Source organism: Fictibacillus sp. UD, assembly GCF_043558025.1.
GTDB lineage: Bacteria > Bacillota > Bacilli > Bacillales > Fictibacillaceae > Fictibacillus.
Window position 1 is genome coordinate 1 of sequence record NZ_JARUHH010000010.1, and the last position, 99,838, is coordinate 99,838.

Sequence of the window (99,838 nt, forward strand, 5' to 3'; positions counted from 1 at the left end):
TTTCTAGGGCCATCAGTCTGGATGCTTAGTTTAGGCTTATTTGACATTAAATCTTGATCCGCGGTTACATTTGCTAAAATACGTTCTTTCATACCTACTGGAGGGTCTGCCTCTTCTGATAAATATGGAAGATCTGCTGTTAGCTCTTGCCATTCAGCCCATTCTTCCTGGCAAACACTGCATTCTTTTAAGTGGCGTTCAAATGCTTTCTTTTCTTCATCTTCTAATATTCCGTTATAATAATCGAGCAGATTATCGCACATTTTCTGTTCCATATTTATCCCCCCTCTCTGCATAAATCTTTTTTAAGTGTTTCAGCGCTAAGCGTATCCTGCCTTTTACCGTTCCCAATGGAAGATTCTTTCGTTCAGCGATATCCGATTGAGAATACCCTTTAAAATAGAACATATCTACAATATCTTGCTGCTCTTCCGTTAAGGTGGAAACGGCCTGTTTCAATACTTCTCTTTCTTCGTTCCACATTACTGTATCTTCAATGCTTTCTTTACGTTCATAATCCAGATCTCTTTCAAGTATCTCAACTTCATTTTTCTGCTGTTTCCGTATTAAGTCGATGCAGGCATTTCTCGTTACCGTTAAAATCCATGAAGAAAACTTCCCTTTATCCTCAGAATAGATTCCCTTTTTTCGCCACAGTTTCATAAAAACGTCCTGAACCGCTTCTTCAGCTAACTCTTTTTGTTTTAACATTTTATATGAAAAAGAAAACAATAGCTTTTCGTATCGATCATAGAGCATTTCAAGGGCTTCTTTATTTTCTTCTTGAACCTTTTGATATAGTTCGTAATCAGAAGGTCTACCCATCTCTTGTCTCCTTTACTGCACACATAATTGTAGTTCTATCATATCAAAACGAGGCAATTTTTGTATTTTTTATGATGGATGTATATAGCTAACGTTTCAGGAATGGAGTTGGATCACACTTTTTCCATCTTTTATCATTAAGTTTCCTTGTATCTTTCCGATATAAAAGAAAATATAGCACAGCGTTTTAGATACAGAATTTAAAGATAAAGTGAGGCACATCATTATGGATCGCACAAGCTTAATTGGGGTCATTGTAGGCATTGTAGCCGTTGGGGTCGGAATGGTATTAAAAGGGGTCAGTCCGATTTCTCTGCTGAATCCAGCAGCATTGCTGATCATCTTTGCAGGGACCGCTGCAACCATACTTATTGCATTTCCACTGAATGAAATCAAAAAAATACCTGCACTTTTTAAGATTTTATTTCAAGAACAAAAGCTTATTGATATGAAAGATCTAATCACAATTTTTATTGAATGGGCTACGATCGCCCGTAAAGAAGGCTTGCTTGCATTAGAACCAAAAGCAGAAGAAGTGGATGACCCTTTTTTACAGCAAGGGATTAAAATGATCGTAGACGGTCAGCCGCCAGAATTTATTAAAGACGTTCTGATGAAGGACCTTGAAACGATGGAAGATCGACATGCAAGCAGCGCTACCATTTTCACGCAAGCTGGTACATATGCTCCAACACTAGGTGTTCTAGGTGCAGTAGTAGGATTAGTAGCAGCACTAAGCAACATGGCCGATATTACTGCACTGGGTAAAGCCATTTCTGCTGCATTTATCGCAACGCTTTTCGGTATTTTTTCCGGATACGTGTTATGGCACCCTTTCGCAAATAAATTAAAGCGCAAGTCAAAAAAAGAAGTCATGATCAAAGAGATCATGATTGAAGGTTTGTTATCCATTCAAGATGGAACTTCTCCAAAAATTTTAGAAGAAAAACTGTTAACGTATATTCCGACTAGCGAACGCGATCAATACAAAGCGGGTGGTTCTGTTGGGTAAAAAGAAAAAGCATCATGAGGAGCATGTGGACGAATCCTGGCTCATCCCTTATGCCGACATGCTTACGTTATTATTAGCGCTATTCATTGTTCTATTTGCGATGAGTGAGATCGATGCTCAAAAGTTTAAGCAAATGGCCAGCGCATTCCGAAATGAATTTACTAGCGGTACCGGCGTCATGGAAGAACAGGCACCTATTCCTACACCTGACTCCACTCCGATACCTGATGCTTTAAAAGAAGTAATCTCTAAGGAAGAAAAAGATCGTCTTGAAGAAGCGAAAAAAGAACTGGAAGCTTTAGAAGAACTGGAGAAAAAAATAAATGCGTATATCCAAACGAATCAACTAACCTCCAGTCTGCAAACAAAACTGACAGAGAACGGCTTATTGATTACCATTTTAGACAATGCTTTGTTCGATTCGGGAAGTGCGACTGTTAAAGCTGGCTCAAGGGAGATCGGCAAGAAGCTATCAGATCTCCTCGTTACCACGCCTCCAAGAAACATTGTTATTGCAGGCCACACGGACAACGTGCCGATCAGTACGTCTACCTTTCAATCCAACTGGGAGCTAAGCGCGTTAAGAGGAATCAACTTCATGCGGGTCTTATTGGAGAATCCAGGATTGAAGCCCAACCAAGTCAGCGCAAGCGGCTATGGCGAGTATCGTCCAAAAGCAGATAATAAAACAGCGGAAGGCCGTGGCAAGAACCGCCGCGTTGAAGTACTCGTGCTGCCTAATGTGAGCCTGCAAGCTGTGAAGTAGAAGGTTGGTTCTTAGGGTACTCGAGAATTTTCATGGCGAGCATAATCCTGCTTAGCGAGCGTAAATCTTGAGTTCTGCTCGTAAATCTTGAGTTCCGCTCGTAAATATTGGGTTCCGCTCGTAAATCTTGAGTTCCGCTCGTAAATATTGAGTTCCGCTCGTAAATATTGGGTTCCGCTCGTAAATATTGGGTTCCGCTCGTAAATCCTGGGTTCCGCTCGTAAATCTTGGGTTCCGCTCGTAAATCTTGAATAGTGCGCCTTACAAAAACATTAAAACCTAAAAACTGGCTTCCAAAGGTGTGGTTTCCCACTCCCTAGAGAGCCAGTTTTCATTTTATTCCATCTTATTACTCGTTTTATAACTATCTAAGAAATGAATGCGCTCTAACATGGTCGGGTGGCCATATAAAAACCACTTCACGATCTTAGGCGGGTTCACTTCGCTTAAACTGACTGTCGCAAGTTCTTGGAAAGCACCTACCGCGGCTTTCGAATCATTTGTCATCTGAATGGCATACAAATCTGCATCACGTTCAGCTTTTCGAGACACGGCATTCTCTACAGGAGACACCGCAAAACTCAACAATGAAAAAATCAAAAGCAATGCAGGCAATGCAGCTAAATCCCCTGCTCCTTTAATTCCCCATGACTTTCCATACTTATCTATCCATTTTCGGTAGATTATATTTCCAAGCCACAGCCCTAAAAACGAAAGGACGATTGAAGATATCAAATTCCAATAAAGATGGTTCATCACATAATGGCCGATCTCGTGGGCCATTACAAACAACACTTGGTTATCGGTTAACTTATTGAGTGTTGTGTCCCAAAGAACGATCCTTAAATTTGAACCGATCCCATTTACATAGGCATTAAGAGCGTTCGTTTTTTCTGACATGTTCACTTCATAAACATTTTCTGCAGGAATGTCTGCTCTTTCTGCAATATCAAGAATCTTGTCTTTTAACACTTCATCCTGCAGCGGATAAAATTTATTATAAAGCGGATCGATCACCACTGGCTGAATAAAGTACATAAATACTGTAAATGGAATGGATAGCAGCCAAGCGTATAGCCACCATCTTTTTTCGTATTTCTTAATGAGCCAGTACATTACTGCTACCATCACGGTTGTCAAAAGCCAGCTGAACCAGAAATCCACAAGTCCGTCTCTCATCCAGCTATGGAACGATTGCACAGATATGTTGAAGCTTTTTGAGACTGTAAAACTATAATAGCGCAGCGGGAACGTTAGCACCCAGCTAGCAAATGAAAGAAGAAGCACATAAATTCCTGTATGAACAATGGAAAACTTCGTTAATCCACTTGATGCTTTGCGGAACCATTTAGAAAGACCAAATCCTAGAACAAACAGGTAAATTAACCACTCTAGCGGAACGGAAATAAAGTATATAAAATCTTTTATTCTTGAAAAGTCTGTACTTAGCTCCAGTTCCCGGTCAGTCATAAATACAGCTGGATCTGCAGCAGATCCCTTCAAGTGAACAGGCAATGCTGAGTCTGCTCCTTGAAAAAGGTAAAACCACATCAATCCAGCGTATATCGCAAAGCCGAGTACAAACACGAACGATTTTTTCAAAGCCTACGCCCCCTTTTATACCTACTATAAAGTTTAGGGCGATTTGTCCAAATTAGAACAAGCTTTCAAAAATACTTGATAAAATTTACAGAGCATTAGCAAGTGTTGGTACGATATGCAAGTTGTCATGCTCTACCTCGATACGGTTTGGCTGAATATAAATAGCCTTTAGCCCCATGAGAAGTGCTGGTGCAATTTCGTTAATAAAATTATCACCAATCGATACAGCTTCATGAGGCTGTATTTCAAATTCGTCTAAAATGGCTTGCATCTTTTCTTTTGTCTTAAGCGGTTTTTCACCTTCTGTATATAAACGATGAAACAGGCCATCCAGCTGCAGCTCTTTTAATAAACGGTTAACGTCTTCTTTCTCACTGTTTGTTAAAAGGACTAATTTTTTTTCGCCCCTCAAGCGTTCTAATGCCTGTTTGAGTCCAGGTGTTTTCGTCAGTTCAAACTGATCGGTTACCATATATTCTTTTGTTGCGTTGTAGCACTCCCACGTGTCAGATTGCTTTAATCCGAAGTGCATCGCAGTTGCATAAGGAAGCCACCAGCCATCTCCTATTGCAATCAATCGTTCAAAATCATAAACCAGTTCACCTGAGAATTCTTTTTTGATCTTTTCATCTGGCCACTCTTGACCGTCAAATGACGACACCTTCGTCACTTGAAGCGTCATAGGATCAACCGTGACACTCGCATCGTTTTGGATATCATACACTTTTCCGATAGCAACAGGGTGTTTACCATTTTTCATGTTCTCATATGTATCCCAAAAAGCTTGCTTCTTATGATCAGGTACCCTTTTTTGCAGCAAACGGCAGTAATAATCAAAATGGTCTGTATCCTCATATAAAGTTCCGTCAAGATCGAATATGAGCAGCTTTGCTTCATCAATTATGTGTTTCACGTACATTCCTCCTCCTATTTATTGTAGTTTTCCCCATTTCAAAAAGTAAAGAAAAGCACGTTGACAGAAATTTACTTATCTTGTATGTTATAAGTGTACTATACACATTAATACACATATAGTATATAAAGGTGGGATATATATGATTTTAAATTTAGATCCCCGAAGCAATACTCCCATTTGGGAACAAGTTGTCCATCAGATCAAGGAACTGATATTGAAGGAAATTTTGTTGCCGGAAGATAAATTGCCTTCGGTAAGAGAGCTATCAGCTACATTATTAATCAATCCAAATACAGTGAGTAAAGCCTATCAAGAATTAGAGCGCCAAGGGATTATTGAGACGCTGCGCGGAAAAGGAACATTCGTATCTGCTTCGATCATACCAAGAGCAGATGACCAGAAGATAACTGAACTTAAGCAACAGCTTAAACAACTAATTATTGAAGCTTCCTATTTGGGCATCGATAACCAAACGTTATTAAAATGGCTAGAGAAATATTCAGAAGAGCTTGGAGGGAAAAACGGTCATGCTGAAAGTAAGTAATGTTAGTAAAACAATAGAAGGAAATATCGTTTTAAATGATGTGAATATTACACTTGAGCCTGGTACCATTGCAGGTCTAGTAGGCCGAAACGGTGTCGGGAAATCTACACTGCTTCGCGTTATCGCTGGGATTTTAGATCCTGATGAAGGAAAAGTTCTTTATAACGAAACCGATATTCATCAAGAGCCTCATATCAAGCAAAGAATTACGTATGTACCTGACTCAACTGAAATTTTAAAAAGCTATAGCGTTAAGGAAATTGTAATGCTGTATGATGCCATCTATGAAAATTTTGATGTGATGTATTTTTACTCACTTTTAGACCGTTTTAAGCTTCCGAAAAATAAAAAGCTACGAACATATTCAAAGGGCATGAAAGCACTCTTCTTAATGATTCTTTCCTTTTCAACGAAAGCCGATCTGATCATTTTAGATGAACCGACAAACGGACTCGATCCGATCGTAAAACGAAACATTCTGCAATTTATTATTGAAGAAGTAAGCGAGAGACAATTGTGCGTGCTGATTTCGACCCACCATTTAGAAGAGGTTGAAAAGATGGCAGATGTGCTGATCATGATTAAAGAAGGACGAATTGAGTCTACCACGTCCATAGAAGATGCCAAATCATCGTTTAGAAAAGTTCAAGTCGTTTATAAACACTCACTGCCAGAAAAGGTTGCTCACCTAAATAATGTGAACATCGTGAATCAAACAGGACGTGTGTACACATTGATGATTAAAGGAAACATTGAGGAGACACTTGATAAATTGCATCAGGAAAATCCTTTATTCATAGAAGAGCTTCCTATGACACTTGAAGACATTTTTATTTCATCACTTGGAGGTGAATCACATGTTTCATAAAGCATTGTGGATGAGAAACCAAAAACTTGGAAGTCCTGCGGTATGGGCAATGTACATTTCTTTGTTCCTCTTTTTGCCTTATTCGTTTTTTGGTAAAGCCCAAAGCATGTTATCCGAGAAGCGTAATCCGTATCCTGATTCGCCTGAAAACTATTACTTAAACTTCCATTTTATAGGAGCGGATATTGTCCTATTTTTATTCTTGATTGTAGGGTTAGCTGCGCTTTTAATAGGCAGTGAAAGAACAACTCATGCTACTGATCTAACGTTCTCACTTCCATTCAAACGTAAAGATATCTTTCTATCAAAGTGGATGTTCGGGTTAATCCATATTATTTCAGCACTGCTTCTAAACTTGTTATTATGTATGCTAATCGTAAAGTTTACGATATTATCAGAAGTTGTAGATACTTCTTTTGTTCTTGAATTTATGATAATTGTATTGCCTGTTTCTATCGCCATTTTTTCATTTAGTCTTTTTATCGGAACAATCGCAGGCAGCCTCGTCTCTCAATTGTTGCTTAGTGGAATATTTTTATTTTTTCCAATAGGATTTTTAATGTTGATTGTAACCTTTTTAGAATATCATGGAGTGTCACTGTACAATGTGAATAACCTTGAAAGCACACAAGCTTTCAAAGATATAATTACTAGTATAACGCTTCCGATGTCAATAATAGACTTCAGGTATTTTGTTGACGCATCACCTGAGAATCAGATGAATTCTTTAAACCGAATACCATTTGTTATGCTCTTCATCCCTTTTATATACACGATCACCTCCGTTTTAATTGGTACTTATCTGTTTAGCAGAACGAAAAACGAAAACAATGGCAGATTACTAGTTTTTGATAAAGGAAGAGGATTCTTTACTTTTGGTGTAATTCTATGTTTTGCATTAACATTTGGGATGCTCGGAGGCGGCATTTTCGGCGGTCACAATTCACCTTCTCTTATAGGGTACTACTTATCCGCAACAATTGGCGGCGTGCTGGCTTTCTTTATGCTAAAAAAATTGATTCATATACGTTTGCAATTCGGAAAGTAATGTTTAAGAGCGGCTAATCCTGGCCGCTCTTTTTTGTTTGCCTCTTTTTTCTTTGGGCATCCTGTTAACAGCATGTTTAAAATGAGGGATGACATTGGAAGGAATCTTAATAACCATCTACAGAACAGTTCTTGGCTTTGCCTTTTTGCTTTTACTAATGAGACTGCTTGGTAAAAAGCAACTCGGTGAACTGACGTTTTTTAACTATGCAACTGGAATCGCGATGGGAAATATTATCGGGGATATGGTCGTACATAAAGAGATTACCGTGTGGGAAAGTTTAGCTTCTCTCTCCTTTTGGGCGATAGCGGTATTTGGTATTGAATTTCTTAACCGGCACTCACCTCTCCTCACAAAACTGACAAAGAGCCAGCCAACAATTTTAATAAAAAAAGGGCAGCTGATGCAAAAAGAACTTAAACGAATGCAGATGTCGATGGACGATCTATTGATGCTGCTCAGGATCAGCTCAGTCTTTGACATTACAGATGTGGAATATGCCATCATGGAACCGAACGGCCAATTGAGCATTCTGAAGAAACCGCTCAAAGATTCTGTCACAAAAGGAGATTTAAATATTCCGCCAGAAGCACCTCTATATTTGCCGACCATGCTGATTTCAAACGGAGAAAAAATAGACCTGCCTTTTAAAGAATACAATCTTTCTGAAGAATGGTTTACTAGCCAGCTTAAGAGGGCCGGTTTTCAGGATGCAAAAGAAGTATTCTTTGCTCAGCTGCAGGATGACGGTGAAGTGTTTTTTGTGGAAAAAGAAAAAGGCAGCTGACTTTTTGTAATCAGCTGCTTTCTTCATTATTATTTTCCTTTTTTCACTTCATGCAGAAGGTCTGGGAAGTTTGTGAACATCCCTGTTACTCCCCAATCAATCAGCTTTTGCATTTCTTCTTTTTCGTTTACAGTATACGGATGGATCTCAAGTCCGTTTTGTACCACTTTTTGTACGTATTCTTTGTTGATCATAGAGCTATTTGGCCCAATCCCAATGGCATATTGTTTGATGGCTTGTACTTCAGCATCCGTTAATACTGCAGGAGATGTGTACCACATAAGCTGCACTAATTTTACAGAAGGGTCGATCTGATTCATCTTCAATAAGCTTTCAGAGCTGAACGATTGGACCAAAAGCTTGTCTTTATTAATGCCATACTCATTTACGACATCTACGAGTTTTTGTTCCATACCCGGATATACTTCTGGTGATTTTGTTTCGATATAATAATTCGCATTCTTACCAAACGTTTGGAACACTTCTTCTAACGTTGGAACTTGAAGACCTTCGTACTCAGCTTTTGCTCTCTCTGGATACTTTTCATTAAACCAGCTTCCTGCATCAAGCTCTTTAATCTCTTTTAGCGTATAATTTTTAACCTCACCTGTTCCGTTTGTTGTACGGTCAAGTGTTTCGTCATGCATCGCAATCAATTCGCCGTCTTTTGTCATCTGAAGGTCGACTTCAATATAGTCGCCATGCATTTTTTCTCCCATTTTATAAGAAGTAATCGTGTGTTCCGGTGCATGTCCAGAAGCTCCTCGGTGTGCTACATTAAGAATCTCTTTATCTTTCTCTTTCGCGTCAGCCACAGTAAAATCAGCTCCTATGAAACTCAGACTTAAAGCAAGTGCTCCTACAGTCATTTTGAATGCTTTTTTCACGATATTGCACTCTCCCTTTGTTATAAGTGAACTACTATGCCACTTTAACAAGGGAGTATAAAAGCACGTTTACACGAGGGTAAACCGCATGTAAAGATATTGTATATAAAAAAAGCCAGTTCGTCATGTTCGAACCAGCTTTTGTCAGTTTATTTTCTTTTCTATCCTCACTTGCAGGTTAATTGAGAATTGCAAGGAAACGTGCCTCTACTTCTTTACACGCACCGTGGAAAGGAAGTGGCTTCTTGAAATTCAAAATAGTAAAGAGCCATTATAAGTTGCATAAAAGACTTCACTGACAAGTTGATTGGAGTCTAGGATGCGAGACTCCTGGGGGATCAGCGGGACAGGTGAGACACCTAAGGGCAAAAGCTCCGAGGTGGCTCACCGCACGCCCCCCGGAAAGCGAGCATCTGAAACGGAAATCAACTACTTACATATACATCATTAGTTGCGCAAACAGCTTTTAATAATGAGGTTTATCTAAAAACCTCTTAATAGCAAACGCTACTCCACTCTCGTCATTTTCCTTCGTTACGAATGCAGCCATTTCTTTGATTTCATCGACTGCATTTCCCATCGCTACTGGAAACCCTGCAATTTCGAGCATAGACACATCGTTGTAGTTATCACCGATCGCCATCGTATTTTCTAAAGAGATTCCTTTTAATTCTGCGTATTTCTTTAAAGCTACCCCTTTTTGTGCTTCACTGTTTGTAATTTCTAAGTTGTTGTCAGCAGATGAACTGACAGCGAGCTCGCCTACACCTTTTAAATGCTGAAATGCTCGTTGAAGTTTTGCAGTGTCGCTAGAGAATGCTAAGAATTTATATACTTCTAAATCTTTTTCAACCATTAGCTTGTTAAAATCTCCTACAACACTAACGAGCCCCAAACGAAAACGGCGGAGCGCCGCTTTTTCAACATCGTCATCTGTTGCTTCAGGATTAGAAGTTAAAATGATATCCTTCATGACTTCAAAGGCTTTTTCACGATTATCCGTGTACGTACCTTTACTCGTGTATAACTCATAATAAATGTCTTCTTTATCCAAGATCTTCTTTATATCCTCATATTGCTCAAAAGTTAGAGGGATAGAAGAAAGGATTTCCCAGTCTGAAGACCTAATTTCCGCCCCATTGACACAAATTAGCGGCAAATGCAGCTCAGCATCTTCTAATGCATGTCTTGCTTCATCATAAGATCGTCCTGTTGCAATCACAACATGATGTCCTTCTTCTACAGCTTTTGAGATCGTTTCGCTGTTTTCTCTTGTGACTTTTAACTGCCTATTAACTAAAGTTCCATCCATATCAATTGCTATTAATTTCATCTAATCATCCTTTATTGCTTAGTCCATTAGTAAGTTTACCCCTAAATGAAAGGCATCTAATCATAGTCATGGTGCTAGTGAGCTTAAAAACCAACAAAAAAAGAGCTATTAATATCCATAGCTCTCCTCAGTTTTAACTTTTATAGATCTTTGTAGATAAATGATTGTACCATATCTGTTACTGCATGAAAAATTTCAACTGCTTGGAAAGACAGAACAGATAAAGCTGAGACGGAGAATAAACCTATAAGTACAAATCGAATTAAATGAGGCATTTCGTATCTCCTCCTTTTAATTGTGATTATACGCCCGTCTTTTTCGCAAATCAATTAATAAGGTGAATTATTTATAAAGTAAATTATGACAATAAACTACAAAAACGTAAATCCATACAAAACTAAGATGGAAGACAACACGACTAATATAACATTTAAGTTCAGCCATGCCGCGATAAAGGCTGCCGCTGCACCAATGATTCCATAAAAATAAGAATCAGGATTAATCGTTAACACACCCGGAAAGATAAGTGCGCCTAATATGGCAAAAGGAACGTTTTTCAAGATCCCTTGAACTTTCGGATGCAAATGATTCGTATGAAAGAGCACGAGTGGCAGCATTCTTGGAATATAGGTTACGATTCCCATTCCGATAATTACCCATATTAATTGGTCACTCACTCTATTCATCCCCTTTCATGAAAAACTCAATTGAAACAGCTGCAATAATCGTTGACAAAATAATACCCCAGCCACCGCTTAAAGCTGGAATCAGTGAGAAACAACAGTTTAAGATCGCTGCACTTGCTGCTAGAGCAATAACCTTCCTGCTTTTTTTGGCTGCTGGTACGAGCAGAGCAATAAACATTGCATAAAGTGCTATACCCATACTGTTTTGAAGGGACTGTGGCAAGCCTGACCCCATCACATATCCCACACCTGAAAACACAACCCAGCAGCTATATGCAACAAGTCCGAGACCAAGCAAATAGCTTCCTGTTATCTTTTTCTCTGGTGAAGTTGCAGCAACTGAAAAGGTTTCATCCGTAATGAAAAAAGCATATATCGCTTTTAACCATTTTGGGTCTTCTTCCGCCCTTTCTTTAAGAGAAGCTCTCATCAGAAGATGTCTGATATTCATGATGAACGTTGTGAGAATCAGCTCTGCGGCTCCGCTCGCTGCAGCAATCATCGATAATGCAATATATTGAGAAGCACCGGCAAATACAATAATACTCATTCCTACTGTTTCAAAAAGACTTAAACCTGCAGCTTTAGCAAGTAAACCAAATGTGAACGCAACAGGCATATAGCCGATCGCAATCGGCAAACCCGCTTGTATACCCTTTTTCCAATGACTAGAAGTTTGTTCTCTGTGTAAAGCAGGGCTTGGCATCATCTTTGTTCATCTCCGTCTTTGTATGGTATGAATTGTGTCTAAATTGTAGGGGGTCTGTCCCCGGGACAGACCCCCTACAATTTATTTTACTTCTCGCCTGTAATCGTACGAAGAATTAGATCTACACTATCAGATGCTTTAAAGCTTTCCATGTTTCGCTTAATATTCTCTTGATCAGACTTTAAGTCTTTTAGTGAAGAAATCAGCGTGGCTTTAGTTAGTTCTTCTTCATACAAAACGTGGCAATAGCCTTGTTTTTCAAAAGATTGTGCGTTAAGAATCTGATCTCCCCGGCTCGCCGCTCTTGAAAGAGGGATTAGCAGCATCGGAATCTTGAGTGTCAGCCATTCAAAGATACTGTTCGATCCAGCGCGCGAAATCACGAAGTCTGTCGTAGCAACAACATCTGGCAATTCACTTTGAATATATTCAAACTGATGATATCCTTCCGTGTTTTGCAGGCTTTCATCCAGATTTCCTTTACCGCAAATGTGTACGATTTGATAAGAACGAAGCAGTTCAGGCAGTCCTTCACGAAGGGCTTCATTAATTTTTCGCGCCCCTAAGCTTCCACCCATGATGGTTAAGACGGGCAGATGGCTTCTGAATCCCAAGAAAGAAAGTCCTTTTTCTTTAGAGCCTTGCAGAAGCTCATCGCGAATAGGTGATCCAGTTACAATGGCTTGCCCTGCTGCAAAATGTTTTTTGGCTTCGTCAAACGTAACAAAAATCTTTGAAGCAAACTTAGACGAAATTTTATTAGCTAGACCTGGTGTAATATCGGATTCATGAATGTAAACAGGAATGTTTCGCATCCTTGCTGCAATAACAACTGGAACAGCTACGAAACCGCCTTTTGAGAAAACAGCATCAGGCTTAATTTTGCCAAGCTTGAAATAAGCTTGTGCAACACCTGCCGCAACTTTAAAAGGATCTTTAATATTTTTTAAGTCAAAATAGCGACGCAGTTTTCCGCTAGAAATCCCGTAATACGGTACTTTTGTGCCATCTTGAATCAAGCTTTTTTCTATTCCATCAACAGAACCGATATAATGCAGGTCCCATCCCATTTTTTCTAATTTAGGTATTAATGCTAGATGCGGGGTTACGTGTCCAGCAGAACCACCGCCCGTTAAAACTAATTTCTTCAAACAGCATTCCTCACTTCTTTTATATCCGCGTGCTTGCTAAGAGCGGATTTTATCTTATCGCCATTTTAATATATGTAGCCAAAAAAAGAAAATGGCATGTGAGTGATAATTGTGTGTGAATTCTGATTGAGTTTCACTTTTAGTGTAAGCAGAAGTAATCTTGGCTGGGGAAATACATTGTTTAGCTTAGAATAGATGCCATTTAGGCTATCAAATCGGGTTTTCACTGATACAGGCTGGGGTATAGCAGCCGGCAATTCAAGAAATTTATGGATTAATCCTAGAAATTTCGGACTTATTTCGGCGAGTTTGGATGATAATCCAGCGAGTTTTAATCATATATCGGCGAGATGACATAACTCGACAAACTGCTGACAGCCATATACCCTCCACCCCAACAAAAAAACGGCCGAATAGACCGTTTTTTCACATCATCACTCAAACTGAGCTTTTCTCTTTTTTACGCGCTGGCGGTACATGGATCGCTTTTCCGCTCACGTTTTCAACAGCTTCCACCCATGCCTCGTTCAAAGCGGGATGTGCGTATATCGGATAAGCGAGATCTTCTTCACGCGCAACCATCTCCAGCGCGTACGTTCCTGCTTGGATCATCTCGATAGCGCCAGCTCCCATCATATGAATACCAAGCACAACATCGCTCTTCGCATCCATTACCATCTTGGACAGACCTTCTTTTTGACCAAGAATAGAAGCAAATCCGTTGCCGCTCATAGAGAATTGTCCGGTTTTTACTTCGTATCCTTCAGCAATTGCCTGTTCTTCTGTCAGCCCGACTGATGCAATTGGGGGATTCGTGTGCACCACATAAGGAACCAAACTTAAGTTGAACGCTGACCGAAGTCCTGCCATATGTTCAGCTGCGGTCTTTCCTTGTTTAATCGCTTTTGACGCTAACTTCATTCCAATCGTACAGTCCCCTGCTGCATAAATATTGCTTGCACTACTTTGGCTATGTTCGTTTACGATAATAAAACCTTTCTCGTCACGTTCGATTGAAATTGCTTCAAGACCAAGACCATCAACATTCGGTGAATAGCCAGCAGCATACAACACGTGGGAAGCTTCTACCGACACTTTCTCATCACCGTCTTTTGTCAACGTTACCGTCACGGTATCAGCAGTTTCCTCAGCGCTATCCCAACTATGATTCTTAAAGACTTTAATCTTGTTTTTCTTCAAAACACGCTGCAATTCTTTTTCGATGCTAGTGTCTAAACCAAAGCCTTCAGCTGGAACGACTATACTAACATCACTTCCAAGCTGCTTGTATGCCATAGCTGCCTCTAATGCGAAGTAGTCTTCACCATAAATTAAGAGACTTCCCGGAACCTCGTTCAGCTCCCACAACGTGTGCGGTGTCATCAGTCGGTTTGATAGTGATGCGTGATTTGGCAATAACGGTGAACTTCCTGTAGCGATAAGAGCGTGCTCGAATTCGTACATTTCAAAATGATGACCAGAGTCGATTCCGATTCGCTCACCTGACATAAAGGATGCCGTACCCGTTAAATACTCGATCTTGTTCGCTTTAATCAGCGCTTCTACTCCCTTTTGGAGTCCAGCTACAACAGAAGAAAAATAGTTTGTGAACGTATCATACTTAAAACTCGCGTCTGGCACTGAAATTCCCATCTGCTTGAATTGAGAGAGTGCTGAAAAATTAGCTGCTGTCTGTGTCAGGCTTTTAGAAGGAATACATCCTTTATGAAGACAAACACCGCCTAGCTTTTCTTTTTCAATCAGCGTGACTTCCATTCCAAGCTGAGCCGCTCGGATCGCTGCATGGTATCCGCCAGGTCCGCCACCGATAATCACCAGCTGTCGTTTTGTTGCAAAATCACCTACAACCATCTATATCAGCTCCAGTGTCATGAAGTAAGGATTCTCGATGAGTTCTTTTACACGATTCGTGAACATAACAGCCGTTGCTCCGTCTGCCACACGGTGATCGAATGACATGGATACGTTCATCATCGAACGGATAACAATCTCGTTGCCGACAACTACTGGCGTTTTCTTAGTTTTATGAAAAGCCATAAGCGCCACTTCTGGGTGATTGATAATTGGTGTCGCTGCAATCGATCCAAGCGGTCCAACGTTGGATATTGTAAACGTGCCACCCGTCATATCTGAACTCTTCAACTTGTTTGTCTTAGCACGCGTGATTTTGTCTTTCATGTCATGCGCAATGTCTCTTACATTTCTCTGTTCCACATGAGAGATTACCGGTACGATCAGACCTTCATCAGAGTCAGTGGCGATGCCGATATTTACGTTTTTCTCTAATCGAATCACTTCATTCTCTTCATCCAGCTTAGCGTTGAAAATCGGGAAGTCTTTTAGCGCGATTTGAATAGCTTTTACAAAAAAAGCAGCAACGGACACGTTCATGCCGCGTTTGTTTTCAGGATCCATCGCTTTTAGCTGTTTCTTTAGCTCCATTACTGCCGTCACGTCGATTTCTTCAAAATGGGTAACGTGCGGAATCGTCGCAAGAGATTGAACCATTTTCTTGGCGATCTGTTTTCTGCGTCCTTTAAACGGAATCTCTTCCGCATTTTTTGTCGCAAATGATGGAGCTGTATTCACTTCTTCAAGAGCTGCAGTCTCTATTTTCTCTTCTGCTTTTGGTGCTGAGCCATTCTCGATAAAGTTATACACGTCCTGATCGGTTACACGCCCGCCAGCTCCTGTGCCGGTAATCTGTTCAATATCCACACCGTTTTCACGCGCAATTTTTCTTGTAAAAGGAGCTGCAAGAACACGCTTGTTCAGTGTTGCGATGCCTCCTGCAAATGTGGTGTTGCTTGGAGCTTTGACGATTTTATCAACGACTGGCTGTTCTGAAGCATTCACCTTGTCTTCTGCTTTTGAAGATGGTGACGTTGTTGAAGCCGCTTCGATCGTTAAAATAACCGATCCGACTGTTACCACATCACCTTCTTTTACCTTGATGTCTTTAATCGTTCCGGCTGCAGGTGAAGGAAGTTCTGCCGTTACTTTATCCGTTTGTACTTCTACTAGCGGCTGGTCAATTTTTACGGAATCGCCTGTTTTTACAAAAAAGTGAATGACTTCTCCCTCGTGCATACCTTCTCCGATATCATGCAATTTCACTTCTACCACTGAACTCACCTCCTAAAATTGCGTTACTTTTTCAATCGCCTGCACAACACGTTCTGCGCTCGGCAGATAGTGATCTTCCAGTGCAAACATCGGTACTGGTGTATCGAACCCTGTTACGCGCTCGATTGGCGCTTTCATATAAAGGAAAGATGTATCGTTAATGAGTGACATGATGGTCTCGCCAAGTCCGCCGGTTCCCGGTGCTTCGTGAACAATTACTGCACGGCCTGTTTTTTGAACGCTCTCTGCAATCATGTCTTTATCTAACGGATAAAGGGAACGAAGGTCGATCACATCACACTTGATGCCTTTTTCTTCTGCATTCTTCGCAGCTTTCATTACGACATCGATCATCGCACCGTATGCAAAAACCGTTACATCGTCCCCTTCCTGAAGACGAGCTGCTTTTCCGAGCGGAACATTGTACTTGCCATCAGGAACATCCATCTTTGTACTTCTATAACAGCGCATCGGCTCTAAGAATAAAACCGGGTCTGGATCTTCAATCGCAGAAATCAGCATGCCTTTTGCGTCGTAAGGATTAGAAGGAACAACAACTTTCATTCCTGGCATTCCCGTAAATAGTGCTTCAACGGAATCTGAGTGGATTTCCGGTGCGCGCACGCCTGCTCCAAAAGGTGCACGAATGACCATCGGCACGGTAAAAGAGCCAAGCGTTCTCGCACGAATTCGGGATGCATGTGTCATGATCTGGTTAAACGCTGGATAGATGAACCCAAGGAATTGCATTTCAGCGATCGGTTTGAATCCGTTCATCGCAAGTCCGATTGATGTCCCGATAATGCCAGACTCGGCAAGCGGTGTATCAATAACGCGCTTTTCACCAAATTCAGCAACAAGGCCGTCCGTTGCACGGAACACTCCGCCATTTTGACCAACGTCTTCGCCAAGCACGATTACGTTTTCCTGCTCTTTCATCATTACTCTCATGCCGTCTGTTACGGCTTGAACCATCGTTAATTTCTTCGTATCAACTGCCGTTGTCATTAGCGATCACCTCTTGAATGAGCGTATGCTTTCTTTTGGCTTTCAATCGGCCAAGGATTTTCCGCAAAAACATGATCAAACACATCATTATAATGTGGTGCTGGCGTCTCTTCCATTTCTTTTACCGCTGCTTCTATCTCAGCTGTTAGTGATTCTTGGAGGTCTGCAGCCCATTTCTCATCCCACATGTTTTCGTTTTTCATAAAACGTTCTAGTCGTAAAATCGGATCTGTCGTTTCACGGCGACTTGTTGACTCGTCTTGGTTTCTATATTTAGAAGGATCATCAGCGGTTGTATGTGCGCCATAACGCCACGTTACTGCCTCAATGAGTGTCGGTCCTTCTCCTTTTCGCGCCCGTTCAACTGCAGTACGCGTGTGGAAGTAGACAGCAAACACATCATTTCCGTCTAGACGAACGCCTTCCATCTCATAAGCTACCGCTTTCTGAGCGATCGTTTTACTTTTCATCTGCTTTTCAATCGGAACCGAAATCGCGAATCCATTGTTTTGGTTAAAGAAAATAACAGGTGCATTGAACACGCTCGCAAAGTTTAATCCTTCATGAAAATCTCCTTCAGAAGTTGCACCGTCACCAAAGTAAACGATGGAAGCGCGGTCTGTTCCTTTTAACTTTTCAGCCCAAGCTGCACCCGTTGCATGCAGAAGCTGTGACGCGATCGGAACGGCTGGAGGGAATATGTTCTTTCCTTCTGGCGGAATACACCCTTCTTGGCGTCCTTTCCAATAAAGGAAGAGTGTTTTTAGCGAATGTCCAAAAGTCATTGTAGCCGCATGATCACGATAGGTCGGGAACATCCAGTCACCCTCACCCATAGCCATGGCGCTTCCGATCTGTGACGCTTCTTGGCCCTCAAACGGAACGTACGTACCAATCCGCCCTTGACGCTGAAGGTTTACCCCTTTGCGGTCAAAAAGTCTTGAACGAAGCATCTTCGTATAAAGCTCTTTCGTCAGTTCCTCTGTGATCTCACCGCGGTATGTTTCATCATTCCACTCGCCGTTCTCATTAATGATCTGCAATTTCGGAAATAACTTTTCCATGGTTAAAGTCCCTCCTTAGTTTCGAACCTGCCATTTTGGTCTTCTGTTATGAGCAAAAAAGCTGTTGCGTTTTGTTCTAGCAGCAAGCTTCTCTTCACAGAAAAGGTTAGCGGCTTCCATCGTTGAAATATTGTTTCTCGTGCTCTCACTATAAATCTGGATCAAGCTATCATAGATCGCTCTAGTTTTGGTTAAAACGCGTGCCTTGTTCGGCCCGTACAGTTCATCAGCCACCTGAATTAAGCCGCCAGCGTTTACGATATAATCCGGTCCATAAAGAATGCCTTGCTGCTGCAGATAGAGACCGTGTTTGTCTTCAAGAAGCTGGTTGTTGGCGCTTCCTACGATCGCTTTTACTTTTAACTTGTCAATCGTCTCGTCGTTAATGATTCCGCCAAGTGCGCACGGAATAAAGATATCTGCATCTACTCCATAAATGTCGTTTCCTTCTACAACTTCCACATTCCCAGGCAGTAATTCTGCTCTTTCTTGAATCATTTTTAACGCGTTTTCATTAATGTCTGTTACATAGATTTGTGCGCCTGCTGCGAGTAACTGTTCAGCAACTTTAAATCCTACTTTTCCTAATCCTTGAATAGAATAAGCTTTGCCTGCTAATTCGTCCGTCCCTTCAAGCGTTTGGATTGTTGCTTGAAGACCGTAAATTACCCCTTGAGCCGTTGGAACAGAAGAGTCACCGCTTCCGCCATATTCTTCTGGAACACCGACGATACAGTTTGTTTCTTTTAACGCATGAACAAAATCATCAGGCGTCGTCCCCATGTCCGTTCCTGTGTAAAATCTTCCGTTTAACGAATCAACGAATTGACCGAAAGCACGGAACAACTCTGGTGATTTATCAGAAGTGGGATCTCCGATAATGACTGATTTTCCGCCTCCAAAGTCCACGTCTGCCCCTGCACACTTGTACGTCATTCCTTTTGAAAGGCGTAGAACATCTTCAAGTGCTTCGTCAACTGACGCATATGGCCTCATCCTGCATCCGCCAAGAGCAGGTCCAAGCGTTGTATTATGTATAGCAATGATTGCCTTGAGACCTGTCGATGGATCGTTACAAAAAACAACTTGCTCGTGCTGTGATATTTTTTCAAACATGTGTAAATCCCCCTAGTATGTCTCTTCTCACTTTGCTTCTCTTTTGCTTTGCTGCTTTAAAGTGTAAGCGCTTTCATTAAAATGCAAAAAAATATTATATTTTCATCTCTTCAATTTTCTGTGCGATCGCTACTCTTGGCAGGATATACTGCGTAACTTCTCCCTCACCCGCAACCGCTTTTCCGTTATAGACGGTCACATCACAGATGACAGCTTTCCCGTTTATTTCTCTCAATGTGGCTGTAACTGAAAGTTCGGCGCCTTCTGGAGTCGGTGCCATATGTTTGGCCGCTATCCCCCCGCCGATTCCTTCCTCATGTTCTTCAAGATATGGCAATATGATCTGTCGAGCTGCCCACTCCATATGGTAAACCATGCTGACAGTCGAATATGCTGGATGAACCAGCTTCCCTTCAAATTGAGCAAACATATCGGGTGTAACGGTAGCTGTGATGGTAGCCGTTTGGCCTACCTCCATGCCTGGTTTCATGCACACACCTCATATCTTTCATCTAATTTATATAACGTTTTCTTAACGTAATCATATCATTTTGTGTGATAGTCGGTCAATGAATCGCCTGAATTGTTCTGTTTGTAAGGAATATGAAAAATGTGCAAAAATGGTTGTGGAGGTGTGCTAACTGATGAATGAGTGTTTATTCTGTAATCCGATGAGTTTTCCTAAGCAAAAAATAGTGTTAGAGAATGATAGCTGCTACTTTCTGCAAAGTCCGAAAGCACAAGATATCTTGGAAGGTGCAGGCTTAATTATTCCGAAGGCCCATAAAGAAACCGTATTTGATTTAAGTGAAAAAGAGTGGACAGACACATACGAATTGATGCAGAAAGCGAAGAAATTGTTGGATATGGAGTATGAACCAGACGGTTACAGCACGGGCTGGAACGTCAATCCAGTCGGCGGCCAAAGTATTCCGCATGCACATTTTCACATCATACCTCGATTTAGCGATGAGCCGTTTGCTGGTAGAGGAATCCGGTCGTGGATCAAGTCCGAGGCCAACCGCAGGCCAGGTAAGGTATAAGCTGCTATTCTTTTTTATGTGATTGGTGCTCTTTTTTATGTGATTAATAGTCTTTTTTATGTGATTAAGAATAGCTCCCTACTCTAAGCATTAAAAAGCTGATACAGCATGCATGCCATATCAGCTTTATTCTTAACGTTTCTGTAGTTGCTTCAATACTTCGTCCACTTTGGCATGATCTTCAGGAGAATCATCCATGTGCTTCCACAAAACCTCACCATTCCGATCAAACACCCATGAACTTCCTTGAACATTTACATCCTGATTTTTAACAGCGCTTAAGAAATGCTTTCTTTCATCCTTTTCTTTTGGCACAATATCGCTTATTTTGACTTCACCTTTTAAGAGATCCGCACCTACAGCCAGCATACTTTTCACTGTGGACATGTGGTGGTTCCCCATCTCATGGTAAACGTTCAGTTCAGGGTCGCCGTAAATTTCAAACGGAAACACACCATGTACATCCAAGAACTCTTGAATCTGCTGACGATTGGCCGGTGAAACAACTACTACTTTTACCGACAATCTATCAAACTCCTCATATGTCTCACGCAACTGCGCAAGGAACTCCTGATAGTACGGTCAGCCGAGGTGTCTGACTAACACAACGAACGTTTTGTCATCTCCAAACAAATCATGAAGGACAACAGACTCTGAACTTTTAACAGATACCAGTTGTTGATCTAGTTTCATCAAAATAGCCTCCTTGTATTAAACGTTCGGATATTCCTGAGAAAGAGGGTGAAGCATGAGCTCATCCACAACCATATGTTTTGGGGCGCTTGCCATGTAAGCTACTGCCTCTGCAATATCATCCACCTTCAGCCAGTCTTCTTTAAAATCGAGACCAGGCTCAGAGTCAGCAAAATACGTGTCAATGGCACCAGGGTTCACTGTACCCACACGAACACCAAACTCCCTAAGCTCTTGTGCAAGAGAACCTGAAAATCCTTGTACCGCGTATTTTGTGGCTGTATAAACAGAGCCATTCGCAATCGTTCTGCGCCCAACATCAGATGAGATTGTGATGATCGTGCCTTCTTTACGCTCTTTCATATGTGGAACAACCGCTGTACTACATAAGAATACACCTTGAACGTTAACTTCAAACATATGTTTAAAATCAGCTAAAGAATGCTCTTCTGCCAGCTTAAACTGGCCTACTCCTGCATTGTTTACTAAAATATCAACTTGTCCGTATTTATCAAACGTTTGTTTAAAGAGATCAGCAACATCTTCCTCATTTGTTACATCTGCTTTAACCGCTAGTACTTCATAGCCTTTATCTTTTAACTTCTCTGCTGTTTTAAAAATATCATCTGAGGAACCAACTACAGTTAACTTGGCACCTAGACTTCCTAATTTCTCTGCGATTGCTCTGCCACACCCGCGAGATGCACCTGTTACGACCGCTATTTTTTCATTAATCATGATAAAACCTTCCTTTCACAGCTTTGTTACTTTTCACCCTATTATAAACATGAAAAAGACGCAGCACCAAATTCGGTCTGCGTCTTTCTTTAACAATAAAGACTAAAATTAATAGTGTGTTGCTTTTGTTCATTTTGTTACTTCTTTGACAAGTTGATTGGAGTGCAAGGTGCGAGACTCCTGCGGGACGAGCGGTCAGGTGAGACCCTTAAAGGCGCAAAGCGGCAAGGGGCTCACCGGTCGCCCCGCGGAAAGCGAGCATCCTGGAACGGAAATCAACTGCTTTCAAGAGCATCAAAGATTGCGGAAACAGTCTATTAAAACAACCCAAGCGTATTAAAGAATACAATGACGATGATAACTGGTACGATATAGCGAATCAGCATCAGCCATAATGCGAAACCTCTTTTTGTCACAGAAGAACCTGCTCTGAATTCCTCCAAAAGCATTTCTTTTGGATATCGGTAACCTACGAATAGAGCGATGAATAATGCTCCTAGTGGCAGCAAGATGTTACTAACCAAGAAGTCTAATAGATCGAAAATTGTTTTACCGAAAAGTGTTACATCTGATAGTACACCCATTGAAAGTGCTGATGGAACCCCAGCAGCAAAGATAAGCACACCGATGATCCAAGACCATTTTGCACGGTTTGACAGCTCACCCTTTGTAATGGATGCCACAATGATTTCAAGCATAGAGAACGCTGAAGTTAACGTTGCAAACAAGAACAGCGCCAAGAATACGATAAAGAAAAACTGTCCAAAGACAATTTGATCAAATACAGCCGGAAGAACAACGAACAACAATCCAGGACCTTCTGTCGGCTCTAGACCTAGAGAGAACACTCCTGGGAAGATCGCCAATCCAGCTAATAGCGAAATCAAAACGTTCAGCAAAACGATCGTTGTTGCAGATTTTGTTAAGCTCTCTTTTTTACTCAAGTACGAGCTGTACGTAACCATTACGGAAATACCGACACTCAACGAGAAGAACGATTGTCCTAACGCAAAAAGAATGTCGTCCGCCCCAATCTTTGAGAAGTCTGGGAATAAGAAGAACTTAACGCCTTCCATCGCGTTATCCAGTGTCAGTGAACGAATGATCAATACGGCAAACAACACAAAAAGTGCTGGCATCATAATCTGATTCGCTTTTTCAATACCGTTCTTAATTCCGCGGCTTACAACAAAGATCGTAATCATCATAAAGACGAATTGAGAGATTAATACTGGCCAAGGACTTGAAATCGATTCTCCAAAAAGAGCACCAAAATCATGGTTAAAGAAGTCACCTGAAAAGCTTTTGCTAAGATAAAGTACGATCCAGCCTCCAATAACACTGTAAAAAGATAATAAGATAAATGCAGTTGCTACACCCATTCTGCCTAGCCAAGGCCATGCAGAACCTGGAGCGATCGTCCGGTAAGCGGAAACCGCCTCTTTTTGTGCTCCTCGCCCGATAACAAATTCAGCCATCAAAAGCGGAAAACCAACTAAGAACGTAAACAATAAAAAGATAAGGAAAAAGGCTCCTCCACCACTTGTACCCGCTACGTAAGGAAATTTCCAAATCGCTCCGAGTCCGATTGCGGATCCTGCTGCAGCTAAAATAAAGGCTAATTTCGACGTCCACTGGTCTTGCTGTTTCATAATTAAATACTACCTCCCCTGTTACAAATACAACTAGCTTATATTAAACGTTTGTTTAACAAACTAACTGTTTCTTGCGCTTCTTTCATCATGGTTTCAAGCAGTTCTTTCACACTTGGTACATCTTTAATTGACCCTGCGATCTGTCCGCTATTAATAAAACCGTTCTCTAAGTCCCCTTTTACAGCTCCTAAAATATGATGGTCTTCTGAGGTGTGTGTTAAAAATTCTTCAGGTGTGACGCCATTTTTTTCAAGCTGAATCAGCTTTTGAGCATAAGGTGTATCGTAAATTCTTCTGATCTTGCCAGTCGAGCGGCCGACGATTAACGTTTTTGTATCATCTGACTCAATTAATGAAGTTTTGTAGATATCGTGAAAAGGTGCTTCTTTTGTGGCGATAAAACGGGTTCCCATCTGCACGCCTTGTGCTCCTAACGCGAAGGCTGCAGCCAAACCGCTTCCGTCTGCAATTCCTCCAGCAGCAATGACCGGTATGGCCACACTTCGGGAAACTTGAGGCAGAAGCACCATTGTTGTCGTCTCGTAAGGAGAGTTCAGACCTGCTGCTTCATAACCTTCAGCTACAAGGATATCCGCTCCTGCCGCCTCTGCTTTTTGCGCATGATAGACAGAAGCAACAACGCAAATAATCTTGGTTTCATGTTCCTTCAATTTTGCTATGTAAGGTGCCGGATTACCCGCCGAAAGAGAAACAACTTCGACTTTATGCTTGATCAGAAGTCTTAAGATTTCTTTTACATTCGATGCAACGGTTAAAGGTACATTAACAGCAAATGGCTTGTCTGTCATCCCCTTTGTTGCAATTATCAGATTCTCTACCTCTTCAGGTGACATCGTGCCAGCCCCAATTGTGCCCAATCCACCTGCATTTGAGATAGCAGAAGCTAGCTCTGCATTGCTAACATTTCCCATACCACCTTGAATGATAGGGTACTTAATGTTTAATTTTTCGCAGATGAGATTCAAATTTCCCGCCTCCCATTCTTACCTTTGTTATACTGAACCTATATACCTGTAATTAAGGAGGCTCATTATGAAATACACATTTAATGGTAAAACGCCAAACGTTAATGAAAGCGCTTTTATCGCTCCTGGTGCACACGTTATCGGTGACGTAACAATTGGCGAAGGAGCAAGCATCTGGTTTAACTCTGTTCTTCGCGGTGATGAAGGACCGATCTCCATCGGTAAAAAAACAAACGTTCAAGACAACTGCACCCTTCACTTGTATGAAGGCTACCCGCTTGTCTTAGAAGATGAAGTATCGATCGGACACAACGTGATCCTGCACGGCTGTACTGTAAAAAAAGGTGCTCTCGTTGGCATGGGTTCTACCATTCTTGATGGTGTAGAAATCGGTGAACAGGCCTTTATCGGTGCAAACACTCTCATTCCACCAGGTAAAAAAATCCCGCCAAGAGTAATGGTTATGGGTTCCCCCGGTAAAGTTATCCGTGAACTGAACGACGAAGACCTGAAACTGATCCAACTTACGATCGACACGTATTACGAGAAAGGACAGCAGTTTGCTACTGAATTAAAAAAATAATTTATTGGGAAGCACTTTCGTTCATAAATCCGAAAGTGCTTCTATTTTGCTATTTTTTAATGGCTAGTTATTATTCACTTCGTTAGCAAGTTGATTGAAGCGTAAGGTTGCGAGACTCCTACGGGACGAGCGGTCAGGTGGAGACTCCTAATGGCGCAAAGCGGCAGGAGGCTCACCGCACGCCCCGTGGAAAGCGAGCAGCCTGGAGCGGAAATCAACCACTTTCAAGAACAACAACGTTTCCACTCAATACAAAAATCGCTACCAGCAGAAGATAGAATTACTTTTCCTGAATGAGCGGGTGATTCAGCACATCATGTTTTGTATTCTTTTTAAACGCATTCCCATCTGAATAGATGCTTTCAAAGAAACGGCTTGCTGGTCCTGCGAGTGCACGGTAATAATCACTGAAGAGCGAAGCAGCGTGGTCGCCAAGCCAATCTGCATGCAGAAGTTCTTGTGGCAGACCTGGATCGATGAACAGAAACTTACGGTACTCATGAACGAGCTTTGTACGCTCTACAAAACACTCGCCGTCTGTCATTTCACCTTTTTCGATCTTATTTTTATCGATCACATATTTTTTGGAATACGTGACAATAAATTCATTGTACTTTTGGTTGATATCATGAAGATCCCAGCACTCTGAAACAAGCTTTTCATTCTCATTTGGTCCGTTGTAGACCGCTGTAAATGAATGAACGTAGTCTTTAATATCATATTTATCAATCATGGCTTGAATCTGTTCAGAAGATGGGTGCGGTGAGATCCAGAAACTGTTCGCAAGCAGACCGAAGCCGCTCCAGACAAGCTCTTTTCGAAGTTCATCCCGAATGTTTCTTTTCTCTTCCGGAATCGTATATGTGAACATCATCCATTCGCCATTCCACGGTTCCTGCTGCACGTTAAAAATCCTTTTTGCAGCTTCATCCATTCTCTTTTTACCACGGTCCGTTAAATAATAAAAACTCTTGTTTCCTTGTTTTCTCGCTGCAATCCAGCCTTGTTTGTTCATTCTCGAAATAGCCGCTCTAACCGCTTGTTCGTTGTGCCCAAACTCTTCCAACAAACGAATCAGGCTGCCAATCCATATTTCACTCCCATAATGCCGGATATAATCTCCGTAAAGCGTAAAGATCATGGAGCGTGTGTTTAAACTATTCTGCATGTTCATACCCTCATTTGTACCTGTTATTGTCTGTACAATCCTACCAGAACAATGGAGACAGAAACAAGTTACTCTCCCTTAAATACAGGTGGTCTTTTTTCACCGAAAGCGACTAGCGCTTCCATTCGGTCTTTTGTTGGAATTGTCACTTCATACGCTTTTGCTTCAATCGCAAGTCCTGTTTGAAGATCTACTTCCGTTCCGTGTTTAATCGCATATTTCGCTTGCTGAACAGCGACAGGTCCGTTCTTCATAATTAGTCCTGCATAGTTTTCACAGACCGCCATCAGCTCTTCTCTTGATGTAACTTGGTTTAAAATACCGTAAGAAAAAGCTTCTTCTGCCATCATCTTTTTTGCTGTAAGAATGAGCTCCATCGCTTTTGCCTGACCGATCAGTCTTGGCAGACGCTGTGTTCCGCCAGCACCAGGAATGATTGCCCAGCTCAGTTCTGTTAGACCCATAGACGCTTCTCTTACAGAAACGCGAAGATCACATGCAAGAGCTAGTTCAAATCCTCCGCCGAAAGCATGACCATTGATCGCACAGATCGTAGGCTGAGGCAATGCTTCTACAGCTGAAAATACATCACGGATTTTTCGTACATTACGGCGAACTTCTGATTCGGTGAGCGTTCTTCTTTCTTTTAAATCAGCACCTGCACTGAAAGCTTTTTCCCCTGCTCCAGTAAATATAACGACACGAACATCGCTGTTATGATGAATGTCTTCTACCACTTCTTCTAGCTCTTTTAGCGTTGCATAGTTAAAGCAGTTTAATACTTCTGGACGATTCAATGTCACATAAGCAACGAAATCTTTAACCTCGTATAAAATAGCACTCACTTTTAGTTCCTCCTATTCGTGGATCGCTTCAACAACAGAAGCAATTCCCTGACCTACTCCAATACACATCGTCGCAAGTCCGTACCGTGAACCTTGCTTTTTCATTTCATGAATAAGCGTTGTTAAAATGCGTGCACCGCTTGCCCCAAGTGGATGGCCAAACGCGATCGCGCCGCCGTTTACGTTCACTTTACTGCGATCCAATTCTAATTCATTGATACATGCTAACGATTGTGACGCAAAAGCTTCGTTCAGTTCGATTAAGTCTAAGTCACCCACTGAAAGTCCCGCACGCTTTAACGCTTTTCGTGAAGCTTCGATCGGACCGACACCCATAATGGACGGCTCAAGACCTGCAACTCCTGACGAAACATAGCGAGCCAAAGGCTTTAATCCTAATTCCTCTGCTTTTTCACGGCTCATCAATAGCAGTGCTGAAGCTCCATCGTTCACGCCAGACGCATTTCCTGCTGTTACACTGCCGTCTTTAAACAACGGTTTAAGCGTGCCTAGTTTTTCAAGCGATGTTTCCGGACGCGGATGCTCATCATCTGTAATCCATGTTTCGTTTCCTTTTCGATCTACTAATCTTACAGGAACAATCTCTTCATTAAATCGGTTTTGTTCAATCGCTTTTTTAGCTTTCTGCTGAGAGTCGTAAGCAAATTTGTCTTGGTCTTCTCGTGATATCTCATACTTCTTCGCTACGTTTTCTGCTGTTTCAGGCATAGAATCTGTACCGAATTTTTCATGCATAAGCGGATTTACAAAGCGCCATCCGATCGTCGTATCAAACATTTTCATATCGCCGCGCGGATACTCCACTTCTGGCTTGCCCATGACGAGCGGTGCGCGCGTCATGCTTTCGGTTCCACCTGCGATAAAGATGTCCCCTTCACCTGCTAAAATAGCTCGGGCAGCGTAAATCACAGCATCCATTCCAGATCCGCAAAGACGGTTGATTGTTGTTCCACCTACTTCGACTGGAAGCCCAGCGAGTAGTGCAGACATTCTAGCTACGTTGCGATTATCTTCCCCAGCACCGTTTGCATTACCGAATATAACTTCTTCAATCTCTTTAACAGGTACTCCCGGGTTTCTTTCTACAAGTGCAGAAATAACGACTGCTCCAAGGTCATCAGGTCTGACTGACTTTAACGCACCTTTATAGCGGCCAATCGGTGTTCGGACAGCATCAACGATAACAACTTCTTTCATTACTTCTTCACCCCGCTGCCTTCCGTGGTGTAATCGTAAACCCCTTTACCTGATTTGCGGCCAAGTCTTCCGGCTTTTACGTACTTCACTAAAAGCGGTGCCGGGCGGTATTTTTCACCTAGGGTTTTATGAAGATAGTTCAGGTTGTTTAAGCGTGTATCAAGCCCTACTAAATCTCCAAGCTCAAATGGTCCCATTGGAAAATTCAAACCAAGTTTAATCGCTTTGTCGATGTCTTCTGGCGTGCCAACCCCTTCTTGCAGCATGTAGAATGCTTCATTACCAATCATAGCCGAGATTCGGCTCGTAACGAATCCTGGGAACTCATTCACAGTCACCGTTTCTTTTCCGATCTTCACAGCAGCTTCTTTCGCTAGCTCGACCGTTTCATCGTTCGTTTCATGCCCACGTACGATCTCAACAAGAGGCATTCTGTGTACGGGGTTGAAGAAGTGCATCGCAATTACTTTTTCAGGACGCTTTGTAAATGATCCGATCTCTGTCGGACTCATCGTGGACGTGTTTGTAGCAAGCACACAATGCTCTGGTGCGGAACGGTCTAATTCTTCAAAAACAGCACGCTTGATCTCTATGTTTTCAGGAACTGCCTCAATTACTAAATCAGCACCGCTTACAGCTGCTGATAGATTCGCAGTGTATGATAGTCTTTCTTGCGCTCGTTCAGCATCGCTTTGCGAAAGCTTCCCGCGAGATACCGCTTTTGAAAAAATAGAATCAATTTCTTTCTTTGCATTTTCCAGCTGGTCTTCTTTTACGTCAACAAGCTGAACGTCGAAACCGCCAACTGCGCTCACATAGGCGATCCCTCTTCCCATCACACCAGATCCAATGACTACTGCATTTTGCAACATGGTCTCTCCTGCCTTTCTTTTAAACAAGTGTTTAACGTTTTATATGCTTAGATGCTTTTGTAAGTTGTTGGTTTCCGTTCCAGGATGCTCGCTTTCCGCGGGGCAGGCGGTGAGCCCCTTGCCGCTTTGCGCCGTTAAGGGTCTCACCTGACCGCTTGTCCCGCAGGAGTCTCGCACCTTGCACTCCAACCAACTGGTCATTGAAGCTAAATAGAAAAGCCCCAAGCAACGGTTTACAAGTAAAAACATTGTATAAAAAGCGAGCACGATGGCCCGCTTTTCAAATCTGTTACTAGATCTATCAACGCAAATTAACAGAACTAGATATCAACTAAATTACAAATTAAAAGGATTTAACGGACGAGATCCTGTATAGGAAACGACACTCTTTGTTTCTGTATAGAGATCAAGTGTCTCAATACAAAGCTCACGACCAAAACCTGACTGCTTATAGCCTCCGAACGGCGTTCCCGGGAATGCTGAGAACGGTGAGTTGATCATGATTGTTCCTGCTTGGATCATGCCTGCAACACGTGTTGCTTTCGCATGGTCCTTTGTCCAGATCGCTGCTGCTAAACCGAAGTCCGTGTTGTTTGCTAGTTTCACAGCCTCTTTTTCGTCCTTAAACGTCGATACAACAACAACCGGCCCGAAGATTTCCTCTTTAACCACTTTCATGTCTTCGTTTACATCCGTAATGATTGTCGGCAAATACCAGTGTCCGTTTTCAAAACCATCCACTTTTGCACGTCCGCCGCCAAGAGCAATTGTCGCTCCTTCTTCTTCAGCAGATTTTACGTAACCGTCGATTACTTCAAGCTGACGCTCAGAAATGATTGCCCCAACATGTGTACCTTGATCAAGCGGATTACCAAGTACAAGTTTCTTCGCTTTATCCACGAACTTTTCCATAAACGCATCATAGACACTTTCTTCAATGTAAAGGCGAGAACGCGCTTCACAAGATTGGCCTGTGTTATAGAAAATACCGAATAATGAGCCATCAACTGCAGCGTCGATATCTGTATCCGCAAATACTAAGTTAGGAGATTTCCCTCCAAGCTCGAGCGTTACACGTTTTAATGTCTGAGATGCTTTTGCCATGATGTCTTTTCCTGTTCCTGTTTCACCAGTGAACGCGACTTTATCAACACCCTCGTGCTCAGCAAGGTACGAACCAACTGTAGCTCCATCACCTGTGATGATGTTTACAACACCTTCAGGAACACCAGCTTCGTGGCAGATCTCCGTCATAACGATAGCCGTAAGTGGAGTTAAGCTTGCAGGTTTTAAAATCACCGAACAGCCTGTTGCGATAGCTGGTGCGATCTTCCACGCAGCCATCATCATCGGATAGTTCCACGGGATGATTTGCGCGCAAACCCCTAGAGGTTCTTTTAACGTATAGTTCATGAACGGTCCTGGCATCGGGTTCACAGCACCGCGGTGGCTGACGATCGCACCTGCATAGAACTCAAAGTCTTCGATCGCTTGCATGACTTGGCCTTGTGCCGCGCTTAGTGATTTTCCGCTGTTTAGAATCTCAAGTTCTACTAGCTCGTTGAAACGAGAACGCATGATGCTAGCAATTTTGTTCATCGTACGAGAACGCTTATTTACAGGAGAGCGCTTCCATTTCCCTGTTTCAAATGCAGTTCTTGCCGCCTCTACAGCACGGTCAACATCCGCTTTCGTTGCTTTTGCGACCTTTGCTAACGGTTCTCCGGTTGCTGGGTTATATGTAACAAAGTACTCTCCTTCAGATCCACCAACGCTTTGTCCGCCAATAACCATTTCGTACACATCACGTTTCACTGCTTTAACTTCTGTCTTTGCTGTACTCAAGTTCTCCACTCCCTTTAGTCTCGTTGTCTATTTACCTGTGAATGCGGGTTTTCTCTTCTCTAAAAATGACTGTAAACCTTCTTGATGATCAGCTGACTCTCCGGCAATCTTTTGAGCTTGTGCTTCATATTCAAGCACTTCGTTCAGATCGCTTTCCCAGCTTTTGTTCATATAGCGTTTGATCAATCCAATTGCTTTAGTAGGCATATTGGATAGTTTTTCAGCGAACGTTTCCACTTCAAGCATGAACTCTTCTTCACTTACCGTTTTCGTTACAAGTCCGAACTCTTTTGCTTCTTGAGCTGTGATTTTTTCACCTAATACCGCAAGCTCCATCGCTTTTGCGTGTCCGACTAAACGCGGCAAGAAGTAGAGGTTTCCTGAGTCTGGCACTAAGCCAACATGAATGAATGCTTCTATAAAACTCGCTTTCTCGCTTGCAATACGGAAGTCACAAGCTAAAGCAAGACTCATTCCTGCACCTGCTGCTACCCCGTTAACCGCTGCGATAACCGGCTTCTCCATTGCCACCAGCGCTTGCACCATCGGGTTATATCCTTTACGAAGAACATCACCATAATCCGTGCCATCTACAGAGCCTGTTAAGTCTTGACCTGAACAGAACGCACGCCCTGCACCAGTAATTACAACCGCTCTTACATTGCTGTCTTTGTTCGCTTCTTTTATCGCTGATACCATTTCTTTATGCATAAGTGATGTAAAAGCATTCAGCTTATCCGGACGGTTCAGTGTGATCCAAGCCGTCTTTCCTCTTGTTTCGTAGCTAATCGTTTCAAACATGGTTATCCCCCTACTTCCCTTTAAATTCGGCAGGACGTTTTTCAACGAAAGCTTTCATGCCTTCTTTTTGGTCCTGTGACGAGAATAATAGATAAAAGTTTTTACGTTCAAACTGCATACCTTCGTATGTTGAATAGTCGATTGATTTATAGACCGTTTCTTTTATTAAACGAGTGGATAACGGTGCTCTTGAAGCTACAATTTTCGCATATTTTTTCGCCTCGTCCACTACAAGTTCTGGTGCGATTACACGGTTGATCACCCCATATTGAAGAGCTTCATCCGCTGTCATCGGGTCACCAAGCCACAGCCATTCGAGCGCCTTCTTCTGTCCCATCAGCTTTGTAAGTTTTACCGTTCCGCCAGCACCAGGCATGACGCCAAGCTTGATTTCAGGAAATCCAAACTGTGCGTTTTCTGCCGCAAATAGAATATCAGCACATAATGCCAGTTCAAAGCCTCCCCCAAAGCAGTAACCGTTCACCGCACCGATAATTGGTTTTTTAATCGTTGCTAAGCGGTCCCATTCTTTAAACTGATTTAATAGTTCAAGAGAAACGGCTGTATCTTCTTTCATTTCATCAATGTCGGCACCTGCTGCAAAAGCACGCTCACTGCCAGTCAAAACAATTGCTTTTACCTCATCATTACGGTCAAAACTTTCAAAAGCATCTAATAGTTCCGTAACCATCGGCCGGTTGATCGCGTTTAATACACGCGGCCGGTTTAATTGAATCAAGGCAATCCCATCTTCAACAGAGGTTAAGATTGTTTCGTAATTACTCATTGATTTCCTCACCAATCATAAGTGTTACGAGTTCAGCCGCAAAGCTCATTAAGTCTTTTCCAGAAGCTTTTCCTTCATCAGATTTCATCGCCGCTTTTAGTGCATCATGATCGTCATAGTACATTTCACAAAGAATGTGGTAGTCGCTTTTCCCCATTGGTGAACCAACGATTTTTGTAACTTCCATTTTGCGAAGTCCTGGGATCTTTTTCGTAATTTCTGTATGATGTCCAAAATAGTGCTCGTCGAACTGCTCTAAGTTTTCAGGTGTTTTGTAAAGTGCGATTAGTTTTACCATGTGTGTTTCCTCCCTATTTTTAAACTCATAATCTCTTACTATCCCATATCAGCAACAGGTTTCATTGCTTCAAACGGGTTCTTGCAAGACTTGCAATACAGAATGCTTCTGCAGGCTGTTGGACCAAAGATGTTTTCCATCGTTACATATGTGGATCCGCAATACGGGCAATCAATTTCCCATGGCTCACCCATCACATGGTTCGCCGGTGGAGGTGAGATGCCGAACTCTTTTAATCTCTCACGCCCCTCGGCAGTGATACGGTCTGTTGTCCACGATGGTGTAAATACAAAATTCACTTCTGCTGAAGTAATTCCTTCTACTTCTTCAATTGCTTTTTTTATATCTCGCTCGATGATGTGCAGTGCCGGGCATCCAGAGAACGTAGGCAATACAGACACTTTGACTGCTCCGCCTGTCACGTCAACTTCGTGCACCATGCCAAGATCTAATATACTGACGGAGGCGATTTCAGGATCTTTTACTTTCCCAAGCGCGTCCATCACACTTTCGGTCATGCTGCTCTTCAATTCGGACACGTGGTTCATCTCCTTTCTAAATCGTCTTACCAGCCAGTTGCAGGGTTCGTTGCATACACTTCTGAAAGTGTTGAAGTCGCTTGCTTTAAGTCATCAGTGTGTACACCGTTCCGGCCATTTCCTCTTTCCATACGCGGCTCACCAGGGTAATGGGCTCCTACTTCTTTTAGAACAGCTTCAATCTTTTTGTTCCATCTCTTTTTCATTACGCTTTCGTCATCAATAAAGTTCGCTTTCACGATATCTTCGTAATATGGTCCGAGTGTAAGCACACCGCCAAAGTCTTTCCAAACCTTCTGAATCGCCGCTGTCATTCGCTCGATTGCTTCATCCGTACTCGTCATCAGCTGCTTGAACCAGATTTCCCAATGCATCAAGTGATAGTATTGTTCTGTCATGATTTTGCGAGCTGCTTCTGCCAAAGGCTCGTATGCCGAGTGGCGAAGCGAATCTAAACGAATGTGCTTGTGCACCGCGTAAAAGTAGTTACGTACAACGGTAAACGCCCAGTCGTAATCCGGTTCTTTTAAATATGTGCCAGGTCCGTTCACTTCTTCAAGAATGATGGCGTTTCGGTACTGATCAGGTGATCGGAGGTGAGCAATTCTGTCTGCTTCCCCTTCACCAAGGTCTTCTAACAAACGAAAGTAAAGGTTTGCGTGCCCCATCATGTCCTGAGAGATAGATGAGAACGCAACATCCTCTTCAATGTGGGGAGCAAGACCAAGCCACTCAGATCCGCGGAACGAAAGAAGAAAATCATCGTCTGCCAGCTGATATAGAAGCTCAATCAAAGCTTTTCTCTCTTGTGGTTTTAACGTTTCCTGTGTCATGAATTGTCTCCCCTTCCGCCAAGGATGTGCTGTTCGGTAAACTGCTCCTGGTTATAGTCACGCCATTTTTTCTTTAAATAACCGTACCCTTTTGTTTCTCTATACTCCTTATCCAGCCTTTTGAGCATCTCTCTCTCATCCTGATTAAGTCCTCTGATGTTCTCTCTTTTTACAACCCAAATGTCTGCAACCGTTTCTCTTCTGAAAAAGTTTTCCTTCGCCATGATGAGCGCCATGTCTGCGTTCGGTGCTAAAAGGCTGAAGCTATGCTGAAACGGAGATTTATCTGTTTTTTTGCTAAAAACTTCATAAACGTTGTAAAACTCATTTTTCGGTTCGTTCACGTTGGTTGTCTCTCCCTTCCGCTGTTAGATCGCCTTTTTAGCAGCGAGTGCTGCGCGTACCCACTCGTTATTTTTGTATGAGCGGCGGCGAAGATCTAAGCGATTCTGTGATTGTGGACCGTTTCCAGATACGATCTGTTTAAAGTTGCTCCAATCAGCATCCTTATAGATCCACATTTGGCTGTCTTCATCAAAACGAATGGTATCGTCTGGAATGGTTAGTCCAAGAGACCAGATGCGCGGAATGTATTTTGTGAAGAACTCTTGTCTGAGGTCTTCGTTCGTTTTTGTACGAATCTTATACATGATGTTCTTATCGGCATTCGAGTTGCCTGTTTCTTTAGCAGACTTTGGTCCAAAGAACATGATAAGTGACTCCCACCAGCGGTTTAGAGCGTCCTGCAGCATTTCGCGCTGTTCAGGCGTTCCTTCTGCCATCGCTAAAATAATGCTCTCACCGTGCTGAGCATGGAAAACTTCCTCTGCGCAAATACGCTTTAAAGCTCGAGCGTACGGGCCATACGAAGAATCTAGCATCATGCTTTGAGAGATAATTGCAGCTCCATCAACAAGCCATGCGATGATTCCGGCATCTCCCCATGTTGGTGCGTCCATGTGGAAAACGTTATGGAACTTTAGTTTTCCTGAGAAAAGATCTTCCATGATGTCATGCCGTGTCTTGCCGAGCGGTGCCATCAAGTCTTCTGCTACACGAAGCAAAAGCTGTCCATGGCCCATCTCATCCTGAACCTTCGCCATGATTGCAAGCTTTCTATGAAGTGAAGGTGCTTTAGGTACCCACTCCTTTTCTGGAAGCGCTCCCATAATTTCCGAAATGCCATGCATCGAAATTAATCTGATCAGCTGCAAACGGTAATCATCAGGCATCCAATCATCTGGTTCGATCTTCTCGCCGGCATTGATGCGGTCAAGAAAATGAGTCATTTTCTCTTCTTCACTTAGCTGATTAAAACTCATACCAACTGTCATGCTATTCTCCTCCTATTATATTACGTTTATTTACCGTAATTATAATTTATCGTCATACGATTTAACAATAGTTAAACACCCATTTTTTTCTGAGTTTGCCTAACCACTCTGATTGCCTTACCTTCAGAGCGCGGAATGCCTTTAGGCGGGAAAACTTTAATCTCCATCGAAACGAGACAAGTATCTTTAATTCTTTTTAAAATAGTTTGTTTCAAAATCCGAGTTGCCTCATGATTTTCATCCCCATTTGTCACCCTATAAAGACGTTCCGTAATCTCAACATGAAGTTCGATATGCTCTTTTAACCCTTCAGTTAAAATATGCACTTGATAATGCGGAACGATATCTTCTATGGAAAAAAGGCAGTTCTCTATCTCTGATGGAAACACATTAACACCGCGAACGATGATCATGTCATCGATTCGACCTTTCACACGGCTCATTCTGATTGAGGTTCTGCCACAGCTGCAAGGTGTGCGATCGATCGATGCAATATCCCCCGTACGGTAACGGATGACCGGAAATGCTTCCTTCGTTAAACTTGTAAATACAAGTTCCCCATACTGTCCATCAGGCATCGGTTCAAGTGTGTCTGGGTTAATGATTTCAGCGATAAAATGGTCATCCATAATATGAAGTCCGTTTTGCGCTTCGTGACATTCCATTGCAACCCCTGGCCCCATCACTTCACTCAATCCGTAAATGTCCATGGCCTTAATGTCTAATTTTTCTTCAAGTGTTGTCCGCATCTCTTCCGACCAAGGTTCTGCTCCAAAGATGCCATATTTTAATGACGTAGCTCTCGGATCCTTTCCTAGCTCCTCCATCTTTTCCGCTATTGTTAAAATATAGGAAGGAGTGCCGCAGATCACCTGTGGCTTGAAGTCTTCAATTAAAAGAATCTGACGCTCCGTATTCCCGCCTGATACCGGAACAGTAACCATACCGAGTCGCTCTGAACCGTTATGAAGTCCTAGCCCGCCTGTAAAAAGTCCGTACCCATATGCGTTGTGAAGCACATTTCCTGGCTCACCGCCCGCAATAGCGATGGAACGCGCCACCATGTCACTCCACCGATTGATATCCCCTTCTGTATACCCAACTACTGTCGGCTTTCCGCTCGTTCCAGATGATGCGTGAAGACGGACAAGATGGTCTTGCGGTACTGCGAATAACCCAAAAGGATAATGGTCACGAAGGTCTTTTTTAACAGTAAAAGGAAGATTTTGAAGATCTTCTAATGTTTCAATCGATGAGGGATGAATTGCTTTTTCGTCAAATGCACTTTTATAAAAAGGGACATTCTCGTATACGTTGTGTACCGTCTGCTTTAAGCGATGCAGCTGCAGCTCTTCTTTTTCATCACGACTCATACATTCCACTTGTGGATGGAGGATCATTTCTTTTCATCTCCCTTTAGAATATGTAAGCGATTACATTTGAGATTAAAAAAATATGACGTTTTTGTACCGTCACCTTATTATCGTGTGATGTTATTTGTGTTTAGCTTATCACTTATAATAATTTTCTGTCAAATGAAAATGAAGTGCTGAAATGACCCGTTTAGCCCCGACCAGCACATTAGCTCCTGACTACGGATACGCTCTTTGTATCCTAGGAAGGAGAAAATGTGACCTCGAGGGGCTGGTCATTGAAGCTGGACAGCTTGAGTGCTGAAACAGCCGTTCAGAAACGACCAACAACCAGCATTTAAACGTTATTGAGTCTGTTTGCAATTTATTGAGTCTGTTTGGAGGTTATTGAGTCTATTTGCAAATTATTGAGTCTGTTTAAAATTTATTGGGTCTAAAATCAATTTCTGCACAACATCATTTCACATACATAAAAAAAACCGCCCATCAAAAGGCGGTTTGATCATTAATATAGTAAATCCAAAAACTCCTGGCGTGATACATTGCCAAAGTAATGATTCAAATCAATATCTGCTAACACAGTTTCAATCGCTTCACGGTCATAACGCACACCGTTCAGCTTATTTTCAATATCAGATACGTCGCCAACTCCAAAGAAGTCTCCGAAAATCTTACTTTCTTGAATGATTCCTTTTACGATATGAAGGCGGATATCAACTGATCCTGCTGCAAATCGGTTGGAAAGCTCAACGTTGAACTTCGGTGACTTTCCATAGTTCCAATCCCAGTTCGCATAGCGCTCTCTGGAGATCTTGCGAATTTCTTCCCAGTCTTTTTCTGTTAGCTCGTATTTAGGTACAGAATCCAACTCTTCAAATAGGTAAGCAAGAAGCGTTTGTTTGAACTCTTCCATCGTCATATCTTCATTCAAGTGTTCACGAATATTTGTTACCCGGCTGCGGATCGACTTGATTCCTTTTGACTCGATCTTATCCATACGCACGTTTAGAGCAGAGACCACGTTCTCGATTTCAGAATCAAAAAGCAGCGTTCCATGACTGAACATACGGCCCTTCGTTGAAAACTGTGCGTTACCCGAAATCTTTTTTCCATCAGCTAAAATATCATTGCGACCGCTTAATTCAGCATTCACACCTAGTTTTTTCAGCGCTTTTACAACAGGATCGGTAAACTTCTTGAAATCATGAAACGAGTTTCCATCATCCTTTGTGATAAAGCTGAAGTTCAAATTGCCAAGATCATGATAAACGGCACCTCCGCCAGATAAACGGCGAACGACGTGAATCCCCTCTTCGCGAACATAGTCTGCGTTGATCTCTTCAACCGTATTCTGATTCTTGCCGATGATAATCGATGGTTCATTTATATAAAAAAGCAAATACGTTTCATTGATGTCTAAATGTTTTAAAGCGAACTCTTCGATTGCCAGATTCACTCTTGGGTCTGTAATATTTTCATTATCAATAAAAAGCATAGTTTTCTCCTCTTTCAGTCCCTATCTTTAAGCTCCCCACGTCCAGCCGGAAGAGGCAAGCTCCACTTTATTGTTATACACCTCTTTTGCCTCTGTGACAAGCTGTGATAACTGACCAAAATGAGGAAGATGTGTGAGGAGCAGCTGACGAGCTTCAGACTGCTGAGCAAGCATCCCGCAATCTTCTGATGTCATGTGACCTGGCCCGCTTCCATCCATACCTTTATAAAAGTTGCATTCGGCAATAAGCAAGTCTGCATTCCTGCTGAATGGTACCAGTTCAGGAATAAGCGCGGTATCGGCCGTGTAGACAAGCGTTTCTTTTCCATCCGTAACACGCATCGCATAGCATGTAACGGCATGCTTTGTAAGTTGAAACGTAATCGTAAACGGTCCGATTCTAAGCTCCTCTTCAGGGTTATACGGAGTTCCCGTTGTATGAGTCCCATGTGTAAGCGACTGAAAACCACCTTCATCCTTTGTGTGCCCATAGATTGGAAGTGTCTTTATACCTTTTTGTAAAAAGGACTGGATGAGGCGGCTATATTGAAGCACACCAATGTCAGCAACATGGTCTGCATGATAGTGTGACAAAATAACAGCATCCAGTTCTTCTGGCTTGATGTAGTTTTGCAGCTGAGAAAGCACACCGCTTCCGCAATCAATAAGCAGATTAAATCCGTCGCTTTGCAAAAGGTATCCGGATGTTGCTTCACCTGCTGCTGGGTAACCTCCCCAATAACCTAAAACCGTCAGTTTCATAATTTCGTCCTCCGTTTTTACTTACTAGTTTACACAAAGGACTTCGCTTTACACTAGTTATTCCGCTTTAAGGCGTCTAATACTTTTTCCAAGATGGGGTTATTTTTATGATCTACTTTATATGCCGCATAGATCGTGTTCTCTGCCTTAAGTTCTGGGAACATTACTTTAACCTTATTCTCTTGAACCAATTTTTCTATTAAATAGGTTGGCAAGATGCTAATTCCCAGCCCATTTTCCACACCTTCTAAAATAGACCTTAAATCGGGAATAACGTGGCATGGCTGAAAATCGGGCCGCTTATTAAAATGTTCTCGCCAATACCTTCTAATGATTGGAAGTTCCAACCCGTAACTTAGCCACTTCTGACCGATCAGCCACTGTTCAATCTCTTCAACATTTTTCGCATCTGTTTCAAACTCAGGCGGCGCTGTTGCAACAAAAACTTCATCTTCAAGCTTTCGGTACTCGATCCCTTGATGCTGTGATTTTTGAGTAGTCAAAATCAGATCCACTTCATCATTTTCAAGCTTTTCTAGCAAAGTACCTGCCATTCCGAACTGAGCTAAAAAACGTATATTTAAACCTCTTACATTAGCAAGAGCACGTTTCGTAAAATATTCAGCAGGCGAGCCAATGCGAATCACTGGGGCAAGTCCTTTGCTAGATGAACTGTGAAGCATTTCAAGTGTCGTATTTTCTAAGTTCTCAATTAAAGGAACTATCTTGGTATACAGTTCTTTTCCCTTGTCTGTCGGTACCATTTTACGAGGAGCCCGAATAAACAAAGGTTCGCCAATTTCTGCTTCTAACGCAGCAAGATGCTGACTCATCGCAGGCTGAGTTAAAATTCTTGCTTTCGCTGCTGCAGAAACAGACCGGTGTTTATAAATGCTGATAAAACTTCGGTACCACTCAAAATCAATCATGAATCAATCCCCCCTTCCAGAAATCAAGAAAACAGCACCGCTCTAAATGCCGAACGGTGCAGAGCTTTCTCTATTGATTGATAACGTTTAAGCGATAAACTTCACGCTGTTCGATTAGTGTTTCAATGTTTTTCCGATAGTTGCTATAATGCTCAGATTCGATGTGCGATTTGAGTGCATCTTCATTAGCCCACGTTTCATAAAAAACGAAAGTCTTAGAGTCTTCGGTTGATTCGTGAAGCGTATAGTTGATGCATCCTTCTTCATTTTGAGATGCTTGTACAACTTTTACTAATTCTTCGCGCAAAGAAGCCTCATTACCTGGTTTTGCTTTTAATATGGCATTGATCGTAATAGACAAAATAATCACCCTTCCTATTTTGTAGTGGTTGATTTCCATTTCAGATGCTCGCTTTCCGCGGGGCGTGCGGTGAGCCACATTTGTATGTTTCACTCTTAAGTGTCTCACCTGCCCTCATTAAGGTTCCTTGCTCCTGCGTCTACAAGTAATTGCTACCGTAGTATGCTTCCTCGTCGCATGCCTTGCGAGAAGATTTTCATGTGGTAGGCACCCACCTTCCACTACAATCAACTTCTCAATGAAGTATTTCGAGGTCTCAATATAGCAACAATCTGTTAGAAACAACCTTCTAAAAGAAGACTAAACAATCTTACAAACAATCTTCCCCTTCACATGACGCTGTGAGAGCTTTTCGAGTGTTGCTGGAACTTCTTCTAATGAGATCACTTGCTCTAGCAGTGGCGAAACTTTCTTTTCAGCTACAAGCACTAAAAGTTCGTCTCCCATTTTGGCTAAGTCGCGTTCTGCCACTTCGTCATTGTTATGGTGAATCGCGTTCAACGCTACTTCATGGAATGAAATTACTCTGGTAAAAGGTTTTACGCGTGTGTAATCAGGAGCACCTGCGATGTGTGCAATATGTCCGTTGTATGCAATCAAGTCGAGTGATGCTGTTGCGTTATCTCGGCTTACTGTATCTAGAACTGCATCTACACCTCTGCCGTTCGTGAACTCCATTACTTTTGCCTTCACATTTTCTTCTTTGTAATCAATCACAAGGTCTGCTCCAAGTGAACGAACATACTCATGGTTGTGTGAAGAAGCAGTAGAGATAACCGTTTTTCCAGCATTCTTCGCAAGTTGAATCGCAAATCCTCCAACACCACCTGCACCTGCATGAATCAAGATCGTATCGATTGCAGACATTGGCAGTTTTCTAAAGAGTGCTTGATAAGCTGTGTATCCTGCAGTAGGAAGCGCCGCTGCATCTTCAAAAGAAAGAGAATCGGGAATACGGGAAATCGTATGTGCTGTTGTAACCCCAAATTCAGCATATGCACCTTTTTTGTTAAAATCTCCGTGGTACACAACGCGGTCTCCAATCTTCCAGTCCGTAACACCTTCTCCAATCTCATGAATGGTACCTGCAGCATCAAGCCCTAAAATGTGAGGATATGTCCAGTTTGGGTTACCGCCAGTTGCTGTTTTATAATCAACAGGGTTTAATCCCGCAGCATGGATTTTTACGACAACTTCCCCTTTACCGGCAGTTGGTGTTTCAATATCATCTATCTTCATTTCTTTCCATTGATTCTTGTCTTTTAAAAGTAATGCTTTCATTATCTATTCCCCTCTCAAATTTTCGTTCTCAATAAATAAAGCCTGCAAACCTTATTCTCTCTATAAAGGGTTGCAGGAATTCACATTTATGCTAGCTGCTTAAGAACTTCTTTCGCAACAGATATTGTAGATTGCGGATTTTGACCAGTAATTAAGTTTCCATCCACTTGCACATGGTTTGCCCAGTTTTCAGCGGCTACAAACTCAGCACCAAGTTCACGCATGCGCGTTTCTAATAAGAACGGCATGTATTGATCAAGTGTCGTTGCAACTTCTTCTGCATCTGTGAACGCAGTAACTGTCTTTCCTGCTACCAATGGTTTGCCATCAGAAAGTTTAACACCTACTAATCCAGCTGGACCATGGCATACTGCTGCAACTACTTTGTTTTGCTCATATAGATCACGAATCACTTCTTGAAGTTTTGTATTCTCTGGAAGGTCAAACATTGTTCCATGACCACCTGGCAAGAAGATTGCGTCAAATCCATCAACGTCTTTAATCTCATCTAGTTTTACTGTGTTTTCAAGATATTTTGCTGTATCTAAAATCTCTTGAGGCACTTCACCTTCAAGGCTGCGGTCATCTACTGGAGCTTTTCCCCCTTTAGGGCTTGCTACCGTAATTGTGTAACCCGCATTAGCGAACTCCACATACGCTTCACCAAACTCAGAAAGCCAAAGCCCTGTTGAGTGTTCATTGTTCATGTTATCAGCCGTAGTAACGACCATTAATATATGTTTAGACATTGTATAATTCCTCCTAAATTAAAGTAAGTTGCTTAACTAACAAAACTTATTGTATACCCTGATTTTCAATAATACAAATTAGAAAATATAGCATTTATTATAAATATTTTTATACCTAAGATTACTAATAAAGATTGTTGTTTTAAGGATGTTGTTCCATTCTCTTCTTTGATAAGTTGATTGAAGTGTAAGATGCGAGACTCCTGCGGGACAGGCTGGCGGGTGAGACACTTAAAGTGAAACATTACGAATGTGCCTCACCGCCTGCCCCGCGGAAAGCGAGCATCTGAAACGGAAATCAGCTACTGTCACAGCTGATATAATTCACAAACAAAAGCCCTCGCTATTTAAGCAAGGGCTCACATTACAAACTATTCTTTTACAGCGCCTGAAGTTAGTCCTGATACAATTCTGCGCTGGAACAGAAGAACCATGATGACGAGAGGAACGGTTACGATAACGGTCGCTGCTGTAACCTCTCCCCAAGGAATCGTAAACTGTCCTTCAAACATTGCGATCCCAACCGGAACTGTTTTAAACTCATCATCTGTATTAATCGTTAACGCAAACAGAAACTCGTTCCATGCTGAGATAAATACAAGAATCGCTGTTGTAAAAATCCCCGGAAGCGCTAGCGGCAGAATAACACGCCAGTAGGTTTGCATTAGTGACGCTCCATCGATCTTCGCTGCTTCCTCAAGATCAAACGGAATCTTGCGGAAGAACGTAACAAGAAGCCAGATGGACAATGGCAGTGTAAACGTCGTATACGGAATGATCAAACCAAGGTAGCTGTTTGTTAAACCAAGGTTTTTCAATACGATATAGATCGGCGAAATGGTCGCGATCTGCGGAAACATCGATACAGACAGCACCAATCCAAGAATGACTGTTTTTCCTTTAAAGTTTAAACGTGCAATCGCATAAGCCGCAAAGCTCGCTACAAGAACAGCGTAAACCGTTGTAATCGTGGAGACGACCAAGCTGTTCCATAAATACTTTAAGAATGGATAGTTTACAAATACCGATTCGTAGTTTTCAAGCGTCATATTATCTGTAAACGGGATGAACGCACGATCACCAAACAACTCGGCAACCGGTTTAATCGAACTTGCCAGTACCCATAAAAACGGAAACATGACAAGGAAGACAAACAATGCTAGAAATACGTAAAACATTGGGCCTGCTTTTTTGTTCATTTCCTATTCACTCCTTTATCTGTTCCGTTTTTATTTATCATTCAAAAGGTCGCGGCCTAAGAACTTAATGTAGATCATAGAGATGATCGCCACACAGACAAACACGATAACCGAGAGCGCCGAACCTTCACCAAAATTCGTTTGTGCGAACATCACTTTATAAGCAAGTATGGAGATGGTTTCCGTAGAGTTGGCTGGCCCCCCTCCAGTTAAAACATAGATTAAGTCGAATACTCGGAATGCATCCAGTGTACGGAATAACAATGCGACTAGAATGCTTGATTTTAATAAAGGCAGCGTGATCTTTAAAAACTGCTTCCACTTACTCGCGCCATCAATCGCTGCTGCTTCATACAAAGAACTCGGTATCGTCTGCAGCCCTGCTAATAGCAAGAGGGCCATATAAGGTGTCGTTTTCCATACGTCTGCGAATATTACGGCAAACATAGCGCCAGTGCTGGTTGTCAGCATATCTGTCATTTGATCAAACAGCCCGATCTCAGCAAAGGTTTTTGCCACAATTCCGTTCTGTCCGTCATATAAGTACTTCCACATGAAGGCTGAAACGGCTGTCGGGATCGCCCAAGGAATGAGAATCGTCGCACGAACTAAACCTCTGCCAAAGAAAGCCTTGTTGATAAGCAGTGCAATAGCTAATCCAATAACGAGCTCTGCAAAAACTGAGATTAGCGTAAAGACGGTCGTATTTTGGATCGCCTTCCACATACGGCTATCTGTTAAATTTTCTTTGTAGTGCTTCAAACCGATAAAGTTAGGCGTAATCACAGAGTCTTCTAATGATGAAGATAAACCGATCAAGTCTTCAGAATTTTTCAGTTCACCCTTTAAATCTCGAATCGAGTCTGTTGAATCATTAACAGCCTTCTCAAGGTCTAAAGCCACTTCTTTATTCAAATCTGAAACCGCAAGCTCTTCGCTGATCGGTTCCATTACCGTTAGCTTCTCGTCTACCTGATCATATTTACTCTTAAGCTCACTGTCTGCTATTAATTCAGCATCCACTTTTTCTAGATTTGCTTTTATTTTCTCAAGCTCTGACTTTGTTTTGCCAGAGGCTGTATCCATCTCATCTTCTAACGTACTAATCAAAAATGGATAGTTATCCAAATAAGTCTGCAAGTTCACTTTATAAGAAACATAGGCTTCGGATTTGGCTGGATTATTCAGCCGCAAATCAAACATACTGTAATAAAAAGATTGAAAAACGGGCCATATCGCAATAATTAAAATTAAAATCATAGATGGTGCGATCAGCATATAGCCGATGGAACGGTCAGAGCGTTTTTTCTTCTTCTGAGGCTTTGTCTTCGGTGCGATAGGCTTTTGGTTGTTAGGCATTAAATCTGGTTTCAAAAGTGTCAGCTCCTTACTATTCGAATGCAATCGACGGACGGGCGCTGTAACGTCCATCCATTTCACTCTTTGTGGAATCGATACCAGTTATAAAGATAAGGGGAGCCTTTCCTACAGAAAGGCATACCCCCGATTCATTTACTTTCCTTACTTTACAAGCTTTTCTGAAATCTCTTTTTGCATGTTCTTCGCTGCTTGTTCAGGTGTGATCTTTTTCGCTACAGCCTGAGAAACTTGAACTTGGATGATGTCAGAGATCTCTGGGTAGTTTGGTGCTACCGGACGAGATACTGCTGCTTCAAGAGCTTTTACAAATCCTTCATCTTTGTAGTAAGGGTTTGCATCTAAAATCTCTTGATCTTCATACAGTGAAAGAATCGTTGGAGCATGTCCGCCTTTGATCGCGTCGATCTTCTGTCCTTCTTTACCAGCCATGAAGCTCAAGAACTTCCAAGCTTCTTCTGGGTGTTTCGTGTTTTTGTTGATACCAGCCATCCAGCCGCCAAGTGCTGCTGCAGAACCTGCATCACCAGCTGGAAGTGGAGCTACTCCTACTTTACCTACGATTTTAGATTGCTTCTCATCGTTTGCTAGTGCGAATTGGTACGGCCAGTTACGGATCAGACCAGCTTGTCCATTAATGAATGCTGTATGAGACTCAGGCTCAGCAAACGTTGTGATGTTTTGCGGTACAACATCAGAGTTTACAACTTCGACTAGTTTAGAGATCCCTTTGATCGCTTCTGGTGAGTCTACTTTTACTTCACCGTTTTCGTCGATGATTTCTCCACCGTATGATGCGATAAATTCAACCGCATTACATACAAGGCCTTCATATTGCTTCGCTTGCATCAAGTAGCCGAACTGAGTTCCGCCTTGGCCTTTCGTTTCTTTCGCTTTTGCTAAAAGCTCATCCCACGTTTTCGGAACTGAACCTTCGTCAACTAAGTCAGTGCGGTAGAAAAGCATACCTGCATCAATAAATTTAGGCAGCGCCCATTGCTTGCCTTTAAATTTAGCAGCACTGATTGCTCCTTGGTTATAATCGTCTGGATTGATTCCGTCTTTTTCCATAAAACGGTCAAGCGGCATCAAGAATCCTGCTTGTGCAAATTCAGCCGGCCAGATAACGTCTAGATCAATAACATCGATCTCATCAGAATTTGCGTTGAATGCCGTTACATAAGCATCATGCTGTTTTCCTGTATCTGCAGGCATTTCTTTAAACTTCACGTCAATGTTAGGGTATTTCTTTTCAAAAGCTTCCACCATTGCTGTTGTCCCTTGTGTATCATCCTTACCACGTGCATAAACGATTGTTACTTTTTCGTCTTTATCGCCGCCGGAGTTATTGTTGCTGCTGCCTTCTTCTTTATCCGAACAAGCTGCAAGTACAAGTGACAGCGCTAGTGAAGTAGAAATTACTTTTGAGATTTTCTTAAGCTTTTTCATTGTATTTCCCCCAAATCTCCTGTTTTGTAAACGATTACATTTCATCGAAAAAAATTTTAAGTTGAGGACCGCTTAATTAATTGAAAAGGCAGAATCACTTCTTTACGTCTCAGTGGTTTTTTCGCTTGAATGGCTTCAACCATCAAATTCATCGCCTGACGGGCGATGGTATCAATCGGCTGTTCGATCGTCGTCAAATCCATAAGTTCGGCTAAAGGCTGATTATCAAAACCGATTATAGCTAGATCTTCGGGTACTTTCCAGCCTGCATCGTATGCGGCTTTTGCAATACCCGCTGCCACTTCATCACTGCCCGTAAAAACAGCATGCGGTGGATCATCCAGCTTACTCAATTCTTTAAATGCAGCAAAACCGTCTTGAACACTATACGCATTGTAAAAGAACCACTCTTCCCTCATCGCGATGCCAGCGTCATCAAGAGCTTGCAAGAAACCGATCTTTCTGTCCTTCGAAATTCTGGAGCTTTTGTGGTTACCCGTACAATAACCAATTTTGGTGTAGCCTTGATCGATCAAATGCTTTGTTCCTAAGTAGCTTCCTTCGATCTGATTTAAGTACACAGAAGGTACTTGAGCCGTGTCCGAATACTCATTGCATACAACGATTGGACCGAACGATAAATAGGGTTCGAACTCACTCCAATCGTTCTCAATAGAAGTTAAGATCAGACCGTCTACTTGCTTCGTTTTTAAAAGCTCTAAGAAGTTACGCTCCTGTTCCTTTTTGTAACGGGTTTGGCACAAAATAAGCTGATACCCTTTTTTGGCTGCTTCCTTCTCCATCACTTCAACAAGGTGACTGAAAAATGGGTTCGTGATTCGAGGAACATAGACAGCGATTGTTTCTGTCTGTTGCCTCCTCAACCTTCTTGCCGATGAATTTGGCACGTAATTCAGTTCTTGCATCGCTTGTGTTACAAGCCGTTTTTTCTCCTCCGTCACATAAGGATGTTCATTAATCACCCTAGAAACGGTCGTGCGGGATAATCCTGCCTTTTTCGCCACATCTTGAATGGTTGCCATCAGATTCTCCTCTTAAAACAATTGTGGAATCGAATTCATGAAATCGTTTTCATAATCCGAGTATAGTTCACTGAATATTCACAGGTCAATCCTTTTTTTCAGAAAGTTTTGCATTTAAAGATTTCAAATAAAGCAGGAGATACACCGATTCAAACGAACTTATGATAAAATACATACACATTTTGTTGATCTTTGAAAGGAGCCGGACCATGATTAAAGTAAAAAATTTAAAAAAGTCCTTCGGTGATCTTGAGGTACTTAAGGACATCAATGCAGAAATTAAACCACAAGAAGTTGTTTGCGTGATCGGCCCTTCTGGCTCAGGTAAAAGTACATTTCTCCGCTGCATCAATAAACTCGAAGACATTACTGGTGGACAGGTGCTGGTTAACGGAACAGACATTACCGACCCGAAAACAAACATTAATAAAATCCGTGAAGATGTAGGAATGGTGTTTCAGCAATTTAATCTCTTTCCTCACAAAACGGTTCTTGAAAACGTAACGCTTGCACCACTTAAAGTGAAGAATGCAAATAAAGAAGCAGCACGAGACAAGGCATTAAAACTGCTTGCTAAAGTTGGACTCCAAGACAAAGCAAACGCATATCCCTCACAGCTGAGCGGCGGCCAAAAACAGCGTGTTGCCATTGCACGTGCACTTGCGATGGATCCAAAAATCATGCTGTTTGATGAACCAACATCCGCTTTAGATCCTGAAATGGTTGGTGAAGTGCTGGAGGTTATGAAAGACCTCGCTCGTGAAGGCATGACGATGATCGTTGTAACACATGAGATGGGCTTTGCCCGCGAAGTCGGTGACCGAGTGATTTTTATGGATGGCGGTTATATCGTCGAGGAGAACGTTCCGTCGGAGTTGTTCGGCAATGCCCAGCATGAACGTACGAAGTCATTTTTGAGTAAAGTACTATAGTTGGAAGCCGGCTCACTGGTTTTTAGGTGGGCTGGCTTTTATTTTGCAGTCTGTTCGGACGTAAGGTTCTTATAGCCAAAATGTCGAATGGCCTTTATTTTTGATTTTAGACTTAATTGGTTGATGTTTAGACTTAATTAGTTAGTATTTGGACTTAATCACCCCGAGCTTTGACTTCATTCCATATACCACAAAAAACTGGACCCCCTAAAGAGTCCAGTTTTCCACTTTATTTAATTAATCCTTTGCTTTTCAGGAAGTCTTGGGCTACTTTACGCGGATCTTCTTTATCAAGATCTACTTTTGCGTTCATTTCTGCCATGTCTTTTTCTGATATCTTTCCTTCAAGCTCATTAAGTACGCCTTCAAGCTTAGGATATTCCTTCAGTGTATCCTCTCTTACAATAGGAACCGCATAATAAGGCGGGAAGAATTTTTTATCGTCTTCCAACGTCTTTAAGTTAAAGCGGACGATTCTTCCATCTGTCGTATAAGCCGGAATGACATCCACTTTTCCTTCTTTTACAGCAGAGTACATTAAGTTCGGATCTAAGCTCTTTTTCGTTTGGAAGTTCAAACCGTATGTTTTTACAAATGGCGTGTAGCCATCTTCACGTTCGAAAAACTCAGTTGGACCTCCAAAAGAAAGCTGATTCGACTTTGGTGCTAATTCAGAAATTGTTTTAACATTTACCTGTTTCGCCGTCTTAGGATTCAGTGCTACAGCATACGTGTTCTCAAAACCAAGTGGCTTTGTCCATTTCAAGTTGTATTCCTTTGCATAACCTTTTTTTACAACCTCATAAATCTCGTCAGGCGTCATGCTAGGATCATATTTTTCTTTTAAAATCGTTAAATAACCTGTACCCGTATACTCTACGTATAGATCGATGTCACCTTTCTTAATCGCTTCCGTTAAGATTGGCGTTTCACCGATTGCTTCTTTAACAACGACAGGATAGTCTGTCTTATCTTTCACATATTCAGAAATCAAATAAGGAAGGATATATTGCTCTGTCCACTTCTTACCTGTGATCACGATAGCATCCTCATCACCACCGCGCAGTGCAAAGAAAAGAACAAGCGCCGCGATGGGCACACCAAGAAGTACAGGCAGTTTCCATGAACCGCGCTTCTTTGATGCCTTTGGCTCTGTTGCTAATTCAATCCGTCGAAGGATAAAGTCAAATACAATAGCAAGTAAAGCTGCTGGAATAGCTCCTGCTAATACAAGCTCATTTCGTGTCGTGGAAAGCCCTCTGTAGATGAGATCTCCAAGTCCACCAGCTCCAATAAACGCTGCTAGTGTAGCAACACCAATCGTCAATACTGTTGCCGTTCTTAGACCTGCCATGATAATAGGCAAAGCGAGCGGAAGTTCAATCATGCGTAAAATCTGAGAATTCGTCATCCCCATCCCTTTACCTGCTTCAACGGCAGATTTATCAACACCCGTAATCCCTGTGTATGTGTTTCTTAAAATTGGCAGTAGTGCGTAAACCGTTAGAGCAATAATTGCCGTCGTGCTGCCGATTCCGAATACAGGGAGCAAAAATCCGAATAGTGCTAAACTCGGTATCGTTTGAAAGATTGCTGTAACTCCGATAACTGGTTCAGCTACACGCTTGCGTCTTGAAATAAATATCCCCAGCGGGACTGCAATTGCTGCAGCGATAAGAATCGATACGAGCGATAAAAATAAGTGCTGCTGAAGTCCTGTTAAAATTTCAGGCCATCTGTTGATGAATGTATCTTTCATGGTTACAAAGAAATTATTCAATTCCCGCACCTCCCTCGACAGGTTTTTGTGCGGAAATGTTCAGGCCAGCAAGTCCACGCATCATTGAAGCTCTCGTAATCAATCCCACTAGCTTTTCATTTTCTAATACTGGAATCATGTGGACACCGTTCGTTGCGAAAATCTCAGCGACTTCAGTGTATGTGGCAGATACATCAACCGAAATGATATCTTTATCCATAAGGTCGCCGACTGTTTTTTCTTCTTCAGGAAAATGCTGCTCAATTTTCTCTAGCGTCGTAATCCCAAGAAGTTTATTTTGCTGATCTGTAATCAAAAGACTGTCTACACCATATCGTTTCATCATCTTTAATGCTTCTGCGAGCCCTCTTGTTACTCTTGCAGTAACCGGATTCGGTCTCATTAAATCCACGGCTTCAGGCATTGATGCATCTTCTGCAGACAATCGATTTTCTCCAATAAACCCTTTAACAAAGTCGTTTGCAGGATAACGCAATATTCTTTCTGGTGTATCAAATTGAATGATCTCACCTTTATTTAAAATTGCGATTCTGTCAGCAATCTTAATAGCCTCATCCATATCGTGTGTTACGAATACGATTGTTTTCTTAATCTTATCCTGCAGCTTAACAAGCTCCTCTTGCAGCTGTTCACGGCTGATCGGATCAAGCGCTGAGAATGGTTCATCCATTAAGATGATTGGGGGCTCAGCAGCTAGAGCACGAATAACGCCGATACGCTGCTGTTGACCGCCGCTTAGCTCAGAAGGATAACGTTTTCTGAAAGTCTTAGGATCTAAGCCTACTAAATCAAGCAATTCATCTACTCTGCCATCATATTTTTCTTTTTCCCACCCTTTTAAACGCGGGACAAGCGAAATGTTGTCTTCAATCGTCATGTGAGGCAGAAGCCCAATCTGCTGGATCACGTATCCAATATTCCTTCTCAGCTCAACGGGGTTTCGGTTTGCAATATCTTCTCCATCAATTATAATCGTTCCTTTTGATGGCTCGATTAAACGGTTTATCATTCTCATGGTTGTTGTTTTACCACAACCACTAGGCCCAATTAACGCGACTAACTCCCCTTGTTTAATTTGAAAGTCGATGTTTTTCAAGGCCTCAAAACCGTCAGGGAACGTTTTCCCTACGTTTTTGAAAGTAATCAAGTGTGTTTCTCTCCTTTATGTCATATGTAAAATAAGCTGCATCCATTAGAATGTCCAATTATTATCTTTCCCTTGCTTGCTAACTTGAAAACGTCTTTTTAAAGTATCAGTTTAAAGTTTAGTAGCAGTTTAGTATTTCCGTTGGGGAGAATAGCGCTTTGGCAAACCTTAATTCTTATTCTTGGGAATCGCTCGTAAAAGTCTGGAATCGCTCATAAAAGTCTGGAATCGCTCATAAAAGTCTGGAATCGCTCATAAAAGTCTGGAATCGCTCGTCCACCGTGCTTATCAGCTGCTGGACGAGCACAAAAAAACACCTGAAGGATACCAATCCCTTCAGGTGTTCTCATACTATTTATGCTGCTGCTACTTCTTCCGTGTCGTCCTTTTTTCTAATCTGTTTTGCAAAGTAGATCCATGTTCCAACCATACAAAGTGCCATAAACCCTACTAGAACCCATAGGTTGAAGATGAAGCTGCTCATATCTCCACTTGAGATCACCGCTTTAAAGCCTGCAACCGAATATGTCATTGGAAGCCAAATGTTAAAGCCTTGAAGACCGTTCGGAATCAGTTCAAGCGGGAATGTTCCTGCGCTCGTTGTAAGTTGAAGAATCAAGATAATGATCGCTACAAATCGTCCTGGGTCACCTAGTACAGTAACTAGCAATTGTACGAGAGCTAAGAACGTCAAACTAGTAATGATACTAAGTCCGAAAAATGCTCCTAAGTTACTTACTTCAATGTCCAGTCCGTATAACAATACAGCATCGGCAATGAGTGCTTGAACAACACCCACTACTGCTAAGAAAGTAAACTTACCAGCGAACCAGCTGAATCCTGAACGCGGTTCTCCTGCTTTATCACGTAATGGGAATACGATCGACATTAACAATGCCCCTACGAAAAGCCCTAGCGATAAGAAATATGGAGCAAAACCTGTTCCATAGTTAGGAACATCAGAGAAGGTTTTTGTTTTTACAGATACAGGGTTTGCAATTCTTTCAAACATTTCACTGTCTGGGTCAAGTTCTCCAGTTTTGTCTGCTGCTTCACTAAGTGAAGACGATAGCTTGCCGCTTCCATCAAGAAGTTTTTGTTCACCGTTGTGAATCTCTTTCACGTGACCTGTAACCTCTTGCCATCCCGATGAAACCGTTGACGTTCCATCTGCAATCTTTCCGCTGGCAGCCAACAACTGTTGTGAACCAGAAGCTAATTCTCCTAGCTTGGATTGAAATGTTTGAGTGCCTTCATTTACTTTTGCTTGACCGCTCGCAAGCTGATCAACTCCACCAACCAATTTAAGCTGCCCGATATGAAGCTGATCTGCTCCTTGTGCCACAGCTGTTTGTGAATCACTCAGTTTTTTAGCACCTGCTGAAAGTTCGTTAGCACCTCCAGCAATCTTGCCTGTTGCTGCGGTTAGACCATCTAATCCTTTATTAATTTCATTGCTTGCCGCTGCAAGCTGTTTTAAAGAAGCAGCAACCTGTTCATCTGACATGTTTTCTTGGTTTTGAATCAATGCTTTAATTTGTTGTTCTAGTTGTTTTGATCCTGCTGTGGCTTTTTGCGCGCCTGCATTCCATTCGTTCACAGAACCCGCAAGCGTACTCGCGCCATTCGAAAATTTAGCGGCACCGCCTTGCAATGCAAGACTGCCGTCCTTGATTTTTTCAGATCCTGCAGTCGCCTGACTAAGTCCACTCTTTAAAGCTTGTGCGCCATTACTCAGCTGACCTTGACCTGCTGCAAGCTGTTTATGAGCAGCTAAAAGTTTATCTACTCCGTTATCAAACTCAGTCATTTTTGATTGAAAAGTCGCTGCACCATTTTTAAGTTCATTGATCTTTGGTGTTTTCTCTTCCATACCCGCTGCAAGTTCGCCGCTTCCAGACGAAGCTTTCTTCAGACCATCAGTTATTTGATTCGAACCGTCTGCAGCTTCCTCTAAACCGCCGGCTAACTGCTCGACTTGATCAAACATCACCTCAGCATATGTTTTGGTGAGTTCGTTGGATAAGCTTTCTTTCATCTTATCAACGGCAGTTCCACCAATTTGCGCTGCTAGAAAGTTAAATCCTGCGTTCGGTGTATAGATAATTTCAGGCTTTTTATTCGAACTGCCTGATAATGATGTTGCTTCTTCAGAAAAGTTTTCTGGTATCTCGATCATCATGTAATAATCATTATGTTCGAGTCCTTGTTTTGCTTTTTCTTCACTTACGAATTTCCACTTAAACTGAGGATTCTCTTTCAGCTTTTTAACAAACTCATCTCCAACAGCTAAGTTTTCTCCGTTATATTCATACCCCTCATCCTGATTGACTACGGCAACAGGCAGATCTTCCATCTTGTCATATGGATCCCAGAACGCCCATAGAAACATTCCGCTGTATAACACAGGTATAAAAAGAACGGCTAAGACAGGTACTGCGATTTTTCTGTTCGAAAACACCGCTCTAAATTGAGCTCCGATACTTTTTAGCACTATTTTTCACTCCTCCTAAATACTAAATGACTATATCAGTCATATGGTCATTTTACTTCAAAAAAAGAGAACTCTTACGTTCCGCTTTTAGAAAAATGACCGGAATTGAAATTTGGTCACGAGTAAATATATCACGTTTCATCTGCTTATGCAACACTAGGACTTTCTTAATCCATCCATCACAAACATCTCAAGTACTTCTAGCATTTTCTCCTTATGAAGAGCCTCATTATCACGCTCCCAATCAAAAATGAGAGCGATATAAAGTTTTACCATCATAAATGCCACAATATCTGTCGGACACTCTTTTATCTCACCTTTTTCGACCGCTTTATCGAGTTCCTTTTTAACAAAACTTAACACAGCCTTTTCTATCCTTTGCAGGGCTTCTGTTACGGGCGATGTATTTAACTCTTTAACTTCTTGTGAAAGTTTAACGGCTAACTGATGCGTTTTTCGAAACTCGATTACTTCATAAAGAGCATTGTGCAGATTTTCATAAAAGGGGCGTTCTTCTTTAATTGCAGCAGATGCCGCCAATTTTGTTTCTTTTACCAAGTTCGTAATAATTTCAGAAAACAGTTCTTCTTTATTAGAGAAAAAAGTATAGATTGTTCCTTTTCCAACGTTAGCAATCTTCGCGATCTGGTCTACCGTACTTGCTTTGTAACCAAACATAGAAAAAGAGCGCTCTGCTGCATCTAATATACTTTTTCTTCGATCCATTTATTCTACCCCCTCATCAACCAATGAACTTGATTTCATACATAGCGGCAATGTTAACAGTACACGCGTTCCTTCGTTAAGTGCACTTTCATAGCGAAGTTTGCCACCCATATCTTGAATCAATTTGTACGTTACCATCATGCCAAGACCGGTACCTTTTGCTTTTGTCGTGTAAAAAGGGAGTCCGATCTGTTCAAGTTCCTCTTCTGTCATACCTTTACCATTGTCTTCAATCGCAATCGTAATATTCTTTTTTGTAACTTTATAAGGATAGAGATGAATCGTACCACCCTCTTCAATCGCTTCAACACCGTTTTTTATAATATTGATTAAGCCTTGCTTCAGCTTCGGTTCATCAATACAAACTTTGTAGTCGCCGATCTCACTGGCTGTTAGTTCCACATTATTAATCGAACCGTATGGGGCCGTAAGTGATATAACATCCTTTAAAACCTTTTCAAGCGTAATTCTTTCAAGCTTTGGAACATCAGGTTTAACCATAGACAAATAATCGGTGATAATCTTGTTCGTTCTGTCCAGCTCTTCAATCAAAAGAGGAGAATGTTCTTTTAGTTTAGCATCTGTCGTTGTGCTCCCGAGAAACTGAATCATCCCTCTGATTGTTGTCATTGGATTTCTTACTTCATGTGCAATCGCAGCAGCCATCTGTCCTGCAACGGCAAGTTTATCTAAATAAACTGTTTCTTTTAACTGCATATTGATCTTAACCAGTCTTTCAATTAAAAAGATACAAGAAAAGAATGCGATCAGAAAACTTGAGAAATAGACCAAATAAAAATCGATCGTCAGAAAATCTAAATAAGTGTGGATGAACAACATATAAAACAACGTATAAACAATAGCAATATACATCGCAGAAATCCATCTTCGTTTGTCTTGATCAAAAAATCCATGATAGATCAAACAGATGACATAGGCCAAGAATATTAATACAACTCCAAGCCATACAAGATCCCCGCCCATAACGATTCTAGCCACAAGTACAATCAATGAACAAATTGCCCCCGGGAGCCAGCCTACATAAAGTGTCACAATCATAATCGGTACATTTCTTAGATCAAAATATGAATCTTGCAGAGTTTCAATAGGAAACAGCATACAAACCAGTGCTCCTGCTCCACTGATCAAACCAAAAATCACTTGGTTTTTATAACTTGGAATAACACCAGGATGAAGGGGAAAGAACATATTCAGAAGGTGTGTAAAGGAGAAAATGATTGCAATATTCACAAATAACGGTTCAATAAATGCCTGCATAATGCTCCCCTTCCCTTTTTTCTTTCTTCAGTATAGCAGAAACATTCTACAAGAAAATATAAAAAACGACAAACATATCCATTTGTCGTTTAATTCTTTATTAATTTAAATTGTTTACATACAATGATGATTTTGAAAGTAAGTTGATTTTCGCTCCAGGTGCTTCGCTTTCCGCGGGGCAGGCGGTGAGCCACTTTCGTACGTTTCACTCTTAAGTGTCTCACCTGTCCAGTTGCAGTGGCTAGCCCCTCGAGATCAAAAGCTAAATGGCTCAGAAGGCAAAGTGCGCCTTCCAATCCATTCACCTTTTGCTTGTCGGGGCTGAACGAGCCACTTCCACTTTTCGGACTGCCCGCCTGTCCCGCAGGAGTCTCACACCTTACGCTACAATCAACTTGCTTATGAAGAAAAGAAAACATTCTTAAAAGCGATAAGCCATAAGAAAAGAGCCTTTATTTATTTTTTGCATTTAAAGAAAGGATCTGCAATCTCAAAGAAATAAGCTGTTAAGAACATACAACCTTACCCCTTGAAAAGAGATTCCACAGCCATTTTAGCCGAGTTCACACAGTCTGGCAGGCCGACACCATCGTACGGTGCTCCCGCTAGTTTCACACCAGGAAGCTTTTCGTTAAACGTGCTGCGCAGCGTTTTTACGTAGTCTTTATGTCCAACCTCATATTGCGGCATTGAATCAATCATTCTGGAAACGTGATAAAACTTCGGACGCGCATCAACACCCATAATCTTTTTCAAGTCATTCAATACTTTTTCTAAAATAACTTCATCTGTTTCGTGAACAATATCCTGATCTTCGGCTCGGCCTACATAACAGCGAAGTACTACACTGCCTTGAGGTGTCGTATGCGGCCACTTCCTGCTCGTCCACGTACAAGCGGTAATAGAAGTCTTTTCACTTTTAGCAATAACAAAACCTGTACCATCTAAGGAGAAGTCCACATCTTCCTCATTAAAACTCATCGCGACCGTCGCAACAGAAGTAGGCTTTGTATCATGAAAACGTGCTGGGAAAAGAGATTCATCAAATATTTTTTTTGTGATTCCATAAGGAGTTGTCACAATTACATGATCACCGATAACCGATGAACCGTCTTCTAACTGCACTGAATACGTTCCATCTTTTAGACGCACAACATTCTGCACGTTAGCTCCTGTTTTAATGCGATCTTGAGGCAAGGTTTTTGACAGAGCTTCTATGAATGATGACAATCCGCCTTTAAGCGTTAAAAAAGCACCTTTTTTCTTTTGTGGAACTGATGTTTTCTGAATCTTAGGCTGAGACTTTTTCATACCTAAAATCAAACTTCTATGCTTCTTTTCTGTTTCCACGAATTGCGGAAAAGTAGATTGCAAACTGAGGCGGTCAATTCGTCCAGCATAGATGCCTGATAATAAAGGTTCAATCAGACGGTCAACCACTTCATCACCAAGGCGTCGTCTGAAGAAATGCCCCACTGAAATATCACAATCTGCATCACTTCGTTTAGGCAGGACAAGATCTAATCCCGCTCTTGCTTTTCCTGCTGCGGAAAAAAGCGGTGTAAACGCAAATGGCATTACTTTTGTCGGAATCCCCATCACAGCTCCTTCTGGAATCGGATGAAGCTTCATGTTATGCAAAATGTACGCCTGACCTGTTTCGTTCGACACAAGTTCATCAGCTAGACCCACATCATTAATGAGATCTGTCATAACTGTTTTTCTAGCAAGATAAGAATCCGGACCGCGTTCTAGAACATAGCCATCTTCTCTAATCGTATCGATTTTTCCGCCAAGACGTTCGCTTCCTTCAAGTAAAGTAAAGGTTAATGGCTTCCCTGTTTCATTAGCATATTTCTGAACATAAAAGGCAGCGGCTAAACCTGTTATGCCGCCGCCCAATATAATAACGTGCTTTCGCTCGCTCATATCTGTCACATTCTTTCTTTTGCTAGTGCGTTTTCAATTACCGTTGCCAAACAATCGATAAACTTAAGCTTTGCGTTCGGCATTTCAGGGCGATAATAGTTAACTCCTAACTCATCCGTGACTACTTTACACTCATAGTCATTGTCATATAAAACTTCTAAATGATCAGCAACAAAACCTACTGGACAATAGATAAAATGCTTATAGCCATGCTCGTTAAAAAGATCTCTCGTTAAATCCTGAACGTCTGGTCCGATCCACGGTTCAGGTGTGTTCCCCGCACTCTGCCAACCGATCGTATAGTGAGGAACATCCGCTTCTTTCGCAATGAGATCAGCTGTTTCCTGAAGCTGCGCCGGATACGGATCTCCCATTTGAAGAATCTTTTCTGGAAGACTATGAGCAGAGAAGATCACAACAGTTTTGTCATGCTCATTTTCAGGAATTGTATTAAACGTTTGTTTAATGCCGTCTGCCCAATATTGAACATATTTTGGTTCGTCATACCAGCTATCAATGGTTACAAATGACGGACCGCCAATTTTCGCAGACTCTTCTACCGCACGTCCGTTGTATGACTTTACACTGAACGTTGAATAGTGAGGAGCAAGAACTAAAGTCACTGCTTCTTCAACACCATCTTCTTTCATCTGGTGCACAGCATCTTCAATAAATGGATCAATATGCTTCAATCCAAGATAGCTCTTAAACTCGCGGTCAGAAAAGCGGCGGTTCACTTCTTCTTCAATTCTCTGAGCTTGCTCTTCTGTAATCTTAGCAAGCGGTGAAATCCCGCCGATCTGCTCGTATCGTTCAGTTAGTTCTTGGAGCTGTTCAGGAGATGGCTTACGTCCTCGTCTTATATGTGTGTAATAGCTCTCTACTTCATCAAGACTTCTTGGCGTGCCGTACGCCATCACGAGTATTCCTGTTTTTTTATTACTCACTCTTCATCACCCTAGTTTATTAGACGTATATTCATGGACAAAGGTGGTCAGTTGTTTTAATGTCGCAATGTTTACTTCTGGGAAGATACCCTTACCCACATTGAAGATAAATCCTGGTTCTTCCATACCTTCATCCAAAATTTCTTTCGTACGTGCTTCAATTACTTCCCACGGTGCCAATAGAATAGAAGGATCCAAGTTTCCTTGAAGCGCCTTCGTAACACCCATCTGACGAGCCTCTCTTGGTGATAGTCTCCAGTCGAGTCCGATCACATCAATCGGAAGCTCGTTCCACTCCATTACTAAATGGCGAGCGCCTGTTCCATAAAGAATTAAAGGCACTCCTTCTCCTCGAAGTTCGGAGAAGATTCTATCCATAACAGGCATGATGTATTTTGCGTAATCCTGTGCATTCAACGCACCTACCCATGAATCGAAAATCTGGAAAGCTTGTGCGCCAGCAGCGATTTGTGCTTTTGCATATGCAATCGTCATATCGCCAAGCTTGTCCATCAGCATGAACCAGCTTTCAGGATCTGAGTACATCAGCTGCTTAGTTTTATGATAATCGCGTGAAGGTCCTCCTTCAACCATATAGCTCGCAAGTGTAAAAGGAGCACCTGCAAACGTAATAAGAGGCACTTCTAACTGCTGACGTAAAATCTTAATTGTATCCAAAACATATGGTACGTCTTTTTCAGGGTTGATCGTTCCTAAACGTTCCACGTCTTCACGTGTTCGAACAGGCTTATCAATCACTGGTCCAATTCCTGATTTGATCTCTACATCCACGCCAATTGCAGGAACAGGAGACATAATATCTTTGTAAAGAATGGCAGCATCCACTCCATGCTGATCTACAGGGAGCTTCGTAACGCCAGCGCATATCTCTGGTCTATGTGTGATTTCAAATAGTGAATACTTCTCTTTCAATTTACGGTACTCTGGCTGGGAACGGCCCGCCTGTCTCATGTACCATACAGGAATATGTGAATTTTTCTCCTTACGACACGCTTTTAAAAACTCTTCATTCATTGTCAAAACGTACACACCTTTCTATCCAAGACCAAAAGCTTGCAGCACTATTGTTATCTCCTAGCCACTGAAACTTAAAACCTTTAACGTCAATATCCATACACATTGTAAGGGAATTCATAATAAAAGTATAGGCAATAAGCTCAATTGTCATGATTTTGGCAAAATGGAAGGTTTTTTAACCTGCCTATATCCTTAGTTGTATGCCAGACCTACAACTTGCGTCCAAATTTCATGAGGGAAAGCACTATCTTTCTGCTAAGTCATTGACTCGACTTATGTTCAATTGTTTAATAACGGTAATAATAGTCAGAAAATTCAATAAAGGAGTGAGTGCAATGCCTTTAAATAAAAAAATTTTAGCTGGAACGGTATTTAGTTCAACGCTGCTGGCCTCCCAACTGTTAGGAGGTAACAGCCTCCCCGTTAATGCTTTATCATCAAACGAGCTTTCAAAAAAAGCTGATGAACATCAGCATGAAGCCTTTGATATCCGAAAAGATTTGCCTGCTGTTATGCCCTCAGATACACAGATTCAAGCGGCAAATGAACTGATTCAATCTTCAGGATTAGGCACAAAAATTTCTTGGAATTCAACATTCGGCACACCTTCTTTTATAACTAAAAGTAAAGGGTATTTAACCTCTCCTTCAAACTATAATAGTGAAACCATTGCACGCAACTGGCTGAAATCCAATGCTCAAGTCTTTGGCCTTACCTCTGAACAAGCAGATTCTCTTTCAATGATCAAGAATCACAAAATCCCAGGAAGCGGTCTTCAGACAGTTGTGTTTCAGCAAACGTTCTCTGGAATTGAATCAGCAAATGGAGGGCGAATCATCGTTTCCGTTAATAAAGAAGGACGCATCCTCTCCGTTGCCTCCAATACTTCAAGGGCTTCCAAACTCGATGAAGCACACAAACTATCAAGCAAGGATGCTCTTTTATCTGTAGTAAAAGAACATCTACCGAACTTAAGTTATGCACCTTCTTTAACGGGTACAAAGCATGGATGGGAAGAATATGCGGCTGGCGAATCCCTCCCAACCGTTCAGCGTGTGAAAAAATCATCTTTTGTTACACCTGATGGAGTCAGGCCAGCATACCGCGTACTATTTATTGAACAATTGAACAAAGGTAAAGAAGCAGTGGTAGATGGAGTAACAGGCGAGACGCTGTTTGAACGCTCTCTCGTTCAGAATCTTGATCCTGAAGGGCTGATCTTTGAAAATTACCCGGGAGCTGCATCTGGCGGAACCCAGGTATTAAAGTCCTTTAAAGGTGATCCGGCTGCTTCTCCACAAGGCTGGCTTTTACCAGCAAATGACGCAGGGGTTACAACACTCGGTAATAATGCAGACACCTATGTAAACTGGAGCAACTTCCTCGTTCCAGAAGGCGCTGGACTAGTTAGACCTGTGAATCCCCTAGGCAAGTTTAAATATGCGTTTAAAAACACATGGAATGAGACACACGGCCAGATTTTCCCGCCTTCTTATGCAGAAGATGCAGACAGCGCTTCTACAAATCTGTTCTACCATCACAATCTGTTCCACGATTACTTTTATAAACTTGGGTGGACAGAATCCGCCGGAAACCTCCAAGCTGCGAACTTTGGTAAAGGCGGCATGGACGGCGACCCAATATTAGGACTTGTACAAGCAGGTGCAGCTTCAGGTGGAGAACCAACTTATACCGGCCGTGACAATGCTTATATGTTAACACTACCTGATGGAATTCCTGCCTGGAGCGGTATGTTTTTATGGGAACCGATTAAAGGTGCATTTGAAGGCGAATATACAGATGGCGATTTTGATGCAGGAATCATCTATCACGAATACAGCCATGCCCTTTCCAATCGTTATGTAGCAGGGGGCGAATCTCTCAACAGCCATCAGGCAGGCTCAATGGGTGAAGCTTGGGGTGATTGGTTCGGCATGCATTATCTTGTGAAGAACGGTCTTCAGAAAGACCCTGTTGTTGGTGCATATGTTACAGGAAATCCAGACCGCGGTATCCGCAGCTGGGCGCTTGACGATGCTCCTCTGCATTTTGGTGATATCGGTTTTGATATCGTAGGACCAGAAGTACACGCTGATGGTGAAATATGGGCAGCCATTCTATGGCACGTAAGAGAAAGCTTAATAGCCGAGCTCGGAAATGAAAAGGGTGAAGCAGTTGCAGAACACATCGTAATGGACGCTATGCCGATCTCAGCACCGGATCCATCAATGGATGACATGCGCACAGCCATAATTGCCGCTGATCAAGACCGATATGGCGGCGAACATTATGATTTGCTGTGGAAGGCTTTTTCACAGCGCGGACTTGGCGCTTCGGCAAAATCACAATCAGGTGATGACACAGATCCCTCACCGGCTTATGACCATCCTGTTTCAGGACAAAACGGTATGCTTGCAGGAAAGATTATTAATGCTTCAACCAACAAACCGATAAAGGAAGCAAAAATTATCATCGGGCAATATGAAGCACGCACAAGTCCTGTAGCTACATCAAGCGATAAAGGAGGATTTAGCCTGCCAATGGTTTCAGGAACATATGATGTGACCATCCAAGCTCGAGGTTTTGGTTCTACAACGTTTAAAGATGTAGCGATTACCGCCGGCGAGATTGAATCCTTAAATGTAAACCTTTCTCCTAACCTTGCTTCAGCAGCAAATGGCGCTGAGCTTGTTTCTATAACCGATGAAACGGATACACATCCTGCAAAAAATGCACTAGATGATACGGAAGCGACGGTCTTCTCCTCACAAACGAAAGAAGAAGGATTTACTGGATCCGAGTTCGTCGTCGATTTAGTTGGAGACAAACCAGCTTCTGTATCCAGTGTTCAAGTCAGTGCGTTTAAAGACATAGCAAAAGCCCGTTTCTCAACTTTAAAAGATTTTACTGTTCAAACGTCACTAGACGGTAAGACCTGGACAACAGTAAAAGACGGCACATTTACAGCAGGCAAACCTCGGCCTGCAACACCTGATCTGCATTATAAAACCTTTGAGCTGGCAGAACCGGTAAATGCAAATTTCGTGAAATTCATCGCTAATAGTGCTCAGGATAACTCATTAGGATATGTTCAAGTGGCTGAAGTTCAGGTATTTTCAGAACGGTCGTCAAAGGTTTCAGCATTGCCTCCAGTCGTAACTGAACCTTTTAAGGCGGAAGGTGTCATACTTTCCGGAAACCCAGCTACAGGCATCGGAAGTTTGGCTGACTTGAATGCCACAGGAAGTGTGACACAAAACGAATTTGTTGCCACTCAAAATCCCGAGCCCGCTTCACAAGGGGTGGATGGATATGTAGTAAGTCTTCCAGAACAATACCGCGACGGGCTTCACAATTTTACAGTGTCGGGTCCGGATGGTGGCGCACACGATCTGGATATTTATTTCTATGACTCTTCATTTAATCTGATCAGCAGTATTGCAACAGCTGGTGCAAATGAATCAGGCGTAGTACCAGGCGGAACATCCTATATTTATGCAGGACTTTACACAGGGGCAAACGTGCCTTTCACAGTTGAAGTAAAAAGCCCCTTTGGAGATTGATGTAGCTTCCTAGAGTGAAGTAAAAAAGCTAGGCTCTCACAGCCTAGCTTTTTTACTTGCTCTTTTATTTAAGGATCTTATCCAAAAGAATATTGCATTTGGTTCATTTGTTCATTTTCTTCATTGATGTGATTGGAGTGCAAAGAGTGTGCTTTCACCGAGCGCTCACAAAGATGAATAGACTTGTCGTTATATATGTAAAAAAAGAAGATGGCTAACCACAGCCATCTTACACATTTTAATCATTCTTCTTTTTCTTCTTCTTCTCTTTCCCTTTACCATGCTTACCTTTTTGCTTTGCGTCTTTTTTATCTTCATCACCAAAACCCGGGAAAAGCGAGATTGATACAACATTCGAAGGCTTACCTTCTTGCTTGGTCAGAGGGTTATAAGGTACTACGTAAAAGTCAGGAAGGGTAAACAAGTTCTTACCTGATGCCGTGTATTCTCCCTTGCCTTTTAAAGTATCTAAAAGGGTCGTCTCTCCTTCGTTTACCGCGTACACTTTATACTGCAGCCGCTTATCTTTAGATGGTGTCCAGTTCAGCTTAACCGAAGGCATTCCATAATCACCCATTCCAAACGTTGCACGCAGGTCGCCAATCTCTATCAATTCAATCGGAGGCTCTAAGTCCTTCACCCCATCAGGCTTTTTAAACGATAATCCCTGTTGAGACGGCATTCCATTAATCACTTGTTTAAATAAAAGCGTAGGAAGGGCGCTTCCGCTGTTCAAGTATGCGTCTTTCGTTGTACGGTCATATCCAATCCAAACCGCACCAACGACTTCAGGAGTATAGCCCACAAACCATGTATCTTTATTTCCTTTTTCAACGTTCGGATAGTTTGTCGTTCCTGTTTTACCTGCAATCTCCATATTTTCAGGTCCATCTGATCCCGTACCGTTCTTCACCACCTGCTGAAGCATGCGGGTCATGTACCACGCGTTTTGTTTTTTCCACACTTTCTCTTCTTCACGCTTCGCTTTACCGATCAGCTCGCCTTCATTGTTATAAATTTTACTGATCACAAAAGGTTCTACCGTTTTGCCTTCATGTAGAAAACTACGATACCCTTTTACCATCTGAAGAGGACTTACCCCTTGATCAATACCGCCGAGTGCGATTCCAAGTCCCTTATCCTCAATCGGCATTCCGAGCTGGTCTAAATAATTTTTCGAGTCTGAAATTCCGATTTCATTTAACAGCCAAACAGCAGATGAATTCACCGAATGGGAAATGGCATCAACCATCGACACTTCACCCTCATATCTGTCATTATAATTTTTCGGTTCATAACCGTTATAGCTTAATTCCTCGTCTCTTAGCATAGAATATGGTTTGTATTTTTCTGATTCCAATGCTGGTCCATAAACAGATAATGGCTTAAAGGTAGAGCCTGGCTGACGATTAACTTCTACACGGTTCAGCCCTTCAGTTACATAATTCCGTCCGCCTTGAACGGCAATCAGTCCGCCGGTTTTACCATTCATGAGAACCATCGCGCCTTCAGGTTTTTCTTGGCCCGTACCGACAAAATACTGGCCGTTTTGAAAACTTTTATACACCGCATCTTGTGCTGATGGATTCATTGGTACCACAATTTTGTAGCCGCCCTGTCTCAGTTCTTCTCTAGAAAGCTGGTACTTATCTTTCGCTTCTTTAATTACCATATCAATATACGTTGTATACGCGGGATTACGTTCTTCTTGCTGAAAATCAAGTGCGATCGTTTTCCCTTGTGCCCTAACAGTTTCTGAAGGTGAAAGATAATCTTGTTTCTCCATTAATGCAAGAACAAGATCACGGCGATCTTTTGCTTCCTTAGGATGTTTGAGCGGAGAATAATAATTTGGTGCTTTCGGAAGTCCGGCAAGCATCGCTCCTTCAGCTACAGTTAAGTCACTTACATCCTTATTAAAATACGTTTTCGCCGCGAGCTGGATCCCGTACGCTCCATGTCCGAAATAGATTTGATTCAAATACATCTCTAAGATTTTATCTTTTGGATATCTTCTTTCTAGATTTATAGCAATAACAGCTTCCTTCGTCTTTCGAAACCACGACTTCTCGTGTGATAAAAAGACGTTCTTTGCAAGCTGCTGGGTGATTGTACTTCCTCCCTCAACTTTGCCTCCAGCTAAAATGTCCTTATAGATCGCACGGGAAATCGCTTTAACATCAATGCCGTTATGTTTATAAAAACGGCTATCCTCTACGGCGACAAACGCTTCTTGTACATGTTTAGGGATGTCTTCTATACTGACAATTTCACGGTTCTCATCATAAATCTTTGTTATTTTATCTCCATCTTCTGTTACGAGAAGTGTCGCAGAATCCATAACAAGAGCTTTTTCATCTATTACATAATCTCCGGCCAAAATAATAAATAAGTACGCAAAAAAACCAATGATTAGCGAACCTATTAATACACCGAGTGCGATGAGACTTTTCTTTACCATAACCAACCCTCATTTCATTCTAGGTCGAAAAGTACATTTTATATAATTTTCCCTCAGTTGGAAAGTATATTACAAGTAACCACATTCTTACACTGTTTAATGTGCTGAACGGTTGGGTAAAACATAGGTAAATTAATAAAAAGGCAGGGATCCGCATGAAAATATACATTACATATGGGACTACAGACTATTTAGCGACCTATCAAGAGAAATACGACCAAGCTATCCTGCTAGAAGGTGATTCCAATTCCGCTCTTCTTTTTGAAACAGACGGAAAAAATCCATTTACGGAACAACATGAGTATGAAGTTATTAACCAAAGAGGATCTTTAACGGGGGCTGGTTTCGTCGTTATGAACCATATTCCGGTTTCAGATGAAGGCAGAGCTCTGTTTGAAGAACGGTTTCAAAACCGTGCAGGGCTTGTTGAAAGTGAGCCTGGATTTAACGGCATTCGAATTCTCCGCCCGCTTCATCAAGATCCATACATCGTTCTGACGCTTTGGAAATCGCATGCTGACTTTATGAATTGGCAGCAGTCAAAAGCTTATGAAGAGGCTCACAAAAATAGAGGCACTTCAAAAGGCCTGCCTGAAACACTCTTTAGTGGAAAGTCATTCGTAAAAGAATACATGGTCGTACAATGAATACGAATCCTTCATCATTAAAACGAGTTTCCGTCATCCTTAATCCAGCGGCTGGTCAAGGGCGGCTTCTGAATCAATGGAATGCTGTTCTTACCGAATTAAAGAATGGTTTTGAAGATGTTCAAGTTTACGAAACGACCGCCCCTGGAGAAGGCGCTTCATACGTCCAGCAACTTCATCAAGAAACAGATCTCATAATTGCAGCAGGCGGGGATGGTACTGTCCATGAAATTGCTGAAGCGGTATTGTCGGTAAAAGAAAATCCGCCAGCATTCGGAATATTACCTGGCGGAACGTGCAATGATTTTTCAAGGGCTTTAGGGATGAACCAAAATCCTGTGAAAGCTGCGGCACAACTGAGTGAAAAAAGAATTCAGGGAATTGATGTTGGTGAATTCAACGGTCATTTTTTTACGAATTTTTGGGGAATTGGCCTGATTACTCACGTTTCAGAATCCATTGATCCTGATACAAAAGAAAAATTCGGCAGGCTTTCCTATTATTTATCAGCTGCTAAATCCTTTCAAACATGGGAGCCCTTCGAGATTTCAATAGAATCTAAAGAATTTCAATTCAACGGGAATGCTGCGATGTTTCTTGCGGTTAACGGCCCTTTCACTGGAGGCATAAGACCTTTTTTTCCAGATACGGATATACAAGACGGCATGCTTGATTGCTTACTGATTGAAGAACCCTCCATTTCATTTATTTGGGATGTTCTTCAAAATCGTTTATCTGACACATCGAAGGAAGGACAAGGCTATCACTATTTTCAAAGCTCAGAAATCCACATAAAAACGGCTCCCCAACAGCTTATTGACTGTGACGGGGAGCGCGAACATGAAACACCTGCAGTCGTAAAATGTCTGAAAAAACAACTGACTGCCCTTATTGGGGATGTTTCCTTTTAAAAAAAGGAAGCGTCCTTTTTTGATAAGCTCTAATCGATTCTCTGCCACCGATACATATAAACAGCCATACCGTTCCTGCTGAAAAACCAGCTAACACATCGGATGGATAATGAACCCCTAAATAAATTCGGCTAAAACCGATCAGCACAATGGTTGTAATAAAACCAACCGCCAGGATTACTTTAAGAGTCTTACTCCTTCTGCTTCTCACAACCAAATATCCGAGAAAACCATAATAAATTAAACTCCCCATAGCATGTCCGCTCGGATAGCTGAATCCTTGTTCCACAATTAAACTATTTTCAGGACGTATTCTTCCAAACCAATGCTTTAAACCAAGATTTAGTAGGCCGCCACCTGCTACTGCCACTAAATAAAAAATAGCACCCCAATAATTCTTTCTCTTTGCGATCAGCCAAATAAGACTTCCCACTAATAAGAGAGTAAGAACATTAATAGATCCTAAAAAGGTAATAAATTTCATAAATCCAGTTAACGTATCGTTTCTTATGTTTGAAACGTATTCTATTATGACTTGATCAAATTGAAAACGCTCATCTTCCATCAAGTCTTCTGACAACTCGAAAAACACGTTTAAAGAAAAAAACGAAAGAGCTAGCCCGCCCAATATATAGAGTAATGGCAGTATTGGAAAGGGTAGTTTGTTGGCCAGTTCTCGTAACATAAAGATCTCCTCATCTTCTGCCTTTGTTTTAAGGTAAGTTTTCACTTTTTCGACTTGTATTAAACCACTTTCAAACATTGGGGGATTATTTGAAGGCTTTGTGAACTAAAAGGAATCTTCGTCGCTCTTGAAAGTGGGTGATTTGCGCTCCAGGATGCTCGCTTTCCGCGGGGTGTGCGGTGAGCCTCCTAGCACTTTGCGCTGTTAGGAGTCTCACCTGTCCCACTCATCCCGCAGGAGTCTCGCACCTTGCACTCCAATCAACTTGTCAATGAAGAATACAAAACGAACACAAACAACAATCTTTTAGGTAACATTATTTAGAAAAAAAAAACCTAAAGAAAAAAGCTGCTCGTTTACCAAGCAGCTTTTCTTGAAAAATCATTTACTTTACAAGCTTTACTAGCATATGAGCCAGCTTATGGCGCTCTTCTTGTTCCCCGACTTTCCACAGCTCTTTTAAAAGGTTCTCTTCTGAGTTGCGTGGCTCCTCATGGTCTGCTAAGTAATCTGCTACTTTCTCAGCTGTTTTTGCGAGCGTTTCTTCACTCATGCCCATTTTTTCACCAATCTGTACTTTGCTGTGCAGGTAGCTTTTAAACTCTTCGAAGTTCGATAAAATTTCGTCCTTTTTGCTCTCACTCATTCGGCTTGCTGTTTCCTCCACCTTGCTTGTGTCTACATTGCGTTCGTCATCAACCATATGTCTGCTATCCATTTTTGTTGCCTCCTTTGTTTTTTGTATCACTTTTGTTCAATGTTTGTTTCATGCATACTAGTCTTTTACCGCTTTTAACACAGCTTAAACATATTTATACAGTTTGATTTTTAAAATCTAATCTATCCTTAAATTTTCGTTTATGTTTGTTCGAAAACGGGAAGGATATCTTTGTAGAACAAGATTCAGGAGGTTATACAAATGGAAAAAGACTTACAAGCACTAATCGATGGACTAAATGAGGATCTTGCAAACGAGTACTCGGCAATCATTATGTACAACCATAATGCTGCAACGGTTTCTGGGTTGTACCGCCAAATTCTTAAACCTTTTTTCCAAAGTGAAATTGCTGACGAACAAGGACACGCTCTTTACCTAGCCGAAAAGATTAAGACACTTGGAGGAACACCAACTACTCAACCAAAACCAGTTAAACAAGTTGAGAGCGTTCGTGAAATGCTGGAAGAAGCTCGAAATGCTGAAGAAGATACAATCAGACGTTATGAAGAGCGCAAGGAACAAGCTTCTAACCTAAAATTGACTGAGCTTGTTGTTCAGTTGGAAGATATGATCGCTGATGAAACGAAGCATAAAGAAGAAATGGACCGCTTACTTAGCGACAGCCGTTTCTAAAATGAACAAAACAAAAGCACCCCTTTTAAAGCGGGTGCTTTTTATTTATTATTTTTTTGTTTTTTTCATCTGTCAACAAACGCCACCTAAAACAATTCTTCGCCACTTGGCCCAGATCATCTAGAAAGTGATAATTGGCATACGCTCCTACAATCGCCCCTAAGCCTGGCACCATCTGAAGCATTTTTATAAGGTCGATATGATCTCGATAGTCCTGCTGCAAATCCTGCCAGTTCAGCTGATCAATAGAATTCGGATGTTCTGGAAACTCCTTAATAGTTTCCTTCCAATTAACAACCTTTTCATATGCCTCTTTCCGTTTTTGAGGATCGGAGAAAGCGAGACGAAATACGTGCAGAATGAAGATACGTTCTCTGTAGTCTCTTACATCCAGTCCATATATACTTGCTGCCTCAAAAAGGAACTTCATTTTAATACCAAGAAGCAAAGGAAAATCTGCTAGTCCAAGCAAAATACCGCCTGCGCCTGTTCCGGCTCCTTCAACTGCAGCTGTTTTCTTATAAAAAGCAAGGCGATCTTGAAACTTGTAATCACGTTCCCGAAGATCTGCTGTAAATTTGATCGTTCTTTTTGTTGTATATTTTGAGCCGATTAAAGTCGCTTTTATCATTTGTTTCATACTTGCCGTTATGACATCGTGCACTTTTTGAGGAATCTTTTCGTTTATCTTGGTTTGAACCGATTTTGTTGCTTTATTCCAAAGTGACGGTCTTTTGCACATCTCAATTTCCCATTGTTTTAGCTCTTCAGAAACTTTTTGTTCATATTCGTTCATGTCGCTCCTCCTCTCTTTCCGATACGTAAACGCGGCGGATTAAGTTTCATTAATAGTTATACGCTGTTTACCTTTTTACATTTCATCGATTGAGACATCCGCTTAAAGGACACGACTAAAAAAACTCCCCAACCATTCGGGCTAAGGAGTTAATGTTACATGTTTTTTTGTCATAGACGGTAAACGAAGTAAGCCGTAAACCACTGCTGCAACAGGCATTAACACGGCGATCAGCCAATCGCCTGTTAGGAATCCGTAAAAGACTCCATAAAAAATCCCTTGTAAGAGCAACAAGTTTTTAAGCCACTTCTGAAAAGCTTTCACCTTCACGGCTTGCTCAATAGGGTAGATCATGAAAATAACATTCCATCTGTATTGCGTGTAAAGGGTAAACAACTGCAGTGAGAACATTTGAAAAAACAAAAAAACAACAACGAGCTGCCACCATCCAGCTGGAATCAAATAGAGGAAGAAGAAACCGACTAAGATTAAACGGATATATAAACCTAAATAATCACCCGAACGGATAAACGTTTTCGTATATAGAGAAGATAAAGCGTTTTTCTTTTTAAATGAAAAAGCAGCTAAACCGTTTAACCAAGGTCGTTTATGAACCGTCTGTTTGAGTGCTGGTACATCTGTAAAGTAATTGACGAGTCGATAGCCCTTCATTTTTAATGCTTGTTCTTCTGCTAATAGCATTTCCCACTGATAGCCATGCTGCTTTTTAAAGACACCAAACACAAAATTTTTCAGCACATACATAATTGCAAAGATTGCGATTAAAAAGATGTATGCTTCATTAAAGAGCAGATAAGCATACACAAAATTCACAATGAACCTCATGATTCTATAGTTCAACTGATGACTTTTATAGGGCAGTCTTCTTTCTTCCCATGACACGTATATATTGAATACTTTAGCTGCAATTAAAAAGAAGCCAAAAGTCACGTACATTTTCCAGCCATCATGAATAAAAACTTGAACGACCGGCCAGAGCAAAGTAAAAATGATTAGGGTTGAAAAAGCCCCTGTTGCTGTAGCTGAAGAGATGGCTTTTGAGAAATATTGTTTCATTCCTGATTCCACAGGGAGCAGAAATACAAGATCTCCTTCTTTTAACAACGTACGGATTGCACTCTTCGTTAACCAGATTGAAAAGACGATTGTAAGAACGAAGACGGCTGGGAAATCCTTAGGCAGCGCTTGAAGCAGCTTCGCATAATACACACTTCCAATAACGATGAGCAAAATTAAGGAAACAATGAGCCCGCTGTTTGCCATTAAACTAAAATATTTAAGTGTTTGCGTTAAATGGGCATTGCGCCGTTTTGTCCATAATTTTTTTACATCAATCATGTGACTTTACCTCTTGCCACATAAAGATAGATCTCATCTAATGTCGCGTTTTCCAGCCCGCTTCTTACTCTTAATTCTTCTAAAGTTCCGCTCAATACTAACTTTCCTTCATGCAAAATTAAAAAACGATCACAGTATCTTTCTGCCGTCGATAAAATATGAGTCGACATCAAAACACCTGCTCCGCTGTTCCTAAACTTCACCATATACTCCAAAAAGGATTGAATTCCGAGTGGATCAAGACCAACAAATGGTTCATCCACAATATAAAGCTTCGGTTCTACTAACAGAGCGCAAAGGATCATTACCTTTTGTTTCATTCCTTTAGAGAACTGGCTTGGAAACCACTTGATCTTGTTGTCCATTCGAAACTCTTCCAATAAGGGACGGACACGGGTTAAAAAGGTTTGTTCTTCAAGGCCGTACGCCATTGCCGTTAATTCTAGATGCTCCCAAAGTGTTAGCTCTTCATAAAGAATTGGAACTTCTGGTATGTACGTAAATTGACTGCGATAAATTTCCGGTTCATCTCTGAAAGTCTGTCCATCAATTTTTGATGTGCCAGACATCGGTTCCATTAGACCTAAAACGTGCTTAATCGTCGTACTTTTACCTGCTCCATTCAGACCGATCAGCCCAACAATTTCATTTTCCTTTACTGAGAAATCCAAATGATGAATAACAGGCTGATTAGGAAGATAACCTCCTGATAGATCGTTAACTTCAAGGATCGGCTTCATCTAATACCCTCCTTTTTCATTTATCTATGTCTTTATTCTTTGCCATTTTTTACCCTTTTACCCCTTATGAAGCAGGCATTGGTGTTGGTGTTGGTTCTGCATAGCCTTCTTTATATTTTTCATCGATCATTTTTCTGATTTCTAGATCGCTCTTGCCATTCGCTGATTCACTCATGCTGACTGCCGCAATTTCAAGACACGTCCCGCATTTTGTTCCATGATCATCCCAAACGATCTCTCCACCTTCTTTATTCTCTGCAACAAAGCAATCATAATTATCTTTATGCCCAGCTGAACCTCCACAACCACAATAACAAGGCATAGATTCAAGCAGTTCTTTATATTTAGGCGCTGCTGCATAGATGGCTGCAATCTCTTTAGGCTGTTTATCTAAAAATCCAGGCAGCACATCCATTGACGCCGTAAGTTCTTGAATATCGCCATTCGGCAGATGATTCTCATGTCCTTGATGAGAACCTTCATTTTTTGATTGTGATTTCTCTTGATGATTTTTATGATCTTCCTTACTTTGATTTCCACAGCCTGAGATGAGAAAACTAGCAGCAAGTGTCATCGTTAATACAAGTTGTCTTCTTTTCACGGAGAATCCTCCTTTTTGTCATTCTTTCCTTATAATAGCGTAATTCACGTTTCTTTTACCAATTTTATATGTATAACAACAGAGACTTCATGGACAAGATAAGAGGGAAGAAGGTATCCCCCCTTCTTCAGGGAGAAAGATGCAAGGTATTAGATTTTTTCAGATATGCAAACTTTTAAGGAGATGATTCTCTTGGACTATTCAGTGCTTGAGCAATTGCAAATTCTTAATACCGAGGTGCATGGCTAAAAAATCGTATTGTTTTGTTTTCGTGTTCTCCTTTCTTCTCTAACCTCTATAAGAAGGAGGGTTCTATTATTGAATAGGACCCTTCTTCTTTATTTTTGCTGTTTTCGCGAACTCCAGTGCTCTGAGAAGTAGTTGATTTCCGCTTCAGGCTGCTCGCTTTCCGCGGGGTGTGCGGTGAACCTCCTAGCGCTTTGCGCTGTTAGGAGTTTCACCTGCCCCACTCATCCCGCAGGAGTCTCGCACCTTGCGCTTCAATCAACTATCCAAAGAAGAAAAAGGATCCAAAGCAACAACTCTTTAGTAAAGAGCCTTTTGATAAGATAAAAAAGATACCATATTTTTTTGGTTGATTATGTGTGATATGATAAGTAAAAAAATGAGGTGAGCCACTTGTCCCACGATTCAAACTGCATTTTTTGTAAAATTGTTGCGGGTGAAATTCCATCCTACAAAGTGTATGAAGATGAGAACGTCTTGGCCTTTCTAGACATCAGCCAAGTGACAAAAGGACATACGCTGATCATTCCTAAAGAGCACTCCAAGGATATTTTTGAACTGTCTGCAGAAACAGCAGCGAAACTTTATTCTGTCGTGCCTAAAATTGCTTCAGGAATTAAACAAACGTTTAATCCAATTGGTCTGAACATCTTAAATAACAACGGTGAAGCAGCTGGACAATCTGTTTTCCACTATCACATGCACTTTATCCCTCGATATGGATCTGGTGACGGTTTTGGTGCGGTCTGGAAAACGCAGGATACCCCTGCGAACGAAATGACAGAAATTGCTCAAACTATTAAAGAAAACGTTAAAAACTAGCGTTACATATTAAAACTGCCTTTTTTTAAACTGGGCAGTTTTTTCATATTCATTTTTAATCTATGCTCTATTCTAAAAGATTGTTGCTTATCAGACATCACTGAAAAGTTGATTGTAGTGTAAGGTGTGAGACTCCTGCGGGACGAGCGGTCAGGTGAGACCCTTAAAGGAGCAAAGCGGCAAGGGGCTCACCGCCTGCCCCGCGGAAAGCGAAGCACCTGGAACGGAAATCAACCACTTTCAAGAGCTCAAAGTTTGCTAAAACAGCGTTATTTTATGAGGAGGAGAACGATGACACGCATTTATTTCCAAGCAGGACCAACAACACTGCCCAAAGAGGTTATGCAGCAAGCGAAAGAAGAATGGGATGATTTTCAAGGCACTGGCTTAAATATCATGGAGCACAGTCATAGGGGAAAAGATTACGAAGACATCCATGAACAAGCAAAGAACCGAATGAGAAGCTTGCTCGATATCCCGGATACACATGATGTTTTGTTTTTACAAGGCGGCGCAAGTCTGCAATTCGCTATGATCCCAATGAACCTTATTACTGATGGAAAAACGGCAAAGTATATTCTAACAGGCTCTTGGTCTGAAAAAGCTTATCAAGAAGCACAGAGAATCGGATTGAGTGAAGCCGTTATAACCGGTAAGGCTTCTGGATATCGTACGCTTCCTGTAATAGATTATGTACCAAGCGAAAATGATGCTTACCTGCACATCACCTCTAACAACACGATTTATGGCACTCAATGGCCAGACTTAAATGCATTTTCACATCCTGCTCTTGTAGCTGACATGTCAAGCGATATTATGAGTAGACCTTTTTCTGTCGATAAATACGGCCTGATCTATGCAGGAGCTCAAAAGAACCTCGGTCCATCTGGTGTAACTGCTGTCATTATTAGAAAAGATCTTTTGCAAGATAGCAAAACCGTCCCATCGATCTTGTCCTATTCTGTTCATGCAAAAAACAAATCTCTATACAACACCCCTCCCGTCTATTCCATCTATCTTCTTAACCTCGTTCTCGGCTGGGTTGAGAGGTCAGGCGGTGTGAACGAGATGGAAATTAGGAATAAGAAGAAAGCAAAAGTCATTTATGATGCCATCGACCGCAGCAAAGGTTTTTACAACGGCTACGCAACGCGTGATTCACGTTCAGACATGAATATTACGTTTACGTTGGGCAGCCAAGACCTAGAACAGCAATTTATAAAAGAGAGCGAAGAAAACGGAATCTACGGTTTAAAAGGCCACCGATCTGTTGGCGGATTCAGAGCATCTATCTATAATGCCGTTCCCCAAGAATCTTGCGACAGCCTTGCAGAGTTCATGGTTCAATTTCAGGAAAAATACGGAAAGTAGTTCTTAACCCTTTTCAGTTGTATAGACATCTGGTAACATGAAAGTACTTTCGCAATAGGTCATGAGGACACTATTGGAGAGAAATTAGGCTAAAGAATAGCTGAGGAGAGATGAGAAATGAATACTAAATCACTAGCTTTAACTTCTGTACTTATTGCATTAGGGTATGTTTTTCACACGATCGTACCGCCATTATTTTTTGGAATGAAACCTGATTTGCTGCTCGTAATGATGTTTTTAGCTATCATGCTTGCCCCTACGAAACAAAACGTATTGATCGCAAGTATGGCTGCAGGTGTTATATCAGCACTAACAACAGGAATGGCTGGCGGACAAATTGCAAATATCGTTGAAAAACCAATAACTGCTTTTATCTTTTTGGCTTTGTTCCTATTAGCTAAAAAAGTAAAAGTAAATGCAATTAGCGCCGTTCTTCTAACGGTAGTCGGAACCATTATCAGTGGAACATTATTCCTTCTTGTCGCAATGCTAGTAGCCGGACTTCCAGGCTCACTATTCAGTTTTATCGGAATGATTGTTGTTCCAACGAGTATTGTTAGCGGATTGATCATGTTCTTCATATATCCAGTAGCAGAACGATTTTCTAAACGATCAAGTTTAACAGCATAAACAAATAATATAAAGCCAGTTCCTTAAGGAGCTGGCTTCACGTATGTGTCTTCTTCCTCTTTCTCTTCTTCCCACGTTTGAAACGCATCTATTTCGCTTGATAGAGTTTTAAAAATAAAAGCAAGTACAGTCGCATCATCTAGTAATCCTGCACCAATAAGAAAATCTGGAACAGCATCAATCGGACTCACAAAATACAGAAGTCCAGCCACCATAAGTACTAAAGACTTTTTAGAAACATCACGATAATCACCTTTTTTATAAGACTTTACGAGTCGTACTAGAGCTTTTACTTGTGACCCTAATTTATTCAGCCCTTGGCTTTCTGGCTGTGAACTTTTGCTTTCCGCCTCTGATACTAGCTCACCTGTTTGGGTAGAACTTTCAAGGACAGCACTCGCTTTTTCTTTCATTTTGTTGAAATAGTTACCGATTGTATTTTGTTTCAACCCATATCCCTCCAGCCTTTTTATTTATGTATACCCTCTTTTGATCCTCTTCGTCAATTCCTATCATTTCTTTTTTCTTTATTGCTTTTTTAGATTATTGTTACAGCAAAATTGAATAGTTGATTGGAGCGTAAGGTGCGAGACTCCTGCCTACTACCTAAAAATCTCCTCGCAAGGCAGAAAGCGAGCATCCACGAACGGAAATAGCTCCCCCAAAAAGCGGTTAAGAAAGCAGTCCTTTTTATTCTTTTATTTCTTTTTCTCCAAACACAGTCAAATATCTACCGTTTTAGACAATTGATACATTTTTCGCGAAAACATGCTGTCGATGTTCATTTCCTCGTCACTGCTGGATCTGCATCGTTTTTTATGTTTCGACCAAAAGAGATTTGCAATGTCTATCTTGTCCAAACATGACGAAATCTATCGGGAAATATTTTTATATTCGTCATTATTTTTCATAGGATAATAAGAGATATTCACGAATTAATTAGATATTAAAAGAATGGGGAGGAAATTTAAGATGTCAAAACAAAAATCCATGGTAGTAGGTTTCGCATTAGGAACGGTAGTAACAGCAGCAGCTACATTACTTTCAACACCTAAAGCAGGTAAGGAAGTAAGAAAAGACTTGAAAGAAAATATGGATAAAATGAAATCTACTTTCTCTAGCATTAAGCGTGACGGGATTCAGCTTAGAGCAAAGATCAAATTTGCTAATAAGGAAAAAGAAGAGGCTCTAAAAGAAACAGCCGCATCTACAATTGAAGAAGTACCTGAAGAGATGGAACAAGAAATCAAATAATTTCTCAAAAAAAATTCTCCAGCTTCGGAGAATTTTTTTCTTTTACGCTGAACATATGATGATACCAATATGAAGCGTATATCTGCTAAAAGATGTAAAACTATTTTACTAAAAAATAAGGAAATATTGAAAAATTTTACTTTCTTATTATAGGAAATACTGGCATAATGAGGAATAGGATGTGTTTTATAAGATGGAGGGGCATTTTAAAAATGAACAAAGATCAATTATATAGTTTTCAAGAAGCCATGATCTATAGTCACAAACTTTCACAGATTAGTAAAGCATTATGGAAAAGCGTCGAAAAGGATTGGCAAAATTGGATTAAAGATTATGGTTTGAACATCAATGAACACCATATTCTTTGGATTGCTCATCATCTTGAGGGTGCATCAATCTCTGATATTGCAAAATTTGGTGTTATGCACGTTTCCACAGCGTTTAACTTCTCTAAGAAGCTTGAAGAACAAGGCTATCTAACATTTTCTAAAAAAGAAGATGATAAGCGAAATACATATATTTGTCTAACACCTAAAGGTGAAGAGCTTTTACTTCAAACACTAAATACGTATGATCCTTCAAAATTCGGTGTTTTCAGTGCTTCCATGCCAATTAAAGAGCTTTTTGGCAGATTCCCTGAATTTCCAGAACTGATGTCGATTATCCGTAATCTTTATGGTGATGACTTTATGTCGATTTTTAACAAACTAGAAGAAAAGATCGAAGCATCAATCGGTGAACAACCTTCCTCGCCTGTTATGGCAGCTGAGGAAATTGCCTCTTCTCATTCGTAACGAACAGATAATTCATACAGTTTCTCCATCAAGGAAATGTATTTCTCTTGTTGAAGCAATGCTGTAATTGTTTCTCTCGGTGAGAGCTTAGGCGTTAACATGCCTGCAAAATGCAGCAGCAGCGGCGTGTAATGAACAAAGCCTTCTTCACTCTGCATTTCATATTTTTTCTGAAGCTCATCGCAAAGAAGGAAGATATCCTTTACTTCTTGCTCGGTGAGCTTTTTTTCCATGACCAATCTGAAGAACGGATACGAAGTTAGATCGACACTCTCAATCGTAAGCTGATTATAAAATTCTAGTCTTTCTAATCTTTCCTCCACCGTCTCCATACAAACCCTGCTTTCTAGTCAATCTATGTCTATAATAATTATAATCCAACTTTCTCCATTTGGGTATGAATAATTGATGACGAATAAAAAAAGCGCTTCTTCACCAAAACCGGCAAACAGAAGCGCTTTTTCCTAGTTCTTCGTATAGACTCCTAATTTAATTGAGTTCTTCTTTAAATCAAACTCTTCAGCTTTAACAGCATAACCTGGTTTTGTAGGCATTTCGGTTATCCTCATCAAGATGCTTTCATCGGCTGGATATACATCCACCCATTCCGGGAATTCAATTGTATCTTTTAGCAGTGTAAAGACCTCATCCCCCGGTATAGGAAAACGTCCGACTTGCATGTCCTTCTCTTTTAAGAGCAAATCACCGTTATCCATGACTTCTGGTGTAAACGTGATTTGATAGGGAATCTCCTGCTTAAAAGCAACAAAAGAACCATTAAGAACGGCTTCATCATTCCTTAAATTCACATATACATTTACGTTTGGCGCCTTTTTTCGCAATTCCTTATTAAGCAGATCCTCAACCTGCTCTTTTTCTGTATGTATACTCAACAATTTTTGATTTTCACGTAAATCTGATTTCAGCATGCTTCGATCCAAATGGCCACCCGCCGGATCTTTCAAAAGCAGTATAACTATGGCTGCAGGTATGATCAAAAGCAGCAGCAGCAAAGCAAAAAACGCAGCTTTCCATCCGTTTCTCATATTCTCTCCCCTCTCTCATCTCATGTGAAGTATTTTTCCTATTCATATTCCACATATTTTGGTAAAGTTAAACAAGTAGTTCATGTTGGAGGTTTTTATATGGCTGGCTATATCTTCGTATTTTTAGCACCTATATTTTTATTTGTGTTCAATTCGCTCACACATAAATTATGTGACAAAAAGAACTTGTCCTCAAAGCAGCAGGATTCTGTCTATCGAACAATTAACGTGTCTATTACCATTCTGCTCATTTCTTCCTATATTTCAAACGTTCTATAGAAAATATAAAAGGGGGAACCAGACTGCATTCCCCCTTGAGTAACCATTCCATACATATATTGCACCTTTTGATCAAGAGTAGTAAAACAACACATTAACGAATCTGCTTGTAAACGTCAAGCCTGACAGTTCCCATTCATAAGAAAAGGTCCTGCGAGACTGGCATTTATTTTAGCAGAAACATGCAGCACCTACGATGATCAACAAGATAAACAATACAACGATTAATGCGAAGCCTTTTCCATGCCCGTAGCCCATGAAAGCCACCTCCTTCAGTCATCTGTACACTATCCTATGCATGACCAGTCATGCACGCATAGGCATTCGCCCTTTTTATCAATTAAAAATTCTATTCTCCATCAATAGCAGTAACAAGCTCCTATAATGATGAGAAGGATAAAAAGAACTAAGATTAATGCAAATCCTCCCCCGAAATCATGACCGTAACCATAACCCATCATCATACCTCCCTTTTCTTTCTCCATATCATATAGTGAGGCGCCCTGTTTTGATTAGACGAATGACCCGGTTTTTAAAATTTTTTTCTCCAGATTGCTCTGAATACCCGTAAATACTGAATTTATAATGTGTAAATTTTCTCATATTTCGTTTATTGAATAGGAATACCCGCAACGTTTATGCTATAGTAAGAGATGTTAAATTATTACTTCACAGTAGGAGTGTTAAAAAATGAAAAAATGGATGTTATCAGTAGGGCTAACAGCGGGACTTATTTCACTATCCGCTTGTAATAACGCTGGTGGTGCAGATTCAGAAGCCATCGTTGAATCTAAAGCTGGAGATATTACAAAAGAGCAATTTTACAATAAAATGAAAGAACAATACGGTGACCAAGTATTAAACCAAATGATTGACGAAATGGTACTTGAAGATAAATATAAAGTGACAGACAAAGAAATCGATAAAGAAATCGACAAGATTAAAGAAGAGCTTGGCGGTGAAGATGCTTTTAAACAAGCACTTGAACAAAACGGCTTAGCTGATGAAAAGCAACTTAGAGAACGTGTAAAATCCATGCTATTAAATGAAAAAGCAGCAACAGAAGGCGTTAAGATCTCTGACGAAGAAATGAAGAAAACGTTCGACGAAAAATACAAAACAGAAGTAAAAGCTAGCCACATTCTTGTTGATGACGAGAAAACAGCGAAAGAAGTACAAAAGAAACTGAACGAAGGCGGAGACTTTGCTAAGTTAGCAGAAGAGTACTCTAAAGACCCTGGATCTAAATCTAAAGGTGGAGACCTTGGCTTCTTCGGTAAAGGTGCAATGGTACCTGAATTTGAAAAAGTAGCATTCACTCTTGATAAAGGTGAAACAAGCGACCTTGTTAAGTCCGATTATGGCGTGCACATCATCAAAGTAACGGACAAGCGTGAAAACAAGTTCGAAGACAAGAAAGAACAAATTGAACAAGAATTGAAGCAGCAAAAAGCAAAACCAATCACTGAAATCCTAGAAAACCTTCGCAAAAAAGCGGATGTTAAAGTAAAAGATAAAGAACTAAAAGAAAAGATGGAAAAGAAAGCAGAACAACCGCAAATGCCAGAAATGCCGCAACAATAATGACATGAAATGATGAAAACCAGGCCCTTGAAGTGGCCTGGTTTTTGTTTTGGATGGTTATTTGCGCTCATGCAGAAGCAGCGTGCACCCAGTTGGCTGCTAAATCCTCTTGAAAAGAACATAGGAATTCGGATCACATAAAAAAAGCATATTATCACATAAAAAAAGCATATTATCACATAAAAAACGTGCCTCATCACATCAAAAATACACGTCATCACATAAAAAAAGCGGATTATCATATAAAATGATCAAATCAGCATGAACCTGTGTTCCTTAGAAAGACAGTCAAAAAAGACCTGCTCTTCGCAGGTCTTTTCTTTATAGATTATTCTACTATTGATCCGAACCATTATTATGATCATTTTCATCCGCAGCAGCTGCAACTAAATCTTCCGCATCATTATCTTCAGCGGGGCCTTGAGCCTTTGCTCTCTGAATACGCTCCATGTAAACTCTGCCTTCTTCTTCAATGACTCTCTGCTCAATTTCACGATCTTCCTGAAACAGCGTGACGATCCGATAACCGCTATAAATGATGCCGCAAAGGACGAAATACATCCACCATGGAGTCATAGTAAAAAAACCGCCCACTCCTGCTGAATATTCCTTTAATACAAACGCAGCAATGAGTATGGCACCGAAAAATAAAGCAGCGTATCCTTTCATCGATTAACTCCCCCTTATTAGACAAGCTTTTAATACAGTCTATGAAGGAGCAAGATCATATATGTCACGAAAGTGCAGGTTCAGCACTCGTTTCTTTTTCTTTTTCCACTTTTGATTGAGACTGAACTTTTTTATCAAAAGCACGGAACATGAAGTAATAGATTCCCGCACTTATCACAGCTAGAGCAAAGAGAAGATAAAACGTATTCTCAAATCCAATCCACATGGTTAACGGAATCGAAATCGGAGCAATCGTACGGCCGATTGTAAAGCGCAAACCAGCTGCTGCAAAATATTGGCCCCTCATGTTTTCTGGAGCAAGTTTTGAAATGAAACTTTCTTGAATTCCAACAACCATTAGCTCAGCCGTAGTAAAGATCACCATCGCGCCGAATAGAACCCACATCATCGTTGTGCTTCCGAACACAAGCATCGACACACCGTATAAGAGTGCAGAAAAAATGAAGACTCTTCCCTCTTTAAAGCGATTCATCCACTTGGCCATCCAAACCGTACAAAGAGCGACCATTAATCCGTTTAACGAGATTAAATAACCAAACACTTTTTCACCGGTTAACGATATATCCCAGTTGCCAATCGCAAATAGCGATTGCTCCGGTACCTTTTCAGTTGTATAAACAGCTAGCAGAAGATCCATCTGCATGAACGTTTGGGCAACTAGAATTCCTGCTAAGATAAACAGCAAAAATAACTTGTCACTTGCGATTACTCGATAATCCTTCAACTGTTCACCCATCGCCTCGTACCACTTTTTATCCGCTCCCACTTTCTCGAGCACTTCTCTCTTTACAGGAACCGTTTCACGGATATACTTCGCAAGGACGATCGCTAAAATGACACTGACCACTAAACACGCAAGCAGCAGTTCAAAACGGTATGAGAAAAAGAAGATACTTCCCAATACAGGACCAAAAACGACGGATATATTGATGGATGTATAAAACACCGCAAACACTTCACTTCTATGTTTCTCTTCTACAACGTCTGCAATCATTGCGTGACTAGCCGGCCAGTAAAGAGAGCCGAAAAGACCTAAAGCTGAAAACGCAATAAACGTTAAGATAGGCGAATCCAACCACGGCGAGTTAGCGAGACAGAAAAATATAAACGTCGCTGCCTGACCCCAAGCCGAGATCACCATCATCTTCTTTCTTCCGTATTTATCCGCACAATAGCCACCCACAAGGTTAGTGATGACACCTACTACTTGTGACAGGACTAATAAAATACCCGCTGTTGTTTTTCCCATTTCATCCGAAAAATAGATCGCCATAAACGGGAAGAACATCCAAAATAATAGATTTACAAAAAATTCTCCGATTAAACGAACTTTCAGATTAGCATCCCAATCTTTCCACTTCATGTTGTGTTCACTTCTTCCATTAGTAAATTCCGACACTGTTGTTTCCTATACCTGTCTTTTGAGCACTCACTTTACATGCAGTGAATAAGAAGGGATTTTTCCAGATACACACAGAAAAAAGCCCATGAGTATACACGCTTACATGTGCACACCATAGGCTTTTCATTGAAAAGGCTCGGGATGACACATGAAGAGATTGCTCAAAAGTAGGTAGAATGCATAACAAAATAAGCCTTCCCAAATGGGACTAGACGTTATTTAGCTTGCTTTCTTACCTTACCTTGAACAATGCTTTTCATGAGTCATTGCCTCCTAAAAATTCGTTTTCTTAACTTCCAATTCCAAATTTATCACAATTCCCAATTTTACACAATGGGTTTTTGTTATTAAATTTTAGTGGTTGCTTTGTTGTCGTTGTAAGTGGTTGATTTCCGTTTCAGATTGCTCGCTTTCCGCGGGGCAGGCGGTGAGCCACATTCGTACGTTTCACTCTTAAGTGTCTCACCTGCCCGCCTGTCCCGCAGGAGTCTCGCATCTAACACTCCAATCAACTTGTCAAAGAAGCCAATAAAAAAGATTATAAAGCAACAATTCTTTAGGAAAGAGTACTAATTTTTAGCAAATTCCGCCTGAAACAAAGGCTTATACAACGATCTATTTTCAAGGGCAAACTGTTTATCTGTAAATTCGCCTGGCTGTACTTTTTCGAGTGCTCTGTCCATCATGTTCATTCTGGCATCGAAATTATCGATCATATGAAGGATTTCAGCTTCACGGATGAGCGGTGCTTTTGGGCTTCCCCACTCTGGCTTACTGTGGTGGCTAAGTACAAGATGCTGAAGGACGGTAACTTCTTCACCTTCAATCTCTAACTCATCTGCCGCCTTGCCAATTTCGTTCACCATGATTGTAATATGACCAAGAAGCTTGCCTTCAAGCGTATAAGAAGCTGCTACAGGTCCTGATAGCTCGATGACCTTACCAAGATCATGCAGGATAATTCCAGAATATAAAAGGTCTGTGTCCAGTGAAGGATAGAGCTTGCTGAAAGCTTTTGCCATATCCAGCATGGATACAACGTGAAACGCTAGGCCTGATACAAATTCGTGGTGGTTCTTAACCGCTGCAGGGTATTCTAAAAATTCAGCTTGATGCTTCTTCAATAAGTGCCTTGTGATTCGCTGTATATTTGGATTCTTCATCTCAAATATGTATTTCGTGATTGTTTCTACCATTGCCTCTTGTGTTAATGGAGCCGTTTCTAGAAAATCACTGATCTTAACGCCATCAAGTTCCGTTGCAGGGCGAATCGCTTTCAGTTTCAGTTGCATTTTTCCTCTGTAGTTCCCCATCTCTCCAGATAGCTTTACGATGGCTTGAGCTGCATAAAGCTCCTCATCCTCAGGAGAACTATCCCACAATTTAGCCTCCACATCACCTGTTTGATCTTGAAGGATCAATGTTAAAAACGGCTTCCCGTTGCTTGCCGTTCCTTTTACAGATGATTTGATTAGAAAAAAACCGTCAACCATCTCTCCTACCTTATAAAATGCAAGTCCTTTTTTCATATTTCACCCCGCCTTTCTTTGCTTTAGTATAGCATATCACTCTATTTAACTACTTGCAGCAGCACTCATCTCATAAAATTCCAGTATCGTATATCACTTCTTTTGTTGGTCAGATGTCTGCATCTTAATTTGAAAAGCTACACCGTTTTTCGTATTTTTTGCAACTACTTTGCCCCCATGAAGTTCTGCAATCCTTTTTACGATTGCAAGGCCAAGACCAAATTGACCTTTGTTTCCTTTGCGAAACGGCTGGAAAATTTCTTCTCCGGTAACATCCGTTATCTGCTCTCCATCATTAAACACTTCGATAATAAATTCAGACCCTTTATAAAAAGCAGAGAGCCGAATTGTGTGATGTGCGTACCGCAAAGCATTTTGTACCAAGTTATCCAGCAAAATACCCCACTGCTCTTTATCGCCATTCATCTTGTAGTGGTTGCCAGTTATCTCAAAATCAATATCTTCACGCTGATACCTAAAGCGCTCAACTATATCTTCAGCCAGATCGCCAAAGTTAAAGTTTTCTGTTGTGACTACATCAAGCTTCATTGCATCAAGCTTTGTATAATACAACATGTTCTGAACACGCTTTTCCATCCTTTCTGTCTCTCTTAAGATTACATCCATCATGTCTTCCGTGGTGTCTTTCGGCATAATTCCATCTTTTACTGATTGAGCGTAACTCTTTATCGTCATAATTGGTGTTTTCAATTCATGTGAAGCGTGCTGAATGAACGTTTTCTGTGCATGATCATGCCTCAATAGATTCTGCCGCATCTCCTCAAACTGCTTTGATAGGACGTAGAATTCATCGTCCCCTTTCCAGTGAAACGGTTCCTGCCAGTTTCGTTTGGCGATCTGCTCAAACCTTTTTCCTAGTATGATGAGCGGTGACCGCAGATATCGGGCAAGCCATATCGCAGGAATGATCGAGAATATACCGGTGAACAACAAAATGAGTACAAGTCTTAGCCAAAGCCGGTTAACCATTTGATCACGATACGTGTCCCACATGTACGAAATTAAGTACACCTTTTCACCTTTCACATTTGTCTTCGTTGTGATTGCATAAAAGAGTGTCGCATCTTCATATGTTAATTCGTATCTTCCCTTATCGTTCTTTTGCTCGTATGCTTTTTCAGCCATTTCAACGAGTACTTCCTGCGGTACAGGGTCACCTTGTGAATTAGCATATTTGTCGACAATGAGGAAGTGGCCAACATCACGGGCAGCGTTCCTTCTCTCAATAAAATCGGTTGGTGATTCTCCTTCTTGAGGAATTTGATTTTGTGGATCCCAAACATTCTGCTGCTCATTCTCTATGATTCGATACGTTTCCTCAGTCAGCGTATCTTTAATAGATAGCGGATAGATGATTGCCGTTAATAAACCTATTGTAAAAAGCAATAACCCGAAAGAAAGCCAGATGCGCTGGGTTAAATTTAACCGAATCATGACGGTATGATCCTATACCCTGCACCATAGACAGTCTCTAAGTTTAACCTTGGCATCTTCTTGCGCACACGCCTGATCACATCATCTACAGCCCGTTCAGATCCGAAATAATCGTCTCCCCACACATATTCTAAAATCTCCTCACGCTTACGAGATTTCCCTTTGTTTTCTATTAAATAAAGAAGAACATCAATTTCTTTTCCAGTTAAATTTATCATTTCCCCATCACGCGTAATCTTTCTAGAAATCGGATCAATCATATACCCCGTAATTTCAATAATCTGCGGAAGGCGGTTACCCGTTTCATAGATTCTTGTTAATAGTTTTCTTACACGAATGACTAGCTCTCTAGGCATAAAGGGCTTTGCTAAATAGTCATCACTGCCCAGTTCAAGACCGACGATTCGGTCTAGATCTTGGTCTCTTGCGGAAACAAAAATAACAGGAATGTCAGAACTCTTTTTAATCTCTTTAATGATCTCATAGCCATCCATACCAGGAAGCATAATATCTAAAATCCATAGGTGCGGTTTGTTTTCCTCAGCGGTTTTAAGTGCATCTTCCCCGTTGTGGAAAACCGAAACGCTCCAGCCCTCTTTTTCCATATAAGCTTTCAGCACTTGCGCAAGGTCTTGCTCATCTTCTACTAAGTAAATGGAATACTCATTGGACATGAGTCATTCCCCTCCTTTGTTTACATTTCAGCGATTACTGATTGGCTTGGCCAACGTATTAAAGGAACAGACGGAACGATTGAAGCTACATGTTTATGACAGGTAAAGAACAGAATCTGCCTTTCCTGTGCAGCTTCTTGTATGAGCTGCAGCGTGCGCCTCGTTCTTTTTTCATCAAAATTCACTGCTATATCATCCATCAAAATCGGAAAGTCTGCAGGTCCAGCATGAGAGGCAACAGCCAAACGGATAGCCAAATAAACTTGTTCAGCTGTTCCACGGCTCAGTTCATGCGGATAAAAACGGGTTCCGTCCCCTTTTACAACCATCAGTTCGTTTTGTTCTGTGAACAGGATCGATTGATATTCACTTTCTGTTATTTTACTAAAATAAACACTTGAAGTCTCTAAAACCGCTGGCAGCTTTGTCTTTTGATAGTTTTCTTTAACTTTTGAAAGCGCGTGCTGTGCAAGACGTAAGCTCGCCCACTTCTTTACATAGCTGTTCCACTCTTCTTTTAATAGTTCATACCGATGTAAATGTTCTGAGTAACTGCCATCCTCAAGGAGTTTCGTCAACTCCCAATCTAGTCTTCCCTTTTCTTCAACTTTCTCGGAGTATTCTCTTTGTATGTCTTCCTCATTTTTTTCCAAATTCTCTATAAGCTGGACCGTATCCTCATAATTAACCGTTACTTTTTGAGCCATTTCGTCTATTTCTTCTGGTGAAAACCCTAGCGAAATCAGCTGATTATATAGTGTATCTCGTTCTTCGTTCAGCTTTATCAATCGATCATTCTCTTTCGCTCTTGTGTAGAAATCGATTTCCTTGCTGACATTTGCTTCTTTCCATAAGTTCTTCATTTGATTCTCGATGAATGTTAGTTTTTTCAGGAGTTCTTCTTTTCGTTCTATGAGTTGTTTACAGGTTTTCGTAAGATGCTCAGCTCGCGATCTATTTTTCAACTGTTCTTCTAGCGATGATTGAAGCAAAACTATGCATTCTTTCGTGTCGCCACTATGTTCATTTTCTAATTCAGCAGACAAGTCAGCTGCTTCATCCTCATATTCTTCTAGATGTTCGTTTAACTCTCTCATCATTTGAATTACCGTCTCTTTTTGCTTCAATAATTCCTTTAACTGAAGAACTCTTTTCATATAACCAGATACCAAAAGTTGATCTACAGTTCCTTTATATCTGTTTTGATTCGCCCATTGTTCAGCCCGTCCCAAAACGGAAGCCTCTTCTACTTCTAAATAATCCAGTTGTTTCGCAAGCTGTACATAGCTGCTGTTCTCGTTCGATAGCTGAACAGAAACCTGCATCCACTGCTTTCTGTTCACCTCATCTTCCAAAATCCTGTGATGTGTTTGATGCGATATTTCTCCCCTTGTCTTGTACTTTTTCATGTAAACAAAGATTAAGATGAGGGCAGCAGCAAACACGATAGCACCACCTAACATAACGGACAAAGCATTTGAAGACCAACCCGACCATATAAGCACAATAGCTGAAATAAGCGGAAGAAGTGCTGAATACAAAGAAAAGCCATTTGCCTGCTGCTTATTGTTTGCTCGCCCGTATTTCGCCAGTTCTTCTTCGGATAGCAGTAAAGTTTTTTGTTTTGCCTCTTCTTTTTCCAAGCGTTCAAGCTTTAGTCTTGAATCCTCAAGTTCATCTTCTAATCTGCGTTTCTTGTCCTCTAAATGGCCAGACTGTTTAATAAGACCTTCGAGATGATGAAGTGAAGATAATGAGAGCGATAGATCATTTAGTTCTGTTTCAGACCACGTTTCTCCGATAGCATCAAACAGCTCTTTCTCTTCCTTTTCTATGGATTGAATGTTTCTCTCCGCATCTTGGAGCTGATTGAATAGGTGCTCATATTGTGGAAGTTTGTTAAACATCTGTTTAATTTTATTTTCATAGCGTACTATTTTTTCATTAGTTATTAATGATTTTTTCTCTTTTTCCGCAGCAGAAAGACGGTCTTCTATGTATGTAAGTTCGCCTTTCAAAAGGGAGCATTCCTTTTGCCAATCCTCATATTTTCTGATTCCGTTTTCAGGAAAACGAATTTCTGTTGAGTCAAAAGAAAGCCATTCCGTTTTCAGTTGCTTATATCTTTCCAGTACTGGTTTCAGTTCGAACAATCTCTTGACTGAGCGCATGTCTTTTTGCACGCCAACCAATTCTTGCTTCGTTTTTCCCAAAGACTTCTCAAGGTTTTCTAGCTTGTTTTTAATCACAAGATAGCTCTCATTTTTGCTTTTTAAGCTCTCAAGCGTTTTCCCAACTGATTTAAGCTGATCTAATTTTTCGTTAATGATCGGTTTTTTTCCGGATTTTTTAAATAAGGCAGATTGCTTCTTCTCAAAGGACTGTTCAATTTCAAGCAGATCACGGTCACCTGAAAGAGCTGTACTTAATAAAAAGTTACCAAGTTCTTCTGACGTTAATTTGTCCAGTTTTTGCAGCCCATCAAGTCCAAAACAAAAGGCACCCGTAAATAAAGACTGCTCCATATTGTCCAATAACTGAATCAGAAACAATTCGTCTTTCTGCTGACCTGTTTCATTATAGATCGATACATCACCAGATACCGTGGAACCTGCTATTCTCTCAATTGTCCACACCCCATGATTTTGATGCTCAATCGTCATTTTCCCGCCCATTCTATTTCCGTTCTTCGGTTCATAGCGGCGTTGAGACTGATTTTTTGAGGGAAAGCCATAAAACATGCATTTTATAAAATCCATCAATGTCGTTTTCCCGGCTTCATTTTCACCATATAGCATTTGTAAGCCGTGTTTTTCGAACGAGATCTTACAATCCCTCAATCCTCCGAAATGATAGATATGAAGTGACACTATTTTCATTTTCTCACCTACCTGCTTTTATGTAGCTCTGATAAAAGTAAACGTTCTGCTTGCTTCTGAATCTCTTCCCAATCCTGATTCTCTAGCTCTAAATACTTTCTCGCTGTTTTATGTGTGGTTAACTCTGCAATCGCCTGTTCAAGTTCTAGGTCATCTTGTAAAACAACCCGTAAATCTTTGAAAAAACCAGACTGTTTGATCGACATTTCATCCTGTATGGAGGGTTTTGTTTCATTTTTTATTGAAACTACATGCACAAAGGATTCAGCGTGATCGTCTTCTAGCAAGATCTCATGCAGTTCCTCTAAAAACACGCCATCTAAAAGCTCTTCAAAAAGCTGCGTTTGTCCAGACAGCTTAAGAACGAGGAATACACCTTTTGGGGGTTGTTGATAAGTACCTAATTCTCTTTCACAAAGAGTTATCACTTGTTGAAGACTTTCTGCTTCAGTTAAATCGACGATTCCTTCATGCCACTCAATATCAGACGTAGCATGAAACACGCTTTCCACTTCCGTTCCGTTCAGCGTTACAATGTATCCGCCTTTTCCGCCTGTTTCTCCGCTATGTCTTCCTTGTATGTTTCCTGAATAACGAATTGGCGGTTCTGTACTCAAGTCCATTTTTTTATGTATGTGGCCAAGCGCCCAATAGTCGTAGCCCTTTTTTAATAGCTCTGAAACCAAAAACGGAGCATACCTGCTGTGGCCGCTGTATCCATCAGCCTGTCCATGTAAAATACCGATATGATACAGATCATCTTTCTTTTCAGGATAATGTAATGTGCGGTTATCGGTTACAGCTGCTGTTTCATAACTAAAACCGTGAAGACACGCCACTTTTCTCCCTTCTTTTTCAAATTGGAGAGTCTGAATGCTGTTTCCTTCAAAAAAGTGCACATTACTCGGCCAATCCAGATTCACCCATTGTCCGTCGAGTGGATCATGGTTTCCATGACTGATAAAAACGTTTATGTTATAACTTTCTAGTTTTACAAAACAATTTTTTAAAAATGACTGCGCTTTTAAACTGCGGTTTCCGCTATCGTATAGGTCACCAGCAATAACGACAAAGTCTACTTTTTCTGTAATTGCTAGATCGATCAGCCTTTTAAAAGATAAAAATGTACTCTCAGAAAGACGTTGAAAAAGCCCTTCTGGTAATGAGGAAAGTCCTTTAAATGGACTGTCTAAATGAAGGTCTGCACAATGTAAGAATTTTATCATTTCGCTCATCCTCTTTTTCTACTATTCTTCCCTTCATTTTATCATATATACGAAAGCACGTTCGCTAATTAAGTTAAGCTTTGTTGCTTTTAGAAGTAGTTGATTTCCGTTACAGGTGCTTCGCTTTCCGCCTCTAAGGGTCTCACCTGACCGCTTGTCCCGCAGGAGTCTCTCACCTTCCACTCCAATCAACTTGTCAGAGAAGAAAATGAGAAAAATTACTCAAAAGCTACAAACCTATAAAAAAAAGAACCTAATAAAAAAGAGAGCCATCTCGCTCTCTTTTTAAGTCCTGATTATACGCCTGTTGTATTTTTCTTTTCTTCTTTAGATAGCAAAAGAGCCTGTTTGATCAGTTTTAATGATGGGGCGTTGCCGTACATTAATACGCCTCCGCGGTAAACGCGTGCTCCAATCACTGCGAATAAAACGATCGCTGCAACGAGAACTCCTATACCTAATGCTACTTCCCAGACTGGCAATGAAAGCATTCCTACGCGGAGCAGCATGAGCATCGGTGTGAATAATGGGAAGTAAGAAGCGCCTGCCACGAATGCAGATTCAGGATTTTCACGTCCGTACATCGCGATCATAAATGCAGCGACGATTACAATAACCACGGGTGTCATCAGATTGTTTACTTCTTCTACTCTGCTAATCAAAGAACCCATCATGGCAAATAGAGTAGCATAAAGAAAGAATCCTAAAATAAAGAACACTAGTGCATAAACGATTAAAGGTATTGGAATTTCGTTCAACTTCAATTCTTGAATAATACTTTCACTTTTGCTAAGCTGTCCATTTAATTTAACCGCTGCAAATCCTCCTGTTACAAACAAGACAAGCTGAGTTAAAGCCACAAGAACGATCCCAAAAATCTTTCCAAACATCTGTGTAACTGGCGAAACAGAAGAGATTAATATTTCCATCACGCGTGACGATTTTTCTGTTGCTACTTCAACTGCAATCATACTTCCATACATCATGACAGCCATGTACATGAAAAACAGAACCACATAAACCAGAATATATACTTGAGCTGCTTCTTCCTCACTTTTAGCTGTATCTGACAGTGATTCCTTGTCAAATGTAACTGGCGAATAGATAGCAGCCAGCTGTTCTGGATTCAATCCGATTGATTCAGCGGCAGACTTATTCTTAATCTGCTGCAAGGCCATCTCAATATCTGTAATTAGACTCTGCTGTGTAACATCTTCTGCTTTATAAGTCCCTGTAATGATTCCTGAAGCATCTTTATCCAAGATCAGAAATCCATCTAACCTTCCATTTAGCACAGCCTTTTCTGCTTCATTTTCTGATTTCGTAAATGCTTCAGCTTTTAAATCATCCCTTGTTTGATTCAATTGAGCTTGAAGTGCTGGGAGCGTGTTTCCCGTCCGGTCAATGACTCCAACTTTAGAAACTTCATCTCCTCCGAACATTTTGGTGATCTCGTTCATGTTTGTTACAACAAATAATAAGGCGATGGTAATAATCGTAGTGATCAGAAATGGTTTTGACTTAATTTTAGAACGGTATGTATGCATCATAACCGTGAAAAATTTACTCATGAGCGACACCTACTTTCTCGATGAAGATATCATTTAATGAAGGTTCTTCGAGTTCAAACTTTCGAACAAAGCCTCTTGACTGTATAGCTTGAAACAAGTCTTGAGCCACTTCTTCACGCTCTACTTGAAGCGTAATACCATCTGCTGTTAAGCGATGTTTCACCACGCCATTCGTGTCTTTTAAATACGCTAGATCAAAATCAGCTTTCACGGAAACGTTCTTCTTTCCAAACGATCGTTTAATTTCTTTTAAGTTGCCTTGAACGACTGCTTTCCCTCTATGCATAATGCATAAGTGCTGACACAATTCTTCAACATGCTCCATTCTGTGCGAGGAGAACACGATCGTTGTTCCTTCTTTTTTAAGTTCATGTACAGCATTTTTTAAAAGTTCAACGTTCACTGGGTCCAAACCGCTAAACGGTTCATCTAAAATTAACAACTCAGGCGAATGGAGAACAGCTGCAATGAATTGTATTTTTTGCTGATTTCCTTTAGAAAGCGCTTCTACCTTCTTATTTAAATATTCTTCTGCTCCAAAACGCTTTAACCACTTTTCGGTTTGATCTTGAATAAGTGATCGCGACATTCCTCGCAACTGGCCAAGATAGATTAACTGCTCTCGAACTGTTAGTTTTGGATATAATCCTCGTTCTTCGGGTAAATACCCAACAAGGTCACTCGTCTCATACGAAATCTCTTTTCCGTTCCAAGTAATCTTTCCTTGCGATGGTGTTAAAAGCCCTAAAATCATTCGGAATGTCGTTGTCTTACCTGCACCGTTTGCACCTAGTAGACCAAATATCTCACCTTTAGGAATCTCCAATGTTATTCCGTCAACGGCTGTAAAGCTGCCAAACTGTTTTCTAACATCTTTAATGGTTAACATGAACTTCCCTCCCGTTGTAAAATATACCATATAATTCCTTATACGTGAGAGCAAAGGGTAAGTTTCAGGCAAATTCTTAAGTTAGCAGCAGGAAAAAATCGTCGAATGTTGAAATGAACTTTAGATACGAAAGGAGTTAGATCACCATGAATACATACGCCTTAACAGCTTATGAAAGTAACGGAGAAAAAATTTTGGATGAAAACATAAAGGCATCCAATGATTCTGAAGCAAAACAACGGGGAGAAGCCCGTTTGGCTGAACTAAACATGCAAGAAAAAACGCATCGTCTGACTTCACCAAAGGGTCAGTTGCTTCTTTTCCATCGCTAATGAAACTCATGGAAACGAGGGGAAAAACAGTGAGTGAAGTGATTCTGCGCGAAGCACGATACGATGACAGTTATGAACTTTCTTACCTTATGGGAGAGCTCGGTTATCCTACACGACCGGAAGAGATGACAGAGCGCTTGGAAACGCTGCTTCCAAATGCAGCTTATGCTTGTTTTGTGGCATGTGTAAACGACCAAGTCATTGGTATGATCGGACTAACAAAAGGAATCTATTTTGAAAAAAACGGCTGTTACGCTCGAATTTCTGCTCTTGTCGTCAGTGAAGAGTTCAGAGGAAATGGAATCGGTAAAGAGCTCGTCCGTCATGGAGAAGAATGGGCTAAAGAACAAGGCTGTACAGCGATTTTACTCAATAGCGGCAAGCACCGAACAGACACGCATGAGTTTTATAGAAGTCTCGATTATGATGACACCGGATTGCGGTTTATAAAGGTGATGCTTTAAGAATCAGCTGCTATCAATTCATAAATTGTTCATTCAAAAGCAAGAAGGTCGAGGAAGTTAAGAAGTGAAGTTTTCGAGGAGCGGAGTGTAGTCCTCCTACATGAGCACGAGAAAACAAAACTGACGAAGAGATTCGCCGCTTATCAATGAACAATTTGTTCATTCAGAAGCAAGAAGGTCGAGGAAGTGAAGTTTTCGAGGAGCGGAGTGTAGTCCTCCTACATGAGCACCGAGAAAACAAAACTGACGAAGAGATTCGCCGCTTATCAATGAACAATGAAAAAACCGGATGCTGGATCTAGCACCCGGTTTTCCTATTGTCCGTTCGATTTTTTGACCCCGTAATTCTATGTTGTCTATTTAAGGTTAACCCACACACTCTTTACTTCTGTATAGTTGTTTAATGCATAAGATCCCATTTCACGTCCGATACCAGATTGCTTGTATCCGCCGAATGGTGAAGCAGCATCAAATGCATTATAGCAGTTCACCCAAACTGTACCCGCACGTAATTTGTTAGATACATAGTGAGCTGTTTTTAAATTCTCTGTCCAAAGTCCTGCAGCAAGACCATATTCAGAGTCGTTCGCACGAGAGATTACATCATCTAAGTCTTCAAACGGCATTGCAGCCACAACTGGTCCGAAGATTTCTTCTTTTGCGATCGTCATCTTATCATCAACATCCGCAAAGATTGTCGGCTCAACAAAATATCCTCTATCAAAAGGAGCTGTTCCACCAGTTAGAAGCTCAGCACCTTCGTCTTGTCCTTTTTGGATATAGCCAAGTACGCGGTTATGCTGTTCTTGTGATACTAGAGGTCCCATAGTAGTATCTGGATCTAAACCAGGGCCTTGCTTGATTTTTTTCGCATGAGACACAAGGTCTGCCACGACATTATCAAACGATTTCTTTTGGATATATAGACGTGAGCCCGCACAGCAAACTTGTCCTTGGTTGAACATGATTCCGCTTAACGCACCAGGAACTGCACGGCTCATGTCAGCATCAGGCAAGATAATGTTCGGTGATTTACCGCCAAGCTCAAGTGTTACACGCTTCAATGAGTTAGACGCATTGCGCATGATCAGCTTTCCTACTTCAGTTGATCCAGTAAATGCGATCTTGTCCACATTTGGATGATCAACTAATGCCGCACCTGTTTCACCAGCACCTGTTACAACGTTTAGCACACCTTCAGGGAATCCTGCTTCTTGTGCTAATTTTGCCAAATAAAGTGCAGAAAGAGGCGTTTGCTCAGCCGGCTTCAATACAACTGTACATCCTGTTGCAAGTGCCGCACCTAGCTTCCAAGCTGCCATCAATAATGGGAAGTTCCAAGGAATAATCTGTCCAACTACGCCAAGCGCTTCATGACGCGTATAGTTGAAGAAACTTCCTGCTACAGGAATCGTCTGCCCTACGATCTTCGTTGCCCAGCCTGCATAATAGCGGAAGTGTTCGATCGCAAGTGGAACATCCGCATTCATTGTTTCACGGATTGGTTTTCCGTTATCCAATGTATCAAGCTGTGCCAATTCTTCTTTATTCTCTTCCATCAATTCTGCTAGTTTGTAAATTAAGTAGCTACGCTTTGAAGCAGGCATCTTTGACCAATATCCTGTTTCAAATGCTGCTCTTGCAGCCTTCACTGCTTTGTCAATATCTTCAGTACCACCTTCAGATACGACTGCCAGTACTTCTCCAGTTGAAGGGTTTAACGTTTCAAATGTTTTACCGCTTGCTGAGCTGACCCATTCTCCGTTGATAAAATGTTTCTTCGTCCCATTTAGGAACTCGGCCACCTTTGGTTTTAATTGTAGGTCTAATGTTTTTTCCATTTGAATCCTCCCTTTGCATTGTGGTTCTTACATAAATATTATTCGTCACGATTCATGAAAACCCTTTCATTTTCTACATTTGTAACAAAACTGAAACGTTTTTTACGAAATTCGACGGCAGTTGTCGAAGGGAGGCGGTGTTCTGCAAGCTGTTTGAATGGATTGAGATGACATGTTTCCTTAAGCAGAACATAAATCTCTTTTTCTCCTCACAGACTCTAGAATCGCTCGTGAATTTCAGGAATCGCTCGTAAATCTCGAGAATCGCTCGTAAATCCCGAGAATCGCTCGTAAACCTCATGAATCGCTCGTAAATCCCGAGAATCGCTCGTAAACTTCAAGAATCGCTCGTAAATCCCGAGAATCGCTCATTAACCCAAATTATCGCTCGTAACTTATGAGGATCGCTCCTAAACCCTACCTCCCCGCTTTCCCATACAAAAATAAAAAGACTCCTCTCAGACAAAAACGTCTAAAAAGAGCCCTGCTCATAACAACTAATCTATCTTTTCAATGTCTGGAAGCGCATCTGCTTACGAAACACTTCTTTTACCATGTACGGAACACCTAGCTGATCGTTCGTACGCGTGATCCACTTCGCTTTTTTCTTCACTTCGTCAGGTGCATTTGCCATTGCCACGCCTAGACCCGCAAACTCAATCATATCCAAATCATTATACGAATCCCCGATTGCCACCATCTCGTTTGGTGCAATCCCAAGCTTTTCGCCAAGGAACCTTAATGCATTTCCTTTTGTTACTTTTTTAGCCGTAATCTCTAACTGGCACTTCGTAGAAGATGAATACTCAAAGTCTGGCATTTGCTCTTTCAAATACTTAATTGCTGACTCGCATTCTTTTTCATCAAAGAATTGCACATCCATTTTCGGCGGCGCCACTTCTTGCGCGAGTACGTAATCTCCTAGATTTTCTGTAAACGAAACCGGATAGAACAAAGGATCACCTGTGCTCAGTGTTAACTTTGCCACGAGCTGGCTCTTTTGCTTCAGCTGATTGCCTACAGAAAAACGTTCATGAACAACACGCATGTGGCATTCGTAATTCTCGAGGATCTCTACAATCTTGTAAGTATCTTCGACAGACAACCTGTTTTCTTGCAAAGGCTCATCTAGGGACGATGATATGAATCCTCCGTTGTGGCTGATCAGATAACTGTCGATCTTTAACGCTTTTGCGATCTTTTGTGTAGATGGAAAGCTCCTGCCCGAAGCGAGTGTGACATATACCCCTTTTTGCTGCACATAATCAATGGCTTCTTTCGTTTCTCTATCGATACGGAAATTGCTTCGCAGTAGGGTTCCGTCGATGTCAATCGCTAGTAAACGGTATACCATGATGCGCTCCCCCCATTTCGCGAAAATATAGTATAAGAACTCGAGTTAAGTTTATGAACTGGAAACATGCTTTAGAACGCTGACAAGCCTAAGAAAATCCACACCATAATAAAAACCCCTGTTTCATTTAAGAAACAGAGGTTTCATCATCAAGTGATTATTGTTGTTGTCCTTCTTCTTCAACCATTGCACCGTAAAGCTCTTCTAAAGGCTTTGTGATTACTTTATTCAGATCGTTGATGATCATGCTCATGCGTTGTTCTGCTGCCATAAGTTTAGAGATCGTTTCGTTCTGCTGTACATCAGCAAAAAGCTTTTGAGCTTCTTCAATCTCTTCAGGCGTCACTTCTTGGCCGTTCATTTGTTTTTGCTGAAGATTTACTTGAATATCACGGAACTTGCCGAAAAGTTCTTTCGTTTCCGGATTGTTATTTACTTCATCATAGCTTTGTTTTAAAGCTGTAAAGTCTTCACTATTGCGCAGTGCTTTTTCTAAGTCGTAAGCAACATCGTATACGTTTGCCATTGGTAAAAAACCTCCTATTGATTAACTACGGTACCCACTATAACAGACTCTACAAAAATAGTACAAGGATACCTTGAAATAAGCCGATCAATCCACCTAACAGAGCTCCTAGCCAGGTAATCATCTTAAGTTCACTTTTTGCGATCGCAATAATAATTTCCTCTAAACGCTCTAGTGAAAATGCTTCGACTTGTTCTTCCACAATCTTTGCCAGGTGCATTTTTTCAAGAAGTACTTCTAGTTTTGCTACAAACAGGTCAAGGCCTGCTGCTACCGCTTTTGGCGTTAAATCGTTAACGATCCATCCTTCTACCGTTGTTGCTAATGAGTGGATCGGCGTGTTTAAATACTCTTCGATCGGAAGTCTTGCTGTGATCTCTTTTGCAAGACCTGTTGTAATCTCAGGCATGTCGAACAACTCAAGTGCTTCGTCCATTTTTTTATCCATAAAATTTCGATATTCTTGCTGAAGAAGCTGAAGCAATGTGTCATGTGTGTTTTCATGCTTCATAAACTTAATCAGTTCAGGCTGCACTTTTTCAGCGATACTCACATTACCGAAGAACATAGACACCATGTTAACGAGCATTCCTTTATCCATTAAAAACGCATCAATTCCGCTAGCTAAAGACTTTCTGCCTTCATCGCTTTCTAAGTAAGCGATGCCTTTGTTTAGAAGCCAGTCCACTACTTCAGGAAGTTTTTCTTCACCAGCAGCAACAAACTTTTCTGGCAATATCTCTTTCATTTCCTTGCCATTTGAACTCTCAAGCATTATTTTCATTCGGTTGGCAAGCCATGCTTCAGTCGTCGTTTGAATACGAGTTTGAATATCAGCGGCACCAAAATCTTTTTGCAACAATTCACTGATTGTCATGTCGCTTTTCAAAAAGCGTTTTACTTCACCTTGAACAAGTTCCGTCATTTCTGTACGAAATCCTGTATCGTTAATCTTTGCCTGGACACCTTCAGCTGTCAGCAAATGCTTCGTTACCGTTTCACCAAGCTGGACAGCTAGTTGCTTTCTTCGTTTTGGAATGAGTCCAGGAGTAAATGGCACTCTGAATTTCCCGATATATAAGGTGTTAAATGGGCGGAATAACATTTTAATGGCTATTAAATTTGTTAACCCTCCAATTAATGCACCTATAACGACCATGATGATAATTGTAATCCACATATCCATAATGCTTCTCTCCAATTACTGCATATTCTATTTCCCTAGTATACGTCATTTCGAAAGTCTCAAGCAATTTGGACATAACCCTCACTACGCTTTTACTTCGCTGGGAGCAAGTCTACGTAATAAAAACGGTCTTTGTTCGTTACCATATCTTTTGCCAACCGATTCTCTCCTAACTTATACGCAACAGGAAAAGAAAAGTTCGGGCCATCAAATACAAAGGTGTGGAATTCTCCGTTCTCTCCACAAAGATCATGTTCGGCCGGATAATTTTCAATAAATTGTGCGTCCAAGACTCTTCCTGTAAATGATGCATCTATACTGTCTGTATCAGAGCAGCAAACAACCGTTTTAAACCCCTTTTCTAAGAACTCAGCTATAATGGCGTCTGTTTTTTCTCCCCAAATAGGAAAAATCGGAGTCAATCCTGTTCCCTCTAGCATTTTTTCTCGGTACGATTTTACATCTTCTAAAAAAATATCGCCGAACATGATGTGCCCGATGCCGTCAGCTACAATGCCATTGACCGCTTTCTGCATTCTTTCCTGATATACTTCATTCGGGCAATCTCTAGGAATCCATACTTCTCGAAGCGGAATGCCTAAAGATTCAGCTTGCAGCTTCAATAATTCATGTCGAACACCATGCATCGTCGTTCGCTCATAGTCTTCGGTCAAAGTCGTGAGC

At 41.3% G+C, this 99,838-nt stretch carries 105 protein-coding genes; 25 read left to right on the forward strand and 80 right to left on the reverse strand.

All coding sequences use genetic code 11. The features are described 5' to 3' along the window. Both P8610_RS14620 and P8610_RS14625 read right to left on the reverse strand, forming a co-directional pair. Positions 1–275: zf-HC2 domain-containing protein (locus tag P8610_RS14620; RefSeq protein ID WP_394605009.1), on the reverse strand; the 275-nt coding region annotated here is incomplete at its 3' end. Beyond that, a complete protein-coding gene (locus tag P8610_RS14625; RefSeq protein ID WP_394605010.1) occupies positions 253–825 on the reverse strand; it encodes an RNA polymerase sigma factor in 573 nt (190 codons plus the stop codon). The genes P8610_RS14620 and P8610_RS14625, both read right to left, overlap by 23 nt. Before the next feature lie 226 nt (positions 826–1,051). On the opposite strand from P8610_RS14625, the gene motA reads away from it, so the two are divergent. Both motA and motB read left to right on the forward strand, forming a co-directional pair. After that, on the forward strand, positions 1,052–1,837 hold the full coding sequence (motA, locus tag P8610_RS14630; protein WP_289496838.1) for a flagellar motor stator protein MotA: 786 nt from the start codon (positions 1,052–1,054) through the stop codon (positions 1,835–1,837). Next, positions 1,827–2,603, forward strand: a complete 777-nt coding sequence (gene motB / locus P8610_RS14635) for a flagellar motor protein MotB (protein WP_394605087.1) — start codon at positions 1,827–1,829, stop codon at positions 2,601–2,603. The genes motA and motB overlap by 11 nt, the downstream gene beginning before the upstream one ends. 336 nt (positions 2,604–2,939) lie before the next feature. On the opposite strand, the gene P8610_RS14640 is transcribed toward motB, so the two are convergent. After that, on the reverse strand, positions 2,940–4,205 hold the full coding sequence (locus P8610_RS14640) for a M48 family metallopeptidase (RefSeq protein WP_394605011.1): 1,266 nt from the start codon (positions 4,203–4,205) through the stop codon (positions 2,940–2,942). A gap of 85 nt (positions 4,206–4,290) precedes the next feature. After that, entirely contained in the window at positions 4,291–5,118 is an 828-nt protein-coding gene (locus tag P8610_RS14645; RefSeq protein WP_394605012.1) for an HAD family hydrolase, read from the reverse strand. A gap of 142 nt (positions 5,119–5,260) precedes the next feature. On the opposite strand from P8610_RS14645, the gene P8610_RS14650 reads away from it, so the two are divergent. The 4 genes from P8610_RS14650 to P8610_RS14665 all read left to right on the forward strand — a co-directional run bounded on the left by P8610_RS14650 (position 5,261) and on the right by P8610_RS14665 (position 8,368). Further along, complete coding sequence (locus P8610_RS14650; RefSeq protein ID WP_394605013.1) at positions 5,261–5,665, forward strand: GntR family transcriptional regulator; 405 nt, start codon at positions 5,261–5,263, stop codon at positions 5,663–5,665. After that, positions 5,649–6,533: an ABC transporter ATP-binding protein gene (locus P8610_RS14655; protein WP_394605014.1), complete on the forward strand. Its 885-nt coding sequence runs from the start codon at positions 5,649–5,651 to the stop codon at positions 6,531–6,533. The genes P8610_RS14650 and P8610_RS14655 overlap by 17 nt, the downstream gene beginning before the upstream one ends. Further along, positions 6,523–7,581: a hypothetical protein gene (locus P8610_RS14660; protein WP_394605015.1), complete on the forward strand. Its 1,059-nt coding sequence runs from the start codon at positions 6,523–6,525 to the stop codon at positions 7,579–7,581. Before P8610_RS14655 ends, P8610_RS14660 begins: the two co-directional genes overlap by 11 nt. 94 nt (positions 7,582–7,675) lie before the next feature. Continuing rightward, positions 7,676–8,368 carry a DUF421 domain-containing protein gene (locus tag P8610_RS14665; RefSeq protein WP_394605016.1) on the forward strand — a complete coding sequence of 231 codons (693 nt, stop codon included), beginning with the start codon at positions 7,676–7,678 and terminating at the stop codon, positions 8,366–8,368. A 29-nt stretch (positions 8,369–8,397) separates the two neighbouring features. On the opposite strand, the gene P8610_RS14670 is transcribed toward P8610_RS14665, so the two are convergent. Continuing rightward, entirely contained in the window at positions 8,398–9,237 is an 840-nt protein-coding gene (locus P8610_RS14670; RefSeq protein ID WP_394605088.1) for a glycerophosphodiester phosphodiesterase, read from the reverse strand. A 337-nt stretch (positions 9,238–9,574) separates the two neighbouring features. Between P8610_RS14670 and P8610_RS14675 the strand changes: the two genes are divergently transcribed. Further along, a complete protein-coding gene (locus tag P8610_RS14675; RefSeq protein ID WP_394605017.1) occupies positions 9,575–9,706 on the forward strand; it encodes a hypothetical protein in 132 nt (43 codons plus the stop codon). Between the two features lie 15 nt (positions 9,707–9,721). Here P8610_RS14675 and P8610_RS14680 read toward each other — a convergent pair whose 3' ends face one another. The 11 genes from P8610_RS14680 to P8610_RS14730 form a co-directional block, all read right to left on the reverse strand. Beyond that, positions 9,722–10,588, reverse strand: a complete 867-nt coding sequence (locus P8610_RS14680) for a Cof-type HAD-IIB family hydrolase (RefSeq protein WP_394605018.1) — start codon at positions 10,586–10,588, stop codon at positions 9,722–9,724. Positions 10,589–10,728: 140 nt separating this feature from the next. Beyond that, positions 10,729–10,863 (reverse strand): hypothetical protein, encoded by a 135-nt coding sequence (locus P8610_RS14685; RefSeq protein WP_394605019.1) that lies wholly within the window; start codon positions 10,861–10,863, stop codon positions 10,729–10,731. Between the two features lie 96 nt (positions 10,864–10,959). Further along, on the reverse strand, positions 10,960–11,265 hold the full coding sequence (locus tag P8610_RS14690) for an AzlD domain-containing protein (protein ID WP_394605020.1): 306 nt from the start codon (positions 11,263–11,265) through the stop codon (positions 10,960–10,962). Position 11,266: 1 nt separating this feature from the next. After that, entirely contained in the window at positions 11,267–11,980 is a 714-nt protein-coding gene (locus P8610_RS14695; protein ID WP_394605089.1) for an AzlC family ABC transporter permease, read from the reverse strand. Between the two features lie 89 nt (positions 11,981–12,069). Beyond that, the gene (locus tag P8610_RS14700; protein WP_394605021.1) at positions 12,070–13,134 is read right to left on the reverse strand and encodes an undecaprenyldiphospho-muramoylpentapeptide beta-N-acetylglucosaminyltransferase; all 1,065 of its coding nucleotides are present in this window, start codon (positions 13,132–13,134) and stop codon (positions 12,070–12,072) included. Between the two features lie 438 nt (positions 13,135–13,572). Then, positions 13,573–15,006, reverse strand: a complete 1,434-nt coding sequence (lpdA, locus tag P8610_RS14705) for a dihydrolipoyl dehydrogenase (RefSeq protein WP_394605022.1) — start codon at positions 15,004–15,006, stop codon at positions 13,573–13,575. Beyond that, on the reverse strand, positions 15,007–16,281 hold the full coding sequence (locus tag P8610_RS14710; protein WP_394605023.1) for a dihydrolipoamide acetyltransferase family protein: 1,275 nt from the start codon (positions 16,279–16,281) through the stop codon (positions 15,007–15,009). Positions 16,282–16,293: 12 nt separating this feature from the next. Then, positions 16,294–17,289: an alpha-ketoacid dehydrogenase subunit beta gene (locus P8610_RS14715; RefSeq protein WP_394605024.1), complete on the reverse strand. Its 996-nt coding sequence runs from the start codon at positions 17,287–17,289 to the stop codon at positions 16,294–16,296. Continuing rightward, on the reverse strand, positions 17,289–18,353 hold the full coding sequence (gene pdhA / locus P8610_RS14720; protein WP_394605025.1) for a pyruvate dehydrogenase (acetyl-transferring) E1 component subunit alpha: 1,065 nt from the start codon (positions 18,351–18,353) through the stop codon (positions 17,289–17,291). Before pdhA ends, P8610_RS14715 begins: the two co-directional genes overlap by 1 nt. Positions 18,354–18,368: 15 nt before the next feature. Then, the gene (locus P8610_RS14725) at positions 18,369–19,469 is read right to left on the reverse strand and encodes a Leu/Phe/Val dehydrogenase (protein WP_289496858.1); all 1,101 of its coding nucleotides are present in this window, start codon (positions 19,467–19,469) and stop codon (positions 18,369–18,371) included. 94 nt (positions 19,470–19,563) lie between these two features. Next, a complete protein-coding gene (locus P8610_RS14730) occupies positions 19,564–19,959 on the reverse strand; it encodes a thioesterase family protein (RefSeq protein WP_394605026.1) in 396 nt (131 codons plus the stop codon). A 154-nt stretch (positions 19,960–20,113) separates the two neighbouring features. On the opposite strand from P8610_RS14730, the gene P8610_RS14735 reads away from it, so the two are divergent. After that, a complete protein-coding gene (locus tag P8610_RS14735; RefSeq protein WP_394605027.1) occupies positions 20,114–20,512 on the forward strand; it encodes an HIT family protein in 399 nt (132 codons plus the stop codon). Positions 20,513–20,644: 132 nt separating this feature from the next. On the opposite strand, the gene P8610_RS14740 is transcribed toward P8610_RS14735, so the two are convergent. Continuing rightward, a complete protein-coding gene (locus P8610_RS14740; protein WP_394605028.1) occupies positions 20,645–21,067 on the reverse strand; it encodes a peroxiredoxin-like family protein in 423 nt (140 codons plus the stop codon). Positions 21,068–21,223: 156 nt separating this feature from the next. After that, a complete protein-coding gene (locus P8610_RS14745; RefSeq protein WP_394605029.1) occupies positions 21,224–21,943 on the reverse strand; it encodes an SDR family oxidoreductase in 720 nt (239 codons plus the stop codon). Positions 21,944–22,105: 162 nt separating this feature from the next. Here P8610_RS14745 and P8610_RS14750 point away from each other — a divergent pair, with 162 nt between their 5' ends. Further along, positions 22,106–22,264, forward strand: coding sequence for a hypothetical protein (locus tag P8610_RS14750; RefSeq protein WP_394605030.1), 159 nt, complete (start codon positions 22,106–22,108; stop codon positions 22,262–22,264). Here P8610_RS14750 and P8610_RS14755 read toward each other — a convergent pair. Next, positions 22,261–23,595: a sodium-dependent transporter gene (locus P8610_RS14755; protein ID WP_289496863.1), complete on the reverse strand. Its 1,335-nt coding sequence runs from the start codon at positions 23,593–23,595 to the stop codon at positions 22,261–22,263. The genes P8610_RS14750 and P8610_RS14755 overlap by 4 nt on opposite strands. 38 nt (positions 23,596–23,633) lie before the next feature. Then, on the reverse strand, positions 23,634–24,584 hold the full coding sequence (locus P8610_RS14760; protein ID WP_394605031.1) for an NAD(P)H-dependent flavin oxidoreductase: 951 nt from the start codon (positions 24,582–24,584) through the stop codon (positions 23,634–23,636). A gap of 67 nt (positions 24,585–24,651) precedes the next feature. Between P8610_RS14760 and P8610_RS14765 the strand changes: the two genes are divergently transcribed. Then, a complete protein-coding gene (locus P8610_RS14765) occupies positions 24,652–25,167 on the forward strand; it encodes a gamma carbonic anhydrase family protein (RefSeq protein ID WP_394605032.1) in 516 nt (171 codons plus the stop codon). Between the two features lie 107 nt (positions 25,168–25,274). Further along, on the forward strand, positions 25,275–25,445 hold the full coding sequence (locus tag P8610_RS14770; protein WP_289496866.1) for a hypothetical protein: 171 nt from the start codon (positions 25,275–25,277) through the stop codon (positions 25,443–25,445). Positions 25,446–25,447: 2 nt separating this feature from the next. On the opposite strand, the gene paaX is transcribed toward P8610_RS14770, so the two are convergent. From paaX to P8610_RS14890, 24 genes are all read right to left on the reverse strand, one after another. Beyond that, positions 25,448–26,335, reverse strand: coding sequence for a phenylacetic acid degradation operon negative regulatory protein PaaX (paaX, locus tag P8610_RS14775; RefSeq protein WP_394605033.1), 888 nt, complete (start codon positions 26,333–26,335; stop codon positions 25,448–25,450). 68 nt (positions 26,336–26,403) lie between these two features. Continuing rightward, positions 26,404–27,180 (reverse strand): enoyl-CoA hydratase-related protein, encoded by a 777-nt coding sequence (locus tag P8610_RS14780; protein ID WP_394605034.1) that lies wholly within the window; start codon positions 27,178–27,180, stop codon positions 26,404–26,406. Positions 27,181–27,192: 12 nt separating this feature from the next. Beyond that, the gene (locus P8610_RS14785; protein WP_394605035.1) at positions 27,193–28,398 is read right to left on the reverse strand and encodes a thiolase family protein; all 1,206 of its coding nucleotides are present in this window, start codon (positions 28,396–28,398) and stop codon (positions 27,193–27,195) included. Then, entirely contained in the window at positions 28,398–29,270 is an 873-nt protein-coding gene (locus P8610_RS14790; RefSeq protein ID WP_394605036.1) for a 3-hydroxyacyl-CoA dehydrogenase, read from the reverse strand. The genes P8610_RS14785 and P8610_RS14790 overlap by 1 nt, the downstream gene beginning before the upstream one ends. Before the next feature lie 31 nt (positions 29,271–29,301). Further along, entirely contained in the window at positions 29,302–29,454 is a 153-nt protein-coding gene (locus tag P8610_RS14795) for a hypothetical protein (RefSeq protein ID WP_394605037.1), read from the reverse strand. A 152-nt stretch (positions 29,455–29,606) separates the two neighbouring features. Next, the gene (locus P8610_RS14800) at positions 29,607–31,064 is read right to left on the reverse strand and encodes an aldehyde dehydrogenase family protein (protein ID WP_394605090.1); all 1,458 of its coding nucleotides are present in this window, start codon (positions 31,062–31,064) and stop codon (positions 29,607–29,609) included. A 78-nt stretch (positions 31,065–31,142) separates the two neighbouring features. Then, the gene (locus tag P8610_RS14805; RefSeq protein WP_289496872.1) at positions 31,143–31,916 is read right to left on the reverse strand and encodes an enoyl-CoA hydratase-related protein; all 774 of its coding nucleotides are present in this window, start codon (positions 31,914–31,916) and stop codon (positions 31,143–31,145) included. A gap of 10 nt (positions 31,917–31,926) precedes the next feature. Continuing rightward, positions 31,927–32,703: an enoyl-CoA hydratase/isomerase family protein gene (locus P8610_RS14810; RefSeq protein WP_394605038.1), complete on the reverse strand. Its 777-nt coding sequence runs from the start codon at positions 32,701–32,703 to the stop codon at positions 31,927–31,929. Next, entirely contained in the window at positions 32,696–33,001 is a 306-nt protein-coding gene (locus tag P8610_RS14815; RefSeq protein ID WP_066235887.1) for an EthD family reductase, read from the reverse strand. The genes P8610_RS14810 and P8610_RS14815 overlap by 8 nt, the downstream gene beginning before the upstream one ends. 38 nt (positions 33,002–33,039) lie before the next feature. Continuing rightward, on the reverse strand, positions 33,040–33,540 hold the full coding sequence (paaD, locus tag P8610_RS14820) for a 1,2-phenylacetyl-CoA epoxidase subunit PaaD (protein ID WP_394605039.1): 501 nt from the start codon (positions 33,538–33,540) through the stop codon (positions 33,040–33,042). Positions 33,541–33,566: 26 nt separating this feature from the next. Beyond that, on the reverse strand, positions 33,567–34,373 hold the full coding sequence (gene paaC, locus P8610_RS14825; protein ID WP_394605040.1) for a 1,2-phenylacetyl-CoA epoxidase subunit PaaC: 807 nt from the start codon (positions 34,371–34,373) through the stop codon (positions 33,567–33,569). Then, positions 34,370–34,717: a 1,2-phenylacetyl-CoA epoxidase subunit PaaB gene (gene paaB, locus P8610_RS14830; RefSeq protein ID WP_289496877.1), complete on the reverse strand. Its 348-nt coding sequence runs from the start codon at positions 34,715–34,717 to the stop codon at positions 34,370–34,372. Before paaB ends, paaC begins: the two co-directional genes overlap by 4 nt. A 24-nt stretch (positions 34,718–34,741) precedes the next feature. Continuing rightward, complete coding sequence (gene paaA, locus P8610_RS14835) at positions 34,742–35,707, reverse strand: 1,2-phenylacetyl-CoA epoxidase subunit PaaA (RefSeq protein ID WP_394605041.1); 966 nt, start codon at positions 35,705–35,707, stop codon at positions 34,742–34,744. 71 nt (positions 35,708–35,778) lie between these two features. Continuing rightward, entirely contained in the window at positions 35,779–37,107 is a 1,329-nt protein-coding gene (locus P8610_RS14840; RefSeq protein WP_394605042.1) for a phenylacetate--CoA ligase family protein, read from the reverse strand. Positions 37,108–37,585: 478 nt separating this feature from the next. Next, positions 37,586–38,575, reverse strand: a complete 990-nt coding sequence (locus tag P8610_RS14845) for a lipoate--protein ligase (protein ID WP_394605043.1) — start codon at positions 38,573–38,575, stop codon at positions 37,586–37,588. 27 nt (positions 38,576–38,602) lie between these two features. Then, a complete protein-coding gene (locus P8610_RS14850) occupies positions 38,603–39,337 on the reverse strand; it encodes an MBL fold metallo-hydrolase (RefSeq protein ID WP_394605044.1) in 735 nt (244 codons plus the stop codon). 53 nt (positions 39,338–39,390) lie between these two features. Continuing rightward, positions 39,391–40,266: a LysR family transcriptional regulator gene (locus tag P8610_RS14855; RefSeq protein ID WP_394605045.1), complete on the reverse strand. Its 876-nt coding sequence runs from the start codon at positions 40,264–40,266 to the stop codon at positions 39,391–39,393. A 70-nt stretch (positions 40,267–40,336) separates the two neighbouring features. Then, entirely contained in the window at positions 40,337–40,720 is a 384-nt protein-coding gene (locus tag P8610_RS14860) for a putative quinol monooxygenase (protein ID WP_394605046.1), read from the reverse strand. Positions 40,721–40,927: 207 nt separating this feature from the next. After that, complete coding sequence (locus tag P8610_RS14865) at positions 40,928–41,908, reverse strand: zinc-binding dehydrogenase (RefSeq protein WP_394605047.1); 981 nt, start codon at positions 41,906–41,908, stop codon at positions 40,928–40,930. Positions 41,909–41,994: 86 nt separating this feature from the next. Beyond that, the gene (locus P8610_RS14870) at positions 41,995–42,657 is read right to left on the reverse strand and encodes a type 1 glutamine amidotransferase domain-containing protein (protein ID WP_394605048.1); all 663 of its coding nucleotides are present in this window, start codon (positions 42,655–42,657) and stop codon (positions 41,995–41,997) included. Positions 42,658–43,028: 371 nt separating this feature from the next. Then, the gene (locus P8610_RS14875) at positions 43,029–43,856 is read right to left on the reverse strand and encodes a carbohydrate ABC transporter permease (protein ID WP_066240055.1); all 828 of its coding nucleotides are present in this window, start codon (positions 43,854–43,856) and stop codon (positions 43,029–43,031) included. A gap of 30 nt (positions 43,857–43,886) precedes the next feature. Further along, positions 43,887–45,215, reverse strand: a complete 1,329-nt coding sequence (locus P8610_RS14880) for a carbohydrate ABC transporter permease (protein WP_394605091.1) — start codon at positions 45,213–45,215, stop codon at positions 43,887–43,889. A 162-nt stretch (positions 45,216–45,377) separates the two neighbouring features. Next, positions 45,378–46,682 carry an ABC transporter substrate-binding protein gene (locus P8610_RS14885; protein WP_394605049.1) on the reverse strand — a complete coding sequence of 435 codons (1,305 nt, stop codon included), beginning with the start codon at positions 46,680–46,682 and terminating at the stop codon, positions 45,378–45,380. A gap of 56 nt (positions 46,683–46,738) precedes the next feature. Further along, positions 46,739–47,725: a LacI family DNA-binding transcriptional regulator gene (locus P8610_RS14890; RefSeq protein ID WP_394605050.1), complete on the reverse strand. Its 987-nt coding sequence runs from the start codon at positions 47,723–47,725 to the stop codon at positions 46,739–46,741. A 209-nt stretch (positions 47,726–47,934) separates the two neighbouring features. Between P8610_RS14890 and P8610_RS14895 the strand changes: the two genes are divergently transcribed. Next, positions 47,935–48,657 carry an amino acid ABC transporter ATP-binding protein gene (locus tag P8610_RS14895; RefSeq protein ID WP_394605051.1) on the forward strand — a complete coding sequence of 241 codons (723 nt, stop codon included), beginning with the start codon at positions 47,935–47,937 and terminating at the stop codon, positions 48,655–48,657. A gap of 229 nt (positions 48,658–48,886) precedes the next feature. Here P8610_RS14895 and P8610_RS14900 read toward each other — a convergent pair whose 3' ends face one another. From P8610_RS14900 to hemE, 10 genes are all read right to left on the reverse strand, one after another. Continuing rightward, complete coding sequence (locus tag P8610_RS14900; RefSeq protein ID WP_394605052.1) at positions 48,887–50,437, reverse strand: glycine betaine ABC transporter substrate-binding protein; 1,551 nt, start codon at positions 50,435–50,437, stop codon at positions 48,887–48,889. Next, a complete protein-coding gene (locus P8610_RS14905) occupies positions 50,430–51,584 on the reverse strand; it encodes an ABC transporter ATP-binding protein (protein WP_394605053.1) in 1,155 nt (384 codons plus the stop codon). Before P8610_RS14905 ends, P8610_RS14900 begins: the two co-directional genes overlap by 8 nt. A gap of 212 nt (positions 51,585–51,796) precedes the next feature. Beyond that, positions 51,797–51,934: a hypothetical protein gene (locus tag P8610_RS14910; RefSeq protein ID WP_394605054.1), complete on the reverse strand. Its 138-nt coding sequence runs from the start codon at positions 51,932–51,934 to the stop codon at positions 51,797–51,799. Between the two features lie 5 nt (positions 51,935–51,939). Further along, the gene (locus tag P8610_RS14915) at positions 51,940–54,078 is read right to left on the reverse strand and encodes a YhgE/Pip family protein (RefSeq protein ID WP_394605055.1); all 2,139 of its coding nucleotides are present in this window, start codon (positions 54,076–54,078) and stop codon (positions 51,940–51,942) included. 156 nt (positions 54,079–54,234) lie between these two features. Then, a complete protein-coding gene (locus tag P8610_RS14920) occupies positions 54,235–54,804 on the reverse strand; it encodes a TetR/AcrR family transcriptional regulator (RefSeq protein WP_394605056.1) in 570 nt (189 codons plus the stop codon). Beyond that, the gene (locus tag P8610_RS14925) at positions 54,805–56,082 is read right to left on the reverse strand and encodes an ATP-binding protein (protein ID WP_394605057.1); all 1,278 of its coding nucleotides are present in this window, start codon (positions 56,080–56,082) and stop codon (positions 54,805–54,807) included. It abuts the gene before it with no gap. Between the two features lie 89 nt (positions 56,083–56,171). Then, positions 56,172–56,378, reverse strand: a complete 207-nt coding sequence (locus tag P8610_RS14930; RefSeq protein WP_394605058.1) for a hypothetical protein — start codon at positions 56,376–56,378, stop codon at positions 56,172–56,174. Between the two features lie 226 nt (positions 56,379–56,604). Further along, positions 56,605–58,011, reverse strand: coding sequence for a protoporphyrinogen oxidase (gene hemY, locus P8610_RS14935; RefSeq protein WP_394605059.1), 1,407 nt, complete (start codon positions 58,009–58,011; stop codon positions 56,605–56,607). A gap of 5 nt (positions 58,012–58,016) precedes the next feature. Then, positions 58,017–58,958, reverse strand: a complete 942-nt coding sequence (gene hemH, locus P8610_RS14940) for a ferrochelatase (RefSeq protein WP_394605060.1) — start codon at positions 58,956–58,958, stop codon at positions 58,017–58,019. 6 nt (positions 58,959–58,964) lie between these two features. Continuing rightward, positions 58,965–59,993 carry a uroporphyrinogen decarboxylase gene (gene hemE, locus P8610_RS14945; protein WP_394605092.1) on the reverse strand — a complete coding sequence of 343 codons (1,029 nt, stop codon included), beginning with the start codon at positions 59,991–59,993 and terminating at the stop codon, positions 58,965–58,967. 338 nt (positions 59,994–60,331) lie between these two features. Here hemE and P8610_RS14950 point away from each other — a divergent pair, with 338 nt between their 5' ends. Continuing rightward, positions 60,332–63,559: a M36 family metallopeptidase gene (locus P8610_RS14950; RefSeq protein ID WP_394605061.1), complete on the forward strand. Its 3,228-nt coding sequence runs from the start codon at positions 60,332–60,334 to the stop codon at positions 63,557–63,559. Between the two features lie 238 nt (positions 63,560–63,797). Here P8610_RS14950 and P8610_RS14955 read toward each other — a convergent pair whose 3' ends face one another. Next, on the reverse strand, positions 63,798–66,020 hold the full coding sequence (locus P8610_RS14955) for a transglycosylase domain-containing protein (RefSeq protein WP_394605062.1): 2,223 nt from the start codon (positions 66,018–66,020) through the stop codon (positions 63,798–63,800). Between the two features lie 155 nt (positions 66,021–66,175). Between P8610_RS14955 and P8610_RS14960 the strand changes: the two genes are divergently transcribed. Then, on the forward strand, positions 66,176–66,667 hold the full coding sequence (locus P8610_RS14960; protein WP_394605063.1) for an antibiotic biosynthesis monooxygenase family protein: 492 nt from the start codon (positions 66,176–66,178) through the stop codon (positions 66,665–66,667). Continuing rightward, positions 66,664–67,578: a diacylglycerol/lipid kinase family protein gene (locus tag P8610_RS14965; protein ID WP_394605064.1), complete on the forward strand. Its 915-nt coding sequence runs from the start codon at positions 66,664–66,666 to the stop codon at positions 67,576–67,578. Before P8610_RS14960 ends, P8610_RS14965 begins: the two co-directional genes overlap by 4 nt. On the opposite strand, the gene P8610_RS14970 is transcribed toward P8610_RS14965, so the two are convergent. Both P8610_RS14970 and P8610_RS14975 read right to left on the reverse strand, forming a co-directional pair. Further along, complete coding sequence (locus P8610_RS14970) at positions 67,556–68,263, reverse strand: phosphatase PAP2 family protein (protein ID WP_394605065.1); 708 nt, start codon at positions 68,261–68,263, stop codon at positions 67,556–67,558. The two genes, P8610_RS14965 and P8610_RS14970, sit on opposite strands and share 23 nt — an antisense overlap. A gap of 385 nt (positions 68,264–68,648) precedes the next feature. After that, a complete protein-coding gene (locus P8610_RS14975) occupies positions 68,649–68,966 on the reverse strand; it encodes a DUF3243 domain-containing protein (RefSeq protein WP_066240096.1) in 318 nt (105 codons plus the stop codon). A gap of 216 nt (positions 68,967–69,182) precedes the next feature. Here P8610_RS14975 and P8610_RS14980 point away from each other — a divergent pair, with 216 nt between their 5' ends. Beyond that, positions 69,183–69,614, forward strand: a complete 432-nt coding sequence (locus P8610_RS14980; protein ID WP_066391396.1) for a ferritin-like domain-containing protein — start codon at positions 69,183–69,185, stop codon at positions 69,612–69,614. 25 nt (positions 69,615–69,639) lie between these two features. On the opposite strand, the gene P8610_RS14985 is transcribed toward P8610_RS14980, so the two are convergent. From P8610_RS14985 to P8610_RS15000, 4 genes are all read right to left on the reverse strand, one after another. Continuing rightward, complete coding sequence (locus tag P8610_RS14985) at positions 69,640–70,410, reverse strand: EcsC family protein (RefSeq protein WP_394605066.1); 771 nt, start codon at positions 70,408–70,410, stop codon at positions 69,640–69,642. 141 nt (positions 70,411–70,551) lie between these two features. Then, complete coding sequence (locus tag P8610_RS14990) at positions 70,552–71,769, reverse strand: ABC transporter permease (RefSeq protein ID WP_394605067.1); 1,218 nt, start codon at positions 71,767–71,769, stop codon at positions 70,552–70,554. Then, positions 71,766–72,509 carry an ABC transporter ATP-binding protein gene (locus tag P8610_RS14995; RefSeq protein ID WP_394605068.1) on the reverse strand — a complete coding sequence of 248 codons (744 nt, stop codon included), beginning with the start codon at positions 72,507–72,509 and terminating at the stop codon, positions 71,766–71,768. Before P8610_RS14995 ends, P8610_RS14990 begins: the two co-directional genes overlap by 4 nt. 64 nt (positions 72,510–72,573) lie before the next feature. After that, a complete protein-coding gene (locus tag P8610_RS15000) occupies positions 72,574–73,110 on the reverse strand; it encodes a PCYCGC motif-containing (lipo)protein (RefSeq protein ID WP_394605069.1) in 537 nt (178 codons plus the stop codon). A 639-nt stretch (positions 73,111–73,749) separates the two neighbouring features. Between P8610_RS15000 and P8610_RS15005 the strand changes: the two genes are divergently transcribed. The 3 genes from P8610_RS15005 to P8610_RS15015 all read left to right on the forward strand — a co-directional run bounded on the left by P8610_RS15005 (position 73,750) and on the right by P8610_RS15015 (position 76,179). Beyond that, the gene (locus P8610_RS15005) at positions 73,750–74,178 is read left to right on the forward strand and encodes an HIT family protein (RefSeq protein ID WP_394605070.1); all 429 of its coding nucleotides are present in this window, start codon (positions 73,750–73,752) and stop codon (positions 74,176–74,178) included. A gap of 291 nt (positions 74,179–74,469) precedes the next feature. Then, positions 74,470–75,549: a 3-phosphoserine/phosphohydroxythreonine transaminase gene (serC, locus tag P8610_RS15010; RefSeq protein WP_394605093.1), complete on the forward strand. Its 1,080-nt coding sequence runs from the start codon at positions 74,470–74,472 to the stop codon at positions 75,547–75,549. Positions 75,550–75,666: 117 nt separating this feature from the next. Further along, complete coding sequence (locus tag P8610_RS15015; RefSeq protein ID WP_289496917.1) at positions 75,667–76,179, forward strand: tryptophan transporter; 513 nt, start codon at positions 75,667–75,669, stop codon at positions 76,177–76,179. Between the two features lie 23 nt (positions 76,180–76,202). Here P8610_RS15015 and P8610_RS15020 read toward each other — a convergent pair whose 3' ends face one another. After that, positions 76,203–76,628, reverse strand: a complete 426-nt coding sequence (locus tag P8610_RS15020) for a YkvA family protein (protein ID WP_394605071.1) — start codon at positions 76,626–76,628, stop codon at positions 76,203–76,205. Between the two features lie 523 nt (positions 76,629–77,151). On the opposite strand from P8610_RS15020, the gene P8610_RS15025 reads away from it, so the two are divergent. Together P8610_RS15025 and P8610_RS15030 are read left to right on the forward strand one after the other, a co-directional pair. Next, positions 77,152–77,433 carry a YtxH domain-containing protein gene (locus tag P8610_RS15025; RefSeq protein WP_289496920.1) on the forward strand — a complete coding sequence of 94 codons (282 nt, stop codon included), beginning with the start codon at positions 77,152–77,154 and terminating at the stop codon, positions 77,431–77,433. Positions 77,434–77,645: 212 nt separating this feature from the next. Then, positions 77,646–78,227, forward strand: a complete 582-nt coding sequence (locus P8610_RS15030; RefSeq protein WP_394605072.1) for an HTH-type transcriptional regulator Hpr — start codon at positions 77,646–77,648, stop codon at positions 78,225–78,227. On the opposite strand, the gene P8610_RS15035 is transcribed toward P8610_RS15030, so the two are convergent. Further along, positions 78,218–78,559: a DUF1878 family protein gene (locus P8610_RS15035; RefSeq protein WP_289496922.1), complete on the reverse strand. Its 342-nt coding sequence runs from the start codon at positions 78,557–78,559 to the stop codon at positions 78,218–78,220. The genes P8610_RS15030 and P8610_RS15035 overlap by 10 nt on opposite strands. Positions 78,560–78,691: 132 nt before the next feature. Continuing rightward, entirely contained in the window at positions 78,692–79,273 is a 582-nt protein-coding gene (locus P8610_RS15040) for a YpmS family protein (RefSeq protein WP_289496923.1), read from the reverse strand. A gap of 99 nt (positions 79,274–79,372) precedes the next feature. Here P8610_RS15040 and P8610_RS15045 point away from each other — a divergent pair, with 99 nt between their 5' ends. Beyond that, on the forward strand, positions 79,373–79,552 hold the full coding sequence (locus P8610_RS15045) for a hypothetical protein (RefSeq protein ID WP_066239985.1): 180 nt from the start codon (positions 79,373–79,375) through the stop codon (positions 79,550–79,552). Positions 79,553–79,723: 171 nt separating this feature from the next. Here the strand turns inward: P8610_RS15045 and P8610_RS15050 are convergent, their stop codons facing one another. Continuing rightward, entirely contained in the window at positions 79,724–79,810 is an 87-nt protein-coding gene (locus P8610_RS15050; RefSeq protein ID WP_130297031.1) for a YjcZ family sporulation protein, read from the reverse strand. Positions 79,811–79,911: 101 nt separating this feature from the next. Then, the gene (locus tag P8610_RS15055; protein ID WP_394605073.1) at positions 79,912–80,037 is read right to left on the reverse strand and encodes a YjcZ family sporulation protein; all 126 of its coding nucleotides are present in this window, start codon (positions 80,035–80,037) and stop codon (positions 79,912–79,914) included. 205 nt (positions 80,038–80,242) lie between these two features. Here P8610_RS15055 and P8610_RS15060 point away from each other — a divergent pair, with 205 nt between their 5' ends. Beyond that, on the forward strand, positions 80,243–81,136 hold the full coding sequence (locus P8610_RS15060) for a peptidylprolyl isomerase (protein ID WP_289496925.1): 894 nt from the start codon (positions 80,243–80,245) through the stop codon (positions 81,134–81,136). Between the two features lie 336 nt (positions 81,137–81,472). On the opposite strand, the gene P8610_RS15065 is transcribed toward P8610_RS15060, so the two are convergent. The 9 genes from P8610_RS15065 to P8610_RS15105 form a co-directional block, all read right to left on the reverse strand. Further along, positions 81,473–81,805, reverse strand: coding sequence for a sporulation YhaL family protein (locus tag P8610_RS15065; protein WP_394605074.1), 333 nt, complete (start codon positions 81,803–81,805; stop codon positions 81,473–81,475). Between the two features lie 64 nt (positions 81,806–81,869). Beyond that, complete coding sequence (locus P8610_RS15070) at positions 81,870–83,189, reverse strand: MDR family MFS transporter (protein ID WP_394605075.1); 1,320 nt, start codon at positions 83,187–83,189, stop codon at positions 81,870–81,872. Positions 83,190–83,797: 608 nt separating this feature from the next. After that, entirely contained in the window at positions 83,798–84,757 is a 960-nt protein-coding gene (gene yhaM, locus P8610_RS15075; RefSeq protein ID WP_394605076.1) for a 3'-5' exoribonuclease YhaM, read from the reverse strand. Between the two features lie 93 nt (positions 84,758–84,850). After that, positions 84,851–86,212: a sensor histidine kinase gene (locus P8610_RS15080; protein WP_394605077.1), complete on the reverse strand. Its 1,362-nt coding sequence runs from the start codon at positions 86,210–86,212 to the stop codon at positions 84,851–84,853. Further along, positions 86,209–86,886, reverse strand: coding sequence for a response regulator transcription factor (locus tag P8610_RS15085; RefSeq protein ID WP_394605078.1), 678 nt, complete (start codon positions 86,884–86,886; stop codon positions 86,209–86,211). Before P8610_RS15085 ends, P8610_RS15080 begins: the two co-directional genes overlap by 4 nt. Before the next feature lie 20 nt (positions 86,887–86,906). Further along, a complete protein-coding gene (locus P8610_RS15090; protein WP_394605079.1) occupies positions 86,907–89,765 on the reverse strand; it encodes an ATP-binding protein in 2,859 nt (952 codons plus the stop codon). Between the two features lie 8 nt (positions 89,766–89,773). Beyond that, a complete protein-coding gene (locus tag P8610_RS15095) occupies positions 89,774–90,991 on the reverse strand; it encodes a metallophosphoesterase family protein (RefSeq protein ID WP_394605080.1) in 1,218 nt (405 codons plus the stop codon). A gap of 296 nt (positions 90,992–91,287) precedes the next feature. Next, positions 91,288–92,562 carry an ABC transporter permease gene (locus P8610_RS15100; protein ID WP_394605081.1) on the reverse strand — a complete coding sequence of 425 codons (1,275 nt, stop codon included), beginning with the start codon at positions 92,560–92,562 and terminating at the stop codon, positions 91,288–91,290. Beyond that, the gene (locus tag P8610_RS15105) at positions 92,555–93,451 is read right to left on the reverse strand and encodes an ABC transporter ATP-binding protein (RefSeq protein ID WP_394605082.1); all 897 of its coding nucleotides are present in this window, start codon (positions 93,449–93,451) and stop codon (positions 92,555–92,557) included. Before P8610_RS15105 ends, P8610_RS15100 begins: the two co-directional genes overlap by 8 nt. A gap of 146 nt (positions 93,452–93,597) precedes the next feature. Between P8610_RS15105 and P8610_RS15110 the strand changes: the two genes are divergently transcribed. Together P8610_RS15110 and P8610_RS15115 are read left to right on the forward strand one after the other, a co-directional pair. Beyond that, positions 93,598–93,783, forward strand: a complete 186-nt coding sequence (locus tag P8610_RS15110) for a YhzD family protein (RefSeq protein WP_289496936.1) — start codon at positions 93,598–93,600, stop codon at positions 93,781–93,783. Between the two features lie 29 nt (positions 93,784–93,812). After that, positions 93,813–94,247 (forward strand): GNAT family N-acetyltransferase, encoded by a 435-nt coding sequence (locus P8610_RS15115; RefSeq protein WP_394605083.1) that lies wholly within the window; start codon positions 93,813–93,815, stop codon positions 94,245–94,247. A gap of 356 nt (positions 94,248–94,603) precedes the next feature. On the opposite strand, the gene P8610_RS15120 is transcribed toward P8610_RS15115, so the two are convergent. From P8610_RS15120 to P8610_RS15140, 5 genes are all read right to left on the reverse strand, one after another. After that, a complete protein-coding gene (locus P8610_RS15120) occupies positions 94,604–96,088 on the reverse strand; it encodes an aldehyde dehydrogenase family protein (protein WP_289496939.1) in 1,485 nt (494 codons plus the stop codon). A 502-nt stretch (positions 96,089–96,590) separates the two neighbouring features. Then, positions 96,591–97,442 carry a Cof-type HAD-IIB family hydrolase gene (locus P8610_RS15125; protein WP_394605084.1) on the reverse strand — a complete coding sequence of 284 codons (852 nt, stop codon included), beginning with the start codon at positions 97,440–97,442 and terminating at the stop codon, positions 96,591–96,593. Between the two features lie 157 nt (positions 97,443–97,599). Continuing rightward, a complete protein-coding gene (locus P8610_RS15130) occupies positions 97,600–97,968 on the reverse strand; it encodes a YlbF family regulator (protein ID WP_289496942.1) in 369 nt (122 codons plus the stop codon). Between the two features lie 49 nt (positions 97,969–98,017). Further along, positions 98,018–99,154: a DUF445 domain-containing protein gene (locus P8610_RS15135; RefSeq protein ID WP_394605085.1), complete on the reverse strand. Its 1,137-nt coding sequence runs from the start codon at positions 99,152–99,154 to the stop codon at positions 98,018–98,020. A 92-nt stretch (positions 99,155–99,246) separates the two neighbouring features. Further along, positions 99,247–99,838, reverse strand: a 592-nt coding sequence (locus P8610_RS15140) for an ATP-binding protein (protein WP_394605086.1), incomplete at its 5' end; no start/stop codon positions are given.

Excerpts from the sequence above, each read along its gene's own strand:
- P8610_RS15130 (WP_289496942.1), bottom strand. The coding sequence starts at position 97,968 with ATGGCAAACGTATACGATGTTGCTTACGACTTAGAAAAAGCACTGCGC.
- P8610_RS14895 (WP_394605051.1), top strand. The coding sequence starts at position 47,935 with ATGATTAAAGTAAAAAATTTAAAAAAGTCCTTCGGTGATCTTGAGGTA.
- P8610_RS14650 (WP_394605013.1), top strand. The coding sequence starts at position 5,261 with ATGATTTTAAATTTAGATCCCCGAAGCAATACTCCCATTTGGGAACAA.
- P8610_RS15025 (WP_289496920.1), top strand. The coding sequence starts at position 77,152 with ATGTCAAAACAAAAATCCATGGTAGTAGGTTTCGCATTAGGAACGGTA.
- P8610_RS14960 (WP_394605063.1), top strand. The coding sequence starts at position 66,176 with ATGAAAATATACATTACATATGGGACTACAGACTATTTAGCGACCTAT.
- P8610_RS14845 (WP_394605043.1), bottom strand. The coding sequence starts at position 38,575 with ATGCTTTTTATTGATAATGAAAATATTACAGACCCAAGAGTGAATCTG.
- P8610_RS15085 (WP_394605078.1), bottom strand. The coding sequence starts at position 86,886 with ATGTCCAATGAGTATTCCATTTACTTAGTAGAAGATGAGCAAGACCTT.
- P8610_RS14850 (WP_394605044.1), bottom strand. The coding sequence starts at position 39,337 with ATGAAACTGACGGTTTTAGGTTATTGGGGAGGTTACCCAGCAGCAGGT.
- P8610_RS15030 (WP_394605072.1), top strand. The coding sequence starts at position 77,646 with ATGAACAAAGATCAATTATATAGTTTTCAAGAAGCCATGATCTATAGT.
- P8610_RS14685 (WP_394605019.1), bottom strand. The coding sequence starts at position 10,863 with ATGCCTCATTTAATTCGATTTGTACTTATAGGTTTATTCTCCGTCTCA.
- paaA (WP_394605041.1), bottom strand. The coding sequence starts at position 35,707 with ATGACAGTTGGTATGAGTTTTAATCAGCTAAGTGAAGAAGAGAAAATG.
- hemY (WP_394605059.1), bottom strand. The coding sequence starts at position 58,011 with ATGAGCGAGCGAAAGCACGTTATTATATTGGGCGGCGGCATAACAGGT.
- lpdA (WP_394605022.1), bottom strand. The coding sequence starts at position 15,006 with ATGGTTGTAGGTGATTTTGCAACAAAACGACAGCTGGTGATTATCGGT.
- P8610_RS15110 (WP_289496936.1), top strand. The coding sequence starts at position 93,598 with ATGAATACATACGCCTTAACAGCTTATGAAAGTAACGGAGAAAAAATT.
- P8610_RS14965 (WP_394605064.1), top strand. The coding sequence starts at position 66,664 with ATGAATACGAATCCTTCATCATTAAAACGAGTTTCCGTCATCCTTAAT.
- P8610_RS14800 (WP_394605090.1), bottom strand. The coding sequence starts at position 31,064 with ATGGTTATTGGCGGACAAAGCGTTGGTGGATCTGAAGGAGAGTACTTT.
- P8610_RS14755 (WP_289496863.1), bottom strand. The coding sequence starts at position 23,595 with ATGAAACAGCAAGACCAGTGGACGTCGAAATTAGCCTTTATTTTAGCT.
- P8610_RS15035 (WP_289496922.1), bottom strand. The coding sequence starts at position 78,559 with ATGGAGACGGTGGAGGAAAGATTAGAAAGACTAGAATTTTATAATCAG.
- P8610_RS15080 (WP_394605077.1), bottom strand. The coding sequence starts at position 86,212 with ATGATTCGGTTAAATTTAACCCAGCGCATCTGGCTTTCTTTCGGGTTA.
- P8610_RS15100 (WP_394605081.1), bottom strand. The coding sequence starts at position 92,562 with ATGAGTAAATTTTTCACGGTTATGATGCATACATACCGTTCTAAAATT.
- P8610_RS14865 (WP_394605047.1), bottom strand. The coding sequence starts at position 41,908 with ATGAAAGCATTACTTTTAAAAGACAAGAATCAATGGAAAGAAATGAAG.
- P8610_RS14970 (WP_394605065.1), bottom strand. The coding sequence starts at position 68,263 with ATGTTACGAGAACTGGCCAACAAACTACCCTTTCCAATACTGCCATTA.
- P8610_RS15055 (WP_394605073.1), bottom strand. The coding sequence starts at position 80,037 with ATGGAGAAAGAAAAGGGAGGTATGATGATGGGTTATGGTTACGGTCAT.
- P8610_RS14680 (WP_394605018.1), bottom strand. The coding sequence starts at position 10,588 with ATGAAATTAATAGCAATTGATATGGATGGAACTTTAGTTAATAGGCAG.
- P8610_RS14725 (WP_289496858.1), bottom strand. The coding sequence starts at position 19,469 with ATGTTTGAAAAAATATCACAGCACGAGCAAGTTGTTTTTTGTAACGAT.
- P8610_RS14675 (WP_394605017.1), top strand. The coding sequence starts at position 9,575 with ATGCGAGACTCCTGGGGGATCAGCGGGACAGGTGAGACACCTAAGGGC.
- motA (WP_289496838.1), top strand. The coding sequence starts at position 1,052 with ATGGATCGCACAAGCTTAATTGGGGTCATTGTAGGCATTGTAGCCGTT.
- P8610_RS14730 (WP_394605026.1), bottom strand. The coding sequence starts at position 19,959 with ATGAAACCAGGCATGGAGGTAGGCCAAACGGCTACCATCACAGCTACC.
- P8610_RS14995 (WP_394605068.1), bottom strand. The coding sequence starts at position 72,509 with ATGAAGCCGATCCTTGAAGTTAACGATCTATCAGGAGGTTATCTTCCT.
- paaC (WP_394605040.1), bottom strand. The coding sequence starts at position 34,373 with ATGACACAGGAAACGTTAAAACCACAAGAGAGAAAAGCTTTGATTGAG.
- P8610_RS14810 (WP_394605038.1), bottom strand. The coding sequence starts at position 32,703 with ATGAGTAATTACGAAACAATCTTAACCTCTGTTGAAGATGGGATTGCC.
- yhaM (WP_394605076.1), bottom strand. The coding sequence starts at position 84,757 with ATGAAAAAAGGACTTGCATTTTATAAGGTAGGAGAGATGGTTGACGGT.
- P8610_RS14815 (WP_066235887.1), bottom strand. The coding sequence starts at position 33,001 with ATGGTAAAACTAATCGCACTTTACAAAACACCTGAAAACTTAGAGCAG.
- P8610_RS14765 (WP_394605032.1), top strand. The coding sequence starts at position 24,652 with ATGAAATACACATTTAATGGTAAAACGCCAAACGTTAATGAAAGCGCT.
- P8610_RS14870 (WP_394605048.1), bottom strand. The coding sequence starts at position 42,657 with ATGTCTAAACATATATTAATGGTCGTTACTACGGCTGATAACATGAAC.
- P8610_RS14980 (WP_066391396.1), top strand. The coding sequence starts at position 69,183 with ATGGAAAAAGACTTACAAGCACTAATCGATGGACTAAATGAGGATCTT.
- P8610_RS15135 (WP_394605085.1), bottom strand. The coding sequence starts at position 99,154 with ATGGATATGTGGATTACAATTATCATCATGGTCGTTATAGGTGCATTA.
- P8610_RS14745 (WP_394605029.1), bottom strand. The coding sequence starts at position 21,943 with ATGATTAATGAAAAAATAGCGGTCGTAACAGGTGCATCTCGCGGGTGT.
- P8610_RS14855 (WP_394605045.1), bottom strand. The coding sequence starts at position 40,266 with ATGATTGATTTTGAGTGGTACCGAAGTTTTATCAGCATTTATAAACAC.
- P8610_RS14890 (WP_394605050.1), bottom strand. The coding sequence starts at position 47,725 with ATGGCAACCATTCAAGATGTGGCGAAAAAGGCAGGATTATCCCGCACG.
- P8610_RS14950 (WP_394605061.1), top strand. The coding sequence starts at position 60,332 with ATGCCTTTAAATAAAAAAATTTTAGCTGGAACGGTATTTAGTTCAACG.
- P8610_RS15090 (WP_394605079.1), bottom strand. The coding sequence starts at position 89,765 with ATGAAAATAGTGTCACTTCATATCTATCATTTCGGAGGATTGAGGGAT.
- P8610_RS15095 (WP_394605080.1), bottom strand. The coding sequence starts at position 90,991 with ATGATAAAATTCTTACATTGTGCAGACCTTCATTTAGACAGTCCATTT.
- serC (WP_394605093.1), top strand. The coding sequence starts at position 74,470 with ATGACACGCATTTATTTCCAAGCAGGACCAACAACACTGCCCAAAGAG.
- P8610_RS15125 (WP_394605084.1), bottom strand. The coding sequence starts at position 97,442 with ATGGTATACCGTTTACTAGCGATTGACATCGACGGAACCCTACTGCGA.
- P8610_RS14920 (WP_394605056.1), bottom strand. The coding sequence starts at position 54,804 with ATGGATCGAAGAAAAAGTATATTAGATGCAGCAGAGCGCTCTTTTTCT.
- P8610_RS15105 (WP_394605082.1), bottom strand. The coding sequence starts at position 93,451 with ATGTTAACCATTAAAGATGTTAGAAAACAGTTTGGCAGCTTTACAGCC.
- P8610_RS14975 (WP_066240096.1), bottom strand. The coding sequence starts at position 68,966 with ATGGTTGATGACGAACGCAATGTAGACACAAGCAAGGTGGAGGAAACA.
- P8610_RS14875 (WP_066240055.1), bottom strand. The coding sequence starts at position 43,856 with ATGAACAAAAAAGCAGGCCCAATGTTTTACGTATTTCTAGCATTGTTT.
- P8610_RS14910 (WP_394605054.1), bottom strand. The coding sequence starts at position 51,934 with ATGAGAACACCTGAAGGGATTGGTATCCTTCAGGTGTTTTTTTGTGCT.
- P8610_RS14785 (WP_394605035.1), bottom strand. The coding sequence starts at position 28,398 with ATGAAAGAAGTTGTTATCGTTGATGCTGTCCGAACACCGATTGGCCGC.
- P8610_RS14880 (WP_394605091.1), bottom strand. The coding sequence starts at position 45,215 with ATGCCTAACAACCAAAAGCCTATCGCACCGAAGACAAAGCCTCAGAAG.
- P8610_RS15060 (WP_289496925.1), top strand. The coding sequence starts at position 80,243 with ATGAAAAAATGGATGTTATCAGTAGGGCTAACAGCGGGACTTATTTCA.
- P8610_RS14655 (WP_394605014.1), top strand. The coding sequence starts at position 5,649 with ATGCTGAAAGTAAGTAATGTTAGTAAAACAATAGAAGGAAATATCGTT.
- P8610_RS14805 (WP_289496872.1), bottom strand. The coding sequence starts at position 31,916 with ATGTTTGAAACGATTAGCTACGAAACAAGAGGAAAGACGGCTTGGATC.
- P8610_RS15065 (WP_394605074.1), bottom strand. The coding sequence starts at position 81,805 with ATGAAAGGATACGCTGCTTTATTTTTCGGTGCCATACTCATTGCTGCG.
- P8610_RS14840 (WP_394605042.1), bottom strand. The coding sequence starts at position 37,107 with ATGATCCTCCATCCACAAGTGGAATGTATGAGTCGTGATGAAAAAGAA.
- P8610_RS14625 (WP_394605010.1), bottom strand. The coding sequence starts at position 825 with ATGGGTAGACCTTCTGATTACGAACTATATCAAAAGGTTCAAGAAGAA.
- P8610_RS14955 (WP_394605062.1), bottom strand. The coding sequence starts at position 66,020 with ATGGTAAAGAAAAGTCTCATCGCACTCGGTGTATTAATAGGTTCGCTA.
- P8610_RS15050 (WP_130297031.1), bottom strand. The coding sequence starts at position 79,810 with ATGGGCTACGGGCATGGAAAAGGCTTCGCATTAATCGTTGTATTGTTT.
- P8610_RS14670 (WP_394605088.1), bottom strand. The coding sequence starts at position 9,237 with ATGACTGTAGGAGCACTTGCTTTAAGTCTGAGTTTCATAGGAGCTGAT.
- P8610_RS15070 (WP_394605075.1), bottom strand. The coding sequence starts at position 83,189 with ATGAAGTGGAAAGATTGGGATGCTAATCTGAAAGTTCGTTTAATCGGA.
- hemE (WP_394605092.1), bottom strand. The coding sequence starts at position 59,993 with ATGAATGAAGAGTTTTTAAAAGCGTGTCGTAAGGAGAAAAATTCACAT.
- P8610_RS15015 (WP_289496917.1), top strand. The coding sequence starts at position 75,667 with ATGAATACTAAATCACTAGCTTTAACTTCTGTACTTATTGCATTAGGG.
- P8610_RS15120 (WP_289496939.1), bottom strand. The coding sequence starts at position 96,088 with ATGGAAAAAACATTAGACCTACAATTAAAACCAAAGGTGGCCGAGTTC.
- P8610_RS14925 (WP_394605057.1), bottom strand. The coding sequence starts at position 56,082 with ATGCAGGCATTTATTGAACCGTTATTTGTGAATATTGCAATCATTTTC.
- P8610_RS14790 (WP_394605036.1), bottom strand. The coding sequence starts at position 29,270 with ATGTTGCAAAATGCAGTAGTCATTGGATCTGGTGTGATGGGAAGAGGG.
- P8610_RS15040 (WP_289496923.1), bottom strand. The coding sequence starts at position 79,273 with ATGAGAAACGGATGGAAAGCTGCGTTTTTTGCTTTGCTGCTGCTGCTT.
- P8610_RS14660 (WP_394605015.1), top strand. The coding sequence starts at position 6,523 with ATGTTTCATAAAGCATTGTGGATGAGAAACCAAAAACTTGGAAGTCCT.
- P8610_RS15045 (WP_066239985.1), top strand. The coding sequence starts at position 79,373 with ATGGCTGGCTATATCTTCGTATTTTTAGCACCTATATTTTTATTTGTG.
- pdhA (WP_394605025.1), bottom strand. The coding sequence starts at position 18,353 with ATGGAAAAGTTATTTCCGAAATTGCAGATCATTAATGAGAACGGCGAG.
- P8610_RS14985 (WP_394605066.1), bottom strand. The coding sequence starts at position 70,410 with ATGAACGAATATGAACAAAAAGTTTCTGAAGAGCTAAAACAATGGGAA.
- P8610_RS14715 (WP_394605024.1), bottom strand. The coding sequence starts at position 17,289 with ATGACAACGGCAGTTGATACGAAGAAATTAACGATGGTTCAAGCCGTA.
- P8610_RS14695 (WP_394605089.1), bottom strand. The coding sequence starts at position 11,980 with ATGCCAAGCCCTGCTTTACACAGAGAACAAACTTCTAGTCATTGGAAA.
- P8610_RS14990 (WP_394605067.1), bottom strand. The coding sequence starts at position 71,769 with ATGATTGATGTAAAAAAATTATGGACAAAACGGCGCAATGCCCATTTA.
- P8610_RS14735 (WP_394605027.1), top strand. The coding sequence starts at position 20,114 with ATGAATGAGTGTTTATTCTGTAATCCGATGAGTTTTCCTAAGCAAAAA.
- P8610_RS14885 (WP_394605049.1), bottom strand. The coding sequence starts at position 46,682 with ATGAAAAAGCTTAAGAAAATCTCAAAAGTAATTTCTACTTCACTAGCG.
- paaX (WP_394605033.1), bottom strand. The coding sequence starts at position 26,335 with ATGCAGAATAGTTTAAACACACGCTCCATGATCTTTACGCTTTACGGA.